General features: G+C 42.5%; 113 protein-coding genes, 3 pseudogenes and 1 other annotated feature (2 of these 117 only partly in view). Of the genes and pseudogenes, 11 read left to right on the plus strand and 105 right to left on the minus strand.

Features of this window, described 5'->3' with window-relative positions; all coding sequences use genetic code 11:
* From R8695_RS12855 to R8695_RS12875, 5 genes are all read right to left on the minus strand, one after another.
* Positions 1-445, minus strand: the 5' end (the start) of a protein-coding gene (locus tag R8695_RS12855) for a leucine-rich repeat protein (RefSeq protein WP_317676142.1). 5030 nt of this gene lie to the left of the window's left edge; 445 of the gene's 5475 nt are visible here — the first part of the coding sequence; it begins with the start codon at positions 443-445; the stop codon falls past the left edge of the window.
* A gap of 89 nt (positions 446-534) precedes the next feature.
* Positions 535-1227: a hypothetical protein gene (locus R8695_RS12860; RefSeq protein WP_118509310.1), complete on the minus strand. Its 693-nt coding sequence runs from the start codon at positions 1225-1227 to the stop codon at positions 535-537.
* A 76-nt stretch (positions 1228-1303) separates the two neighbouring features.
* The gene (locus R8695_RS12865) at positions 1304-1999 is read right to left on the minus strand and encodes a hypothetical protein (protein ID WP_154780834.1); all 696 of its coding nucleotides are present in this window, start codon (positions 1997-1999) and stop codon (positions 1304-1306) included.
* Between the two features lie 104 nt (positions 2000-2103).
* The gene (locus R8695_RS12870) at positions 2104-2262 is read right to left on the minus strand and encodes a hypothetical protein (RefSeq protein WP_154780833.1); all 159 of its coding nucleotides are present in this window, start codon (positions 2260-2262) and stop codon (positions 2104-2106) included.
* A 307-nt stretch (positions 2263-2569) separates the two neighbouring features.
* Positions 2570-6334, minus strand: coding sequence for a phosphoribosylformylglycinamidine synthase (locus R8695_RS12875; protein ID WP_118509307.1), 3765 nt, complete (start codon positions 6332-6334; stop codon positions 2570-2572).
* 258 nt (positions 6335-6592) lie between these two features.
* On the opposite strand from R8695_RS12875, the gene R8695_RS12880 reads away from it, so the two are divergent.
* Complete coding sequence (locus tag R8695_RS12880; protein ID WP_008707308.1) at positions 6593-7471, plus strand: LysR family transcriptional regulator; 879 nt, start codon at positions 6593-6595, stop codon at positions 7469-7471.
* Positions 7472-7547: 76 nt separating this feature from the next.
* Here the strand turns inward: R8695_RS12880 and R8695_RS12885 are convergent, their stop codons facing one another.
* From R8695_RS12885 to R8695_RS12895, 3 genes are all read right to left on the minus strand, one after another.
* Entirely contained in the window at positions 7548-8375 is an 828-nt protein-coding gene (locus tag R8695_RS12885; protein WP_118509305.1) for an Mrp/NBP35 family ATP-binding protein, read from the minus strand.
* 52 nt (positions 8376-8427) lie between these two features.
* Positions 8428-8775 (minus strand): metal-sensing transcriptional repressor, encoded by a 348-nt coding sequence (locus R8695_RS12890; protein WP_118509304.1) that lies wholly within the window; start codon positions 8773-8775, stop codon positions 8428-8430.
* 65 nt (positions 8776-8840) lie between these two features.
* Complete coding sequence (locus R8695_RS12895; RefSeq protein ID WP_118509303.1) at positions 8841-9068, minus strand: hypothetical protein; 228 nt, start codon at positions 9066-9068, stop codon at positions 8841-8843.
* A 197-nt stretch (positions 9069-9265) separates the two neighbouring features.
* Between R8695_RS12895 and R8695_RS12900 the strand changes: the two genes are divergently transcribed.
* The gene (locus R8695_RS12900) at positions 9266-9838 is read left to right on the plus strand and encodes a xanthine phosphoribosyltransferase (protein ID WP_154780832.1); all 573 of its coding nucleotides are present in this window, start codon (positions 9266-9268) and stop codon (positions 9836-9838) included.
* A gap of 84 nt (positions 9839-9922) precedes the next feature.
* Here the strand turns inward: R8695_RS12900 and R8695_RS12905 are convergent, their stop codons facing one another.
* The 42 genes from R8695_RS12905 to R8695_RS13110 all read right to left on the minus strand — a co-directional run bounded on the left by R8695_RS12905 (position 9923) and on the right by R8695_RS13110 (position 37382).
* On the minus strand, positions 9923-11410 hold the full coding sequence (locus R8695_RS12905; RefSeq protein ID WP_243139578.1) for a substrate-binding domain-containing protein: 1488 nt from the start codon (positions 11408-11410) through the stop codon (positions 9923-9925).
* Between the two features lie 34 nt (positions 11411-11444).
* Positions 11445-12056 carry a WCX domain-containing protein gene (locus tag R8695_RS12910; protein WP_118509301.1) on the minus strand — a complete coding sequence of 204 codons (612 nt, stop codon included), beginning with the start codon at positions 12054-12056 and terminating at the stop codon, positions 11445-11447.
* A 4-nt stretch (positions 12057-12060) separates the two neighbouring features.
* Positions 12061-12783, minus strand: coding sequence for a type 1 glutamine amidotransferase (locus R8695_RS12915; RefSeq protein WP_118509300.1), 723 nt, complete (start codon positions 12781-12783; stop codon positions 12061-12063).
* Positions 12780-14117 carry a MurT ligase domain-containing protein gene (locus tag R8695_RS12920; protein WP_118509299.1) on the minus strand — a complete coding sequence of 446 codons (1338 nt, stop codon included), beginning with the start codon at positions 14115-14117 and terminating at the stop codon, positions 12780-12782. Before R8695_RS12920 ends, R8695_RS12915 begins: the two co-directional genes overlap by 4 nt.
* Entirely contained in the window at positions 14107-15030 is a 924-nt protein-coding gene (locus R8695_RS12925) for a phosphatidylinositol-specific phospholipase C/glycerophosphodiester phosphodiesterase family protein (protein ID WP_154780831.1), read from the minus strand. Before R8695_RS12925 ends, R8695_RS12920 begins: the two co-directional genes overlap by 11 nt.
* Before the next feature lie 185 nt (positions 15031-15215).
* Positions 15216-15752, minus strand: a complete 537-nt coding sequence (locus R8695_RS12930) for a bL17 family ribosomal protein (RefSeq protein WP_118509297.1) — start codon at positions 15750-15752, stop codon at positions 15216-15218.
* 104 nt (positions 15753-15856) lie between these two features.
* On the minus strand, positions 15857-16816 hold the full coding sequence (locus tag R8695_RS12935; protein WP_118509296.1) for a DNA-directed RNA polymerase subunit alpha: 960 nt from the start codon (positions 16814-16816) through the stop codon (positions 15857-15859).
* A 115-nt stretch (positions 16817-16931) separates the two neighbouring features.
* Positions 16932-17525, minus strand: a complete 594-nt coding sequence (gene rpsD, locus R8695_RS12940) for a 30S ribosomal protein S4 (protein WP_008707284.1) — start codon at positions 17523-17525, stop codon at positions 16932-16934.
* Between the two features lie 19 nt (positions 17526-17544).
* On the minus strand, positions 17545-17940 hold the full coding sequence (gene rpsK / locus R8695_RS12945; RefSeq protein WP_008707283.1) for a 30S ribosomal protein S11: 396 nt from the start codon (positions 17938-17940) through the stop codon (positions 17545-17547).
* A gap of 55 nt (positions 17941-17995) precedes the next feature.
* Positions 17996-18364: a 30S ribosomal protein S13 gene (gene rpsM / locus R8695_RS12950; RefSeq protein ID WP_008707282.1), complete on the minus strand. Its 369-nt coding sequence runs from the start codon at positions 18362-18364 to the stop codon at positions 17996-17998.
* A 322-nt stretch (positions 18365-18686) separates the two neighbouring features.
* Positions 18687-18800 carry a 50S ribosomal protein L36 gene (rpmJ, locus tag R8695_RS12955; RefSeq protein WP_003497809.1) on the minus strand — a complete coding sequence of 38 codons (114 nt, stop codon included), beginning with the start codon at positions 18798-18800 and terminating at the stop codon, positions 18687-18689.
* Positions 18801-19095: 295 nt separating this feature from the next.
* Positions 19096-19314 carry a translation initiation factor IF-1 gene (gene infA / locus R8695_RS12960; protein WP_005428560.1) on the minus strand — a complete coding sequence of 73 codons (219 nt, stop codon included), beginning with the start codon at positions 19312-19314 and terminating at the stop codon, positions 19096-19098.
* Between the two features lie 25 nt (positions 19315-19339).
* Positions 19340-20095 carry a type I methionyl aminopeptidase gene (gene map / locus R8695_RS12965; RefSeq protein ID WP_118509295.1) on the minus strand — a complete coding sequence of 252 codons (756 nt, stop codon included), beginning with the start codon at positions 20093-20095 and terminating at the stop codon, positions 19340-19342.
* Positions 20096-20127: 32 nt separating this feature from the next.
* A complete protein-coding gene (locus R8695_RS12970; RefSeq protein ID WP_118509294.1) occupies positions 20128-20772 on the minus strand; it encodes an adenylate kinase in 645 nt (214 codons plus the stop codon).
* Positions 20773-20838: 66 nt separating this feature from the next.
* Positions 20839-22155, minus strand: a complete 1317-nt coding sequence (gene secY / locus R8695_RS12975; RefSeq protein WP_118509293.1) for a preprotein translocase subunit SecY — start codon at positions 22153-22155, stop codon at positions 20839-20841.
* Positions 22155-22595, minus strand: a complete 441-nt coding sequence (gene rplO, locus R8695_RS12980; RefSeq protein ID WP_008707274.1) for a 50S ribosomal protein L15 — start codon at positions 22593-22595, stop codon at positions 22155-22157. The genes secY and rplO overlap by 1 nt, the downstream gene beginning before the upstream one ends.
* Positions 22596-22737: 142 nt before the next feature.
* The gene (gene rpmD, locus R8695_RS12985; RefSeq protein ID WP_008707273.1) at positions 22738-22920 is read right to left on the minus strand and encodes a 50S ribosomal protein L30; all 183 of its coding nucleotides are present in this window, start codon (positions 22918-22920) and stop codon (positions 22738-22740) included.
* A 15-nt stretch (positions 22921-22935) separates the two neighbouring features.
* A complete protein-coding gene (rpsE, locus tag R8695_RS12990) occupies positions 22936-23445 on the minus strand; it encodes a 30S ribosomal protein S5 (protein ID WP_118509292.1) in 510 nt (169 codons plus the stop codon).
* Positions 23446-23463: 18 nt separating this feature from the next.
* A complete protein-coding gene (gene rplR / locus R8695_RS12995) occupies positions 23464-23832 on the minus strand; it encodes a 50S ribosomal protein L18 (protein ID WP_019162491.1) in 369 nt (122 codons plus the stop codon).
* Positions 23833-23849: 17 nt separating this feature from the next.
* Positions 23850-24389: a 50S ribosomal protein L6 gene (gene rplF, locus R8695_RS13000; protein WP_025579624.1), complete on the minus strand. Its 540-nt coding sequence runs from the start codon at positions 24387-24389 to the stop codon at positions 23850-23852.
* A gap of 88 nt (positions 24390-24477) precedes the next feature.
* Positions 24478-24879 carry a 30S ribosomal protein S8 gene (rpsH, locus tag R8695_RS13005; RefSeq protein WP_118509291.1) on the minus strand — a complete coding sequence of 134 codons (402 nt, stop codon included), beginning with the start codon at positions 24877-24879 and terminating at the stop codon, positions 24478-24480.
* 145 nt (positions 24880-25024) lie between these two features.
* Complete coding sequence (locus R8695_RS13010) at positions 25025-25210, minus strand: type Z 30S ribosomal protein S14 (RefSeq protein ID WP_008707268.1); 186 nt, start codon at positions 25208-25210, stop codon at positions 25025-25027.
* A gap of 15 nt (positions 25211-25225) precedes the next feature.
* Positions 25226-25765, minus strand: coding sequence for a 50S ribosomal protein L5 (rplE, locus tag R8695_RS13015; RefSeq protein ID WP_117675253.1), 540 nt, complete (start codon positions 25763-25765; stop codon positions 25226-25228).
* 21 nt (positions 25766-25786) lie between these two features.
* The gene (rplX, locus tag R8695_RS13020) at positions 25787-26098 is read right to left on the minus strand and encodes a 50S ribosomal protein L24 (protein WP_118331053.1); all 312 of its coding nucleotides are present in this window, start codon (positions 26096-26098) and stop codon (positions 25787-25789) included.
* Positions 26099-26109: 11 nt separating this feature from the next.
* Entirely contained in the window at positions 26110-26478 is a 369-nt protein-coding gene (rplN, locus tag R8695_RS13025; RefSeq protein ID WP_008707265.1) for a 50S ribosomal protein L14, read from the minus strand.
* A 13-nt stretch (positions 26479-26491) separates the two neighbouring features.
* A complete protein-coding gene (gene rpsQ, locus R8695_RS13030) occupies positions 26492-26746 on the minus strand; it encodes a 30S ribosomal protein S17 (RefSeq protein ID WP_008707264.1) in 255 nt (84 codons plus the stop codon).
* Between the two features lie 15 nt (positions 26747-26761).
* Entirely contained in the window at positions 26762-26971 is a 210-nt protein-coding gene (gene rpmC, locus R8695_RS13035) for a 50S ribosomal protein L29 (protein WP_020994114.1), read from the minus strand.
* Entirely contained in the window at positions 26961-27398 is a 438-nt protein-coding gene (gene rplP, locus R8695_RS13040) for a 50S ribosomal protein L16 (protein ID WP_008707261.1), read from the minus strand. The genes rpmC and rplP overlap by 11 nt, the downstream gene beginning before the upstream one ends.
* Positions 27398-28054: a 30S ribosomal protein S3 gene (gene rpsC, locus R8695_RS13045; protein ID WP_117675254.1), complete on the minus strand. Its 657-nt coding sequence runs from the start codon at positions 28052-28054 to the stop codon at positions 27398-27400. The genes rplP and rpsC overlap by 1 nt, the downstream gene beginning before the upstream one ends.
* 11 nt (positions 28055-28065) lie before the next feature.
* Positions 28066-28455, minus strand: coding sequence for a 50S ribosomal protein L22 (rplV, locus tag R8695_RS13050; protein WP_118509290.1), 390 nt, complete (start codon positions 28453-28455; stop codon positions 28066-28068).
* An 88-nt stretch (positions 28456-28543) separates the two neighbouring features.
* Positions 28544-28825: a 30S ribosomal protein S19 gene (rpsS, locus tag R8695_RS13055; RefSeq protein ID WP_008707255.1), complete on the minus strand. Its 282-nt coding sequence runs from the start codon at positions 28823-28825 to the stop codon at positions 28544-28546.
* 15 nt (positions 28826-28840) lie between these two features.
* Positions 28841-29686: a 50S ribosomal protein L2 gene (gene rplB / locus R8695_RS13060; protein ID WP_118509289.1), complete on the minus strand. Its 846-nt coding sequence runs from the start codon at positions 29684-29686 to the stop codon at positions 28841-28843.
* A gap of 81 nt (positions 29687-29767) precedes the next feature.
* Positions 29768-30067 carry a 50S ribosomal protein L23 gene (gene rplW / locus R8695_RS13065; protein ID WP_118509288.1) on the minus strand — a complete coding sequence of 100 codons (300 nt, stop codon included), beginning with the start codon at positions 30065-30067 and terminating at the stop codon, positions 29768-29770.
* Positions 30067-30687 (minus strand): 50S ribosomal protein L4, encoded by a 621-nt coding sequence (rplD, locus tag R8695_RS13070; RefSeq protein WP_118509287.1) that lies wholly within the window; start codon positions 30685-30687, stop codon positions 30067-30069. Before rplD ends, rplW begins: the two co-directional genes overlap by 1 nt.
* A 21-nt stretch (positions 30688-30708) precedes the next feature.
* Positions 30709-31341 carry a 50S ribosomal protein L3 gene (rplC, locus tag R8695_RS13075; RefSeq protein WP_118509286.1) on the minus strand — a complete coding sequence of 211 codons (633 nt, stop codon included), beginning with the start codon at positions 31339-31341 and terminating at the stop codon, positions 30709-30711.
* Between the two features lie 96 nt (positions 31342-31437).
* Positions 31438-31755: a 30S ribosomal protein S10 gene (gene rpsJ, locus R8695_RS13080; protein ID WP_008707245.1), complete on the minus strand. Its 318-nt coding sequence runs from the start codon at positions 31753-31755 to the stop codon at positions 31438-31440.
* Positions 31756-32335: 580 nt separating this feature from the next.
* Positions 32336-33427, minus strand: coding sequence for a hypothetical protein (locus tag R8695_RS13085; protein WP_154780828.1), 1092 nt, complete (start codon positions 33425-33427; stop codon positions 32336-32338).
* Between the two features lie 170 nt (positions 33428-33597).
* Entirely contained in the window at positions 33598-33852 is a 255-nt protein-coding gene (locus R8695_RS13090) for an HPr family phosphocarrier protein (protein WP_118509284.1), read from the minus strand.
* Positions 33849-34808, minus strand: a complete 960-nt coding sequence (gene whiA / locus R8695_RS13095; protein ID WP_118509283.1) for a DNA-binding protein WhiA — start codon at positions 34806-34808, stop codon at positions 33849-33851. Before whiA ends, R8695_RS13090 begins: the two co-directional genes overlap by 4 nt.
* A 9-nt stretch (positions 34809-34817) precedes the next feature.
* A complete protein-coding gene (gene rapZ, locus R8695_RS13100) occupies positions 34818-35705 on the minus strand; it encodes an RNase adapter RapZ (RefSeq protein ID WP_118509282.1) in 888 nt (295 codons plus the stop codon).
* Positions 35706-35707: 2 nt separating this feature from the next.
* The gene (gene murB, locus R8695_RS13105) at positions 35708-36628 is read right to left on the minus strand and encodes a UDP-N-acetylmuramate dehydrogenase (protein WP_330585261.1); all 921 of its coding nucleotides are present in this window, start codon (positions 36626-36628) and stop codon (positions 35708-35710) included.
* 40 nt (positions 36629-36668) lie between these two features.
* Entirely contained in the window at positions 36669-37382 is a 714-nt protein-coding gene (locus R8695_RS13110; RefSeq protein WP_154780826.1) for a tRNA threonylcarbamoyladenosine dehydratase, read from the minus strand.
* 136 nt (positions 37383-37518) lie between these two features.
* Between R8695_RS13110 and R8695_RS13115 the strand changes: the two genes are divergently transcribed.
* The 5 genes from R8695_RS13115 (at position 37519) to R8695_RS13135 (ending at position 40554) form a co-directional block, all read left to right on the plus strand.
* Positions 37519-37938 carry a stage V sporulation protein AB gene (locus tag R8695_RS13115; RefSeq protein WP_154780825.1) on the plus strand — a complete coding sequence of 140 codons (420 nt, stop codon included), beginning with the start codon at positions 37519-37521 and terminating at the stop codon, positions 37936-37938.
* A gap of 78 nt (positions 37939-38016) precedes the next feature.
* Positions 38017-38466, plus strand: a complete 450-nt coding sequence (locus R8695_RS13120; RefSeq protein WP_330585260.1) for a SpoVA/SpoVAEb family sporulation membrane protein — start codon at positions 38017-38019, stop codon at positions 38464-38466.
* Complete coding sequence (locus R8695_RS13125; RefSeq protein ID WP_154780823.1) at positions 38463-39533, plus strand: stage V sporulation protein AD; 1071 nt, start codon at positions 38463-38465, stop codon at positions 39531-39533. Before R8695_RS13120 ends, R8695_RS13125 begins: the two co-directional genes overlap by 4 nt.
* A 27-nt stretch (positions 39534-39560) precedes the next feature.
* Positions 39561-39917: a SpoVA/SpoVAEb family sporulation membrane protein gene (locus tag R8695_RS13130; protein WP_118509276.1), complete on the plus strand. Its 357-nt coding sequence runs from the start codon at positions 39561-39563 to the stop codon at positions 39915-39917.
* A gap of 22 nt (positions 39918-39939) precedes the next feature.
* Complete coding sequence (locus R8695_RS13135; protein ID WP_154780822.1) at positions 39940-40554, plus strand: stage V sporulation protein AA; 615 nt, start codon at positions 39940-39942, stop codon at positions 40552-40554.
* Between the two features lie 57 nt (positions 40555-40611).
* On the opposite strand, the gene sigF is transcribed toward R8695_RS13135, so the two are convergent.
* The 18 genes and pseudogenes from sigF to R8695_RS13225 all read right to left on the minus strand — a co-directional run bounded on the left by sigF (position 40612) and on the right by R8695_RS13225 (position 60026).
* Positions 40612-41325 (minus strand): RNA polymerase sporulation sigma factor SigF, encoded by a 714-nt coding sequence (gene sigF, locus R8695_RS13140; protein WP_118509274.1) that lies wholly within the window; start codon positions 41323-41325, stop codon positions 40612-40614.
* 2 nt (positions 41326-41327) lie between these two features.
* The gene (spoIIAB, locus tag R8695_RS13145; protein WP_118509273.1) at positions 41328-41753 is read right to left on the minus strand and encodes an anti-sigma F factor; all 426 of its coding nucleotides are present in this window, start codon (positions 41751-41753) and stop codon (positions 41328-41330) included.
* A gap of 18 nt (positions 41754-41771) precedes the next feature.
* Positions 41772-42086 carry an STAS domain-containing protein gene (locus R8695_RS13150; RefSeq protein ID WP_118509272.1) on the minus strand — a complete coding sequence of 105 codons (315 nt, stop codon included), beginning with the start codon at positions 42084-42086 and terminating at the stop codon, positions 41772-41774.
* Between the two features lie 197 nt (positions 42087-42283).
* Positions 42284-43660 (minus strand): tetratricopeptide repeat protein, encoded by a 1377-nt coding sequence (locus R8695_RS13155; RefSeq protein ID WP_154780821.1) that lies wholly within the window; start codon positions 43658-43660, stop codon positions 42284-42286.
* Positions 43661-43670: 10 nt separating this feature from the next.
* Entirely contained in the window at positions 43671-43823 is a 153-nt protein-coding gene (locus tag R8695_RS13160; RefSeq protein ID WP_167515492.1) for a hypothetical protein, read from the minus strand.
* Positions 43820-45118, minus strand: coding sequence for a bifunctional folylpolyglutamate synthase/dihydrofolate synthase (locus R8695_RS13165; RefSeq protein WP_118509270.1), 1299 nt, complete (start codon positions 45116-45118; stop codon positions 43820-43822). The genes R8695_RS13160 and R8695_RS13165 overlap by 4 nt, the downstream gene beginning before the upstream one ends.
* Positions 45119-45310: 192 nt before the next feature.
* Positions 45311-47341: an LTA synthase family protein gene (locus R8695_RS13170; protein ID WP_118509269.1), complete on the minus strand. Its 2031-nt coding sequence runs from the start codon at positions 47339-47341 to the stop codon at positions 45311-45313.
* A 12-nt stretch (positions 47342-47353) separates the two neighbouring features.
* Positions 47354-50008, minus strand: a complete 2655-nt coding sequence (locus R8695_RS13175) for a valine--tRNA ligase (protein WP_154780820.1) — start codon at positions 50006-50008, stop codon at positions 47354-47356.
* Positions 50009-50200: 192 nt separating this feature from the next.
* Positions 50201-50434, minus strand: a binding site (T-box leader).
* A 249-nt stretch (positions 50435-50683) separates the two neighbouring features.
* Positions 50684-51304: pseudogene (locus R8695_RS13180) on the minus strand (glucose PTS transporter subunit EIIB); the annotation flags it as partial.
* A 15-nt stretch (positions 51305-51319) separates the two neighbouring features.
* Positions 51320-51403 (minus strand): annotated as a pseudogene (locus R8695_RS17740) (CAT RNA binding domain-containing protein); the annotation flags it as partial.
* 123 nt (positions 51404-51526) lie between these two features.
* Entirely contained in the window at positions 51527-55309 is a 3783-nt protein-coding gene (locus tag R8695_RS13190; protein WP_154780818.1) for an FtsX-like permease family protein, read from the minus strand.
* Positions 55310-55312: 3 nt separating this feature from the next.
* Positions 55313-56029: an ABC transporter ATP-binding protein gene (locus tag R8695_RS13195; RefSeq protein WP_330585257.1), complete on the minus strand. Its 717-nt coding sequence runs from the start codon at positions 56027-56029 to the stop codon at positions 55313-55315.
* 240 nt (positions 56030-56269) lie between these two features.
* Positions 56270-57238, minus strand: a complete 969-nt coding sequence (locus R8695_RS13200) for a Gfo/Idh/MocA family protein (protein ID WP_154780817.1) — start codon at positions 57236-57238, stop codon at positions 56270-56272.
* A 122-nt stretch (positions 57239-57360) separates the two neighbouring features.
* The gene (locus R8695_RS13205; protein WP_019162537.1) at positions 57361-57558 is read right to left on the minus strand and encodes a small, acid-soluble spore protein, alpha/beta type; all 198 of its coding nucleotides are present in this window, start codon (positions 57556-57558) and stop codon (positions 57361-57363) included.
* Positions 57559-57716: 158 nt separating this feature from the next.
* On the minus strand, positions 57717-57902 hold the full coding sequence (locus R8695_RS13210; protein ID WP_008706626.1) for a PspC domain-containing protein: 186 nt from the start codon (positions 57900-57902) through the stop codon (positions 57717-57719).
* A 140-nt stretch (positions 57903-58042) separates the two neighbouring features.
* On the minus strand, positions 58043-59005 hold the full coding sequence (locus R8695_RS13215) for a DUF4097 family beta strand repeat-containing protein (RefSeq protein WP_243139577.1): 963 nt from the start codon (positions 59003-59005) through the stop codon (positions 58043-58045).
* Entirely contained in the window at positions 59002-59709 is a 708-nt protein-coding gene (locus R8695_RS13220) for a DUF1700 domain-containing protein (RefSeq protein WP_243139576.1), read from the minus strand. Before R8695_RS13220 ends, R8695_RS13215 begins: the two co-directional genes overlap by 4 nt.
* The gene (locus R8695_RS13225) at positions 59706-60026 is read right to left on the minus strand and encodes a PadR family transcriptional regulator (RefSeq protein ID WP_118509259.1); all 321 of its coding nucleotides are present in this window, start codon (positions 60024-60026) and stop codon (positions 59706-59708) included. The genes R8695_RS13220 and R8695_RS13225 overlap by 4 nt, the downstream gene beginning before the upstream one ends.
* Positions 60027-60384: 358 nt before the next feature.
* Here R8695_RS13225 and R8695_RS13230 point away from each other — a divergent pair, with 358 nt between their 5' ends.
* Positions 60385-61788 carry an RsmF rRNA methyltransferase first C-terminal domain-containing protein gene (locus R8695_RS13230; RefSeq protein ID WP_154780816.1) on the plus strand — a complete coding sequence of 468 codons (1404 nt, stop codon included), beginning with the start codon at positions 60385-60387 and terminating at the stop codon, positions 61786-61788.
* Positions 61789-61828: 40 nt separating this feature from the next.
* On the opposite strand, the gene addA is transcribed toward R8695_RS13230, so the two are convergent.
* Positions 61829-65587 carry a helicase-exonuclease AddAB subunit AddA gene (addA, locus tag R8695_RS13235; protein ID WP_154780815.1) on the minus strand — a complete coding sequence of 1253 codons (3759 nt, stop codon included), beginning with the start codon at positions 65585-65587 and terminating at the stop codon, positions 61829-61831.
* 1 nt (position 65588) lies between these two features.
* Complete coding sequence (gene addB, locus R8695_RS13240) at positions 65589-68990, minus strand: helicase-exonuclease AddAB subunit AddB (RefSeq protein WP_154780814.1); 3402 nt, start codon at positions 68988-68990, stop codon at positions 65589-65591.
* Between the two features lie 208 nt (positions 68991-69198).
* On the opposite strand from addB, the gene R8695_RS13245 reads away from it, so the two are divergent.
* A complete protein-coding gene (locus tag R8695_RS13245) occupies positions 69199-69636 on the plus strand; it encodes an FMN-binding protein (RefSeq protein WP_154780813.1) in 438 nt (145 codons plus the stop codon).
* A 79-nt stretch (positions 69637-69715) separates the two neighbouring features.
* Here R8695_RS13245 and R8695_RS13250 read toward each other — a convergent pair whose 3' ends face one another.
* The 9 genes from R8695_RS13250 to R8695_RS13290 form a co-directional block, all read right to left on the minus strand.
* Entirely contained in the window at positions 69716-71635 is a 1920-nt protein-coding gene (locus R8695_RS13250; protein WP_154780812.1) for an NAD(+) synthase, read from the minus strand.
* A gap of 67 nt (positions 71636-71702) precedes the next feature.
* Complete coding sequence (gene hslO / locus R8695_RS13255) at positions 71703-72581, minus strand: Hsp33 family molecular chaperone HslO (protein WP_154780811.1); 879 nt, start codon at positions 72579-72581, stop codon at positions 71703-71705.
* Positions 72582-72778: 197 nt separating this feature from the next.
* Positions 72779-73588: a class I SAM-dependent DNA methyltransferase gene (locus R8695_RS13260; RefSeq protein WP_118509348.1), complete on the minus strand. Its 810-nt coding sequence runs from the start codon at positions 73586-73588 to the stop codon at positions 72779-72781.
* A 262-nt stretch (positions 73589-73850) separates the two neighbouring features.
* Positions 73851-74975 (minus strand): hypothetical protein, encoded by a 1125-nt coding sequence (locus tag R8695_RS13265; RefSeq protein ID WP_154780810.1) that lies wholly within the window; start codon positions 74973-74975, stop codon positions 73851-73853.
* A 356-nt stretch (positions 74976-75331) separates the two neighbouring features.
* Positions 75332-77389: a HelD family protein gene (locus tag R8695_RS13270; RefSeq protein ID WP_118509251.1), complete on the minus strand. Its 2058-nt coding sequence runs from the start codon at positions 77387-77389 to the stop codon at positions 75332-75334.
* A 316-nt stretch (positions 77390-77705) separates the two neighbouring features.
* Entirely contained in the window at positions 77706-79544 is a 1839-nt protein-coding gene (locus R8695_RS13275) for an ABC transporter ATP-binding protein (protein ID WP_118509250.1), read from the minus strand.
* Positions 79541-81703, minus strand: a complete 2163-nt coding sequence (locus R8695_RS13280) for an ABC transporter ATP-binding protein (RefSeq protein ID WP_154780809.1) — start codon at positions 81701-81703, stop codon at positions 79541-79543. Before R8695_RS13280 ends, R8695_RS13275 begins: the two co-directional genes overlap by 4 nt.
* A 139-nt stretch (positions 81704-81842) precedes the next feature.
* On the minus strand, positions 81843-82310 hold the full coding sequence (locus R8695_RS13285) for a MarR family winged helix-turn-helix transcriptional regulator (RefSeq protein WP_154780808.1): 468 nt from the start codon (positions 82308-82310) through the stop codon (positions 81843-81845).
* Between the two features lie 233 nt (positions 82311-82543).
* Positions 82544-83428 (minus strand): LysR family transcriptional regulator, encoded by an 885-nt coding sequence (locus R8695_RS13290; RefSeq protein WP_154780807.1) that lies wholly within the window; start codon positions 83426-83428, stop codon positions 82544-82546.
* A gap of 167 nt (positions 83429-83595) precedes the next feature.
* Here R8695_RS13290 and R8695_RS13295 point away from each other — a divergent pair, with 167 nt between their 5' ends.
* A complete protein-coding gene (locus tag R8695_RS13295) occupies positions 83596-84930 on the plus strand; it encodes a sodium-dependent transporter (protein WP_154780806.1) in 1335 nt (444 codons plus the stop codon).
* Positions 84931-85004: 74 nt separating this feature from the next.
* On the opposite strand, the gene R8695_RS13300 is transcribed toward R8695_RS13295, so the two are convergent.
* The 4 genes from R8695_RS13300 to clpB form a co-directional block, all read right to left on the minus strand.
* Complete coding sequence (locus R8695_RS13300) at positions 85005-86006, minus strand: cytidylate kinase-like family protein (RefSeq protein WP_154780805.1); 1002 nt, start codon at positions 86004-86006, stop codon at positions 85005-85007.
* A gap of 15 nt (positions 86007-86021) precedes the next feature.
* Positions 86022-87461 carry a sodium:proton antiporter gene (locus tag R8695_RS13305; RefSeq protein WP_118509245.1) on the minus strand — a complete coding sequence of 480 codons (1440 nt, stop codon included), beginning with the start codon at positions 87459-87461 and terminating at the stop codon, positions 86022-86024.
* Positions 87462-87887: 426 nt separating this feature from the next.
* On the minus strand, positions 87888-88061 hold the full coding sequence (locus R8695_RS13310) for a DUF4250 domain-containing protein (RefSeq protein ID WP_008706656.1): 174 nt from the start codon (positions 88059-88061) through the stop codon (positions 87888-87890).
* A complete protein-coding gene (gene clpB / locus R8695_RS13315; protein WP_154780804.1) occupies positions 88062-90653 on the minus strand; it encodes an ATP-dependent chaperone ClpB in 2592 nt (863 codons plus the stop codon).
* A gap of 245 nt (positions 90654-90898) precedes the next feature.
* Between clpB and R8695_RS17745 the strand changes: the two are divergent.
* A pseudogene (locus R8695_RS17745) lies at positions 90899-91468 on the plus strand (helix-turn-helix domain-containing protein).
* 203 nt (positions 91469-91671) lie between these two features.
* On the opposite strand, the gene R8695_RS13325 reads toward R8695_RS17745, so the two are convergent.
* The 22 genes from R8695_RS13325 to R8695_RS13430 form a co-directional block, all read right to left on the minus strand.
* Positions 91672-93411 carry an ABC transporter ATP-binding protein gene (locus tag R8695_RS13325; protein ID WP_154780803.1) on the minus strand — a complete coding sequence of 580 codons (1740 nt, stop codon included), beginning with the start codon at positions 93409-93411 and terminating at the stop codon, positions 91672-91674.
* 1 nt (position 93412) lies between these two features.
* Positions 93413-95167, minus strand: a complete 1755-nt coding sequence (locus tag R8695_RS13330) for an ABC transporter ATP-binding protein (protein ID WP_167829781.1) — start codon at positions 95165-95167, stop codon at positions 93413-93415.
* Between the two features lie 192 nt (positions 95168-95359).
* Positions 95360-95989, minus strand: a complete 630-nt coding sequence (locus tag R8695_RS13335) for a TetR/AcrR family transcriptional regulator (RefSeq protein ID WP_154780802.1) — start codon at positions 95987-95989, stop codon at positions 95360-95362.
* Positions 95990-96344: 355 nt separating this feature from the next.
* Positions 96345-97115 carry a hypothetical protein gene (locus R8695_RS13340; RefSeq protein ID WP_154780801.1) on the minus strand — a complete coding sequence of 257 codons (771 nt, stop codon included), beginning with the start codon at positions 97113-97115 and terminating at the stop codon, positions 96345-96347.
* 141 nt (positions 97116-97256) lie between these two features.
* Complete coding sequence (locus R8695_RS13345; protein WP_243283132.1) at positions 97257-97694, minus strand: hypothetical protein; 438 nt, start codon at positions 97692-97694, stop codon at positions 97257-97259.
* Positions 97695-97709: 15 nt separating this feature from the next.
* A complete protein-coding gene (locus tag R8695_RS13350) occupies positions 97710-97895 on the minus strand; it encodes a hypothetical protein (protein ID WP_154780800.1) in 186 nt (61 codons plus the stop codon).
* 22 nt (positions 97896-97917) lie between these two features.
* On the minus strand, positions 97918-98853 hold the full coding sequence (locus tag R8695_RS13355; RefSeq protein WP_167515491.1) for an acyl-CoA thioester hydrolase/BAAT C-terminal domain-containing protein: 936 nt from the start codon (positions 98851-98853) through the stop codon (positions 97918-97920).
* 26 nt (positions 98854-98879) lie between these two features.
* Entirely contained in the window at positions 98880-99680 is an 801-nt protein-coding gene (locus tag R8695_RS13360) for a class I SAM-dependent methyltransferase (protein ID WP_118509237.1), read from the minus strand.
* A complete protein-coding gene (locus R8695_RS13365; protein ID WP_154780798.1) occupies positions 99680-100459 on the minus strand; it encodes an alpha/beta fold hydrolase in 780 nt (259 codons plus the stop codon). The genes R8695_RS13360 and R8695_RS13365 overlap by 1 nt, the downstream gene beginning before the upstream one ends.
* Positions 100446-101348: a ketopantoate reductase family protein gene (locus R8695_RS13370; protein WP_154780797.1), complete on the minus strand. Its 903-nt coding sequence runs from the start codon at positions 101346-101348 to the stop codon at positions 100446-100448. Before R8695_RS13370 ends, R8695_RS13365 begins: the two co-directional genes overlap by 14 nt.
* 321 nt (positions 101349-101669) lie before the next feature.
* Positions 101670-102017, minus strand: coding sequence for a TnpV protein (locus R8695_RS13375; RefSeq protein WP_167829782.1), 348 nt, complete (start codon positions 102015-102017; stop codon positions 101670-101672).
* 602 nt (positions 102018-102619) lie between these two features.
* Positions 102620-104395, minus strand: a complete 1776-nt coding sequence (thrS, locus tag R8695_RS13380) for a threonine--tRNA ligase (protein ID WP_118509234.1) — start codon at positions 104393-104395, stop codon at positions 102620-102622.
* A gap of 480 nt (positions 104396-104875) precedes the next feature.
* Entirely contained in the window at positions 104876-106549 is a 1674-nt protein-coding gene (locus R8695_RS13385; protein ID WP_195979764.1) for an IS66 family transposase, read from the minus strand.
* Positions 106550-106573: 24 nt separating this feature from the next.
* The gene (locus tag R8695_RS13390) at positions 106574-106738 is read right to left on the minus strand and encodes a hypothetical protein (protein WP_167515506.1); all 165 of its coding nucleotides are present in this window, start codon (positions 106736-106738) and stop codon (positions 106574-106576) included.
* A 336-nt stretch (positions 106739-107074) separates the two neighbouring features.
* A complete protein-coding gene (locus R8695_RS13395) occupies positions 107075-108007 on the minus strand; it encodes an AEC family transporter (RefSeq protein ID WP_154781060.1) in 933 nt (310 codons plus the stop codon).
* Between the two features lie 451 nt (positions 108008-108458).
* Entirely contained in the window at positions 108459-109070 is a 612-nt protein-coding gene (locus R8695_RS13400) for an ABC transporter ATP-binding protein (RefSeq protein ID WP_154781059.1), read from the minus strand.
* Complete coding sequence (locus R8695_RS13405; RefSeq protein ID WP_154781064.1) at positions 109060-109956, minus strand: ABC transporter ATP-binding protein; 897 nt, start codon at positions 109954-109956, stop codon at positions 109060-109062. The genes R8695_RS13400 and R8695_RS13405 overlap by 11 nt, the downstream gene beginning before the upstream one ends.
* Positions 109957-110001: 45 nt before the next feature.
* Complete coding sequence (locus R8695_RS13410; protein ID WP_334296267.1) at positions 110002-110796, minus strand: ABC transporter permease; 795 nt, start codon at positions 110794-110796, stop codon at positions 110002-110004.
* A 119-nt stretch (positions 110797-110915) separates the two neighbouring features.
* Entirely contained in the window at positions 110916-111911 is a 996-nt protein-coding gene (locus R8695_RS13415) for an ABC transporter permease (protein WP_279238223.1), read from the minus strand.
* A gap of 106 nt (positions 111912-112017) precedes the next feature.
* Positions 112018-113613 carry an ABC transporter substrate-binding protein gene (locus tag R8695_RS13420; RefSeq protein WP_154781058.1) on the minus strand — a complete coding sequence of 532 codons (1596 nt, stop codon included), beginning with the start codon at positions 113611-113613 and terminating at the stop codon, positions 112018-112020.
* A gap of 337 nt (positions 113614-113950) precedes the next feature.
* On the minus strand, positions 113951-114709 hold the full coding sequence (locus tag R8695_RS13425) for an ABC transporter ATP-binding protein (protein WP_167829790.1): 759 nt from the start codon (positions 114707-114709) through the stop codon (positions 113951-113953).
* 57 nt (positions 114710-114766) lie between these two features.
* A protein-coding gene (locus R8695_RS13430) for an ABC transporter ATP-binding protein (protein ID WP_243139607.1) crosses the window boundary here: on the minus strand, positions 114767-115343 show its 3' portion. It continues 239 nt past the right edge of the window; the window shows 577 of its 816 coding nt (coding positions 240-816); its start codon lies beyond the right edge, outside the window; the stop codon is at positions 114767-114769.

A 115343-nucleotide genomic window follows, 5' to 3' on the forward strand; every position in this document is an offset into this window, starting at 1 on the left:
TTGTATTTACCACATAATTATTAATCTTTTCCGGAAGTTTTACTGTGGATTCAGAACCAATGTATTTGATAACAGTGGCTTCCTGACCGGAAACTATATATTTGTAGTCTCCGTATGTAAGTTCAATATCTGCACTATATGCAGAAACCTGATTTTCATCTGAATTTTCATCTGATGAATCATTTTCATTTTGGTCATCTTTTAAAATATTTTCCGCAGGCTCTTCTTCTGGAGAAATAAATTCCGGATCAGTCTGGGACATTTCCTCTGTAGTTTCCACATTCTTCTTTGCTTCCCCATCAGAAAAATCATCTGTCACTTTCTCTTCTTCTGACATCTCAGTGCCGGAATCACTAAAAATATCCGCCATTTCTCCAGCATAAACTGGAAGCGACTGACAGCTCACTGCTATAGCCAATATAACAGCCAATAACTTTTTCTTCATACTCTTCTCCTTTGCCTCTTCATATTTTATGTAAACAAAAACTATTCTTCGAATATCCATTCAGATTACAATTTTTGTTTTCGTAGAGATCATCCTCTGAAATATACATTTTGACTTGGATAATCCATCTGAGAATATCCAAGTTCCACCCATGTCTGAATACCGGTTTTATCCTGCACAAATAAAGCTGACAGTGATGAACCTGTACAATCTCCCTTAAAAGTAACAACTGAGTTATTTTTTACTGTGGTTTTCACTCCATCATACAAATACTGAATTTTTTTCAGTTTCCAGCCTTTATTGGCTTTCAGACTGATTTGGGCTTTCCACTGTTTTTTCTGTTTATTCCAGTTATAAATTCTGCTCTTGTTAAATTTTGAGGTAAGGTTTTTATTTCCAACCTTAAAAGATTTACAGGGATTCTTCCAGTTATATGCTACAATGGTAGTAGACAGTTTCTTTCCTGCATATTTAAAGGAAATTGTTGATGTTCCTGCTTTTTTGACATTAACTGTTAATCCATATGAACCCTTGTTCAGCACTTCTACAACATCCGGATTGGAATTTTTCAGACCGGTTGGTTCCTTTCCCTCAATAGAATTCTTTATATATATGGTTTTTCCAAATGCAGACTGGGGTGCAGAATAAATAGCCATATAAACCTTTTTATCAATACTGGGAACCGGTGATTTTGCATTTACAGAAACCAACTGTAATCCCAGTACACTGATGATCGTTAAAAGTAATAATACTGTTTTTCTTATAAAAGCATTCTTTTTCATATCTCTTGTCCTCTCTTTCCAAATGGATAAATGTCTGGCAATAGTACCATCAATCATTTCACATAACACTACTGCCCTAATAATTATCTACTCTAATAGAAACATAGGCATTATTTTTAGTATTCTTTAGCTTGATAAAAAGTGCCAGGAAATCCTTTGGAAGCTTTTGTCCTTTTTTTACAGAATACATTTTTATGCTTCCATTGTTAGCCCTAACAAATCTGCTGTATTCTATCTTTTCCACTTTATATCCTGCTTTCAGACTGTAGGTCAGCTTTCCATTCAGTCTGCTTACAACCCCATATAAATTTGGTTCCGGCTTTTTTGCATAGTAGGAAGTCAGGTTCTTTTTCCCGATTTTCAGCGTTTTAAATGGATTGGCATATTTTACAAATGTATAGGTGCAGGTTTTTTTATATGTTTTTCCATTTACTTTTACAGTAACATTAACTTTAGCTGTTCCTTCCTTGATTCCAGTTACCTGATAAAATGCATTTCTTTTCGCGCCTCCATTACTGCCGGATACACGGGAAAACACCGTCATCACCTTGGGATTACTGCTTACCGCAGATATTTCTATGTTTTCACGATTGTAATATACTGGCGTAGAATAGTTTGTCACATTGTCTACGCTACATCCCAATGTAACTTTCATTTTTGCTGGCATCTTCGCCAATGGATTCTTCTGTGCTGCCCAGACATTTACGGACATGGCAAGCATTGCTACTACTGCCGCAAAAATCATTAATAGTACATTTTTCTTTTTCTTCATAAATTTTTTCCTCCTTTATTTGCAGGTTTTTGTTATGTGAATTGACAGTTACTTTCCTGTTCTGTCAAGCCCCATCATATTTTTTCAGCATCCTGCTGAAACATTCAGGTGTCATATTCAGATAAGACGCTATATCTTTTTTGTTCACCTTTTTTTCCAGCCCCGGATAGGTTTCCAGGAAATATCTTCTCGTTCTTTTTCATCAGCAAAGTTCTTGCTTTCAATTTTTCCTCTTCATTTTTCCTTTTTCTTTCATCACTCATACTTATTCCTTTTTACACGCTCAAAATCACCAGACAAAACCATATTATTTAAAGTTATCGTTTATCCTGTTCCTTTGCAAACAAGATTTTCTCTAATTATACTTTATTGTCTGACAAATATCAATCCGCTTGATTCAAATCAAGTAATCACAAATATTTTTCCCAAAACCACTCCTTCACACTCAAAAAAGGGCGCTGCCCAAGCAGCCGCCCTTTCGTTAAATCACATCTTTTTTAGAGATTATACTCCCTATACAATTGTTCATACAATCCCGGCGCTCCTAAAAAAGAAGCTCAAGGGTGGAGTTTATTTAAAATATTCCACTCCAGACTCAAAGATCTTAATATCCTGCTCCCCATAGATATTAATAGCAACACCATCCCCGCGACGTTCACTATGTGCCATCTTACCAAGGATACGTCCATCCGGGCTGGTAATACCTTCAATGTTCATATAAGAACCATTGACATTCCATTCTTCATCAACACTGAGCTGTCCATCCGGAGTTACATACTGAGTTGCAACCTGTCCGTTTGCAAACAGTTTCTGCAGCCATTCTTCATTAGCAACGAAACGTCCCTCACCATGTGAAGCCGGGTTACAGTAAACACCACCAAGCTGTGCCTTCTGCAGCCAAGGAGATTTATTACTAACAACCTTAGTATAAACCATCTTGGAGATATGACGTCCGATGGTATTAAATGTCAGTGTAGGAGAATCTGCCTTCTGTCCACAGATCTCACCGTAAGGTACAAGACCAAGCTTGATCAGAGCCTGGAATCCGTTACAGATACCAAGTGCCAGACCGTCTCTTTCATTAATCAGCTTCATAACAGCTTCTTTGATCTTCGCATTCTGGAATGCAGTTGCAAAGAATTTCGCGGAACCATCCGGTTCGTCACCTGCGGAGAATCCGCCCGGGAACATGATGATCTGTGCCTGATCGATTGCTTTCTCAAAAAGCTCTACAGAGTCATGGATATCTTCAGCAGTCAGGTTTTTGAATACTTTTACATCCACCTCTGCACCTGCACGCTCGAATGCACGTGTGCTGTCATACTCGCAGTTTGTTCCAGGGAATACAGGAATAAATACGCGAGGTTTCGCAACTTTGTTCTTGCATACATAAATGCTGTCTGCACGATAAAGTTTCTCATCTCTGTCAGCTGCCTCTTTGTCATTCTCAGAAGAAACTGTCTTAAATACTTTTTCCAGAGTACCTTTCCATGCGTTTTCAGCTTCGCCTACAGTGATCACTGTATTTCCATAGGAGAAGTTACCGTCAGCAGTTACTTCACCGATCACTGTATAAGTGATGGAAAGCTCACCAACTTTACCATCCGGAACTTCCAGGATAATATCACCAAATCCAGGTGCAAAGAAATCTCTCGGATCAAGGTTATGTTCGATCTTCACGCCCATGCCATTACCAAATGCCATCTTTGCAACTGCAGCTGCAATACCATGGCGGTCAAGTGCATAAGCAGAAACAACCTTGCCGTCCTGCATATCTTTATGAAGTTTTTCATACTGATCCATGATTCCTGCATAATCCGGCAGATCATACTGATCCTTCGGCGCGCGAAGCCATACCAGTTTGTTTCCTGCTTTCTTTAATTCCGGTGTGATCACATCCTGGATCTTCGCAACGTCAACAGCGAAAGATACCAGTGTCGGAGGTACGTCAATATCATTGAATGTACCGGACATACTGTCCTTACCACCGATAGATGGAAGTCCAAATCCCATCTGTGCTGCATAAGCACCGAGAAGTGCTGCGAAAGGCTGGCTCCATCTCTTAGGATCTTCTGTCATACGACGGAAGTATTCCTGGAATGTGAAACGAATTTTCTTATAGTCACCGCCTGTAGCCACAATTCTTGCAACGGATTCTGTTACTGCATAAGCAGCTCCGTGATATGGGCTCCAGGAAGATAAGTACGGGTCAAAACCATAGCTCATCATGGTTACGGTATCTGTCTTGCCATTCTGTACCGGAACTTTTGCAACCATGGACTGAGTTTCTGTAAGCTGATATTTACCGCCATATGGCATAAATACGCTGCCTGCTCCGATAGAACCGTCGAACATTTCCACAAGTCCTTTCTGGGAGCATACATTTAAGTCTGCAAGAGTTTCCATCCATTTTGCTTTTACATCTGCAACGTCCGGGCGTTCTTCAAAGAGATTACCTTCTTTATTCGGGATTTCTACTTCTACAGTTGTTTCCTGATGTGCACCGTTGGTATCCAGGAATGCACGGGAAATATTTACGATCTCCTTACCTCGCCATACAAGTACCAGACGAGGATCCTCTGTTACAACAGCAACAGGAATTGCCTCCAGGTTCTCTTCATTTGCATAGCCAAGGAAAGTATCTACATCTTTCGGATCAACTACGACAGCCATACGTTCCTGAGATTCGGAAATTGCGATCTCAGTTCCGTCAAGACCTGCATATTTCTTCGGAACCTTGTCAAGGTCTACTCTAAGACCTGCTGCCAACTCACCGATAGCAACGGAAACACCGCCTGCACCAAAGTCATTACATTTCTTGATGATATGGCTGACTTCTTCACGGCGGAACATACGCTGGATCTTACGCTCAGTAGGAGCATTACCTTTCTGAACCTCAGCGCCGCACACTTCGATAGAAGCTTCTGTATGAACCTTGGAAGAACCGGTAGCACCACCGATACCGTCACGTCCTGTACGTCCTCCAAGTAAGATAATGATATCTCCCGGATCAGAATTCTCACGGATAACCGCACGTCTGGGAGCAGCACCCATAACAGCACCGATCTCCATACGTTTTGCCACATAATTTGGATGATAAACTTCTTTTACATAACCTGTTGCAAGACCAATCTGGTTTCCATAGGAACTGTAACCATGAGCTGCGCTTCTTACCAGTTTCTTCTGCGGAAGTTTACCCTTGAGAGTTTCTTTTACAGAAACAGTAGGATCTGCCGCACCAGTTACACGCATTGCCTGATATACATAGGTACGTCCTGAAAGCGGGTCGCGGATCGCACCGCCAAGGCAGGTAGCTGCACCACCGAATGGCTCGATCTCAGTAGGATGGTTATGTGTCTCATTCTTGAAGTTGATCAGCCATTCCTCTTCTTTACCGTCAACATCTACAGGAACTACAATACTGCAGGCATTGATCTCATCAGATTCTTCCTGATCAGCAAGCTTTCCTTCTGCTTTCAGTTTCTTCATAGCCATCAGAGCCAGGTCCATCAGGCAGACAAATTTGTCCTTGCGACCCTTGTAAAGCTCTTCTCTGTCAGCAAGATATTTGTTGTAGGTATCTACGATCGGTGCCTTGTAATCACCTTCGTCAAATTTTACATCTGTCAGCTCTGTGGAGAAGGTTGTATGACGGCAGTGATCAGACCAGTAGGTATCCAGTACACGAATCTCTGTCATAGACGGGTCACGTTTCTCTTCTTCCTTGAAATAATGCTGGATATGCTGGAAATCCTTGAATGTCATTGCAAGATTTAAGGAAGCATAAAGTTCCTTTAATTCTGCTTCCGGCATCTCCTTGAATCCATCGAAAATCTTAACATCTTCCGGTTCCGGGAATACAGTTACCAGTGTTTCCGGTTTCTGCAGACCTGTCTCACGGGAATCTACAGGATTGATGCAGTGATGCTTGATGGCATCAAATTCTTCATCTGTGATAGTTCCTTCAATCACATAAGTAGTTGCGGAACGAATGATAGGCTGTGCGTTCTCATCTAGGAACTGTACACACTGAACAGCGGAATCAGCTCTCTGGTCGAACTGTCCCGGTAAAAATTCTACTGAGAAAATGCGGGAGCCTGCTGCTGCCTCAAAATTTTCCAGATATAAATCGTCTACAGGTGGCTCTGCAAAAACAGTTTTGCATGCTTTATCAAAAACTTCATCAGAAATATTCTCTACATCATAGCGGATCAGCACACGGACTGCTGTTACGGATTTGATTCCCAGATAGCTGCTGATCTCATGTTTTAATTCCTTTGCCTGTACAGCGAAGGCCGGTTTCTTTTCTACATAGACACGTCTTACGTTACTCATAGAAACTCCTTTCTTATGTATGCATTGTTTTAAAAATGCTTGACTATTGCTTCTTTTATAGTATCATAGGAAATATCATTAGTAAAATTAATATATCTTATATTTTTTATTAATACAGTTAATTAATCACCGTTCACACTCCACTGTCGACGAGATATTGGGGAATGAGTATGCCAAAATCCCGAGACATACAATCTAAAGTTCCATTGTTGCCGACAATTTGTATCATCACATTATTTTATGAAAGGATTTATTTCTATGGATATTAATCTGGAATTATACAAAGTATTCTACTATGTTGCCACCACCCTCAGCTTCTCTGAAGCTTCCCGGCAGCTTTTTATCTCCCAGTCAGCAGTCAGCCAGTCTATCAAGACTCTGGAAAAAAAGCTGAATCATCCTCTTTTTATCCGAAGTACCAAGAAAGTATTATTAACTCCTGAAGGAGAACTTCTGCTCCAGCATGTAAAACCTGCGCTCCAGCTTCTGGATGAGGGAGAATCTCTCCTGTCCGGAGACAATCTGCTGAAAGGTCAGCTGCGTATCGCTGCCAGCGATACGATCTGCCGGTATTTTCTCATTGATTATCTGCAGAAATTCCATCAGACCTATCCTGATGTCCGCATTAAAGTCACAAACAGTACCTCCATCGGCTGTGCAGAGCTTCTGGAAAAGGGTCAGGCAGATCTTATTGTATGCAACTGTCCCAATTCCAGGCTTGGCAGTCATTTTCAGACACGTGTGCTAAAAGAATTCCACGATGTATTCGTTGCCAATACGGATTACTTTCCTGTACACACTGTTCAGACCGAACTGCAGGAGCTTCTGAACTATCCGATCCTGATGCTTTCCCCCAAAAGTACCACCAGCGAATATTTGCGGGAAGCATTTACAGCCCATAATCTCAAGCTTCTTCCTGAAGTAGAGTTAAACAGTAATGACCTGCTTCTGGACCTGGCACGGATCGGACTGGGAATTGCCTGTGTTCCTGATTATATGTTAAAAGAAAATGATCAGCTGACACCGCTCATGTTAAAAGAGCCTCTTCCCGGACGTCAGCTTATACTTGCCCAGCATGACAGTCTTACTGTCTCTCAGGCTGCTGAACGCTTTATTGAAATGTTTACTTCCATATAATAAAAGAAGTCCTCACTCAGTACTGAAACAACAATTTTTATAATCGCGTTTCTTACTGAATGAGAACTTCTTTTTCTTATTTCGGCATTACAGCCAGTGCATCAGTAATATACTGATTATCGATTGCTGCAAAGAATCCGCCGTCTGCCTTGGTTGCATAATCCATATCAATCGGCATTTTTCCAAGTACAGGAACCTTCAGCTCTGCTGCGATTTCATCAATATGGCTCTCACCAAAGACTTTGATCTCTTTTCCGCAGTCCGGACATTTCACATAGCTGTAGTTCTCTACGATTCCAAGTACCGGTATCTTCATCATCTCAGCCATATTAAAGGCTTTCTTAACGATCATCTTAACCAGATCCTGAGGTGATGTTACGATCACGATTCCTTCGATCGGCAGAGACTGGAATGCTGTAAGCGGAACATCACCTGTTCCAGGAGGCATATCCACAAACAGATAGTCTACGTCGCCCCAGATAACATCTGTCCAGAACTGTTTTACCATATTTGCCAGTACCGGACCTCTCCAGATAACAGGAGTATCTTCTGTAGGAAGCAGAAGGTTAATAGACATTACCTTGATCCCATTGGCTGTCACCATCGGGAAGATTCCGTCGTCATTGGCCTGTGCTGCACCCTTCAGCCCGTACATTTTCGGGATGGAAGGACCGGTGATATCTGCATCCATGATACCAACTTTATATCCCTGGGCAGCCATCATATTGGCGAGAGAACCTGTCACAAAGGATTTACCTACTCCACCCTTACCGCTGACTACTCCGATCACATGTTTTACATTTGAGTGAGCATTCATCTCTGCAAGAAGGCTCTGTGGTTTCTTACTGGAACAGCCTTCACAGCTTGACTTGTCACATGAAGTGTTGCTACATTCTTTTGCCATAATACTTTCTCCTTTATATTTACGCACAGGATCTGTGCGCTGATTACTGATCTTATTTCATAAATCTGTCGATTGCGATCTCCAGCTCTTTGATCGCATCTTTATCACCATGCTCCACTGCATCTACAATACAGTGTTCGATATGATCCTGCAGTATGATCTTACCTGTATTATTGATGGCAGATTTCACTGCTGACAGCTGTATCAGAACTTCGCTGCAGTCCCTGCCGTCCTCGATCATACGCTTGATGGATTCCATATGTCCAATGGCTCTTGACATCCTGTTCAGTACAGCCTTCGTATGCGCATGACTGTGATGATGTACATGTTCCTCATGAGAATGCTCAACTACAGTACCATCCTCCAGCACATGTACATGTGTTTTTTGTTCTTCGTCCATAACATTCTCCTCTCTGTTTCAGAACATGTTTATCTTATGCCGTAAGTAATATTATACCACATTTATCAAATTTCTGTAAAGGAACAACGCTGTTTTATTTGGGAAGTTGTAATGTCAAATATGATCGTGCCGTCTTCGAGGACTGTTTTTTCATAAGAAACTTCTTTTCCCTTGAATTTATTTCTGATATATTCCTCGGGATCATCCAGTTCCAATTCCTCCACAAATACATCCCGCATCTGGTTCCGTGGACATTTATTAAAAATTTCCCATATCAGCTCATATTCTTTCATGATCAATACCTCTCTTATTTTTTCTCTTCCTGATTCGTCTTATTTCATCCTGCGTGGAATTTTTTCCATCTATTTCAGGATATTATAATTATTTTCTTCTTTTTTGTCAAAAATAATTGTACTTAAAGAAATTATAGCGTATCATAGATGTAATTACCAATAGCAAAATAATTACATATACAAAAGGAGAGAAATCTATGAAGCTTTTAAAAGACCGAATTCTTAAGGATGGAGTTGTAAAACCGGGAAATATTTTAAAAGTAGACAGTTTCTTAAATCATCAGATGGATATTACTCTCATCAATGAAATCGGTAAAGAATTCAAACGCCGTTTTTCTGACTGTCCCATTACTAAAATCCTTACTATCGAAGCTTCCGGTATCGGTATTGCCTGTATTGCTGCCCAGTACTTCGATGTACCTGTCATTTTCGCCAAAAAGGCTCAGAGCGTAAATCTGGACGGCGAAATGTATACTACAAAGGTAGAATCTTTTACACACAAGAAAGTATATGATGTGATCCTTTCCAAGAAATTCCTCGGACCGGAGGACCACGTTCTTCTCATCGATGATTTCCTTGCAAACGGATGTGCTCTTCTGGGACTGATCGATATCGTAAAGAAGTCCGGAGCAACCCTGGAAGGTGCCGGTATCGTTATTGAAAAAGGCTTCCAGCACGGCGGTCAGCAGATCCGTGATATGGGTATCCGTCTGGAATCTCTTGCCATCGTAGATTCCATGTCTGATGATTCCCTTACATTCAGAGACTGATCCTTTCTTTTCCTGATCAGTATAAATAAGACTTTATAAAACAAGGCAGAAGCGCTGCATTTTAAGTACGCTTCTGCCTTATTTTTATGACTGCTTTAATGTAACTCTGGCTGCCGGTGTGGAAGTCGGCTGTTCAGATACGGAGGTTTCCGATGTCTGAGTCGGCTGTGGAGTTACACATGCCTGCGCGTTCCCGGTTAATTCTTCAGCTGCAGATGATGTCTGAACATCTTCCGGAGCTTCTGTTACCTGTGGTACAGATGTTGTCTCCGGTACAGGTGTCGGGGTTGGGGTAGGATCCGGTTTAATCTCATCTTCTGTGTAAGTTCCATTGTCTACCAGGATCTGATAATTATCTTTATCTATGATCTGTGCTGTACAGGTAAAAGTACCTACGATCTTCACTCCATTATCATACTGGGAATAATCCTTTACATCCACCTTTTCTCCTGTAAGATAATCAATCGCCATCTGTGCACCGCCCTGTGCCAGTTCCTTTCTGTCCGTAAATGTGGTAAAGGAAAGTTCTTCTTCTGCCACATCCTTCACTGCCTGTGCCTCACTTCCACAACCGGTGATCATTGGCCATTCTTCACTTCCAGGTACCAGTTCCTGTTCTCTTAACACATCCTGCACCGCATAGGTGAATCCATCATAGGCAGTGCAGATAATATCCGGTGTTTTCTCCTGGGTATAGAATTCACTGATAATGGATTCCATCCTTTCTCTGGCTGAATTTTCACTCCATCTCATAATTCCGGTATCGTCAAACGCAGTAAGGCCTGACTTACATACCAGAGTTCCGTCGTCCAAATATTCCTGAAGCACTTCCATAATTCCATTGTTCAAAAAAAGCGCCCCGTTATCATCCGGAGATCCCATCAGAAATTCAATGGTATAAGATTTCTTATCATCTCTGGCTTTATCCAGATCCATTTTCTTTACAATTTCTTTGGCAATTTCCTGACCGATTGCTCTCGTATCATAAGATGCATAATAATTTACAGCTGCAGTGTCACAGATCAGTTTATCATAGGAAATAACCGGAATACTGTTTTCTTTGGCAGTTTCCAGCACATCTTTCAGCGCATACGGATCCACCGGATCAATGATCATAGCAGAAACCTGCTCATCAATAAATTCCTGGATCTGTGAAATCTGAACAGAAGAATTCCCTTCTGCATTTTTTACCTGTGCTTCATATCCGCCTTCTGCAATGGTCTGGGTCATTTTTTCCTCATCACTGGCAGCATTGTCATCGTTTTCAGGAAGAAGAACACCTATGATTCCTTCCGGCTCTTTTGTTTCTGTTTCACTGTCAGATTCCTCTTCCACTGTATCTTTCTGAGTTAAATCACTGCTCTCTGCTGAATCTGAATCCGTGTCGTTCTCTGCAGAGCCGGTAATTTCACCTTCCACTTTCTCGCCTTCCTCTGTAAGTTCTCCCACGCCCTCTTCCTCTACCTGGGCACTTTCATTTGCAGCTTCTTTTGCTTCATTATTTCCACATCCCGACAGGAGCATGGAAGTAACCACTGCTCCCAGCAAAATTCCTGCTGTTCTTTTTTTCATAGCATGATCCTTTCTACGTGTCATTGTGTTGCTTTTATTTCTCAATTCCCTTATAATCTCTGGCAATGCTCTTCAGATAGTCTCTGTAAGCAGCAGCCACCTTCTTTGGCTTTAAGATATGCACGCTTCTGCCCATGGATACCAGCCAGCCGAAAAAGGCCTTATCCGGCTCTGTCTGCAGGTTCACTACGAAACTGTCGTCTCCCTTTAATTTACAGGGAAAACCATCCCCCAGTACTCTGCGCACCTCATTCCTCACAGAATTTCTGCAAAGGAGTTTTATTTCTTTGGAATTCTCATCCTGCTTCGGTATGTTTACTGAAATCTGCATTTTCTCGTTCTTCGCTTCAGCCTGTGGTTCTGTGGTCTGCAGCTCTGTCTTCTGTTCTATCTGTACCTGAGAAGCCCCGGACTCATTTTCCTCCTGATAATAGCCGCCTTCTTTGCCACGTCTGTACTGGATCTTCATTCCGAATTCACGCAGAGTTTCCATATCATCATAAATGCTTTTCCTCTCTGCCTTGATTCCCTGTTCTTCCAGTCTGTTCAGGATTTCCTGCATGGTAACAGGGTTCTCCTTGCTGCTTTCATTGAGCATTCTTTCCAGATATAATACTTTTGCTTTCTGATTATATGATCTCGCCATAAAATTATCCCCTTACAAATCTGTGGTAAACATACTCATTTGCTTCTTTTTCCTGACTGTCGTCCAGTGGTTTTAACTCCACTTTCTCTCCGTATTTCCTCTCCAGGGCACGGCTGATCAGCCAGTCCGCAAGCTGTGGATTCTTCGGAAGAAGAGGTCCGTGAAGATATGTGCCGATCACATTTTTATATACGACTCCCTCATATCCTGATTTCCCGTCATTTCCGGCACCGTAGACTACTTTTCCCAGCGGCTTGTTATTATTGATACAGGTACGTCCTCCATGATTCTCAAAGCCTACCACAGGCATCTCGAACAGATCACTCTTCAGTACAATGTTCTGGATCAGACGTCCCTCTCCCTGTTCTGTATACATATCTACAAGTTCCAGTCCCTTTATGGTTCCCTGGTCTGTTTTATAATAATTTCCCAGAAGCTGATAACCGCCACAGATTGCGATCACCACGCCGTTATCCTCCACATATTCCTTAAAATCCTTCTGGATTTCTTTCAGCTTCTCGCATACCAGCATCTGTTCTCTGTCAGATCCTCCTCCCAGAAGTACAATATCCAATCCGGAAAAATCGATCTTATCATCCAGTTCAAATGGGATCGTTTCCGCTTCGATTCCACGCCACTGGCATCTTTTCATAAGGCACTGGATGTTTCCCCTGTCTCCGTAGAGGTTCAGAAGATCCGGGTATAAATGTCCGATAGTAATTTTCATGATTTCTCACCCTCCAGTTTCTTCAGGATATTTCTCGTGCTGAACAATGCCGTATAATTTACCAGCACATAGAGATTTCCTACGCCATCTTCCACGCGAGCACGGACCGCCTTCTCCACATCACCTTCCAGCATAGATGGAATATCTACGTATTTCAGGCGAAGACGCATATCCTGACACCGGATACCGCTGACTGTGATAGATTTAATGCTCTCCTGTCCCAGCAGGTCAAAGTCAACATCCCAAAGCCAGGAAATATCCGTACCGTCCTGGGCATTATCATTGATGGCAATAATAATATCTTTCGGAGATGGATCCTGCATCACCGCTGAAATATTCTGGTTAAAACCAGCCGGATTTTTCGCCAGGTTCAGTGTCACTCCGGTTCCTTTTATACGAAACTGTTCCATTCGTCCATTCTCAGGATTAAATTTACGAAGCATCTCCTGGAAATGTTCTCCTGTAAATCCCGCTGTACGGACTCCCGCATAGGCAGCCAGTATATTATACACATTATAAAATCCTTTATAATTGGCAACAATATGCCTTCCATCTACGGTGAAGCTCAGCTGATCTCCAACCTTTACATCCTCTGCGTCAAAATCCAGCTTCGGTCTGGCAAACCCACATTTCGGACAGTAATAATCTCCCAGCTGGCTGTAATGATAGAAACGATACTCCAGCTTTTCCCCGCAGCATTTACAGAAACGGCCTTCCCTGATCTCATTGGCTGCTGATTCCATAACAGGTCTGCTGATCCCATATGTTACGTAAGTATTTCCCGTATCCATGGCAAGATAAGCTGATAATGCATCATCTCCGTTTACAATGATCTGCATTCCCGGAACCTTACGCATCATTTCCTCCAGAATATTCATGGTGATATCAATTTCCCCATATCGGTCCAGCTGATCCCTGAAAAGATTGGTCAGAAGCATATAATCCGGCTTAATTCGTGGAAAAATATGTCTGGTAGATGCTTCATCCGCCTCAATACAGGCATAGTCTGCATCAATCTTTCCATTCCATTTCGCAGCAAGAACAAAGGCAGCCACAACGCCGTTGAGCATATTGGATCCTGTATGATTACAGATCACCTTCTGTCCTTCTGCCTCCAGGGCAGCACAGAGCATATTGTTGGTGGTCGTTTTTCCATTGGTTCCACAGGTCGCAAAAATGCCTTTTTTTACCTGAGAAGACAGCTGTTCCAGAATGTCCGGACAGATCTTTATGGCAACTTTACCAGCCCAGGTTACACCCTGTCTTCCCATTTTCTTACATATATATCCAACTAATTTTGCTGCACTGACAGCAATCATTACTCTAATTTTCATAGTTTATTTTAATTCCTTTTTTATCAAAATCCAGATCTGTATCCAGAAGATAATCCGAGCAGATACCGGCTGCACCTTTTTTCCTATATTCTCTGGCAGCATCCAGATCATTTACTGTGTAAATATATAATTTTATATTATTTTCGTCAAATATTTTCTGAACATCCTCAGACCAGTACTTATAGTAGATTGTCGCTGCTCCAATTCCCTTCTCCTGGCAGAATTCTGCGATCTCGCCAAGTTCCTCTTCTGAATATTCTTTCCACAGGGAATAGATATATGCAGGGAACTGATACAACAGAGCTGTTCCTGCAAACATTGCCTGGTTATAGATTTCCGGTATAATCTGATCAATGGCATCTTCCGCTCCTGCCTCCCGTGCCATGTCCAGATAATCCACATAATCATCCAGCGTTGTCTGGTAATTTCGCAGAGAATACTGTTTGGAATCCAGCATTACAAATGCATCCGGATACTCTTTCAGTAAAAGCATCAGGTCTTCAAATGTCAGAGGTGTATATTTCCCATATATGGGGCTTGCCAGAAATTCTTCTGAGGAAAGAACTTTCGCTTCCTCTCCGTCCCATTGTCCCAGCGACTGTTTCCAGCTATGACGACATACCCACACTCCATCAGAAGTTCGCGTCAGATCTACCTCAAACAATCTGCAGCCCATCTGATAAGCAGCCAGAAAACTCTCCTTGGAATTGAGATAAGTTTTATCACCGATCCCGCCCAGTGCATGAGCTATGGTTTCATAATGGTCCCAGGAAAATTCAGGAGTTACAACAGAAGTCTGTGAAGTTCTCTGGCCCCACAAAAATACGGATACCGAAATAATTTCCACAAACAGGAGCAGACTGTGAAACAATATTCTGAACCTGTGTTCCTGCTTTTTCTTATCGTGTTCCAATTTAATGATCTCCTGGTTCTGATTTATCGCTACTGTTCATTCTGTTCTCAGTAACCTGTAAATTCTATACTCTACGATTTTACGCTATCTGCGTATAATAATCAAGGACAAAAAAACAGAAAAAAAACTGCGTATATACAGTTTTCACCATATATACACAGTTTCCATTGTTAAAATTGGGAATATTATACTAATTCGATCAGTACTTCCATTGCAGCATCGCCCTTACGCGGTCCGATCTTAACGATTCTTGTGTAACCACCGTTACGGTCAGTGTATTTTGGAGCGATCTCATCGAACATCTTAGCAACCATATCTACGTCTTTTGTGTTTTTCTTTCTACCAGCGCCCTTTGCAGGTACTTCTTTAACTGGGTAGAAAACTTTCATCATCTGACGACGAGCGTGAAGTCTGGAAGGAGCATCTTTTTTGATCTCTTTCTGTACTTCATCGTATACAGTTTTCTTCTTTCCGTCAACAACTTCTTTTACTCTCTTGCCTTCAGCGTCTTTACGAGCAACTTTAGCAGTTACAGTAACAGTTTCGAAGTTATCTTTTTCACGAACAGCCATAGCTACAAGGCCTTCAGCGATTTTACGGATTTCTTTTGCTTTAGCTTCTGTAGTAACGATCTTTCCGTTGTATAACAGATTTGTTACCTGGTTTCTCAGTAATGCTTTTCTCTGATCAGAAGTTCTGCTTAATTTTCTATACTTTGCCATTTAATTTTCCTCCATCTGTGGGACAGCCGGGCACGCTTGTTCGGTCTTACTGTCCGACTGCTTAGGCATTCCCACCGTATAATATCTCTTCGTTAAGAATGTTCTTACTCTTCTGTAGGCTGAAGCTGTAATCCCAGCTCTTTCAGTTTCGCAAGAACTTCTTCTAATGACTTACGTCCAAGGTTACGAACCTTCATCATATCATCAGAAGTCTTGTTACATAATTCTTCAACCGTATTAATGCCGGCTCTCTTCAAGCAGTTATAGGAACGAACAGATAACTCAAGTTCATCAATGCTCATTTCCAGAACTTTTTCTTTCTCATTGTCTTCTTTCTCGATCATAACCTCAGCGGTCTTTGCATTCTCGGAAAGGTCAATGAAAAGGCTTAAGTGCTCACTTAATACTTTTGCTGCAAGGCTTACTGCCTCATCCGGATCAAGTGTACCATTTGTGTACACATCCAGTGTCAGCTTATCATAATCAGTTACCTGACCAACACGTGTATTCTCTACGATCATGTTGACTCTGTCTACTGGTGTGTAGATTGCATCAACTGCAAGTACACCGATAGGCATATCATCAGATTTACCTTTGTCAGCGCTGATATATCCGCGGCCTTTTGTAATAGTAAGTTCCATAGCAAGTCTGCAGTCCTTGCCACCGTTTAAGGTAGCAATTACCTGATCCGGATTCATGATCTCAATATCCTGATCAGCCTGGATGTCTGCAGCAGTTACAACACCTTTGCCTTCACACTCAATGTATGCAGTCTTTGGCTCGTTGTCTGTGCTGTGGTTCTTAATAGCAAGGCTCTTCAGATTCATGATAATATCGCTTACGTCTTCTTTTACGCCCGGAATGGAGCTGAATTCGTGAAGCACACCATCAATTTTAACCTGGCTTACAGCTGCACCCGGCAGGGAAGACAGCATAATTCTTCTTAAAGAATTTCCAAGTGTAGTTCCATATCCTCTTTCCAGAGGTTCAACTACGAATCTGCCAAATTTTTTATCTTCAGATAATTCGGTAATCTCGATTTTAGGTTTATTAAAATCAAACACTATAGGGTTCCCTCCTTCTGGGTTAATAAAAGTTTGAGGGTATTCATTCAAATACTACAATTCAGTGGAAGATATAAATCAACCACTGAATTATATGTGTAAATAATCCTAATGATTATTTGGAGTACAACTCGACGATAAGCATCTCGTTTACTGGAACATCGATTGCTTCTCTGTTAGGAAGCTCTTTTACAGTTCCTTTTAAGTTCTCCTGATCTACGTCGATCCATTCCGGAACAAGACGTCCACCAGTTACTTCAAGGATACCTTTGTATCTTTCAGAACCTTTAGATTTCTCTCTGATCTCGATCTGATCACCAGCTTTTACAAGGTAGGAAGGAATGTTTACACATTTTCCGTTTACAAGTACATGCTTGTGGTCAACGATCTGACGAGCTTCTTTTCTTGTTCTGGCAAATCCCATACGGAATACTACGTTATCAAGTCTGCTCTCAAGAAGGATCATAAGGTTTGCACCAGTCTGTCCCGGCATTCTGTCAGCTTTGTCATAGTAGTTATGGAAAGGTTTTTCCAGAACTCCGTAGATGAATTTTGCTTTCTGTTTTTCTCTTAACTGTAAACCATACTCAGACATTTTACGGTTTGCACGTTTTAACTGTCTTGTGGACTTTTTATCAATTCCTAAATAAATCGGATCCAGGCCAAGGGATCTGCATCTTTTCAGAACAGGCACTCTATTTACTGCCATTTCTCAAATACCTCCTAAATTAGACTCTTCTGCGTTTTGGTGGACGGCAACCATTGTGTGGTACCGGAGTTACGTCACGGATGCTTGTTACTTCCAGTCCGCAAGCCTGAAGGGCACGGATTGCAGCTTCACGTCCTGATCCTGGTCCTTTTACCATAACGTCTACAGTTTTTAACCCATGAATAAGTGCAGCTTTTGTTGCAGTCTCAGCTGCCATCTGTGCTGCATAAGGAGTAGATTTTCTTGAACCTCTAAATCCAAGACCACCAGCACTTGCCCATGAAAGAGCGTTTCCTTCATTGTCAGTCAGAGTAACAATTGTATTGTTGAAAGAAGACTGAATATGTGCCTGTCCGTGTTCAACGTTTTTCTTGACACGACGTTTTGCAGTCGCTTTTTTAGTCACTTTAGCCATTTTAAAACTAACCTACACTTTCCTATTTATCAATCAAATTTATCTATGTTACAGATTATTTCTTCTTATTAGCTACTGTTCTCTTAGGACCTTTACGTGTTCTAGCGTTGGTCTTAGTCTTCTGACCACGAACCGGAAGTCCTTTACGATGACGGATACCTCTGTAGCATCCGATTTCCTGCAGTCTCTTAATGTTGAGGGCGATTTCTCTACGAAGGTCACCTTCTACTGTCATTGTTTCATCAATAACTGCGCTAAGTCTCTTAACTTCGTCATCAGTCAGATCTCTGACACGTGTGTCAGGATTAACTTCTGCCTTTGCAAGGATTTTGTCTGCGCTTGGTCTACCAATACCATAAATGTAGGTAAGACCGATTTCAATACGTTTTTCTCTTGGTAAGTCTACACCAGCTATACGAGCCATGTACTGTTTCCTCCATTTTCTACTTTGAAAGTCCCTGGTGCCTGTACATCACTTATATTCATGAGTCTTCTCATTATATATAAGGTGAAATGGGATGTATCTGTCACTTCACTTTCTTATTTCTCAGTTCCTAATTGGGGTGCCTCGGTAAAACACCCAGCTGCAATTGGCGAAAAGCAGCCTTTCCGAATGTTGCGACCAACGGGCCAACGTTGCCTCTCGGTATTAGGCAATACATGCTAAAACTATTTTAACAGTCTGAACAACCCTTCCGGGTGTCTCACACTGCAGCCGCACGTTACACAAACTTTAAACTGTCAAATCAACCCTGACGCTGTTTGTGTTTTGGATTCTCACAGATTACTCTGATAGATCCTTTTCTTTTAATGATCTTGCATTTTTCGCAGATCGGCTTTACAGATGATCTTACTTTCACTGGAAATCCTCCTTCCGTAAATTCATTAAAATCTGCAGTTTTTTGAGCGCACAAATACATACTATTCACGCGTTCGGCTTATATACTATCACAGCAAAAAATAAAATGCAAGCGTTTTTTTGAATAAAATCGCAATTTTTCATTTTCTCCCCCATTTTTTTGCATGTATTAGAGTATAAAACTTTCCACTGCCAAAATAAAGCCATTTTACACGTCCCCCAATGACAAAAAAAGAGAACCGGCTTTCTCCGGTTCCCTTTCTCACCATTGCATTCTCATGCAATAAATCTTATTCTTATTTATCTCTCCAGATAATCCTGCCCTTAGACAGATCATACGGAGACAGTTCAATTGTAACCTTATCTCCAGGAAGGATACGGATGAAATTCATACGTAACTTTCCACTGATATGTGCAAGCACCACATGTTTGTTCTCCAGTTCCACTTTAAACATCGCATTAGGCAGCTTCTCCAGAACAGTGCCTTCCACTTCAATTACATCTGCTTTTGACATTTTAAACCTCCTGTATGTCGTCCAATTATTTCGTAAGAGTCAGAATTTCCGGATCTCCGTCTGTGATAAGGATCGTATTCTCATAATGAGCGGAAAGAGAACCATCCATAGTTACTACTGTCCACTCATCATCCAGCCATGCCACATCTGCACGTCCTAAATTGATCATAGGCTCTACAGCAAGTGTCATACCCGGTACCAAACGAACGCCCCTTCTCTTCTGCGGAAAATTAGGGATCTGCGGATCCTCGTGAAGGTGGGTGCCGATTCCATGTCCAACCAGATCACGAACAATTCCATAATGATATTTTGCAGCATGAGCACCCACTGCCTTGGAAATATCGTTCAGATGATTCCCTGCACGTGCAGCCTTCAGACCTTCGAAAAAGCATTCTCTGGTCACATCCATCAGTTGGCGTGCCTCCGGTGAAACCTCTCCTACTGCATAAGTTCTCGCTGCATCAGAATGATAGCCTTTATAGATCAGGCCTGCATCAATCTTTACGAGATCTCCGTCCTGAATAATTTTTTCATCAGACGGGATTCCATGGACTACCTCATCATTCAGGCTGATGCAGAATGATGCCGGAAAACCTCCATAGTTCAGGAAATTCGGGATGCAGCCCATATCACGTATCATCTGTTCCCCGATACGGTCAATCTCCTTAGTGCTCATTCCCGGTTTAATATACGGGATCAGTCCATCGTGCACTTTTTCAAGCAGATGTCCTGCCTCTCTCATAAGTTCAATTTCATGTTCTGTCTTGATAGTAACCGACATTTTACCTCCAGATGGTGTTTAAAAACACCTGATCACTCTCCCAGGATGGCAACGATATCTGCAAATACTTCTTCCAGATCCTTGGTACCATCAACTGATTTTAAAATTCCCTCTTTAGTATAATAATCGATCAGTGGCTGTGTCTGCTCATGATATACATTCAGACGTTTCTGTACTGTTTCAGGCTGGTCATCATCACGAAGAACCAGTTTCTCTCCACAGGTATCACAAACACCTTCAACCTTCGGTGCTGCATGTACTACATGATAAGTAGCACCACACTTGAGGCAGGCACGTCTTCCGGACATACGATTTACAATGTTGGAATCCGGAACATCCACATCGATTGCATAGTCAACTTTACTTCCCAGTTTATTCAGAGCCTCTGTTAAACACTCTGCCTGAGGAATTGTTCTTGGAAAACCATCCAGTACATAACCGTTTGCTGCATCCGGCTGTTTTATTCTGTCCACAACCAGATCACAAGTCAGTTCATCAGGTACAAGAAGTCCCTGATCCATATATGTTTTTGCTTTTTTTCCAAGTTCTGTCCCATTTTTGATATTTGCGCGGAAAATGTCTCCGGTAGAAATATGCGGAATCTGATATTTCGCAGCGATTTTCTTCGCCTGAGTTCCTTTTCCTGCTCCTGGTGCACCCAGCATAATGATTTTCATAAGATATACCCTCCGTTTTCATTTACAAATCAAGGCTGTGATGCAAAGCACCACAACCTCTCATTTTTAGTTGTTCAGGAAGCCTTTGTAATTACGTACGAGAAGCTGGGATTCAATCTGTTTCACAGTTTCAAGGATAACTCCCACGATAATGATGATAGATGTACCACCAAATGAAACATTTGCTCCAAATACACCGTTAAAGATGAACGGGATCACGCACACAATGATAAGACCTACTGCACCTATAAATATAATATAATTTAAGATATTAGTCAAATAGTCTGACGTAGGTTTTCCAGGACGGATACCTGGTATAAAACCACCCTGCTTTTTGATATTATCTGCTACTTCCAGCGGATTGAATGTGATGGAAGTATAAAAATATGCAAAGAAAACGCAAAGTACGATGTAAAGAATCAGTCCCCAGCTGTACTGGATCTGTTTCGGATTACACCAGTTATTAGAAGAAAGACCACGAAGGATCTCGTTTCCGATTCCTGTTCCATTGCCTTTACCTGCAAGCTGTGCAATCACAGTCGGGAAAGACATAATGGATGATGCAAAAATAACCGGAATAACACCGGCAGTATTTACTTTCAGAGGAATATTGGTGGACTGACCGCCCATCATTTTTCTTCCGACCATTTTCTTTGAATACTGAACCGGAATTCTTCTCTCTGCACCATTCAGGATAAGTACCAGAACTACCACCAGCAGAATGATCGCCGCAATAATAATACCGGCAAGGGTACCTTTTGCAATTGTTTTTCCTTTGATGAAGTTCTCATACAGCAATGCCAGATCGCTTGGCACTCTGGAAATAATGTTTACAGCAAGTACAATGGAAATACCATTTCCGATGCCTTTTTCTGTAATACGCTCACCAAGCCACATCAGCATAGCAGAACCAGCTGTTAAGCAGGCAACTACTATTACACCCTTGAAGAAGTTCAGATTCGGGATCATACCCTGACGTCCGAAGCCGATTGCCATTGCGATTGACTCGAACAGAGCAAGACCTACAGTCACATAACGTGTGATTGCAGTCATCTTCTTTCTTCCTTCTTCACCATCTCGCTGCATTTCCTCCAGTGCCGGAATGGCAATGGTAAGAAGCTGAATGATAATGGATGAAGTAATGTACGGTGTGATGTTCAATGCGAAAATTGACATTTTTTCAAATGAACCACCAGTAAACGCATCAAAAAAGTTAAACGCATCTCCGGTGTTGCTGCTGAACCACTGCTTAAAGAAGTCACTGTCAACACCCGGAACCGGGATCTGGCAGCCGATACGGATGATAAAAATCATCCATATCAGATACAACAGCTTACGTCTCATTTCTTTCACTCTAAAAACATTTTTAAGAGTTTCAAACATTAGATCACCTCTACTGTACCACCAGCAGCTTCAATTTTTGATTTTGCAGTCTCGCTGACAGCGTTTACTTTGACATTAAGTTTCTTTGTCAGCTCACCATTTCCAAGAATTTTAACGCCATCAGCAATCTTGGAGATTGCACCACTTGCAAGTAAGCTTTCTGCTGTAACTTCTGCACCATCTTCAAAACGGTTCAGTACGTCAACGTTGATTGCAATGATCTCTTTTGTATTTCTGTTTTTGAATCCTCTCTTAGGCAGACGTCTGTATAAAGGCATCTGACCACCTTCGAATCCCGGTTTCTTGTGACCGGAACGAGCTAACTGTCCTTTGTGTCCTTTACCGGCTGTTTTACCGTTTCCAGAACCATGTCCACGGCCTCTTCTGAAGTTATCGCTGTGCTTAGAACCTTCTGCTGGTCTTAAGTTTGATAATTCCATGTTGGCACCTCCTTATTATTATTTCAAATCTATCTGTTCAGATCGTATTGTTTCTGATCATGTTTCTGTATGTTCCCGCCACTCTCAGGAACGGCAGGTTCATATCAGATCCATATCAGAGTTCTCTCTGGTTAAATCGCAATTAAGCTTCTTCAACCTTTACCAGGTGCTGTACCTGCTGAATCATTCCTCTTGTTGCTGCGTTATCCGGCATTTCAACTGTTTTGTGCATTTTTGTAAGACCCATAGCTGCAACAGTTTTTTTGTGCTTCGGAACTGCACCAATAGGAGATTTTACTAATGTAACTTTTAATGTGTTTGCCATTTTTGTATTTCCTCCTTAAGCCAGAATCTCATCAACAGATTTTCCGCGAAGTCTAGCAACTTCTTCCGGAGTTTTTAACTGTCTTAAGCCTTCGATTGTTGCAAGAACAACGTTCTGTTTGTTTCTGGATCCCATACATTTTGTACGGATGTTTTTGATACCAGCTAACTCGATTACCGCACGGGCAGGACCGCCGGCGATAACTCCAGTACCTTCCGGAGCTCTCTTCAGAAGCATTTCAGCGCTTCCGTATTTTCCAATGAAGTCATGTGTAATGGAGTTGTTCTCGTCTCTTGCTACTGTTACTAATTTCTTCATAGCATCCTCTTTTCCTTTGCGGATAGCTTCAGGAATTTCGGCTGCTTTACCTAAACCTGCACCAACGTGTCCGTTGCCGTCACCTACAACAACTAAAGCTGTGAAACGGAAGTTACGACCACCTTTAACAACCTTGGTAACACGCTTGATTGATACTACTTTATCTTCTAATTCTAACTGACTAGCATCAATAAGATTACGTTTCATGTGTTTCGCTCCTCCTTATTAGAATTTCAGCCCAGCTTCTCTTGCTGCGTCTGCCAGTGCTTTTACTTTACCGTGGTAGATATAGCCTCCTCTGTCGAAAACAACGCTTTCGATGCCAGCTTCAACAGCTTTCTTACCAATAACGGTTCCTAAATGTGCAGCTGCTGCTACATCATCAGTGTTCTCTAACTCAGCTCTTACTTCTTTCTGAAGAGTAGAAGCAGATACTAAAGTCTTTCCTACAGTGTCATCAATGATCTGAGCATACATATGCTTGTTGGAACGAAATACTGCTAAACGAGGTGTTGTTGCAGTTCCGTTTAAATGATGACGTAATCTTCTATGCTTATTCTCACGAATTTTCGCTCTAGATGCCTTATTTACCATTTTCTCACCCTCCTGAATTATTTCTTACCAGTCTTACCAACTTTACGTCTGATAACTTCATCAACATATTTGATACCTTTACCTTTGTATGGCTCAGGTCTTCTCTTGTCTCTGATCTCAGCTGCAAACTGGCCGACTTTTTCTTTGCTGATACCGGATACGATAATCTTGTTACCATCTACTTTGGTTTCGATTCCGTCCGGATCTTCCATTTCTACCGGATGAGAATATCCAAGGCTAAGCACAAGCTTTTTGCCCTGTTTTGCTGCTTTATAACCTACACCGTTAACTTCAAGCTCTTTTGTATAGCCTTCGCTTACACCAACAACCATGTTGTGGATCAAGCTTCTTGTTAAACCGTGAAGAGATTTCATTTTCTTTAAGTCGTTTGGTCTGGATACTACTACATGACCATCTTCAACTTTGATTTCCATTTCTGTAGGAAGTGCTCTTTCGAGTGTTCCTTTTGGTCCTTTTACAGTTACTACGTTGCCTTCAGCGACAGTTACTTCTACGCCTGCAGGAATAGCAACCGGAAGTCTACCAATTCGTGACATATGTTTGTCCTCCTTACTTAGATTATCGGAGAGGATATTGCATCCTCTCTGTTTTCAGTTAATTCTCTATAAAAAATCTTGGTTCAAATTACCAAACGAATGCTAATACTTCGCCGCCAACCTGAAGTTTACGGGCTTCTTTATCAGTAATAACACCTTTGTTTGTAGAAAGAATTGCGATTCCAAGTCCACCAAGAACTTTTGGAAGCTCATCCTTGCCTGCGTAGATACGAAGACCAGGTTTGGAGATTCTCTTTAAACCAGTGATGATTTTTTCGTTTTTGTCTTCACCGTATTTCAGTGTGATATGAAGAGTTTTAACAACTCCGTCTTCAACTAAATCATATTTTGCAATATATCCTTCATCAACAAGGATGTTAGCAATTGCAATTTTCATTTTGGATGCCGGAACATCTACTGTGTCATGTTTTGCAGTGTTTGCGTTACGGATTCTTGTAAGCATATCTGCGATTGGATCGCTCATTGTCATGTTAGTTTCCTCCTATAATTCAGACTTTACATGTGCATTTATATTAATTGTTTACATTGTTACCTGTTTGATCATAAAACTCGTTTGGACACATGATCGGGCTGATAAAATCAGCCGATCGTTTATTTCTATTTAAATCCGGTTCCTACCAGGAAGCCTTCTTAACACCCGGGATCTGTCCCTTGTAAGCTAATTCACGGAAGCAGATTCTGCAGATTCCGTATTTTCTTAAAACAGAATGTGGACGTCCACAAATGTTGCAACGTGTATATTCTCTTGTGGAGAATTTCTGTTTACGCTGCTGTTTGATTTTCATTGCTGTTTTAGCCATGAATCGTTCCTCCTATTACTTTGCAAACGGCATATTGAATAATGTCAGTAATTCACGTGCTTCTTCATCAGTCTTAGCTGTAGTAACGAAGATGATGTCCATACCTCTTACTTTATCAACTTTATCATATTCAACTTCCGGGAAGATCAGCTGCTCTTTGATACCCAGAGCGTAGTTTCCACGGCCATCGAATGCGTTCGGGTTGATACCACGGAAGTCACGTACACGAGGAAGTGCAAGGTTGATCAGACGATCAGCGAACTCGTACATTTTTTCTCCTCTTAATGTAACTTTACAACCGATCGGCATACCCTCTCTGATTTTGAAGTTAGCAACAGATTTTTTCGCTTTTGTAGCGATTGCTTTCTGTCCTGTGATAAGTTCCATATCTGCGATTGCAGCATCAAGAAGCTTAGCGTTTTCTTTGGCTTCACCAACACCCATATTGATTACGATCTTATCGAGTTTTGGCACTTCCATAACATTTTTGTATCCAAATTTTTTGGTCATGGCATCCATGATCTCATTTTTGTACATTTCTTTTAATCTACTCACTTGTCATGCCTCCTCTCTTAATTAATCGATAACCTTACCGGTCTTTTTAGCAACGCGGACTTTTTTGTCTCCATCCATCTGGAAGCCTACTCTTGTAGCCTGTCCATCAACAACCAGCATTACATTGGAGATGTGCAATGGAGCTTCTTTTGTGATGATTCCGCCCTGCTGATTTGCTGCAGATGGTTTGCTGTGTTTTGTAACCTTGTTGATGTTCTCAACAATAACGGTATTGTCTTTTGCGTTTACTGCAAGGACTTTACCCTCTTTGCCATTATCTTTACCAGCGATAACTTTTACAGTATCACCTTTTTTAATTTTCATAGCTGACATTAGGCACCCTCCTATAATACTTCCGGAGCTAAGGAAACGATCTTCATGAATTTCTTCTCACGAAGTTCTCTGGCAACTGGTCCAAAGATACGTGTTCCTCTCGGAGTTAAGTCGTCTTTAATGATTACGGCAGCATTTTCATCGAAGCGGATATAAGATCCGTCTTTACGACGAGCGCCTTTTTTAGTTCTAACTACAACAGCTTTTACAACGTCACCTTTTTTAACAACGCCGCCTGGTGTTGCATCTTTGACAGTAGCAACGATTGTATCGCCAATGCTTGCATATCTTCTTGTAGAGCCGCCCATAACACGAATACAAAGGATTTCTTTTGCACCAGTGTTGTCGGCAACTTTCAGTCTAGTTTCCTGCTGGATCATACTGGTCTCCTCCTTATTTAACTTTCTCTACGATTTCAACCAGTCTCCATCTTTTATCTTTGGATAACGGTCTGGTTTCCATAACTTTTACGGTATCACCGATATTGCACTCATTATTTTCGTCATGAGCTTTTAATTTATATGTTCTCTTCACGATTTTTTTGTAAAGAGGATGTTTTACATGGTCTTCAATAGCAACTACAATGGTTTTGTCCATCTTATTGCTGACAACCTTACCCACGCGGGTTTTTCTCAGATTTCTTTCCACGATAGTTTCCTCCTATTATTTGGAAGCGTTAGCCTGCTCAGTAATTACTGTCTGGATTCTTGCAATGTTCTTGCGAACCTCTTTGATGCGGCTTGTATTTTCTAATTGATTAGTTGCATTCTGAAATCTCAGATTGAAAAGTTCTTTTTTAGCAGCTACTAATTCTTCATTTAATTCTGCAGCTGATTTTGCCTTTAAATCTTCCACGAATTTATTAATTTTCACTGTTATCACCGCCTTCTAAGTCTGCACGAGAAACAATTTTGCATTTACATGGTAACTTGTGCATTGCAAGACGTAATGCTTCACGAGCGATTTCTTCTGAAACGCCTGCGATTTCGAACATTACACGTCCTGGCTTAACAACTGCTACCCAGTATTCAAGGGCACCTTTTCCGGAACCCATTCGTGTTTCTGCTGGTTTCGCTGTTACTGGTTTATCTGGGAAAATCTTAATCCAAACCTGACCACCACGTTTGATGTAACGGGTCATAGCAACACGGGCTGCCTCGATCTGATTGGAACGGATCCAACACGGTTCGGTTGCAACAAGTCCGAATTCACCATAATTGATCTTATTGCCTCTGAGGGCTTTTCCTCTCATGGAGCCACGGAATTGTTTACGACGTTTTACTCTTTTTGGCATTAACATTATTTATCGCTCCCTTCCTTAGTTCCTTTTGTTGGAAGTACTTCGCCATTGTAGACCCAAGCTTTTACGCCAACTTTGCCGTATGTTGTGTCTGCTTCTGCGAATCCATAGTCAATATCTGCACGAAGTGTCTGAAGCGGAATAGTTCCTTCGCTGTAGAACTCTGTACGAGCCATATCAGCACCGCCAAGACGTCCGGATACGGATGTTTTGATACCTTTTGCTCCGGCCTTCATTGTTCTCTGCATTGTAGATTTCATTGCACGTCTGAAAGAGATACGGTTCTCAAGCTGTAATGCGATATTCTCTGCTACTAACTGAGCATCTCTGTCTGGTCTCTTTACTTCTTTGATATCTACGATAAGTTTCTTGTCTGTGAATTTCTTTAATTCAGCTTTTACTTTTTCGATCTCAGCGCCACCTTTACCGATTACGATACCAGGTTTAGCTGTGTAGATGATGATCTTAACTCTGTCAGATGCTCTTTCGATTTCAATTTTGGAAACACCTGCGCTGTATAATTTCTTTTTAAGGAATGTTCTGATGTTGTAGTCTTCTACCAGGTAATCAGCGAAGTCTGCATCAGCATACCATCTTGAATCCCAATCCTTGATAACACCGACTCTAAGGCCATGTGGGTTAACTTTCTGTCCCATGCTTTTCCTCCTTATTTCTCATCCAGCACGATGGTAATATGGCTTGTTCTCTTTTCGATTCTGTAAGCTCTACCCTGTGCTCTCGGCTGAATTCTCTTCATTGTAGGTCCTTTATCTGCATAGCAGGCTGCAACGTAGAGGTTGTCTGCATTCATTCCGTTGTTGTTTTCAGCATTTGCAATTGCTGACTCAAGAAGTTTCTTGATCACGCTGGAAGCGTATCTTGGGTTGTATGTTAAGATACCAAGTGCTGTCTGCACATCTTTACCGCGAATTACATCTAACACGTAGCAGGCTTTCTGAACAGAAATTCTTGCGTAAGATAATTTTGCAGACGGTCTTGTCTCTCTATTACTCTCATTTCTGGCTCTTTTTATCTGGCTTCTATGTCCCTTTGCCATTTTAAAGTGCCTCCTTTCCTTTTTCTCTCAATATCAGGTTAACCTGTCCGCTGTCTCATGGACAGCAGACAGAATATAAAGTCAAATACTAGCGAACTCCGGATTTCTTTTCGTCTTTTCCGTGTCCTCTGTAAGTTCTGGTTGCAACGAACTCACCGAGTTTGTGGCCAACCATATCTTCTGTTACGTATACCGGCACGTGTTTTCTTCCGTCATGGACAGCAATTGTGTGTCCTACGAAGGACGGGAAGATTGTAGAACGGCGTGACCAGGTTTTGATAACGGATTTATCATTTGCAGCGTTTAATGCATCTACTTTTTTAAGTAAGCTGGCATCTGCAAAAGGTCCTTTTTTCAGTGAACGAGACATGCTTAATCCTCCTTATTATTTCGATAAAGCTTTTCCATCGCGTCTTCTTACGATGAGCTTGTTGGACGGTTTGTTTTTCTTTCTTGTCTTCAGACCAAGAGCAGGTTTTCCCCATGGAGTGCATGGACCTGGGCGACCGATACCAGTCTTTCCTTCACCACCACCGTGTGGATGGTCATTCGGGTTCATTACGGAACCACGAACAGTAGGTCTGATACCCATGTTACGTTTACGTCCGGCTTTACCGATGTTAATCAGGTTGTGATCTCCGTTTCCGACAACACCAACAGATGCGCGGCATACAATCGGAACCATTCTCATTTCACCAGATGGCAGACGCAGTGTTGCGTATTTGCCTTCTTTAGCCATTAACTGAGCGCCGTTTCCAGCAGAACGAACCATCTGTCCGCCCTTTCCAGGATGAAGCTCAATGTTGTGTACCATAGTACCAACCGGGATAAGCTCTAATGGTAAGCAGTTACCAACACGAACTTCTGCTTCTGCTCCGTTCATGACTTTCTGGCCTACTTTTAAGCCTTCCGGTGCAAGGATATATGCTTTCTCGCCATCTGCATAGCAGATAAGAGCGATGTTTGCTGTTCTGTTTGGATCATACTCGATGGAAAGTACTGTTGCAGCAACTCCATCTTTTCTTCTCTTGAAGTCGATGATTCTGTATTTTCTTCTGCTTCCGCCTCCGCGGTGTCTAACTGTGATCTTACCCTGGTTGTTACGTCCAGCGTTTTTCTTTAAAGACACGGTAAGAGATTTCTCTGGTGTAGATTTTGTGATCTCTGAGAAATCGGAACCAGTCATATGTCTTCTAGACGGTGTATATGGGTTATAACTTTTGATTCCCATTTTTGTTCTCCTTTCGAATTTGTTCTCGTGCTTTCGTGCACATATTCGCAATAACCTGCGTTATCACTCGCTATCTGTTAATTAAAGTCCTTCGAAGATTTCGATATCTTTGCTGTCTTCTGTCAGAGCTACGATAGCTTTTTTGGTTTTAGCAGTTGTTCCAACTGTCATACCACGGCGTTTTTTCTTTCCATCCATGTTCATGGTGTTAACGCTCTTTACTTTTGTTCCTTCGAACATTTTCTCTACAGCTTCTTTGATCTGAGATTTATTTGCTTCTGGATGAACTAAGAAAGTGTATTTCTTTTCAGCCATAGCGTTCATAGATTTTTCTGTAATCACTGGTTTCTTGATTACGTCATAGTACTGAATGTTAGCCATTATGCATATACCTCCTCGATGGATGCTACAGCATCTTTGGTTACAACTACGGTGCCATGGTTCATAACATCGTATACGTTAATAGTACTTGGTGTTGCTGTCTGTACATCTGCGATGTTTCTAGCGGAAATGATTACATTCTTGTCATCTGTAGCTGTGATCACAAGCGCTTTCTCAGCTTTCAGGTTTGTAAGAACTTTCTGCATTTCTTTTGTCTTAACATCTGCAAGTGTAAGAGCATCAACTACTACTAATTTATTGTCCTGAACTTTGGAAGTCAGAGCAGATTTTAAAGCAGCTCTTCTTTCTTTCTTGTTCATTTTTACTTCATAATCTCTTGGTACCGGAGCGAATACAACACCGCCGCCAGTCCACTGTGGTGCACGGATGGAACCCTGTCTAGCATGACCTGTTCCTTTCTGTCTCCACGGTTTTCTTCCGCCGCCGCTTACTTCAGAACGAGTTTTAGCTTTCTGAGTACCCTGGCGATTATTTGCAAGCTGACGAACAACAGCAAGGTGAACAAGATGCTCATTGACTTCTACGCCGAATACTGCATCATTCAGTTCCATTGTTCCAACTTCGTTGCCTTCCATATTATAAACAGTTACGTTTGCCATTTGTGTGCTCCTCCTTTCTTATTATAAGGACTTTACTGTCTCTTTGATAGTAACCAAAGATTTCTTAGGTCCTGGAACAGCACCCTTAACTAACAGTAAGTTGTTTTCTTTATCTACGCGTACGATCTCAAGGTTCTGTACAGTAACCTGAACATTTCCCATATGACCTGGCATGTGTTTTCCTTTGAATACCTTGCTCGGATCAGAACAAGCACCATTGGAACCTGCATGACGGTGATATTTGGAACCGTGAGCCATAGGTCCTCTGGACTGACCATGTCTCTTGATCGCACCCTGGAAACCTTTACCTTTGGAAACAGCTGTTGCATCAATGTGATCGCCGTCTGCAAAGATATCAGCTTTAATTTCCTGTCCTACTGTATATTCAGCAGCGTTATCAAATCTGAACTCTTTAACGAATCTCTTTACTGCAACGCCAGCTTTGTCAAAGTGTCCTTTTTCCGGTTTGTTAACAAGGCTTTCTCTGATGTCGCCGAATCCGACCTGAACTGCTTCGTATCCGTCGTTTTCTTCTGTCTTAACCTGAGTTACGACACAAGGACCAGCCTGTAAAACTGTTACCGGAATTAACTGGCCGTCTTCATTGAAGATCTGAGTCATTCCGACTTTAGTAGCTAAAATAGCTTTCTTCATTCTTTCTTCCTCCTTATAGCGGATTACCGATTACCGGCAATCATATAGTAAATAGCTTAATGCTTAGAGCATTATCAAATTGGGGTTGATGACTAATTATTTAGTCTTCATCTTGATATCGATGTTAACACCTGCTGGCATTTCCAGTCTTGACAGAGCATCTACTGTCTTCTGTGTTGGTGTCAGGATATCGATCAGTCTCTTATGAGTTCTCTGTTCGAACTGTTCTCTGGAATCTTTGTATTTATGAACGGCTCTTAAGATTGTAACAACTTCCTTCTTAGTTGGAAGCGGAACTGGGCCACTTACCATTGCTCCGTTCTTTTTAACAGTTTCGATGATTTTTGCTGCAGATGCATCTACTAACTGATGATCATAAGCCTTTAATGTGATTCTCATTACCTGATTTGCCATAAAAAAAGTCTCCTCCTATTCGTACTTTTCAAGCAGTACGACAAGCGGCGACTGTACACATCTCCGTGTGTGTCTTTCAATCTCTTACCACACACGCCATCCCTGGATGGTCTTCTGAACTTGTACAGTGACTTGTCGTCAGTTTTCAAACTTGACATTCGCTCCACGGAAAACCTGCCATCTCTGTGGCAGCAACCTCGCGCTTCATTGCTATCAATGTCACAACAATTGAGAGTATACACGACCTCTCAGGAAAATGCAAGTGTTTTTTTCACTTTTTTTGATATTTTTTTGTACTTGCTTCTGTACAATTTTTTGTTATCCTGTCTGGTACAATCTTCCCATTTTTCTATTGCCTGCTGCCGGCAGGTCACGTTTGAATGAGTTTCTTCTATATTAATATGTTTTTATCTGCATTTTTCTATCTTCCGTTCAGGAGCTGTTCGCTGCGATCCTGGACGGAGGACTTTATTATATCATGGAACTATTGTGAAATAATTTCATATGACATAATAAAACAGGATCAGCACTTCCCTGGTTCTATCCCAGCGGAAACTGATCCTGTCTCATTTCGTCTTTATTATTCTGCAGGGAGCTTCTTCTCCTCTGCTATAATATCTGAATAATCAAATAATGTAACCTTCGTCACATCATCCTTAATGATCTCCGGTGCATCTCCCTGATTCTTGGCTGCATCAGCGATCTGTGCTGCTGACCATACCGGAACAGCCATACGTTTGATCAGGATCTCCTCATCTTCTTCCGGGGAAGTTTCTTTTCTCTTATCCTCCTCCATCATCGCTCTGAGTGTTTCCTTTACTTTCGGAACGATCATTGCAGTATCACTGCTTACTTTCTGTCCCTGAACAGGCACTGGTTTCTCTTCCGGTTCATCTGCAGTCGCTGCTGCGATCTCCTTCTTCAGAAGTTCATGAGCCTCGCTGGTGGCAGTCTGTACAGTAACCGGTCTTTCATTTACTTCCGGTTCCAGTTCATCCTCATAAATCTCATCCACGAAACCGCCTGTTTTTATTTTCTTTCTTTTGGCTTTCTTTTCTTTCTTACGCTGTTTGTCTTCCTGTTTGATCTGGCGCTCTTCTTCTTTATAACGGCGCTCTCTTGCTTTCTCTTCCTTTTTCAGCTCTTTCTTACTCTTAACATAACCCGGTTCCGGATCCTCATCCTCATAATCATCCTGAGGTTCTTTCTTCCAGAGCTCGGCAATGATATAAAGAATGATAAGAAACAGTACTGCAAGTCCAAGAATGATCAATCCCTCTATACTTTCGGTAGCGATCAACAGATATCCTACATATCCTACAGTTATCACAGCTTTCGGAATGTAATCCTTCACTTCCACACTGATAGTCTCACCGCTTGCATCTGTCTTGTCGATTACTTTGAAAATATGGTTTTCCTGATCCATTTCTGTGATCATATATTTATATGCTGCTGATTCGCCCTGATACAGGATATAATCTCCTACAGCAGCGCTTTCTGTTTTCACCGGAATTGCATAGGTAACGGATCCCATCGGCAGATTCGTATCCTTACTTGAATCATCCATGATCTCTGTAGTGATTCCCAGGAACGGCGGAACTGCCAGACCGACAACGCATACAATAGTACATATGACAATAAAGTGTACGATAAACTTTAAAACTTTCGACATCTGTAATGCTCCTCATTTCTTTTATTCTGTTGGTTCATTTCTTTATTACCTGCTTTGGTTTACAGCACTCTCATTATACCCTGTTTTTTTTCTATGGTCAACTTATAAAAAGCACCTGAAAAGCGGTCTTCCTTTCCAGATGCTTTTTGTATTTATGACTGATCCTATGATTACTGATTACTGAGATACTGCTCAATGCTGTTCATGGCAGCTTCTTCATCTTCACCATTAGCAGAAAGTGTAATTTCTTCTCCGGCATCCAGTCCCAGAGTCATCATTCCCATAATACTTTTGGCATTTACACGTTTCTTGCCAATCTCAACATATATTTCACTGTTAAACTGGCTTGCTACCTGAACCAGCTGTGCCACAGGGCGTGCCTCCAGTCCGGTAGATAAGTTAATGGTGATCGGTTTTTTAATCATAATAATTCTCCTCCTTGTTTCTCCCGCAGTTCGTCAGCCAATGCACTCAACTTCCTTAATCTGTGATTGACTCCCGATTTGCCCACCTGCGGACTCAACATCATTCCTAATTCTTTTAGTGTTGCTTCAGGATACTGCATCCTTAATTCTGCGATCTGTGCAAGCCCATCACTCAGCTGTTCGAAGCCCATTACCTGCTGAATCAGCTTTATATCCTCCATCTGCTTGACAGCCGCATTTACTGTTTTATTGATATTGGCAGTTTCACAATTTACCTTCCGGTTTACTGAATTTCTCATCTCCTTCAGTATCCGGATATTCTCCAGATCCATCAATGCCACATTTGCCTCCATGACTGCGAGCATATCCACAATCTGCGCGCCCTCCTTCACATAGACCACATATGATTTCTTGCGCTGAACAATTTTGGCATCTACTGAAAAACTGCGGATAATCGTCTGCAGCTGCTGTGCTTTTCTTTCATCCGGATATACAATCTCGAAATGATATCCCTTCTCCGGGTCACTGATGGAACCCGATGCCAGAAAAGCGCCTCTGATATAAGCTCTTTTGCAGCAGCTCTGCTGTACTACCAGCATATCCTGCAAAATAAGCGTATCACAGAATTTACTGTCCGCGATCAGTTTCGTCGCCTGAAGTATCTCCCGTATCTCTTCGGGATCCGATATCTCCAGTACATATACCTTTACTCTCTTCAGATGACTGTTCTCACGTACAGATATTTCTTTCTCTATATTAAATGTTTTTTGTAATAATGTAAAGCACTTTCTTGCAACTGTCTCATTTTCCGTCTGGAGTTTCAGTTTTTCTCCCTGGGGAAAATGTTCCAGTCTGCCGCAGAAACCGATCAGCGCAGCCAGTTCTGCTATTCTGCAGTGCCTTGCTGTTCCTATCTGTCTGGAAAGTTCTTCTTTCACCATCCCTGAAAAAGACATTTCCCGGTCTCATCCTTCCTGTTTTTTCAGCATTCTGTCTTTATCCACATCTCTGTGTTCCAACCTGAATCCATATTTCTCATTGCCGGAGAGCCTGCTGTATAATTCTCTTGCCAGAGTGACAGACCGATGCTTGCCACCTGTACATCCTATGGCTATCACAAGATTGGTCTTTCCCTCTTTTACATAATTGGGGATCAGAAAAGTGATCATATCCTCCAGTTTATCTGCAAACTCCCTGGCTATATCACAATCCATAACATAATTAAATACTCTTTCATCCAGTCCTGTAAGAGGCCTGAGTTCATCCACATAATAAGGATTGGGAAGGAAGCGTACATCGAAAACCAGATCTGCATCTGCCGGAATTCCATATTTGAATCCAAAAGACAGCACAGAAATCATCATATTGCAGAAATCCTGATTCTCCACGAAGATCCTCTCAATCTCCTGTTTCAGTTCTCTGGTCAGCAGATGGCTGGTATCAATAATATAGTCCGCACGTTCTCTCAGAAAACGCATCTTTTCTCTTTCTATCCTGATTCCGTCATCCACTCTTCCTCCCATTGCAAGAGGATGGCTTCTTCTGGTTTCTTTATATCTTTTTACCAGAACACTGTCCTCTGCATCCAAAAAAAGAATCTCGAAATCATATCCCGCTTCTTTCATCCTGTCCAGCACAACTTCCAGTTCATCCAGTGAACGTCCGCTTCTGGCATCAATGCCAAGTGCAACATTCTGCACATCTTCTCCATGTATCTCCGGCATCAGTGAAGCAAACTTCTCCAGCAGCGGAATTGGAAGATTATCCACGCAAAAATAATTGGCATCCTCCAGCATCTTCAAAGCCGCCGTTTTTCCTGCTCCTGATACTCCTGTAACTATTACAAAACGCATTTTTATCTCCTGTCAAAATCCCCCAGAAATTTCACTTCTGGTTCTAATGTTACCCCAAACTGTTCCTGCACTTTCGCCTGCACATCAGCCATCAGCCTGCACACATCTGCTGCCGTGGCATTTCCTTTATTGATCACAAATCCGCAATGCTTCTCTGAAACCTGTGCACCTCCTACCTGGTATCCGCGAAGCCCTGCATCCATGATCAGCTTCCCTGCAAAATACCCTTCTGGTCTTTTAAACGTGCTGCCGGCACTTGGATATTCCAGCGGCTGTTTGCTGATCCTTCTGTCAGCCAGCTCCTTCATAGTATCACGGATCTCTTCCTGGCTCCCTTTTTTCAGGGAAATGACAGCTTCCAGTACAAGGTATCCTGCTGTTTTTACCAGGCTGGTTCTGTAGCCCATGGCAAGTTTCTCAACAGGAACTGTAAAAATATTCCCTTCTCTGTCCATTACAACCGCTTCTTTTAATACATCTTTCAGTTCTCCTCCATAGGCACCTGCATTCATGACAACTGCGCCACCCAGAGTTCCCGGGATTCCTCCTGCAAACTCAAAACCTGTCAGGGATTCGTTTCTGGCAGTAGCTGCAATCTGTGAAAGCAGTACTCCTGCTCCTGCACGGATCTCAGTGCCCTCCACAGTAAGTCCGCCATAATTACGGTAAAGCTGAATGATCACACCTCTGTATCCTTCATCACTTACCAGCAGGTTGCTTCCGTTTCCAAGGATAAAATACTGAAGTGATTCCTCTTTACAGATTTCCAGTATTCCCTTCACTTCTTCTGAACTGGAAGGTAGCAGAAAATAATCTGCCTGTCCTCCGATCCGAAAGGTAGTGTGCCGGTTCATAGGCTCATTGATACGTACCTTTTCATTTCCCAGTAGATTACTAAAACGCTCTATTATTTTCTGATCCACAGATTTCATTCCTCAAACTTTCTCAATTATTTTTAATTTTTTATTTTCTTTTCCGCCTGGTTCTGTCTGTTTCCAGAAGATCTCTCACCACAGCTGCTGCCAACATCATCCCGGCAGTCCCTGTCACAAAGGAAATACTGCCCTGTGCGGTATTCCTTTCATACTTCTGTTCAGGTTTCTCCCTGGAATACAGTACTTTCACCCTGCGTATCCCCCTTTTACGCAACTGTGCCCGAAACATCCTGGTAAAAACACATCCGGTGATCCTGGAAATGTCAGCTGTCTCCAGTTTAAACGGATCTGTCCTATTCCCAATCCACATACATGAGATCACCGGAGTATTGCATTCCCTTGCCCGCTGGATCAGAAGAAGTTTCGAATCAACTGTATCCATGGCATCCACAATATAATCATAACTGCCCAGTTCAAATATGCAGGCAGTTTCTTCATTATAAAATGTATCATAAGTGTGTACCAGAATTCCCTCGTCTATATCCCTGATCCTGGCCTTGGCAATCTCCACGTTACTTCTCCCAATGGTTGAACGCAGTGCATAAAGCTGCCTGTTAATATGATCCGCAGATATGGTTCCATTATCCACAAGTGTAAGACTTGCCACCCCACATCTTGCAAGAGCTTCTGCTGCATATGAGCCGGCACCTCCAAGCCCGAAAACGACAATCTTTGCTCTGCCCAGTCTGTCTGTCCCTGCATCACCAAGCAGCATTTCCATTCTGGCAAATGCATCCGGCATACAATACCCTCCCCAAATTCATTATCTGACTGTCATTATACTATTTATCTGTTCAAAAGTACAGTACACGTATATAAATCTTATTTTTATACATACTGTTGTTATATGGTTAGTATTTTCGCAAAGGAGGTATTTTATGTTTCAGCAGATCTTTCTGGGATTTCTCGGTCTATGTTCCGGAGTGATCATTGCAGGGGGACTTACCGGACTCCTGATCGGACTGTCCATTGTTCCCCGCTATGCAGGCATCACCCACACAGCCAGACATATGCTTCTGTATGAAGATATCACCCTTGCCGGAACTGTCCTGGGAAATCTCTTATATCTCTTTAAATGGAAAATTTCCCTTGGTATGCCGTTTCTGATTCTTTACGGTACCTTTTCCGGAATTTTTCTGGGCGGCTGGATCATGGCTCTCGCTGAAATGGCAGATGTATTTCCCATTTTCGCCAGACGGATCCGCTTTCAGCGCGGACTTTCTTTTATCATCTTATGCGTAGCCGCAGGCAAAACACTTGGCTCCCTGATCTACTACTACCACGCATGGCTGTCCTAGAGTGTGTTTGAATTATACCAGAAAACTGCCAAAAGACAAAACAGGAACTGTTTCCCTGTTCCGGAAAGGATGATCTATATGAACAAAAAACAATATGAACAATATGTCAAAGAAATCACTCCTGTACACAATCTCGGTCTGAACATGTGCAGGGCATTCCTCACCGGAGGCCTGATCTGCACCCTGGGCCAGTTTATCCTGAATACTGCCCAAAATTACGGATTGGATCAGGAAACCGCCGGTTCCTGGTGTTCCCTGATCCTGATCCTTCTCAGCGTTCTTCTTACAGGACTGAACCTTTACTCCAAGATTGGGAAATTCGGCGGCGCAGGAGGCCTGGTACCCATTACCGGATTTGCCAACTCCGTAGCTGCATCAGCCATCGAATACAAAGCTGAAGGCCAGGTATTCGGCATCGGCTGTAAGATCTTCACCATTGCAGGCCCTGTGATCCTGTACGGGATCTTAAGTTCCTGGGGGCTTGGGGTTATTTATTATATTCTGAAAATACTGGAGGTGATCGGATGACCAGACAATATACCACAGGAAATGCCAGCATTTCTTTTGAAACCCCGGTTTTTATCCAGAGCTGTGCTTCCATCGTAAGCCAGAAAGAGGGGGAGGGGCCTCTTGGCTCCTGTTTTGACAGCGTCAGTTCTGATCCGCTCTTCGGGACTGACACCTGGGAAGCTGCCGAAAGTACCATGCAAAAAAAAGCTGCTGCCCTTGCCATAGAAAAGGCAGGTCTGGATTTCTCTCAGATCCGTCTGTTGTTTGCCGGAGATCTTCTGGCCCAGACTGTGGCCTCCTCCTTCGGTACTGCTGATCTGGGAATTCCCTTTTATGGGCTGTTCGGAGCCTGCTCGACCATGGGAGAGTCCCTGTCTCTGGCAGCCCTGTGCACCGCAGCCGGTTACGGACAGCATATCCTCTGTGCAACCTCCAGTCATTTCGCAAGTGCGGAAAAAGAATTTCGGTTTCCTCTGGGATATGGAAATCAAAGGCCCTTATCTGCTACCTGGACTGTCACAGGTGCCGGAGCCTGCATACTTGGGTGCAACCCTCCCGCCCGTCCTGTTCCCGGCGAATTAAGTACTCTGCGAAACCAGGATACCTGCGCAGTCATTACCGGCATCACCACAGGAAGACTGACAGATTTCGGCCTGAAAGATTCTTTTAATATGGGCGGATGCATGGCTCCCGCTGCCTGCAGCACCATTTCCGAACATTTAAAGGATTTCCACAGAACAGTCTCTGACTACGATGCCATATTCACCGGCGACCTGGGAATGGTTGGCCAGAAAATCCTTCTGGATCTTCTGAACGAGCAGAACATCGATATCTCTTCTGTTCATCAGGACTGCGGAATGCTGATCTATGATCCCCAGACCCAGGATACCCACTCCGGAGGAAGCGGCTGCGGCTGTGCAGCTTCAGTTCTGGCAGGCTATATTCTTCCAGAACTGATCGCAGGTAAATGGAACCGCATTCTCTTTGTTCCTACAGGCGCACTGCTTTCCAAGGTCAGTTTCAACGAAGGGGACACAATCCCCGGAATTGCCCACGCAGTTGTGATCGAACGACGGGAACTATAATTTTTTACAGAAAGGAGACTAATAATCATGGATTACTTTCGTGCATTCTGGACAGGAGGACTGATCTGTGCCCTTGTCCAGATCTTACTGGATAAAACCAGGCTGATGCCTGGAAGAGTTATGGTCCTTCTGGTATGCAGCGGTGCCTTGTTCAGTGCCCTGGGTATTTATCAGCCTTTCACCGAATTCGCAGGTGCCGGAGCCTCTGTCCCCCTTCTCGGCTTCGGCAATGTCCTCTGGAAAGGCACAAAAGAAGCAGTTGATTCCAGCGGACTTCTGGGGCTTTTTATGGGAGGTTTCAAATCCTGTGCTGTAGGCGTTTCTGCTGCCCTTATCTTTTCATACCTTGCCAGCCTGATCTTTAAACCCAAAATGAAAGGGTAAACTTTATGAAAGGACAGATTCTATGAGCGACACTCTTTATCTGCTTCTGGATCAGAATATCCAGATCGAACACCCTCATGTTTATCTGCAGGATATCGCAAGACTTTCCTGCAGCAACAGCAAAATTCTGAACCGCCTCCGGGTAATGCCTGTTGTCAATCTGCCCCCGGACAAACCGGGGCGCTATGTATTCTCTGTCATGGATCTTATCACACAGATCCAGCAGAAAGAGCCTGATCTGGAGATCAGCTCCATCGGAGAACCCAATTTCATCATAACATTCAAAAATAAACCCGGCCCTGGTTTTTTGCTGGAATGGGTAAAAATTCTTTTCGTAGGACTTTCTACTTTTTTCGGAGCAGGTTTCTCTATTATGACTTTTAATAACGACGTTGACGTAGGAAGTCTTTTTTCCAATATTTATACTCAGGTCACCGGACAGCCTTCCGGACATTTCACCATCCTGGAAATCACTTATTCTATTGGTATCGGCGTTGGCGTATTGTTCTTCTTCAATCATTTCGGTCATATGAAGATCACTTCCGATCCCACTCCCATGCAGGTACAAATGCGGCTTTATGAAGACGATGTCAACACAACGATCATAGAAGATATTGACCGCATGAAAAACTCCTGATCTTCGGGTCTGAAAAAGCTGCCAGCAAAGCAGCTTTTTCAGTTTACACCGGTTCTTTTATATCTGTTCCCTGAGCTTCTTCAAAATTTTTTTCTCCATTCTGGAAACCTGTACCTGGGAAATCCCCAGTTCTTCTGCGATCTCCGTCTGGGTATGATCCTGAAAATACCGCATACGGATCAGCTGGCGTTCTCTTTCCTCCAGTTTTCCCAGCATCTCATTCAGAAATATTTTTTCCAGTGCCTGTTCCTGTCCGTTTTCCTTCTCCGGAATCCTGTCCAGGAGTGCAATATCATTGCCTTCCCCCTGATATATTATTTTATGCAGGGATTCCACTTCTGCACCTGATTCCAGGGACATGACCACTTCTTCCTCCTGCAGTCCTACAGCCTCTGCAATCTCCCCGAGCCCCGGTTCCCTTCCCAGTGTCTTTTCCAGTTCTTCCCTCGCGCGGTAAATTTTGAAGCAGTTCTCCTTCAGGCTTCTGCTTACTTTCAGGATTCCATCATCCCTTAAATATCGTTTGATCTCTCCCACGATCATGGGTACAGCATAAGTAGAAAATCGGACTTCGAAAGAAGTGTCAAAATGGTCCACTGCTTTCAGCAGACCAATACTTCCGATCTGGAAAAGATCTTCCATGTCCACGCCTCTTCCTAGAAATCTTTTCGCCACACTGTAGATCAGTCCTGCATTTTCTTTAAATATGGTATCTCTTGCCTCTTTATCTCCCTGGTGCGACCTCTCGATGAGAGCAAGAGTATGCTCCATTCCTACCTCCCGATGATTTTCTTCATATGCACAGTCGTTCCTTTTCCCGGCTGTGATTCCACTGTCACCTCATCCATGAATGCTTCCATAAATGTAAATCCCATCCCTGATCTGTCCTTATCCGGTCTGGTCGTAAAAAGTGGTTCCATGGCCTTTTTTATGTCTGCGATCCCGGTTCCATGATCTTTGATATCCACCAGAAATTCTTTTCCATCCAGACGGCATTTCATCTCGATCTTGCTTACCTTTCCCTCATAAGCATGAATAATACAGTTGGTCACAGCCTCCGAAACAGCTGTCTTTAAATCCGCCACCTCCTCCAGTGTAGGATTCAGCTGTGTACAGAAAGCTGCTGCTGTCACTCTCGCCAGCCCTTCATTTACAGGCCGGCTGTCAAAAATGATCTGCATTTCATTGGTATTATCCATCATATGCCCTCCCCTTCTTTATACTTCCCTGCAGATTTCCACAAATTTGTAAACTCCGGATAAATGCAGAAGTTTTTCAATATATGCACTGACCCCTGTAGCACGGATACAGTCTCCCCGCATTCCCATTGCCCGGTATCTTCCCATGATCAGTCCGATCCCGGAGCTGTCCATAAACATGGTTTCCGAAAAATCAAATATCATAGTTCGGATATATTTTTTCCGCATGATATTGTCGGATTCTTTTCGGATATCCTCTGATACCGGATGATCCACTTCCTCCGGAAGATGGACTGTCAGGCAGTTTCCCTGTACTTCAAATACGCTCTTCATATTCTTCTTATTCCCCCTGTTACATAATAAAGTTTCCCGCCTGCAGCGGGTCGCTTCAGTGACATAATTCCTTTCCGCCGCAGTGCGATCCTGCCCGGAGGTATTTTTGTATAATAGGAAATTCATTGAAATTTCCTATTATACAAAAAAGAGACCTGCATATTTCTACACACATCTCTTTTGTATTTTATAAAATTCTAATATCCGCTGTCATAAGAGCCATCGTCATAGGATTCATCATAAGAACTGTCATCATAACTGTTGTCTCCAGATTCATCATAAGACGAGGTATCCGCTGAGTAATCCTCACTATCAGAGGAAGTATCTCCTGATGAATCTTCACTGTCAGATGAAGTATCTTCTGATGAAGTATCTTCTGATGAAGTATCTCCCGATGAGGTATCACTGCCATCCCCTGAATCTCCTTCAATACCGGTGACACCTGTACTGCTGCAGATGGAATTGTAAATTCCCTTCAGGCTGTCCGAAAGTGTATCTGCATAAACATTCTGAACCTTCAGGGCAGCTTCGTCCACATTCTGCTGCTGCAGTGCTGTGTAAGCTTCCAGAAGAGCTTCATAGCTGCTGCTTTTCTTCTTCTCTTCTTCGATCTGTTTGGAAGCTGCAGCCACTGTGTCATCTGATTCCTGCGCCTGACTCTGCGCTTTCGTAAGTTCAGCTCCCTGGCTGGACACCGCATCGCTGTATTTTACGATCTGCTGGTTGGCCTCCCTGTAGATTCCCTGACGTATAGAAGGCACTGCCAGAAGATAAAATGCCAGAAGTCCCGCACCAAAACCGGCTACCAGTGTAAAAAACAATGAGATCCTGGACTGTTCTTTGTAAGCAGGAACCTGAACCGTCATATCCACGCTGCTGTTTTCCTGCTCTGCTTTCTTCCCTGCCCCGTTCCTGAAAAATCCTTTTTTCTGATGCTCCAGTTTCGTAGTCACACCTGTCTGATCATCAATCTCTTTCAGAAACCGGAGAGTTGTTGTATTGGTCTTATCGATCCTTGCGGCTTTTCTCAATGCCTTCCTGGCTCTGTTGTATTCTCCTTCTTTCATACGGATCAATGCCAGAAGATGATATCCCTTGATCAGTTTGGGATTCTGGGTCAGAATCTTTTTCAGCCGTATGGCAGCCATATCCTCATGTCCTTCCCTGCACAGGTTCAGGGCATCATTATATTTTCGGATCGTCTCATTAATTGCCTCAAGCTTATTGGAATTAGCCTGCAGTTTATTGATATATTCTGTTGCAAGATTTCTGGTAGGCTGAAGATTTTTGCTGATCACCCATTCACTGAGCGCAGACACCACCTCACCAGTCTCAAAATATACCAGTCCCAGCAGATTTCTGGCCTGTATATTATGTTTATTATAAATCAGGCTCTGCTTCAGACAGCTGATCGCACCTGACAGATCGCGGACACTTGCCTTCTCCAGTCCCATATTGTAATAATGTCTAGAAAGGTAATCCACCTTTTTCTGGATAAGTACATTACATCCGCAGCGAGGACAATAATCCAGATCCTTATCTGCCAGAAATGCACCACAATTCATACAATTCATGTATTTCTCCTTATTTCACCCGGCGCTGGCTTTTGGCCTCACGGAGAACTTCCTGAAGAACATCCAGAATATCTGTCAGTTCCCTTTCATATATGGCGCCCTCCGCATCTGTCACATCCAGGCACGGTTCAAACTTCTTAAGTTCCTCTTCGTAATCTATCATTTCTTATTTCTCCTGATCACATCTTTAATCTCACCTACAAGATACAGAGATCCTACACAGAAAAGCATCCCATCTTCCCCTTTGGCTTCCAGTGCTCTTCCAAATGCTGTTTCAATATCTTCCACAGCTTCTACCGATGAAACTCCTGCTTCTGCGAAAAGCTTCGCAAATCTTTCTGCCGGAACTTCACGGTATCCTCCTACAGAAGTCACAACCACATGGCGGAATGTGATCCTGCTGCAGATCGTATGTATCATATCTGTATAATCTTTGTCATCTACTGCTGAGAAAAGCAAAGTCAGCGGACATTCTTTCTGGAAATGCTCTGCTGTCTCTACGAACTTCTCAACTCCGTCCTCATTATGCGCACCGTCCACGATCACACCTGGAAGCACTGTTTCCATTCTTCCCTGCCAGCGTGTTCTGACAATTCCTTCATGGATCTTATCCACAGATACAGGAATCATATTCTGCAAAACTTCCATAGTCTTTAAGGCAAGTGCACTGTTCATCACCTGATATTTCGCAATAAACGGAATGGAGAAAACCGTATCCCCATAATACTCATTCTGGAATGAAAAATCAATGCCTGCGGAAGTATTTCTGATAATTCCCGTATCAGATCTCTTCACTTCATAGGCCGGACTTCCCAGTTCTTCTGCTTTCGCACGGATCACCGCTGCTGCATCCGGATCATTCCCGTCATAGATCACCGGGACGCCAGGTACAATGATACCAGCCTTTTCCCCTGCAATTTTTGCCACAGTATCACCCAGATACTGCATATGATCCAGACTAATGGAAGTGATCACACAGGCAACCGGATTCTCCACTGCTGTGGTCGCATCCATCCTGCCACCAAGTCCTGTTTCCAGAGTCACATAATCTACTCCCGCCTCTGCGAAGATCACCATTCCCATCAGGAACAGCATTTCGAAATAAGTCGGATGATAACTTCCTTCTGCAACCAGTTCATCAGAAAGCGCCTTTACTTTCTCAAAAGCTTTCAGGAATGTATCATTGTCAATATTTACCTCATTGATCTGAAATCTCTCATTGATCTCAACCAGATGAGGAGAAGTAAACAGTCCGCAGGAATATCCGGCTTCACGCAGGATTGATGTCAGAAATGCACATGTACTGCCCTTTCCATTGGTACCCGCTACATGGATCACCTTGAATCTGTCCTGAGGATTGCCCAGTCTTCTTAAACATTCCTTCGTATGATCCAGACTGTTTTTCTTGGTAAATTTCGGAGTTTCATCAATATAAGCAACTGCTTCTTCGTAATTCATAAAAAATTCCACCACTTATCTATAATGTATTTGAGATATCCAGGATTCCAAAGTCTAAAAGTCGTTCGTGCCTGCATGACAAGATCTCTGACCCCGAAACCATGATTCTCTTTCGTTACTTTAACATTATATAATAGTGGTGGAAGATGTCCAGTACCAATCGTAATATTTTATCCGACAAAATCTGGTTGATTAATCCCCAGCTGTATCTGTGCTCTCACTCAATTTCCATTTATTTTCTGCATAAAGTGCATAACAGGAGCGGTCGTAACTCTTACTCAGCGGTTTCCTTGTGGAACTATTACTTCGCTGGATCACCGACAGCCTGTCAAAATCCGTCAGTTCTGTTCCTGTTATCATCAATGTCGTAGGATTCAGATAAATGGTATCATACCATTCTCCATTTAATTTGATTTCACTGGAAGGCGTAAACTCCGTTCCCTTGATATAATACGTGTGATCCGTTTCCGATATACACTGTATGGAATCCAGCGTTACATCATAGATACCCATTCTCATCCTTGTACGTTGATACGGGCTTTCCCCTCCATAGGAATAGCGTTCTCCATACAGCAGGTCATACTGAAGGGTTTCCAGATCCACCTGATAATTCTTGGTATTTCTTCTGGCCTGATGATAACGGAAAATGGTTCCCTCATGGATTCCCACACGATCCATTACCTCTGCTGCCATCTGATATGCAGCAAGATTTTCGTTCTTTTTCTTCAGTCCAAAATTATCCCACATGACATATTCTGTCTGGAACAGATATTTATTATCCAGATCCTCAACAGTCAGTCCCATAGTCGGAAGATGGTCACCATACATAACCAGAACCACATCCTCAGGATAATCCGCAAGCCTGTCTGTCAGCTCTTTGACGAAATTATCCATCTCATGGATTTCATTTACGTAATATTCCCACTTGTTATTCTCTGCCTCTGTTGATGCGCCGGAAACAGTGATCTCCGGATCCTCAAGGATCTGTTCATCCGGATATGCACCATGTCCCTGTACGGAAATCGTGTATACATAGTCAGGACCTTCTGTGGAATCCAGACATTTGATGATCTCATCTGTCAGAACTTCATCTTTTACCCAGCCGTTGGGATTCTTATCATCCTCTCTGGCCATATATTCTTCGGATGTAAAGGTATCAAATCCAAGATTCGGGAATATATATCTTCTGCCATAAAAGTTCGATTCATTGTTATGTACTGCATGAGTGGTATATCCCAGACTTTCCAGCACATAAGGAGCACTCTCGCAGGTAGTCTCTTTCAGAATACTCTTATACGGATATTCTCCTGGTCCGAAATAATGCATGCTCATTCCGGTGATAGATTCGAACTCTGTGTTGGCAGTTCCTGCGCCAACAGACGGAACCTTATAGTATCCTGAGGAATAATCCTTCATCAGCTGACGGAAACTAGGAATAGGATCTTCTGAAATATTCAGGTAATTTACCAGCGTAGGATCAAAGAATGATTCCAGCTGAAGAAACAAAATATTCGGACGTTTTTCTTCCTGAGTTTCGGGGAGATTTTTCTCCGTCTTTTCTATTCTCGCAATCTCCTCCTCGGAATAATCCCGGGGACAACTGATACCTGTATTGAAAATAGTAGTTGCCAGACAATACGGATATCCGTAATCTTCATAGGCAAAGGCAATATTTCCGAAATAATTGGAAAGTACTCTCTTTTCCAGTGCAAGCTGTGTACTTCCAGCGAAAAGCAGTCCTGCCAGAATGATCAGCGGAATATTGTATCTGTATTTCAGTTTCCCTGTATATTTCGGTCCTTTGATCAGCAGGATCAAAAGCAGCAGGATCACGATTCCAAACAGGATGCAGACTGTCACAACACCTGCAAAAGGCAGGTATTTGTTGGCAACCTTCAGCGCATCGGTGATCAGATGCAGATCCGGTCCGGTAAAAGGCGTAACACGGTTCAGCAGGAGAACGCCATTGATAATGGCCAGTATCAGCCAGAACAACGTAACCAGGACCCTCCAGAACGTTCTTCTCCTGAACAGATAAACAATCAGTGACGAAGTGAAAATAAAAGCTGCATTATATGCGAAAACCAGCGGTTTTTGGGTCATATAATTCCAGGCTTCTATAAATGAGTGACGGCAGATTGCCTCCATAACAAAATATCCTGCAGCACTGGCAAGTACATGGAGTAAAAGGGATATCTTGTTACAAATCTTGTACAATTTCATATATGCACTCCCTTATTTCTTAAGCTGCTCTAACTGTCCTTTAACCTTATCCATCATTTCTTTGTATTTTGCAAGTTTATCTTTCTCCGCATCAACTTTTGCAGCAGGTGCCTTGTTTACGAAGTTCGGATTATTCAGCATACCTTCGCATCTTGCGATCTCTTTTGTGAGACGTTCTGTTTCTTTTGTCAGACGTTCGATCTCTTTCTCTTTGTCGATCAGGTCTTCTAACGGCATGTATACAACCGCATTGGAAACAACTACGGAAACTGCATCCTCGCTGATTCCTTCCTTGTCTGTCTGTACCAGAATTTCTTTTGCAAATGCAAGATTTACAAAGGATTTCTTGCTGTTCTCATACATTGCTGCTGTATCAGCATCTTTTACAACGATATGCAGGCTTGTCTTACGGTTGTTCGGAACGTTCATCTCTGTTCTGGTATTACGGATACCTCTTACAACCTCTTTGAAGCCCTCGATTGCTTTCTCGGCATCCGGGAAGTTTCTCTCATCTCTGTATACCGGCCAGTCGGAGATCATAATGGACTCTTCTTCCGGAAGAAGTGTGCAGTAGATTTCCTCTGTGATAAATGGCATATACGGATGAAGAAGTTTCAGGCCTTCTGTCAGTGCTGTTCTTAATGTCCAGAGTGCATCGTTGGCAGCTTTCGGATCTTCCTCTGCTTTCCACAGACGGACTTTAGCCATCTCGATGTACCAGTCACAGAGTTCATCCCACAGGAAATCATAAACTTTCTGTACTGCGATACCCAGCTCATATTTTTCCATGTTCTCTGTTGCTTCACGGATGACTGTATTTAAGTGAGACAGGATCCATTTATCTTCTGCACAGAGATCATTTAAGTTCTCCGGTTCTGTCACTGTCTTGCCGTCCAGGTTCATCATAATGAAACGGGAAGCATTCCAGATCTTGTTTGCAAAGTTACGGCTGCTTTCTACTTTTTCCCAGTAGAAACGCATGTCGTTTCCAGGTGCATTACCTGTCATCAGTGTCAGACGAAGAGCATCTGCGCCGTACTTGTCGATAACTTCCAGCGGGTCAATACCATTTCCAAGAGACTTACTCATTTTACGTCCCTGGGAATCACGTACCAGACCATGGATCAGTACATGGTGGAACGGAACCTTGTCTGTCTGCTCCAGAGCAGAGAATACCATACGGATAACCCAGAAGAAAATAATATCATATCCCGTAACAAGTACATCTGTTGGATAGAAGTATTCCAGTTCCGGTGTTTTGTCCGGCCAGCCAAGTGTGGAGAATGGCCATAAGGCAGAACTGAACCAGGTATCCAGTGTATCCTCATCCTGATGAAGATGTGTGCATCCACATTTCGGGCATTTCTCAGGCATTTCTCTTGCTACCACTACTTCACCGCAGTCATCACAGTAATAAGCCGGGATTCTGTGTCCCCACCATAACTGTCTGGAAATACACCAGTCACGGATGTTCTCAAGCCAGTGAAGATATGTTTTGTCAAAACGAGACGGAACGAATTTCAGATCTCCGTCATCCAGTGCTTTGATCGCAGCTTTTGCCATCTCATCCATCTTTACAAACCACTGTGGTTTGATCATTGGCTCTACCGTTGTGCCGCAGCGATCATGGGTTCCAACGCTGTGATTGTGCGGAACTACTTTTACCAGAAGTCCAAGTGCATCCAGATCTGCTACCATTGCCTTACGCGCTTCATAACGATCCATACCGGCGTATTTTCCGCCAAGTTCGTTGATGGTTGCATCATCATTCATGATGTTGATCTCTTCCAGATTGTGACGACGTCCAACCTCGAAATCGTTAGGGTCATGAGCAGGCGTGATCTTTACACATCCTGTTCCGAATTCTTTGTCTACATATTCATCAGCGATCACAGGAATCTCTCTGTCTGTCAGAGGAAGTTTCAGCATCTTGCCGATGAGATCTTTGTAACGCTCATCTTCCGGGTTTACGGCAACAGCAGTATCACCCAGCAGAGTCTCCGGACGTGTAGTTGCGATCTCTACGAAACGTCCCTCTTCCCCTACGATCGGGTAATTGATGTGCCAGAAATATCCGTCCTGGTCTTCATGCTCAACTTCTGCATCAGAGATGGAAGTCTGGCATACCGGACACCAGTTGATAATTCTGGAACCTTTGTAGATGTAGCCTTTTTCATATAATTTGATGAATACTTCCTGTACTGCCTTGGAACATCCCTCATCCATTGTGAAACGTTCTCTCTCCCAGTCTGCGGAAGCCCCCAGTTTCTTTAACTGATTGATGATCTTTCCGCCGTATTCTTCTTTCCATGCCCATGCATGTTTTAAGAATTCCTCACGGCCGATATCGTGTTTGTCGATCCCTTCTTTTTTCAGTTTATCGATAACCTTAACCTCTGTAGCGATGGCTGCATGGTCAGTTCCCGGCTGCCATAATGCTTCATATCCCTGCATTCTCTTGAAACGGATCAGGATATCCTGCATGGTTTCATCCAGCGCATGTCCCATGTGAAGCTGACCGGTTACGTTTGGCGGCGGCATAACAATTGTAAACGGTTTCTTGTCCGGGTTTACTTTTGCATGGAAATAGCCGTTGTCCATCCATTTCTGGTAAAGACGCTCTTCGATTCCCTTAGGATCGTAGGTTTTTGCAAGTTCTTTGCTCATAATGTCCTCCTGGTATTATATGTTCTATCTGTAATTTGAAGTATCTACGGATCACTCCGCGGTAAAGTAATACCATTACAGCCAAACGAATAAAATTATCCGCCTTGCTCTATGCTTTTTTGATCTGATAACCATCTCATATATCCTGAACATTTTATCCGATTAAAAAAGCCCCTTACACGCATTATACGTGCAAAGGGCGACATAAATCGCGGTACCACCTTAGTTTGTCTCTCATTCCCTTAACGCGGGATACGTGAAAGCCTACCATGCGCGTATATGAATCTCACTATTATCATACCACTCACTTCAGCCTCCCGGCTCCAAAGCTACCTTCAGCGCTTCCGTTCCCGGGAAACCTTTCAGCTTATAAGCTTCCCTCTCTGTGGGGCATCCCCGCCTACTCCTCTTTTTCACAGCCTTTTTCTGGATTCTACTATAATGAAAAAAGCATTTTTTGTCAAGGATGTTTCACGGGATTTCACAAATTTATGCCTGCAATTGTTTATCAAATGGATAAAATCAGCCTCTTTGCCGACTGCTAATAACTTAGTAACTGTTCCGCAGTTTATTCGGTTAAATATATAAAAACAGCGAGCAAACATTTGGTTTACCCGCTGTAAAAGAAATACTAAATTATGGTCTTTTTGTAAAAAGGGATTTTTATCTGCTATATTATTTACAGAGCTTTTTAAACTCATCAGCTACGAACTGAACTTTCGTGCCGATTACAACCTGAACAGAATTTTTACCAGGTCTGATCACACCGGCAACACCAGCTGATTTGATTTTCTTTTCATCAACAGCTGTGTAATCTTTGATTTCCAGACGAAGTCTTGTAATGCAGTTATCGATAGATGCAACGTTTCCTTTTCCGCCAACACCTTCTAAGATAATTTTTGCAACTTCTGTAAAGTTATCGTTTGCAAGCTTTACAGTTGTTTCATCTGTATCATCATCTTCTCTTCCAGGAGTCTTCAGATCAAATTTAAGGATTGCAAATCTGAATACTACATAGAATACGATGAATGCTGCGATTCCCAGAGGAATGATCAGCCATGTTTTCTGTGCTGCAGGCAGAGATGCGGAGAACAGAAGGTCTGTTGCACCTGCTGAGAATGAGAAGCCTGCACGGAATCCCAATAATACTGTGACAACTGTAAAGATACCATATAATAATGCATAAATAACATAAAGTCCAGGAGCCAGGAACATGAAACCAAATTCGAACGGCTCTGTAACACCGCAGATAAATGCACAAAGTGCTGCGGAAGCTACCAGACCAATATCAACTTTTATTTCTCCCTGTTTCTTTTTAAAACCGATTCCCCGTCCCATCACAATTACTTCTGCACCGGATTTCTCATATGCCGAGATAATATTGTTATTGATCACTTTTTAATTTTGTCAAAAATCGCTATTGTATTTTCATTCTTCTTTGTGTTTTATCTGATATTTTTCACATTTTGTCCTGTATTTTTTCTTTTTCTTCTTTTCTGCAATAAAGTGACAAATCGTTTATTCCACACTTTTCAGGGATTCTACCATGTCAATCTTCTTTAATTTCTGATGCATAAACAGATTTACGATCATGGAGAATCCAATTGTCAGCAGTCCGCAGTACGGGAAACTGACAGGATTAATATTTCTTCCGAACATGACCGCATCCACTTCCACAGTACGGATAATATATCTGTGCAAAAAGATTCCGAATACAGCCCCTGCCAGCACGCCGATGAGGGTAAGGATAACGTTCTCCCTGTATACATAGGCAGAAACTTCATTATCATAGAATCCCAGTACCTTCAGGGTTGCCAGTTCTCTCTGGCGCTCCGTAATATTGACATTGTTCAGATTATACAGGACCACGAAAGCAAGCATTCCCGCAGAAATGATCAGCACTATGATTACCGTATCCAATGCTCCCAGCATTCTGTGAAGCTGAGCCTCCAGACTGCTGGTATAGCTGATGCTTAATGCAGCCGGGTGCTTCAGGATCTCATTTCCCACCTCAGATTCTGATTCTTTATATTCCTCTTTTACTGTGAACACAGTAGCAGAATAGTCAGGCTTCTCCCCGAAGGTCTGTTCATAGACATTTCCTGTCATATAAATATAATGTCCCATGTAATTCTCTGTCACTGCTGCGATCTTTGTCTCATAATTTTTCCCATCCTTTGTGATGGTCATGGTATCCCCAACTTTCAGCCCTGTCAGGGTTGCCGTCTTCTCACTGATCACTGTACCTGCATCAGTCAGCTTATATTTCTCTTTTGTCTTTCTGTCCTGAAGTGTTACATCCTTATTAAAGGTCTCAAGATTCTCAGGCACATACACATATACGCTGATATTGGATTTATTTCTGGGAACACTCATCTTGGTAAATTGGACATGAGTATATCTCTCAATCTGGCTGTTATTTTCCAGAAATTCATCCAGCTCCTGTCTCTCCTTATCCGTTGCATCCTCATCATCAATAATCGTTCCTGTATAATGCTGAAGCTCCTGATACTGCCGTCTGGCAATATCCATAATGGAATCCCTGAGTCCAAAACCTACCAGCATCAGCGCCATACTTCCCGAAATACCGAAAATCGTCATAAAGAAACGTTTTTTATATCGGAAAAGGTTTCTCAGAGTAGCTTTCCATGTAAAATTCAAGTGCTTCCAGAAAAGCGGGATCCGTTCCAGCAGGATTCTCTTACCCTCCTTAGGAGCAGGAGGACGCATCAGTGATGCCGGAGTTTCCGCCAGTGCCCTGTAACAGGAGAAAATGGTGGCTCCGACAGTACACACAGTTGCCGCACCTGCTGCTATCATTGCAAATTTAAATTCATAACGGATCTGGATATTGTTCATCATACCCTTATACATAATGCCATACCCGTTAATAATAACCCAGGGCAGGATTTTCTCTCCGATCAGAATTCCCAAGATACTGCCTCCCACTGTGGCAAGAAAGGCATACAGCAGATATTTGGATGCAATTGCATACTTGCCGTATCCCAGAGCCTTCATTGTACCGATCTGAGTTCTCTGTTCCTCCACCATGCGTGTCATGGTAGTCAGACTTACCAATGCAGCCACAAGGAAAAAGATAACAGGGAAAACCTGTCCGATACTTCTCATTCTGTCTGCATTATCCCCATAATCTGAATATTCTGGCAGATCATTACGGTCCGTTACCATCCATTCCGGCATACTGATATCATCGATCTCATCCTGAGCATCCTGAATCTTCTTCTCACCGTCTGCGATTTCTTTCTCTGCATCCTTCTTACCGTCTTCGTATTCTTTTTTACCTTCTTCCAGATCCTTTTCAGCTTTCTTGATGTCCTTTCTGGAATCCTTCAGCTTCTGCTCGTTCTCTGAGATTTCCTTCTCGCCATCCTTCAGCTTCTGTTCATTCTCGGCAATCTCTTTCTCACCGGAAGCAAGCTTTCCTTCATTCTCCTGGATCTGTGCTTCTCCTGAAGCAAGTTCTGCCTCCTTCTCCTCTAACTGAGCCTGACTGGAATTTAATTTTGTTCTTGCAGCATCGATCTGTTCCTGTGCTGACTCAAGCTGAGCTTCTTTTTCCTGAATCTCTTTTCTGGCAGGCTCCAGCTTCTTCTCCTGAGCCTTCACCTCTTTCCATCCTGCATCAATCTTTGCCTGGGCATCGGGAAGTGCAGCTTCCTGCTGGTTCAATTCTGCTTCCTTTGCATCAAGCTGGGCCAGTCCGCTCTCCACCTGGCTTAAACCACTCTCCAGTTCACTTCTTGCTGCTGCGATCTGGTTTCTGGATGCTTCCAGCTGGGCTGCCTGACTGTCCACCTGCTCCTGATAAGCGGAAACCTGTGCTGCCAGAGCCGCTAGGTCTTCCTCGGAATATGTGCCTGAAGCTTGTGCCTGCTCATACTGTGCCTGCAATGCTGCAAGCTGACTTCTGGCACCCTCAAGCTGAGCCTCTCCTTCTGCAAGTCCGGCCTCCTGCTGCTCAATCTGCGCAAGTCCCTGATCGCAGCTTTCCTTTTTGGCATTTAAGTCCTGTCTGGTTGCTGCAATCTGCTCTCTGCCTGACTGGATCTGCGCCTTGCCATTGTCAAGCTCCTGCTGACTCTGGGTAAGCTGCGTCTTTGCATCTGCAATCTTCTTCTCACCGGCACTTAACTGGTTCTTGCCATCCTCAAGCTGAGCCTTTCCATCATCAAGCTTTGCCTGGTTTTCGGAAACCTCCGCCCATCCGGCATTCAGCTGTTCCTTTGCAGATGCGATCTGTGCTCTGCCACTGGCAATCTGCTCTTTCGCACTGGCAAGCTGGGATCTGCCGTCCTCTAACTCCTTCTTTGCATCTGCAAGCCGGGCTTTTCCGTCCTCCAGTTCCTTTTTTGCGTCTGCAAGCTTTTTCTTGCCATCCTTATATTCCTTCTTGCCATCTTTTAACTTCTTTTCGCCATCCTCCAATTCTTTTCTGGCATCCGCAAGCTTCTCATCAGCCTCCTTCTTGCCATCTTCAAGTTCCTGTCTGGCATCTGCAAGCTTGTCATTAGCTTCCTCTACAATCTCATCATATCTAACCTGGCACCGTTCTGCCTCAATCCCCTCCACTTGCTCCTGCACTCGCTCTATCAGGGAATCATAAGCATCTGTATAGCTGATCAGATCCTGTGCCCCATGAGCCTGCACATAGATCTGTGTATAAACCTCCTGGTCAAAATTCTCAGGGAGCACATAGGCAAATCCATTAACCTCACCGGAACCCAGAGTGGAATTTCCGCGATTATAGGATATGTAAAGCGGACTCTCTCCTAAACCTACAACTGTGTAATCTGTCTTTTTCAACAGTTCGCTGTCTCCGCCCTCTTTCAGGGTAATCTGATCTCCTACCTGATATCCATTGCTCTCAGCAAAAATACAGTCAAGAAAAATCTCTCCGCTTTTTTCCGGAGCTTTTCCCTCTGTCACAGAGATACGGTTCATGGTTTGATTCACAGCTTCCACATGGAGTACCTTCTGCTTCTCGCCTTCCCCACACATTACATCTGTCCCATAAGCACCCTCTGCATTCTCTACTCCGTCCACCTGCTTAACGGCAGCTACATCATCCTCCGTCAGTCCCAGAGTTCCCACTACTTTGATATCCATAAGATTGGTTTCATCATAATAGGCATCACCTGAGAAGCGCATATCCGGTGACGAGGCCTGTATCCCGGAGAAAAACGCAACTCCCAGAGCAACGATCATAAATATGGAAATAAACCTGGCCTTACTTTTGCGTATCTCCATCCAGAAATCTTTATGCATTGCTTTCATACTCATCACCTACCATTCTATCTCCTCAATCGGTGTAGGATGGTCATTCATCGTCATCCTGGAAACCTTTCCGTTCTTGATCTTGATCACACGGTCTGCCATAGGTGTCAGCGCCGAGTTATGGGTAATGACAATCACTGTCATTCCACGCTCTCTGCACATATCCTGCAAAAGTTTCAGGATTGCCTTACCTGTCTGGTAGTCCAGTGCTCCTGTGGGCTCATCACACAACAACAGCTTGGGATTCTTCGCCAGTGCCCTGGCAATGGAAACTCTCTGCTGCTCACCACCGGAAAGCTGTGCCGGGAAATTGGTTAGTCTGTCCTTCAGTCCCACTTCCTCCAGAATCTCCCTGGCATCCAGCGGATTTTTACAGATCTGCAATGCCAGTTCTACGTTCTCCAGCGCTGTAAGATTAGGCACCAGATTATAGAACTGGAATACAAATCCAATATCATTTCTCCGATAACCGGTAAGCTGCCTGCTGTTATATCTGGCAATATTCCTTCCATCCACTAGAACTTCTCCGCTGGTAGCCTGATCCATACCCCCAAGAATGTTCAGCACTGTCGTCTTGCCCGCACCGCTGGGACCAACAATCACTACGAACTCTCCCTTGGCAATTTCAAAGCTGATCTCATCTACTGCAACAATCTTTACTTCTTTGGTTCCATATATCTTGGAAACCTTATCCAGTTTTACATATGCATCTGTCATCTCGCTCATCCGCATTTCCCCTGTAATTTTATTTTTGCCATACCGGTAATTTTATTTTGTTACAATTATTAACGATTCTTTTGAACCCGATTTATTTCCGTATTTATTTACAGGCAGGTCAAATTCTGACCTGCCTGGTAGTCTTAATGCTTATATTCATTGTAACACATCATACTTATAATTCAAAATAAAATATTCATAAACAAATGCAAAATCGTTACCGTCCGCTCCGTTCACGGTAACACAAAATCACTCAATCCACGGAATCTCATAATTCCAGGATTTACGAATATCGTCCAGGATTTTCATGATCCTTATTGTCTCTGCATGAGGCATTTCCGGACACTCCAGTTTGCCCTCTTGGATTGCTTTCATGCAGGATTCTACCTCATATTCATATCCTGAGATCTGTTCCGGCACAACATAAGAAGCCACTTCTTTATGGTCAGTATCAAACACTGTAATCTTTTCCGGATTATTGATATTCTGCACCTGCATATATCCTCTGGTTCCGAAAATACTTCCCATTCTGTCTGAGATTTCTCTTGCTCCACACTGAAGGGTTGCCATGCGGTCTCCCTCAAACACCATGGCAATGCTGTCCAGAATATCCACTCCATTCCGAAAGATTGCAGTAGCCTTTACATCCTTTACCTTATCGCCAAGCACCATAGAGGCAAAATTGATCGGATATACGCCTACATCCAGAAGAGCACCTCCTGCAAGCTCCGGTTTACGGATACGTTCCACATGACTTACTGTATAGCTGAGATTCGCGGTAACTGCCGTAACTTCTCCGATCACACCACTTTCAATAATATCGTTGATCATCTTTCTGGACGGCATATATCTTGTCCAGATTGCTTCTGTGATCAGAAGCTTTTTCTCTTTTGCAAGATCAAATAATTTTTGTGCCTGCTCTGCATTTACAGTAAATGCCTTTTCACAAAGCACATGCTTTCCCGCTTCCAGACACATCTTTGCATGCAGATAATGGTGTGAATGAGGAGTTGCGATATAAACCAGTTCAACCTCATCATCTGCCAGCATTTCCTCATAGGATCCATATGCTTTTTTTACTTCATATTTCTGTGCAAATACCCGGGCACGTTCCAGATCACGGGCAGCAACCGCATACGCCTCCACATCTTTCATTCCTGCCACTGTTTTCGCCATAGTAGAAGCAATGCCTCCTGCTCCCAGAATACCTAACTTCATTTTATTGTCCTCCCATATTTATAGCAGATAAAATTATCCACTTCGCTACTTGCTCTAATTTTACAGCATCATCGCCCGAAGAACAAGTTTATTCCGTTATATGTTTATCCCATATCATTCATTTATTTTTTCAATTTCTCTTTTTTTCGTTTCGTCATCAACCCTCCAATCCTTCCGGTCTCTTTCGCAGACAGACTTTTCCATCCATCACTCAATACTCTGTCCAGCAGTCCCATTTCCTCTGCAATTTCATACTTCATTCTGGTATCCGGTAACAATTCTCCATCAAGATAAGCTTTTATTTCCTTCTCTTTATTCAAAACAGCCCACACTCCTTTTCTTTGGAGTATGGGCTGTTTTCTTAATTTTTATACTGTATTTCACTGTATTTCATGCAAACAGATATTCACAATCCGCTTCGCTGCCTGCTTGATTCGGTTAAACTTCTGTCTATTACAGATTGGATCCTGAGATTCTGTTATCTTTTCGGAATAATAATTGCAGCAATGATATATGCCCAGATTCCCGCACCGCCAAAGCAGGTAAGGATCACCCATGCCAGACGCACCAGCGTAGGGTCAATATCAAAATATTCTGCGATTCCTCCACATACACCGCAAAGCATACTGTTTTCTGATGATTTGTATAAACGTTTGTCACCCATGTCCATTTCCTCCTTAAACCCAGATTAGTCAAGCAGATAAAATCATCCGCTTCGCTACTTACTCTACACCGAATAACTTCCTGATTCGGTTAAATACCACTTTTATTTCTGCACGTCAGAGTATATGCTCTTCAGGATATCTACAAATCTCTGTGCTCTTTCCCGGAGAAATCTACTGATATATTTCCCATACCGCACTCCAGATCCAGTTTCCTGTCTGCGCCTTTATTGGAAATGGTTTTCTCCCGTCCAAGTCCGCTGTAAGAATCAGAACCTACATCCAGATTTCCCACTCCACATTCCAGATCATAATTATAATCCTCCTGCGTACCGGTCAGTGTCAGATCCAGTTCACCCAGACCACATTCTCCATCTGTCTTCCTGGCACTCAGATCTGCAAATGTCATACTTCCGGTTCCGATTTCCAGATCTGCCTCCCTTGCAGTCACCGGATTCTTACTTTCAAATTCCCCGGCTCCCATCTCCACACTCAGCTTCTCTGTCTCAATATCTCTGTTCAGATAAACAGTACCTGCACCCATCTCAATCTCCAGCTCCTGAAGCTTAACATCTTCCGGATAGGAAATATGCACCTTTCTGGTTTTAGACAGCTTTTTCGTGCTTCTGACCTTAAGAGTATCCGAACTCTCCTTCACTGTCACATTCTTCCCACTGTCATCATAAACTCTGACACAGAAACTGTCGCCCTCTTCCAGAATCAGCTCATCGTACTTCAGCTCTATATCCAGCTTTGTGGGCTGATACTTCAACTGATATACAGTGCCATCTTCCTCATTCTCATCAACAGCGCGGGCATAATCCTCACTGTCGTCACAGTCGTCGCTGTCGTCATAATCATCGCTGTCATAGTCATCGCTGTCATCATAATCACCACTGTCGTCATAATCATCATCGTCATCATAATCATCGCTGTCATCATAATCATACTCCCCATCTGCCACCAGAAGCACCCTTTTCAGGCTTTTCACCCCTGTCAGTTCCGACATACTGGCTCCCATAACACCACCGGCAGCTGTCAGCCCGATTCCCACAGCACCAAAAATTCCCGCTGCGATCAACATTCCTTTTGTAAACTTCTTCATTTAACCGCCTCCTTTCTCTTTCTGTAAAGCAACCTGTTAAAAAAGTCAGTAATCTTCCGAAACCACTTCGGCACAATACGTACTGCGACACTGATCAGCCCCAATACCATAAGGATTGCCAGAGCAATCATCAGACATCCAATTCCTATTGTCATAATCCCGGTTCCGGTCATTACAGTCAAAAGCCCTGCTCCAGCCACAACAGCTGCGATTCCGCCAACCAGTAAAGCCACAGCACCTATGCCCAATCCAACGATCAGCCAGAACGGAAGCAGTAAGATTCCAACTGCAAATGTCAGAATCCCACCAACAGCCCCCTTAACAAAAGGAGAAATAAAAACCAGCAGGATCACCGCAAGGATCAGCACCGCCTGATTCCCCTTTCCGAAAAAACGCTTCCCTGTTCCCGACTCTTCTCCATATTTCTCAGGCATCTGTCCTCTCTCTTTAGTCCGGGCATCCTCATAGCCATGCTCCGTATATTCTCCATACTCATAGCCTCCTGCCGAACCTTTCAGATCCGCCTTGATGATCGCTGCAACCTTCTTGGGACTTCCAAGTTCCCTGAGCACCGAAGCTTCATTCTCAGCTCCTGCATCATCGAAATAACTATTATAAAAATCAAGGGCATCCTGCCTCTCTGTCTCGGAAATATCAGCAAGCAGCTTCTCCAGCTCCTGCATAAACCGCGCCCTGTCCATCATCCTATTCCTCCCTCAAACATCCCACTGATCTTGGATGCATAAATTTTCCACTCAGCCTTGTAAAGCTCCAGCTGCGCAGCACCTCTGTCCGTCAGCTTATAATAACGCCGGTTACGTCCTGCATAAGCCATATCATAAACCTCCAGGCAATCATCCTTCTGCAGCCTCCTGAGAACCGGATACAAAGTAGACTCCGAAACATCAAGAACTCCCCGCACATCCTGCGTGATCTTATATCCGTACGTCCCCTCTTTCTCCTTGGAAACAACCGCCAGAACAATCGCATCCAAAAGCGCAGCACCTGTATTAAAAACCATATGCTCACTCCCTTGTTTCAATTGTATTCTGTACATATGCCATCATCCCGGAAAAACAACCATTCCCTCACTTGTGCATATTATACAGTTCAATAATATTGTTTTGTTTACTATATTATATATTGTATAATATCATTTTGTCAATACTATTTAGCAAAAATTAATTATCCCTTATAATTATTTTGCTACATATTCTATACAGTAGCTACTTCATAAAAAAAAAACTTTGGAAAAGATATATGTCTGGATGCATTTGCAGGCGTCTTCGATCTTCTTAGATGCCGAAACCGCACCCGGACAAATATCTTTTTCCAAGCGCCCCTCATCAAAAACTTACAGAAAAGGAAAACGATCAATTATGAATGAAAATACAGTGCAACTCCCCCCGGCATTCCTCACCCGCATGGAAGAAATGCTTGGCAGCGAATACTCCGACTTCCTCGCCAGTTTCGATTCTCCCCGTACCTACGGTCTTCGCGTAAACACTTCCAAGATCAACTGCAGGGATTTCGAAAAACTGACTCCTTTTTCCATCAGGTCAATTCCATGGATCAAAAACGGCTATTTCTACGAGGAAGATGTCCGTCCATCCAGATGTCCTTATTATCAGGCCGGTCTCTACTATCTCCAGGAGCCAAGCGCCATGACCCCTGCATCCCGCATTCCGATTGAACCAGGCGACAGAGTCCTTGACCTCTGCGCAGCCCCAGGCGGAAAAGCGACTGCCGCAGGCGCAGCCCTCCAGGGGCAGGGACTTCTGGTGGCTAATGACATCAGCACTTCCCGCGCCAGAGCTCTCCTGCGAAACTTGGAACTATTCGGCATTCCAAATGTCTTCGTGGCAAACGAAGCACCTGCCAAACTTACCAAAGCATTCCCTGAATTTTTCGATAAGATCATTCTGGATGCCCCATGCTCAGGCGAAGGAATGTTCCGCAAAGAAGAAGCCCTCGCCAAAGACTGGACTCCTGAGAAATCTCAGGAACTTGCAGAAATCCAAAAAGAGCTTTCACTCCAGGCAGCTGATATGCTCCGTCCCGGTGGACTGATGCTTTACTCCACCTGCACATTCGCCCCAATTGAAGATGAGCAGACGGTTTCCTATCTTCTGGAAAACCGTCCAGACATGGAACTGGTAGAAATGGAAGATTACGAGGGATTCTCCCATGGCGTCCCGGAATGGGGAAATGGAAATCCGGAACTTGCCAAATGCATCCGAATCTTCCCCCACAAAATGAACGGAGAAGGTCACTTCCTCGCTCTCTTTCATAAAAAAGGGCAGGCTATTCATGAGAACTCCTGTCCTCACACAAAGCCGGACAAAAACGCCTTCCCATTAATTGAAGAATTTCTGAACGAAATCGGTCTGAAAACTTTAGGAGGCCAGCCATTTAACTGGGAACGTGTAGAAATCCGAGGTGACAAAGCATACTATCTGCCTCCGGTTGCCCACGACTTCCGTGGCATTACATTCCTGAGAAACGGTCTATATCTCGGCGACCTGAAGAAAAACCGCTTCGAGCCGTCTCAGCCACTTGCACTGGCAATCCACAAAGACGAAGCAGAGGCAGTTATCTCCCTCTCTGCCTCCGACGAGAGAATTACCAGATACCTGAAAGGCGAAACCTTAAACATCGAACCGGAAGAAGCCGCCCACAAAAAAGGCTGGCACCTCCTCTGCGCAGATGGTTATCCGATCGGTTTCGGCAAGCTGGTCAATCAGATCCTGAAAAACAAATATCCGGCAGGGTGGCGCGTATAACACGCGCTTTTCCCTCCCGGATATTTGCTTTTTATTCCTCTTACAGCAAAATTGCTTTCTGCAGCGTAAACGAATAAATAATCTTCTCTTTCACCTTCATTCCCGTCATACGCTCCAGCGCCTGCGCATAATCTTCAAGCTGTACATGATACAGATCAACCAATTTCTGCTCCTGACCTTTTCTCACTCTGTCCGTCTTATAATCTACCAGTACGATTTCGCCATCTTCTGTAAAATACGCATCTATGATTCCCTGCACCAGTATCGTCTCATCCTTCCAGGAATCATCCAGCAGAGATGCACTTCTCCGGATCACAAACGGCTGCTCTCTGTAAAGCTGTTTTTTCACAACAGCTTTCTTCATTCTCTGCCCCAGCTCAGAATCCACAAATTTTTTTATATCCCTGATACGGATACACTCTGCCTCCTGTTCTGTCATCTTCTGACTTTCAAGAAGTCTCTTTAACTGGACCTCAAGCTGTTCCTCACTTTCCACTTCTGCATAATCCAGGCACTCCATCAATCTATGATAAGCTGTACCTCTGGCAGCACCTTTATATTCTTCCTGTTTCTCTGCCATAAATGCAGGAACCGGCGCCTCCTGCTCTTCCACCTGTTCCTCTGCAGACACACTGATATTCTCTTCCAGTTCACTTTCATCATGCCAGCTTCTCTTTTTCAGATCAGAAACACTGACTTTAACCGGAATATCCTCCAGATATTTATAAGGATACACAAAAGAGAATCTCTTCTCAATTTCTTCTCTGACTTCTTTATCGTATACCTGATCTGCATCCCAGTTTTTCAGATATTCCTCCTGCATCTGATTTCCCGCCTGAAGGATCACTGCCTTCTCTGTCATCTGACGTACCGTCACTTTCTTTATCACAAAATCAGAAACATCATCATAAATGCCTTTCTGTTTCTTCATCAGAATTCCATATTCTCCCAGGAGCTCACTCATCGCCCTGTGTCTCACAAGTGCAGGCAGTACAAACGCCCAGTAATTCTTCGCCTTTATTCTGGTTCCCAGCGGAAGCAGTTCCTCTTCTTCATCCAGAAAACGGGACAAAGATACCATCTGTTTCTCCAGTTTTCCCACAGTCCCTGTAAGGATCAGCTTCTCCTTTGCCCTGGTCATGGCAACATAAAGCACTCGCAGTTCCTCACCAAGACTCTCCTTCAGAAGCTGTCTCCGGATAATCTGTTTATTCAGTGAAGAGGCAATCACTCGTTTCTCCGGGATCACTGCGTCCGCTCCTATTCCAAGTTCCGGATGAAGCAGAAGTCCTGCATTCATGTCCTGAAAATTAAACTGCTTTCCCATACCTGCCACAAACACAACCGGGAATTCCAGGCCTTTACTCTTATGGATCGTCATGATCTCCACAGCAGTATTTCCTGCACCTGTCAGATTCACTTCTCCATAATCCACTTCATAGGCCTGTAACTGTTCAATATAACGGACAAAGTTAAATAAACCTCTGTAACTGGTTTTCTCATAGTCCATAGCTTTCTCCACAAGCATGGTCAGGTTTGCAAAACGCTGCTCACCTCCCGGAAGTGCTCTGGCATAATTTCCATATCCGGTTTCTTTCAGCACATAAAGGATCAGTTCATGCACCGGCGTATATGCCGCCATGTTTCTTACTTTCTCCAGAAGCTGCAGGAAATTTGAAAGTTTTAATTTTAAAAAATCTTTCTCAGTTAAAAAGTCTGTTTTACTACTTTCACCCACATACGCAGTCAAGCTCTCATAAAGCAGTCCTTTCGGATAATGTATCCTCAGTTCTGCCAGTTCCTGCGACGTGCATCCCACGATTGGCGAGCGAAGCACTCCCATAAGCGGAATATCCTGCAATGGATTATCGCACACCTTCAGATAATTCAGAACCGTAACAATCTCAAGCGCAGAGAAATATCCTGTCCTGGACGTACAGTACACAGGAATCCCCTGAGATGCCAGCACTTCCCGGAAAGTTTCTGCCCAGCCATAAGCAGTCCGCAGCAGGATTACAATATCCCCGTACTCTACAGACCGATACTCTCTCGTTTCTTTGTCTACGATCTGCTCTTTTCCCACAATCTCCTGAATCCTCTGAGCAATCGCCAGCGCCTCCAGTTCCTGGGCATTCTGATTCTCCAGCTCCATCTGACTACCCTGCGCACCTGCATCCGCAGACTCCTGCACATCAGCCATTTCTTCTCCGTCTTTCTCGATCAGAAGTACTTCTGTTTTTACAAACTCTTCTGACTCTCCCTCTGGAAAAGAAGCTCCCGGATAAAGTGCCGCGTCTTTATCATAAGCAACACCACCCAGGTCTTCTCCCATGATCTGACGGAAAATAAAATTCACACTCTCCAGAACCTGTGCCCTGCTTCGGAAATTTTTATGCAGATCGATCCTCTGTTCTTTCGCTTCTTCTGTAGAATAACTCTTATACTTCTCCATAAAAAGTTCCGGACGCGCCAGACGGAACCGATAAATACTCTGCTTCACATCTCCTACCATAAAGATATTCTTCTTCTGGTTGATCCAGCCTGAGACTGCAGTCGTCAGAAGTTCCTGCACAAAGTTACTGTCCTGATATTCATCTACTAGAACCTCATCATACTTTGCCGAAAGTTCCCTCGCAGCCTGAGACATATGGATTTCCTCCCCTTCCTTTGTCATAAGGATCTGCAGGGCAAAGTGCTCCATATCTGTAAAATCAAGAATATTCTTCTCTCTCTTCGCCATCCCGAACTGTTCCATAAATTGTATAGTTAATTCAATCAGCATTTCTATCGGTTCTCTGACATATCTGATCATTTCCAGTATTTCTTCTTCTGAACTCTGGAAATATCTCTGTCCCAGTTCCTTCAGGATTCCTTTTTCTTCATCTCTTAACTCCTTAACTCTCTGTTTCTTCTGTTCTTCTACATCCAGTGCCTTCTTGGTACTAAGACGTGCAAATGCCGGCTTCACCAGCACTTTTACTGTCCCGTTATAGTCCCTTTTCTCTGCCAGTTCCTGCAAATCTCTCACAAGGATAAGGTCACTGTTTAATGCATCCTCATACAGATACGGGCCGTCCGCCTCTGCACACACATTCCGTGCCTCCCGTATCAGAAGTTCTGCTTCCTGCAGTTCATCTCCCACTGCATCCCAGAGCATCTTCATCCACTCTGTCTCTCTCAGTTCCTCCAGTGACTCAATCCTGTAATCCCCCAGACATTTCTGCAGCCATTCCTCCGGAAATGGGTTACTCATTGCCATTTCATATAATTTCTGTATCAGATCTCCCAGGTTTTCATCTGATTTTCCTGTTGCAAAACATTCTACAAATTTCTGAAACTTTTCGTCTTTCTGTGCATAATGCTCCTCAAGCAGTGCTTTCACCACATCTCCTCTAAGAAGTTTCAGTTCTCCTTCATCTGCTGTCCGATATCCAGGGTCCAGTCCGATCAGATGGAAGTAATTTCGGATAATATACGCACAGAATCCATCAATCGTCGTGATCTGTGCTGTATGAAGTAACGTCGTCTGACGCTGCAGATGCTCATTATCCGGATCCTCACCAAGTGCCTTTTCAATTACAGCAGAGATCCTCTCTTTCATCTCACCTGCTGCAGCCCTTGTGAATGTCATGATCAGGAGCCTGTCAATATCTGCCGGATGAGTATTATCTGTGATCTTGCTCAAAATACGTTCTACCAGTACTGCTGTTTTTCCGGATCCCGCTGCTGCGCTGACCAGGATATTTCTGTCCCGCAGCCGGATAACCTCCTGCTGCTCTTTTGTCCACTGTACACCCATCTTATTCTGCCTCCCTGTCAAATGCTTTCCATAATTCCTCATCAGAAAAGTTCTTCAGTCTGCGGAATTCATATCCGGACAGTTTGCGGTCAAACCCGCACACCGTCATATACGGACAATACGTGCAGGCGTTCTTTTTGCCAAGTTCATAAGGTGAAACCCGGGCCTCCCCTTCCAGAATGGAACTTCTTATTTTCTCAATCTTTGTCCTCACATACCGTCCAAGCACTGTAAACTGTGCTCTGTCTGCCACAGAGGAATTCTTCCTGAAACTTCCATCTTTGTTAAATGCAACCGGAATAGAGCCAAGACTATTGTCCATTCTGCGTACAAGTTCAGCATCCGCCTGTACCAGCCCGTTCATCTTCAGTTCTTTCATCAGACCTGCACTGACTGCTTCCACATCCGCATCTATCTTCTCCTGGATCATCGGGTCCTTGATATTATAGTAAAACACTCCCGCTGGAACGATCTCTTTATCCGGGTATTTCTTCTGTTCCACCTTCAATGCACCATCCAGATAGATCATCAGCTGAAGCTGCAGGCCATGATACAGATAAACCAGATCAAAGGATGTATTGCCAGTCTTATAATCAATGACTTTTACATAAATCTTATTCTGGTCTTCCATGATATCCACACGGTCAATCCTTCCTCCTCCGAACGTCACTTCAAAACCTTCCGGCTGGAATTCTCCCTGTTCCAGCTGCTTCTGAAGTGCCCACACAGTCCTTCGCAGGATCCTTCTGGTCCGTTCGATCATATATTCATTTCTGGCACTGCTTTTGAGCACTGTATTTCCATAGTCAGCCACAATGTTATTCAGACACTCATCTGCAATCTCATTTCGCTCCTGTTCTGTCAGCTCTGTCCATTTCAGTCCTCTTTTTCGTACTTCTTCTGCAAAACTTTCCAGTGCTTCGTGCATGACATTTCCCATATCCATCGCTTTGAACTCATATTCCACACGTTCTGTAAGCTTCATTCCATACTGCAGGAAATGGGCAAATGCACATGCTGCAAAACGTTCCAGTCTCGTAGCACTGTAAGGCGATATTTCTCCATATAATGCCTTTGCCACGCTCTGGCTGATAATATCCTTAGGTTTTCCCGCGAATGCAGACTGTACCAGTTTTTGTACTTTGTCATGATATTTCGGATCTCGCAGGTACCAGCTGTAAAGTTCTCCAAACATTGCATCTGTCTGATCCAGAATTTCATGATCTTTCCCTGTCTCTCCGGCAAGCTTCTCAAGAAAAAGACTGATACCTGCTTCAGGATTCTCCGGATAACAATATTCTCCATTCCCGCTTCCTGTTTCATTTTTCATTCCGGCACCACTTACGGAACTTCTCGCGGCGCCACTCTCTCCAGCCCGTTCAATCTCAAGTTTCGGATATAACCCGCGTATACTTCCGATCAGATATGCAGGACTGATCCCTTCACCTTTTGCATTGGTATCACTAAACGAAAGAATCAGCTGTTCCCTCGGTTTCGTCATATTCAGATATAGATAAAACCTCTGCATATTCATCAGTTCTTTCGGTCCTGGTGCCAATTCTACTCCCTGTTCTTTAAAAAAATCTCTGTCCAGTTCAGATAAAATGCCGCCTGTCTGTGTACTCTTTGGAATATTTCCTTCATTCACGCCTACGAAGAACAGTACTTTAATGTCCTTTAACCGGGATCGTTCCATATCTCCCACCATAACCTGATCAATACTTGGCGGGATCAGTGCAACCTTCGCCTGAGAAAGCCCTGTTTCCAGAAGCTGGCGGAATTCCTGTCTGCTTACCGTCTCATTTCCAAGGATCTCAACCATCTTGTCCAGTAAATCCATAACAATACCATAGATCTGGTTATATTCCTTTTCCATAGCTTTATCACCGGTATCTTTAAAGTTCTGCTCCTGTTTTTTCAGTTTCTGCCAGACATTGCTTTTCAGGATAAATTCATAAAGAATACGGCAGTACTCTTCCACTGTTTTCTTACCTGCACAGAATCCATCTGCCAGTCCTTTTACCTCTTCTGCAAAAACTTCTCTGATCTCATTCAATTCCTGAATCTGATCCGCTTCCATTCCCCGGTACACACGAACCCATTTCTCAGACCATTTCCTGTATCCACGGATTCCCAGTGCCAGCACATAATTCTCCAGCTTATCCGCCTGTTCTCTGGTAACTTCTGACATCCCGCATCTCAGATAACGGAACACACTTTCATAAGGAAAGCCCTGTACTGCCATTTCCATAGCTGCACGCAGATACTCTACAAACGGGTTCATAAGTACAGAATGTTTCTCGTCAATAAAATATGGAATATCTGCTTCTTCAAATACCTGTGAAGCAAGTCTTGCATATTCCTCCAGATTTCCTGTGATCACCGCAATTTCACCATAGCGATATCCGCAGGTACGCACAAGCTGTGCCATTCTTCTGGCAGCTTCCCGCATTTCCTCCAACGGTGAAGCTGCTGCAAAAATCTGGATCTCCTGCTGCTCTTTCTCATAAGTTCCCTTTCTGTACCGGAAAATATTCTTCTCCAGAAACTGCATGGCAGGTGCCTGTGAGAAACGCGATTTTCCGGATGACTTCAGATAAACAGGATCATCCAGATTCTTCGTAAGTCCTGCAAGAGTACGTATCATCTGCTTACTCATAAAGAAAAGCTGATGCGGTTTTCCAGGTGTAAATGCATCTTCACGTTCGTCCATGGTTACAGTTACACATACACGGTCAGCAATGACCAGAAGTTCCCGGATTACATTCACCTGGATCGGTGTAAATCCTGTAAATCCATCAAAGAGAAGTTCCGCGCCTTTCAGCTTCTTTGAAAACGGAAGCTGCTTAATCAGGACATCCATTACCTCTTCGCCGGTCATATAATGTCCCTTCAGAAATTCCTTAAAAGACTGATAAAGGACTCCCACATCCTTCAACTTCATTTCAAGCAGAGCCTGATCCTTTGCTTTCTCCTTCATTTCTTCCAGGTCATCTTCTTTGATATCATACTGCATAAATTCAGATACCAATGATTTCACTTCATCCAGATATCCCGGTTTGTTCATCTGACTCCCAAGATAGTCCAGTTCTTTTCGGTGCTGCTGCACCATTTTCTGCAGCACCATGCTCTTTCCCGTATCTTCCAGAACTTTTCGGTTGTCACCGCCAGTTTCTTCAAACACGCGGTATGCAAGACGCTCAAAACTCAGAATATCAATATTCAGGATTCCTTTTCCCGGATGCATCTCTACCAGTGCTTTCTGTGTCTGCATGGTAAACTGCTCCGGCACGATCACATAATAATTCTTCTCCGGGTGTTTCAGAGAATCCTCTATAATTCTTTTGTATGCGTAATACGATTTCCCGGCGCCGGAGTTGCCGATTATAAACTGTAATGACATGTTTTTCAGATGATATCCTTTCTATATAATACAGATAGCTGCTTGTCAAACGGATATTCGCAATCCGTTTTGCTGCTTGCTTAATTTTGTTAAACAGAGAGTCGCCTGAGCCTTCTAAATTCTCATAGCTAAAAGTATAACATAATTAATCATAAATTGGACCTGACAATAATAAAATATACAAAACAAACCAGGAGGCGCGCGTACCATGAGTTCCAAAACCAAGATCATTGTTTTACATATGAGGGAAGTAGTCTATACGGCTGTTTTCCTTCTTCTTGCCATTATTCTGGCTGTTGTGCTCTTTTTCATGTTCGGATCAGGTCAGAAAAAGAATAATGCCGCAGATGCCCAAAGCCACTATAAGCCGGGAATCTATACTTCTTCCATTGAATTAAACGATAATACATTTGATCTGGAAGTGACAGTTGACGCTGATAAGATCAACTCCATCCGTCTGGTAAACTTAAGTGAAAGCACCTCTGCCATGTTTCCTCTCATGGAACCGGCCCTGGAGTCACTTGCCAGCCAGATCTACTCTTCCCAGTCTCTGGATGATATTCAGTATTCCGAAGACCAGAAATACACTTCCATGATCTTGCTCAATGCAATTGAATCGGCGCTGAAAAAAGCGGAGAACTCATAATCAGTTCTCCGCTTTCTGTATTTATATACTGATTTTTAACTATTCAAACAGACTAAGCACAAATTTGTTTAAATTCCAACTACTTCACTGACATCTGGTCAAGCTGTTCCAGCCATACTTTCGCACTGGCATCACTCGGCATTCTCAGGTCACCTCTCGGTGAAACCGCAACACTTCCCACTTTCGGGCCATCCGGCAGACAGGAACGTTTAAACTGCTGTGCAAAGAATCTCCAGTAGAAAGTTCTCAGCCATTTAAAGATCGTTTCTTTATCATAAATGCCCTCAAATGTCTCACATGCCAGTCTGTAAATCTTCTCCGGCTCAAATCCTGCACGGAGCATATAATACAGATAAAAATCATGAAGTTCATATGGACCAACCAGGTCTTCTGTCTTCTGCGCGATCTTACCGTCCTTAGGCGGCAGAAGCTCCGGGCTTACCGGAGTATCCAGAATATCAAGAAGAACTTCTGTTAGTTTCTCATCACCACAGGTATCTGCATAATAACGAACCAGATGACGTACCAGAGTCTTTGGCACTGATGCATTCACGCCATACATGGACATATGGTCACCATTATAAGTCGCCCATCCAAGAGCCAGCTCAGACAGATCACCTGTACCGACCAGAATAGAGCCATCCTGATTTGCACTATCCATAAGGATCTGTGTTCTCTCCCTTGCCTGACTGTTCTCATAAGTCACATCATGTACTTCCGGGTCATGATTAATATCTCTGAAATGTATCTTCACTGCTTCCTTAATATTAATTTCGCTTAAAGTTGCCCCCAGGCACTCACTTAATTTGCAAGCATTCTGGTAAGTTCTGTCTGTGGTTCCGAAACACGGCATGGTAATACAGTGGATATCTTTTCTGTCTGCATCGGACAGATCAAATGCTCTCGCAATCACAAGAAGAGCCAGTGTGGAATCCAGTCCACCGGAAAGTCCTACCGTTGCTTTATGGCAGTGGATATGATCCATACGTTTCTTAAGTCCCATTGCCTGGATATTCAGGATCTCATCACATCGCATATCTCTTTCTTCTTTTCTGGACGGTACGAAAGGATACTGCGCATATTTTCTGGTAAGCTTTGTTTCCTCTACATTCAGATGGAAATGAACTTTGAGATAATCACTGTCATCTGCCAGCTGATAAGTGGTCAGTCTTCTTCTCTCGTCATTCAGTCTCTGTACATCAATCTCGCTGCACACAATACTGTTCTTAAAACGCTTGCCCTCTGCAAGGATCGTACCATTCTCAGCGATCATATTCTGTCCGCCAAATACCAGATCCTGCGTAGACTCACCTTCACCGGCGTTTGCGTAAACATATCCACAGACAAGTCGCGCAGACTGTCCGGAAACAAGGTTTCTGCGGTAACTGTCCTTACCAACCATTTCATTGCTTGCAGAGAGGTTCACGATCAGGTTCGCTCCTGCCTGTGCATGAAGAACGCTTGGCGGTAAGGTTACCCAGAGATCCTCACAGATTTCAGCAGCTGCCACAAGTTCCGGTACCTCTTCACATACAAAAAGGAGATCTGTTCCAAACGGAACTCTTTTTCCCTCGATATCCATATATTCCAGGCATCCAAATCCTGATGAAAAATGGCGCTGTTCATAGAATTCTCCATAGTTTGGAAGATGTGTCTTCGGCACAAATCCGATGATCTCACCTCTGTTCAGGACTGCTGCCACATTATACAGTTTGCCATGATTTCTAAGTGGAGTACCAACAAAGATCAGGGCATCCACATCTGCCGTTTCTTTTGCAATCTTCAGCAAAGTTTCCCATGCACTGTCCAGAAGCCTTCTCTGCAGGAACAGATCCTGGCAGGTGTAACCAGTGATACAAAGTTCCGGAAAAACCATAACTTTGACATGTTCTTTTTCCATTTCGCGGATAAGTCTGATGATTTCATTTCCATTTGCATTACAGTCTGCAACTGTGATATATGGTGTTGCGGCTGCTGTTTTGATATAACCGTGTCTCATTTTCTACCCCTTTTTTCATCCGGTACATTTTATACAATATTCAAAATCTCCGGATCAGATTTCATTTTTATTTACACTTACGCAGGATTTCTTTCAGCTCTTCTACAGTAAACTCATAATTGTGATTACAGAAATGACAATTCATCTCAATCGGCTTACCTTCCTGGATCATCTCATTGAGTTCTTTTCTTCCAATACTGATCAGGGCTTTCTCTACTCTGTCTCTGCTGCAGTTGCAATAGAACTCCGTAGGGATCTTCTCATTGATCTCCATATCAAAACCATCCAGAACTTTCTCCAGCAGACTCTCAGGGGTATGTCCCTCTTCCAGAAGACTGGTAACAGAAGTGATCTTCTGTACATTCTCTTCCAGTTTTGCGATCGTGCTCTCCTCTGCGAAAGGCATCAGCTGTACGATAAATCCGCCAGCCTGACGAACTGTGTTGTCCTTATTCATAAGCACACCAAGACCAACTGCTGACGGAACCTGTTCACTTGTTGCAAAATAATAAGTAAGGTCTTCTGCAATCTCACTGGTCTGCAGTGCAACCTGTCCTACATATGGCTCTTTTAAGCCCATGTCCTTAATTACATTCATAAAACCAACACCAACAGCACCTGCTACATCCAGCTTGCCTTTACTGTTTGCCGGAATACACACATTAGGATTACCTACATATCCTTTTACACGACCTTTGGAATCTGCTGTTACTGTGATTCCCTCAAGTGGACCACCCGCTTTAATCTGAAGTGTAAGGATATCTTTATCCCCTTTCATCATGGTACCCATCATAGCACCTGCTGTAAGCAGACGGCCAAGTGCTGCTGTTGCAACCGGACTTGTATTGTGATCTTTTCTTGCTTCCTCCACTGTTTCAGTTGTAACTGCAGCAAATGCACGGATCTGGTCATTTGCTGCAATCGCTCTTATAATATAATCGTTCATTCATCTCACTCCTGTTGTATCTCTAATATTATTATTTCTATTTTAATAGTTCTCATTTACTGCTTATTGCAATTGAAATTAAAACCTTGCCTGATTTAATTAAGTCAAAGAACCTATTTAATTTCAAAAAAATTCTATCCCCTGGTAAATCCAGGACTCTGATTCTGTCCGCTTTATCTGGCAGATATACGATTTTCTTATTCTTCTGTATGTCCAGCTCTCTCCGGAATTCTGCCATGATACTCATTCTCTGCACTTTTTCCATGCTCTCTCGCAATAAAGGTCAGACGCTCGCAGTTCTCATCTCCCGGATTACGTGTATATGCATCATACACTGCAACCAGCTCCATCCCTGCTTTTTCGATCATCCTCTTGATCGTCTCGATGGAATAAGCACGCTGCACATGCTCTTCTTCGCATTTCTCATACAGCCCATCTTCTCTCGGAAGAAAAAGCGCCAGTTCATACACATTCAGGTTCTTCTCCTGATCATAGCTGTTCTCCCAGATGAAGCTTCCGTCTTCTCTGTCTTCTGCAATAGTCGTATCTCCGATCACATCACGGTATTTATGAATTGTGTTCATATCAAAAACAAAAAGTCCACCCGGATCAAGATAATTATTTACCAGTGCAAAAACATACTCCAGATCTTCTTCATCTGTCAGATAATTCATACTGTCACAGACACTGATCACTGCACGGACTGTACCATAAAGTTCAAAGTCCTGCATATCCTGTAAAAGGTACAGAATATTATGTCCGGATTCTACTCTCTTCTCCATCGCCTCTGCAAGCATTTCCTCAGAATTATCAATTCCGATCATATCATATCCTGCCTCTGCAAGCATCTCGGTTACAGTTCCCGTACCGCACCCAAGTTCCAGCACCAGGCCGTCTTTAATTTCGTCCTGTGCCAATGTCTCCACAATATATTCTGTCCATTCACGATAATTCACATTATCCTGAAACATATCATAAACACTGGCAAATTTTCCATATGATTCCATTCTCTGTTCCTCATGATTTCCATAATAACTGCTGTTTTCAGACCAGTTATATTCTTCATTTTTCTTTACTGTTATCTTGCAAATCAACGTATATTGTACCATAAACCTTATCAGCGTGTAAACTGCAAAAGACGGCTGCCATTCTAGCAGCCGTCTTCATTGTCACCGTTCACTACATGTCCGATGACTCACTATTTCATTTTATATCTGATTTTCATCAAATGAGCAAGGACCAAAGCGGATGCTTTTATCTGCTTGACTCTTACTGATTCTTAGGCATGTATCTTACATATGCCGGTTCACCATGATAGTAATAGTCTACTCCATTCTCATCGTAAACATCCTCGCCATTAGCGAAATCATAAGTATTACCATCATCATCACACCATGTTCCGTCACCGTTTGGATAAATTACAAGCGGCTGTCCGTCAGAGTTTCTGTAAATAGTTCTTGTCTGGTCTGTATCATAGTCAGGATCATCAGTTCCTACCGGAGTTCCATCTGCATAGTATCCATTGGAAGATCCGTCATCATAATCATAAGATCCGTCACTGCTGCTGTCATAGCTGTAGTCAGAAGAAGTATCACTGTCGGAGCTGGCACTGTAAGAACTATCAGAAGAAGAACTATCTGTTGAAGTTCCATCTGTAGTTGTACCATCAGTTGAAGTTCCATCTGCTGATGTGCCTGAATTATCTGCAGCAGTGGTTCCTGCCGTGCTGGATGTAGTACCCGGTGTAGCAGCCTTCAATGCAGAATCTCCGGAAATCTGGAAGGAATCCACAGATGTTTTAATCTTTGAAAGAGAATCCTCTGTGAGCGCAGATCCTGCGACACTGTAGAATTCAGATGTATTATCTGTAATATATTTGTTTACTACATATGCATATTCACTCTTGTCATTAAGATAGTGTACTGTGTAGCTGTAAACATTCGCTCCACCCACTTCTTCTGCTTTATAGTCCTGAATCTCGAAGTCAGTTCCTTCTACAAGATTATCTGCCTTCACCAGAGCTGTAGCTGTATCCTGAGAACTAGGGATAATAGCAACGGACATTGCCTCATCACCTGAACCATGAAGGATCAGAAGTTTGCCCTGTTTCGGAGATTCGAAACTTACCATATCATCAGAATCTGATTTATTTGACCAGGTTGCATCCGGAAGCTTAATCGATACTGTTTTATTCTTGGATGTATAAGTTGTATTCTGTGCATCTGCCGGTGCCTGAGTTGGTGTAGCCTTCGGTGCCTTTGTTGGTTCCGGTGTAGGAGTTACCTGAACTACACTGGTATCATCCTTCTTACCGCCCCCGAAATTGCAGGCAGTCATGGCACTGGATAACGCAACTGTTACAGCCAGTAACATAAGTACTTTTTTATTTTTCATAATATCCTCCTTAGAATAGATATATCAGTTTCTTTTGTATCATCATCACATGCTGTCCCTAACAGAAAAAAAACATATACTCTGCCTTTATAACTCTAAACAGCAACTATATTTTACAATTTTATTACATGCGTGTCAACAGGATTTCTTTCCCTTAATATGAAATTCCTGTGAAATTATTATAAACCTGATATTTAAAACTATACAGTTTTACTGATTATTTTTTCAAAAAACAACCACAAAACTGGTACCTCATTACCTTGTACTACTATAGCAGATATTTTTTTGATTTTGTAAATCAGGAATTACCATCATTTATTTCCCTGTTTGAGCATTGTAATATTTCTGTAATATTTTTATTTTTGTATTTCATACATGTGCAGTTCATGAAGCGCTCTGGTTGCCGCAATATATCTGGCCTGCCGTGTCAGCGGACTCTGGTCTTCCTGCGGAAATGTTGCAAATACCTGGTCAAATTCCAGACCTTTTGCCAGATAGAATGTAGTAACTGTCAGACCTTTCTTAAAGTTTGTGCTGTTTCTGTCCAAATAAGACAGGCATTCTTTTACATCAAAGCCTTTCTCTCCAAGAAGTTCTTTCAGAATAAGCCACATTTTCTCTGCTTCTTTCTCTGTACGAAGAACAACTGCAGCAGTCTCATATTCCTCTTCCCCAAGTTTCAGCACCTCTGCAATCTCCTGTGCCGCTTTCTCTACATCCGCAAATATTTTCTCTTCCACCGGTGCTCCATGGCGTTCAAAGAGTTCCATATCTTTAATCCCTGCAAGTTTGTTTGCATAAGATGCAATCTCTATGGTATTGCGGTAACTCTTGTTCATAATGATCTTATGAATATCCCGTCCGAAAATCTTCGGCAGAAACGTCAGCACATCCTGCTGTTTATCATCCATCGTCTGTGCCCGGTCACCCAGGATTGTCATTCGACAGGAAAAAATCCTCTGAATGATCTCATACTGAAGTCTGGAATAATCCTGCATCTCATCCACTACCAGATGCTTGATATTGCTTCTTCCCTGCTGGCTCTGGAGACGATATTTCAGATAAAGGACAGGATAAACATCCTCATATTTCAGCTTTCTTTTCTCATAAGAAACACGTGGAAGTCCTTTGTATCCGTTCTCTTTCAGGAACTGGCTGTAGATCACGTAGAAATCTCTGGTCACATACAGCTTCATGAATTTCTCACGGATCAGATCTTTCTCATCATCTGCCAGATCACGGTCTCGCAGAGTCTCTACCTCATCAATGAAATAATCCGCAACCGCATCCATTCTGGATAGCAGCGGGAAATCCTGAAATTTGAAATAGAACAGTTCAATAATCTCAGATTCTGTCTTCACAAATCCCTTATATTCCACATCTTTGAAATTCATCAGGCGGTCTTCCAGTTCCGCAATATAGCGTTCCATAAGATTAATAAATTCCATGGACTGCTTCTCCTCTGCAAGAGAAGCTTTTTGCGGAAAACGAATTCTGCGTTCAATCTCATCATAACGGTCCTCGCAGTCAGAAACAGTATCTCGAAGCTGCTTATAGGCAAAAAGATCGAAACTCATTTCCTTGATATTTTCTTCTCCCAGCTCCGGCAGAATATGGGAAATATAATCGGAAAATACGCCGTTTGGTGACAGGATCAGAATATTTGAAGATTTCAAATTCTGTCTGTCATGGTAAAGAAGATAAGCGATTCTGTGAAGTGCTACGGAAGTCTTTCCGCTTCCTGCTGCACCCTGAATCACCATGATCCTGTCTTTGGTATTTCGGATGATCGCATTCTGCTCTTTCTGGATGGTGCGGATGATGTTCTTAAGCTGAACTTCTCCATTGCTGCCAAGCTCTGCTTTCAGGATTTCGTCATCAATCTTTACATCACTCTCAAATTCATAGACCATTTTTCCATTGCGGATCTTGTACTGCCATTTGGAAGCAACTTCGCCGTGAATCTCACCCACCGGTGCTTCATAGGAAGCCGGTCCTTTATCATAATCATAGAACAAACCACTTACCGGAGCACGCCAGTCATATACCAGCGGAATGTGTCCGGCTTTCTCTGCAAAGTTTCCAATTCCAATATAAAAAATCTCAGGCTCCTCTTCGCCCTCATAAATGAAGTCTACTCTTCCAAAGAACGGAGAGTTTACCATTCTGCGAAATCTCTGCTTCAGGATCAGCTGTTCTTCATTTGCAGAAATCTGACGGAATAATGCCTGCTGGTTATCATAATTCTCATAACCATACTGATCCATCTCTGTATAGTTTTCCCAGTAATACTCATGCATTCCCTCGACTTCTTTCTGGCCTTCTACCAGAGAAAGACTGATTTCTGCGATGCGTTCTTTTAATTTTTCCAATACATAATTGAGATATTCTCTGCCGTTTTTCTTATCTGTCATATCGTTCGTATCCTTTGATATTCTGTAACCGTTCAATACTTCTTTGAATAATCATCGACTGAACAGGTACTGATATTCTTCAATTATTATTATCGTTTCACTTATTTTTTATGATGAAAATTATCATTTTTACATAAGATAGTTTCTTATTATAACATATCAGAACCTGACAGAAAAGATAGAAAACGTGAAAAATCCCCCGAACAGTTTTTTGAGCAATCAATACTGTCGGAGGATTTCATTATATTATAGTCCCTACCCACTGCTTATTGTTTTTCGCAGTTTAAGCAAGGGCTTTACTTGATTTGGTTAAATATTATGCACTCGCCTTATTCTCAAACTGGCTGTTATACAGATCAGCATAAAAGCCTTTCTTCGCAAGCAGTTCCTTATGATTTCCCTGCTCGATAATGTCACCGTCTTTCATAACCAGGATCAGATCTGCATCCTTGATGGTAGAAAGTCTGTGTGCAATTACAAAGCTTGTTCTGCCCTTCATCAGATTGTCCATGGCTTTCTGGATACGCACTTCGGTTCTGGTATCTACAGAGGAGGTTGCCTCATCCAGGATCAGGATCTTATTATTGGCAAGGATTGCCCTGGCAATAGTGAGAAGCTGTTTCTGTCCCTGGGAAATATTACTGGTTTCTTCATCCAGAACCATGTCATAGCCGCCCGGCTGCTGCATGATAAAGTTGTGCACATGGGCTGCTTTTGCTGCTGCGATCACCTCTTCATCTGTAGCATCCAGACGTCCGTAACGGATATTTTCCATAATGGTTCCTGAGAACAGCCAGGTATCCTGAAGCACCATTCCAAACATCTCTCTCAGACTGCTTCTGTTAAAGTCTTTGATGTCGTAACCATCTACCTTAATACTTCCGCCATTGAGATCATAGAATCTCATAAGCAGTTTCACCATAGTTGTCTTTCCTGCACCTGTGGGACCTACAATGGCAATCTTCTGGCCATCCTTCACATCTGCTGAGAAGTCATTGATAATGATCTTATCCGGATTGTAACCGAATTTTACATGTTCAAACTGTACATCTCCTGTAAGAGTATTAATATCTACAGGATTCTTTTCATTCTGGCTCTCTTCCGGCTCCTCCAGGAATTCAAATACTCGTTCGGAAGCTGCTGCTGAGGACTGTAACAGGTTTGTAACCTGTGCGATCTGCTGGATTGGCTGTGTAAAGTTACGGATGTACTGGAAGAAGGACTGGATATCACCGACTTCAATACTTTTTTTGATTACAAACACGCCGCCTAAGAGAGCTACCATTACATATCCAAGGTTACCTACAAACTGCATGATCGGCATCATCATTCCTGAGAAGAACTGAGATTTCCATGCAGATTCATAAAGCTTCTGATTGTCTTTCTCAAATTCTTCTACTACATCATTCTCTTTGTTGAAAACCCGGACCACATTATGACCACCGAAGTTTTCTTCGATCTGACCGTTTACTTTACCCAGATAGCTCTGCTGATCCTGGAAGTATTTCTGGGAATGCTTCATGACAGTCTGGATGATGAACATGGAAACCGGCAGGATCAGAAGTGCTGCCAAAGTCATCCACACGTTAATGGAAAGCATCATAATAAATACACCGATCAGAGTTGTCACTGATGTGATCAGCTGCGTCAGACTCTGGTTCAGACTCATCTGCAGAGTGTCCACATCATTGGTGATACGGGAGAGGATCTCTCCGTTTGTTCTGCTCTCATAATAATTCAGAGGCAGTCTGTTGATTTTCTTTGAAATATCTTTTCTCAGATTATAGGTAACATCATTGGAGATCCCGGACATTACAAATCCCTGTACAAAGGAAAAGCATGCACTTAACACATATAATCCAAGTGTCCATAACAGGATCATCCCGATCTTTCCGAAGTCAATTTCACCGGTTCCGTTTACCTTGGCAACCAGGCCGTTAAACAGCTCTGTGGTCGCCTTACCTAAAATCTTAGGCCCTACAATACTAAACACAGTTCCCGCTACTGCAAAGATAAACATCAGTATAAAGCGGAATTTATATCGTCCCATATAACGGAAAAGCTTAGCCATGGAGCCCTTGAAGTCTTTTGCCTTTTCGCCGGACATCATACGTCCATGTCCTCCCATAGGACCTCTTCTTCTCTGTTCGCTCATGCCAGTTCCTCCTCTGATAACTGAGATCTTGCAATCTGCTGATATACCTCACAATTTGCCATCAGTTCCTTATGAGTTCCAATACCTGCCATATGTCCGTCGTCCAGTACAATGATCTGATCTGCACCAAGGATGGTACTGATCCTCTGGGCAACGATTACGGTAGTTGCGTCCTTGGTGTACTCCTTCAATGCCTTTCTCAACTGACTGTCAGTCTTAAAGTCAAGGGCAGAGAAGCTGTCATCAAAGATAAAGATTTCCGGATCCTTTGCAATGGCTCTGGCAATGGACAGACGCTGTTTCTGTCCGCCCGAAACATTGGTACCTCCCTGTGATACAGGGGATTCATATTTCTTCGGTTTGGTATCAATAAATTCTGTAGCCTGTGCAACCTCTGCGGCTTCCTTTACCTGTGCATCAGTGATCTCCGGCTTACCATAGCGGATGTTTGAATCAATGGTACCTGAGAAAAGTACACCCTTCTGCGGCACATATCCCAGCTTATCACGAAGCTCTTTCTGAGTCATGTCACGGACATCTACACCATCCACTTTAACAGAACCCTTTGTCACATCATAGTATCTTGGGATCAGATTGATCAGGGTACTCTTACCGCTTCCAGTACTTCCGATCACTGCGATTGTCTGACCTTTCTTTGCTTTAAAGGAAATGTCTGTCAGTACATTCTCACCTGCTTCCGGGTAAGCGAAGGATACATGGTCAAATTCAATCTCACCTTTCACATTTTCTGACGGATGTACCGGAGTTTCCGGATCCTGAATAGAAACCTCTGTTTTCAGAACCTCATCAATACGAAGTGCTGCAACATTTGCTCTCGGGAGCATAATGGACATTGCAGTGATCATCAGGAAGGACATGATGATCTGCATTGCATACTGGATAAATGCCATAACATTACCAACCTGCATGGTTCCGTTGTCTACTGCATGGGAACCACTGTAAATAATAAGTACAGATACACCATTCATGATCAGCATCATAATGGGCATCATAAAAGTCATACATCTGTTGACAAACAGGTTGGTTTTTGTCAGATCCAGATTTGCTTTCTCAAAACGCTCTTCCTCATGCTTCTCACGGCTGAATGCGCGGATAACAGGAATACCTGTCAGGATCTCACGGGATACCAGATTCAGTCTGTCGATCAGAGTCTGTAAGATAGTGAATTTTGGCATTGCCACCTGGAACAGCACAAAGATCACAATCAGTATCAGACCAACTGCCACACCAAGGATCCATGTCATGGAAGAATCTGTGTTTAATACCTTGATCACTCCACCAATACCAAGGATCGGCGCGTACAGAACAATACGGAACATCATTGCCATAACCTGCTGTACCTGCTGCACATCATTAGTACTTCGTGTGATCAGGGATGCTGTGGAGAATTTATGATATTCTCTGCTGGAGAAGCTCATAACCTTGCGGTAAATGCTGTTTCTCAGGTCATGACCAAGTCTGCCTGCCACTCTGGCCGAAATAAATGTGACGCTGATTGCTGCCAGCATGATCACCAGTGCCATGGCAAGCATTCTGATACCTGACATCAGGATGTAATGCATCTGAATGGCATCCACATCTTTCCCCAGTGCTTCATATTCTGAAGCAACAAAGGAAACACCAGCCTGTGTCACAATAGACTCCGGCATATCTTTCAGCTTCTCATCCACCTGACTCATAATCTGCTGTACTGCTTCTTCCGGCATCTGTGCCAGTGCTGTCAACGGGTCTGTTCCCTCCGGAAGGCCCATCTGTGCAACCATTGCCTGCCCCTGCTCACTGTCTTCGGAAAAGGCAGCTACCATCATCATCGCCTTTGAGAAATCCTCATTTAAATTCTCTCTGGTTTCTTTGGAAATATCATCGTTTAATACCCAGGTATCTTCTTCCTGTGTATAATTCTGTGAAACTTCCTTTTTCTGATCCTCATCCATAAAAATCTGAAGATTCTGCAAGGTTGAATCCCGAAGCTTATCCGGCACACTGTCTTCAATACCTTTCTGCTGGATACCTACATTAATGATCTTGGAGGTATAATCCGGCAGGGAAAGATCACAGTACGCCTGCAGAAACAGAAGTGCTATGATCAGGACAATGTATCCCGCTGATTTCTTCAGATATTTCATCAGTTTAATCATTGCTTGATTCCCTCTTTTCCTATTTTTAATGTATGTCTGTTTAAACTCACATGTCAGTTCTTTTGCAGACAATATTATTTTTTATCTGAACATGCTGATACAGTTTTCTCAATCTGCTCCATCATGTATTTTTCAGTTTCTACCTGTTGACAGGTATCTCCGAAATATTATCCAGAATCTGCCCAAAAAACCTTCGTAAAAGACATAGCTCTGCTTCGCTGAAATTGCTGAACATCACTTTTTCCACAGCTTTGCTTTCCTGCTGGAGCTCCTCCACGATTTTTCTTCCGTTTTCTGTCAGATATACACGCATAATGCGTTGATCTTTATCATCACGTCTCCTGCAGACAATATCTGCTTTCTCAAGACGCTGGATACTTACATTAACAGTGGGCGGTGTTACACACATCCACTCTGCAATCTCCTTCTGGCTGCAGCCGTTATGTCTGTATACGATCATAATGATCGGCATCTGTCCCTGCTGGATACCGATTTCCCGTATACGCTGCATACATCTCATACCATATTGGCGGTTGATCTCCATAAAGAGCGCAGGCATGCTTTTCTCTTCTCGTTTCTCTTTCTTCTCCTCTTCCGGGCACCACATAACTTCACTCCTTTCCGGCCTCTGTCCTCTTTCAGGTCTGATATTATTTTTTAATTAGCCTGACTAATCATATATAATATACTTTTAGACAAAAAATGCAAGTGTTTTTTGTGCAGTTTATAATTATTTTAGATTTAGCTTTGATATTTCCAATTTGTAAATATTCAATTTTGTTTTGCCCGGCTAATATTTTTCATCTCAGGTCGAATAAAATTTCCAATATTCTTCAAGCTCTATCTCTGCATGACTTCTTTATAAAATTCTATAAACACATTAATTGCCGGAGACCGCCATTTATTTTTGTGGAGCAGCAACTGTGTCCATACAGTTACCGGGCAGCCGGCAACATCCAGTCTTTTAATCTGTCCGTCTCTCACATATTTCTCCGAAATAAAATCCGGAAGAAAGGAAAGCAGGCTGCTGTTTTTTACCAGTTCACATATCTGAAGCGGATTTCCGATTTCAAGAACCGGACGGATTTCCAGTGATTGGGACGCAAGGGTTTCATTCAGTATTTTTCTGTAGCTCATGGCTTGTTCTGTTAACACAAACTCATTCTGAGAAATTTCACTTAATTTCCACGAACAGCCTGCAACAGGATTATCAGCCGCTGCAATAAAATGTACCTGTTCTTCCTGTTCCGCACAAATAATAAAATCCGAATCATAAATATGCCTGTCCAGAGTAAAAACCAGATCTGTTTCGTTCTTCCGCAATTTATCAAACATCTGCTCTGTACCGTTTTCTGTTATCTCCACTTTTATTTCCGGATACTGATGATGAAAACGCAGAAAATCATTTTTAAAATATCTGCTGCAGACAGAACTGGACATAGACAACCGGATCTCGCCTTCAATGCTTTCAGCCGAATTCAGCGAATCAAGCATTTTCGCCTCTGCCTTCAGAATATTTCGAGCCTGCTGCAAAACTAAAACTCCCTTTTCCGTAAGATTGATTTTATGATAATAACGGTCAAACAGCCTGACATCAAGTTCCTTTTCCAGTTGTTTAATCTGTGAAGAAACTGTAGACTGCGTATATCCCAGTTCTTTTGCAGCAGCCGAAAATCCGGAATATTCACATACTGCAATAAAAGTTTTTAACACATTTGTATCCATAGTTCATTCCTTCCCATAACTTTCCAGTATTTTTCCATTGAAACATTGAATCGTTATTTTTTATAAACGATATTTTCAATAATATACAACAAAACAATCAATTTTACAAATATTGTTTTTTATCTTATAATATCCCTTATATGAACTTCTGAAGGGAGCGTTATCTTATGAAACGTGAACAGCTTGGAAGCCGGCTTGGCTTCATTATGCTTTCCGCCGGCTGCGCCATTGGCTGCGGAAATGTGTGGAAATTCCCGTGGATGTGCGGGCAAAATGGCGGCGGCAGCTTTATGCTGATCTATCTTCTGTGTCTGGTCATCCTGGGAATCCCGGCTCTTGTGTTGGAATTTTCCATCGGAAGAGCGGCTCAGACAAGTCCCCTTTTCATGTACCGTAAGCTGGAAAAGCCAGGACAGAAATGGGGGATTTTCGGCTGGTTCTGTCTGCTTGGCAACATTGCCCTGATGGCATTTTACACTGTTGTCTGCGGCTGGATCATTTATTATTTTGTACAGTTTCTCAGAGGTAAAAATGGTTCGCTGGGATTTTCAGCCATGATCTCCTCTCCCTCTGTGAATGTATTCTTCTTACTGGTCACTGTGGTCATTGCATTTTTCATCCTTTCCTTCAATCTTCAGGGAGGACTGGAGCGTGTGACAAAATATATGATGTCTGCGCTGCTGGTACTGATGCTTGCTCTCGCTGTGCACAGTCTTTTTCTGAAAGGCGCAGGTGAGGGAATGACCTTTTATCTGAAACCGAATTTCTCAAAGATTGATGGTTCGGTGATCGTAGGGGCAATGAACCAGGCATTCTTTACTTTATCTACAGGTATGGGTGGCATGGCTATCTTTGGCAGCTATATTGGCAAAGAGCATTCTCTGATGGGGGAAGCTATTCATGTGATCACACTGGACACACTGGTTGCTTTTCTGGCAGGAGTTATTATTTTCCCTGCATGCTTTACCTTTGATCTGGAAGTAAATGCAGGTCCGAGCCTTCTGTTTGATACAATGGCAGCAGTTTTTAACAACATGTCCGGAGGTCGCATCTGGGGTTCCTTATTCTTCCTGTTCATGGTATTTGCAGCTATGTCAACAGTTCTGGGAGTGTGCGAGAATATCCTGGCAATGATACGTGAGCTTACCGGCTGGTCCCGTCCAAAAGGCAGCGTGGTCTGTGGCACAGGCGTCTTTCTTCTGGCACTTACCACAGCCCTTGGTTTCAGCGTTTTCCACTTCCAGCCATTTGCCGAAGGAACTACCTGGCTTGATTTCTGGGATTTTATTGTTTCCAACAATATTTTACCCCTTGGCTCTCTCATCCTTGCACTCTTCTGCTGTAATAAGTTCGGCTGGGGATGGGATAACTTTATCAAAGAGAGCAATACCGGTAAGGGTTTAAAGGTACAGAGCTGGATGAAACCGCTCTTCCGATTTGTACTTCCGATTATAATTGCCTTTATCTATATTTATGGAATGTTCACATTCAACTGGAAATAAAAAGAAAAATAAGCTCCGTGGATCAAAACTTCTATCCACAGAGCTTATTTTTTATCCAACCATCATTTTTAATTTTAGTGAACCTTCTGATCCAGCATTCTCCGGATCAGCTCAATTGTATCCTTCAGTCCATAGTTGGCACTGTTGATGCACAAATCATAATTCTCCGGTTTTCCCCATTTCTCACCGGTATAAAATTCATAATATTTCTTATGCTGCTTATCCATCTGCTTCAGAAAACGTACTGCCTGTTTCAGATTCATATTACGGATATCCATAACGTGCTGCACACGAACCTGGAAGGGAGCACTGATAAACAGGCTGATATGAGGAATGTGATTATTCTTCAGAATCATATCTGCACAGCGCCCCATAATCACACAGTCTTCACTTTTTGCCAGTTCACAGATCAGATCACTCATGTTGAAGAAAACCGCATCCTGTTTCGGAAGTCCGTGATAACGGTTGAATTCCCTGAACCAGGTTTTCAGATCTGTATGTTTTTTCTTTCTGTATTTATCAAATTTCTCAAAATTACCTGTATCACTAACTACACTTTTATCTGCCTGCAGACGCTTCATAACCTGATCAAAGATTTCTGCATCATAATAGTTGATCTGAAGCTGATCCGCCAGTTCAAATCCGATATCATTACCGCCACTTCCCTGTGTACGGCTGATACAGATGATCAGATGATCATTTTCGGAAATCTCATTCTGGCGTCTTGCGATCAGATTATTCAGACTGATACGTTCTTTATCTACAATATCTGTCTGTCCAAATGTATCCGGAAGACTTTCAATCTCTTTCAGAATACTGTCATACTCTATCATAAGACGTCTTCTCTCGCTCTTATCCCTGATGGTACGGGCCATGTTACTGATCAGCGCCAGTTCACTTCTGAGCAGATGTCCGTCCGGCTTGGTATACATCAGTGCTGCCAGATGACGGAGAGTTGTTTCTTTTTGTCCTGTAAATGTACGTCCCAGAGAGGAACCGACACATTTGTAAACTTCTTCATCCAGGTTATAAATGCGTGTTGCAAGTTCTTTACATTTTTCCTGATTGTCCTGCATAATGATCCTCCCTCCTTATAAAAAGAATACAAACATATCGATAATAAACACTGGAACCAGAAATGCGATGGACCAGAGCATATATCCGAAGAATGATGGCATCTTGACACCGTTCTCATCAGAGATTGCCTTTACCATAAAGTTCGGGGCATTTCCGATATAAGTGTTGGCACCCATAAATACCGCACCACAGGAAATGGCAGACAGCACCTTCGTCGGTACAGTTCCCAGTGTGGTTGTGATTCCATTGGTAAATGCCAGCGTTCCTGCCGTTGTAAGGAATACCAGATACGTCGGTGTATTATCCAAGAAACTGGAAAGCGCACCGGTTGCCCAGAACATCTGAGCCGGTTCAGTAACTCCCAGATTCGGTCCTACAGCTTTCAGAAGCATCAATGCAGGCTGCATGGTGATAAAGATACCGATGAATAAAACCGCAACCTCCTGGATCGCACCCCAGGTAAAATGGTTTCTGATACGGATCTGCTTATCTGTTGTCTTAAAGGAAAGAAAGGCTGCAAGCAGAATGATCACAATTTCGATCAGTGCCGGGAATGTCAGGGTTACTTCTCCAAAAAGATGAATGCCTCTTACATTGCCTGCGGCATCCTGAAATGCGGACATTCCCGGAAGTACACCGCTTAAGATTACCGCGCCAACGATCATCACAAGGAAAATGATATTGTGCAGTCCATCCAGACGGAACTGAGTACCCGGTTTACGGATATCCGGTTTACGTCCATTTGCAATATCCTTTCTGTAGGAACGTTTATCAATCTGATAAAATACAAACAGCAAAATGACCATATTAAAGATCAGTACAGGGAACAGATGCAGACTCCAGAAGAATGGAACACCTCGCATAAATCCCATTAACAGCGGCGGATCTCCGATTGGTGTAAGACATCCACCCATATTGGAAACCATGAAGATAAAGAAGATCATAATATGTCCTTTTCTCTTTCTCCATGAATTCATTTTAATTACCGGACGTACCATCAGCATACTGGCACCGGTGGTACCGATACAGCTTGCCAGAAGAGTTCCCAGTGCAAGCAGACCTACATTAACACGGGGGGAACCTGCGAAATCACCCTCCATGGTAATATTACCTGATACGCAGAACAGGCCGAATAACAGAATGATAAATGTAAGATAATCATTCACAATACAGTCCAAAACTGTCTCTGTAGTCTTTCCGGCTCCATAAACGAAAGCAAATGGAACCACCATCAGAATGATCCATAAGGCAACAACCAGTGGCTGATGAGACTCCCACCACTCCGCTTTTACCAGAGGCATCACTGCAATACATAACAAAAGCCCTGCAAAGGGAATGCAAAGCCATACAGGTACTGTAGATGGTGCTTTACTGCCTTCTGCCGCAAATACACTCAATGGACAAGCCAGAAGAACTGCAAAAAAAGCACCCAGTACGGTCACCAACTTTTTCAAAACTGCCACCTCCATATTGTATTTTCGTACAGCGCGATTATCATTCAGGAGATTTTTTTCATATATGTGTTTCTTCCTATTTAATATGCGCTTGTTTTTTACAGATGCAATTATATCATACAGCATACAAAAATCAATTGTGTGGATAGTGAATATTTATACTTTATTTCCTGTTTTTTTATACATTTTTTACATATTCCCTGATTATTTTCGTTTATATTTTAACGATTTAATCTTTTTTACTGATATTTTTTTGTACTGCCTTATCTATTTTTTAAGATTGTACTGATTTTGAAACACATGCCCCAATAACTGCTCCGCAGTTTATCACTTTTTTGCAATTAAAGCAGGGATCTTTCTTATATGCAATACGAAAAATGCTCCCCAACAGCAATTCCCGCTGTCAGAGAGCATTTCGCATATTTCTTATATGAACTGATTGGTCGCCTCATCATACTCATAGTCGATAGAGTGCATCTTCGCTACCAGTTCGTCTTTCTTTAATCCTCTGCATGTACAGAGTGCTTCCAGGGAATCATAGTAATCCCTGAGCTGAGTATTCACATAACTCAGCAGAATCATTGGATCTTTGGGTATCATTTAGTTTCCGTCCTTTACCGTAACAATGAATTCCCCATTCTGAACATCCAGCACCAGAGTATCACCTGCGTGAACATCTCCGGACAGAATCTTTCTCGCTGCAAGAGTTTCTACATATTTCTGCAGATAACGTTTCAGCGGACGTGCACCATATACCGGATCATAGCCATTCTCAATGACCTGATTCTTGGCTGCATCTGTCAGTTCCAGGGAAAGCTCCTGGTCTGCAAGACGTTTATCAAGCTCGCTGACCATCAAGTCTACTATCTTACCAATATTAGATTTTGTCAAGGGCTTGAACATAATTATTTCATCAAGACGGTTCAGGAATTCCGGACGGAAGTGACCTCTCAGGTCATCCATAACCTGACTCTGAGCCTCAGGTTTAATCTCACCATTCTCATCAATGCCATCCAGCAGATAAGGAGAACCGATGTTGGAAGTCATGATCAGAATTGTATTCTTAAAGTCAACGGTACGTCCCTGAGAGTCTGTAATACGACCATCGTCCAGTACCTGTAACAGTACGTTAAATACATCCGGATGTGCTTTCTCGATCTCATCAAAAAGTACAACACTGTATGGTTTACGGCGGACTGCCTCAGTAAGCTGACCGCCCTCCTCATATCCTACATATCCCGGAGGCGCTCCGATCAGTCTGGATACAGAATACTTCTCCATGTACTCACTCATATCAATTCTGACCATATTCTGCTCATCATCGAAAAGATTCTCTGCCAGAGTTTTGGCAAGCTCTGTCTTACCTACACCTGTAGGACCAAGGAACAGGAAGGAACCGATTGGTTTAGTCGGATCCTTGATGCCGGCTTTAGAACGAAGGATTGCATCTGTAACCCTCTTCACACCTTCATCCTGGCCTACAACTCTCTTGTGAAGCTGATCTTCCAGAGTGAGAAGTTTAGCTCTCTCGCCTTCTGTCAGTCTTGTTACAGGAATACCGGTCCATCTGGAAATGATCCTTGCGATCTCATCATCTGTAACTGCCTCATGTACCAGGCTTCTGTCGCCCTCTTTAACGCTCTTCTCTTCGATTTCCAGCTGCTGCTGTAATTTCGGAAGTTCACCGTACTGTAACTGTGCGGCCTTCTCCAGATCATAGTTCTGTTTTGCTTTCTGGATCTGCTTATTTACATCCTCGATCTGCTCACGAAGCTTCTGTAATTTCTCTACAGAATGCTTCTCATTATCCCACTGTGCTTTCTGGGTATTAAAGGTATCACGAAGCTCTGCCAGCTCCTTCTGAAGTGTTTCCAGACGTTCCTTACTCAGGTTATCTGTCTCTTTCTTCAGTGCAGATTCCTCAATCTCCAGCTGCATGATCTTACGGCGCTGTTCATCCAGCTCTGAAGGCATGGAATCCAGCTCTGTCTTGATCAGGGCACAGGCCTCATCCACCAGGTCAATGGCCTTATCAGGAAGAAAACGGTCTGTGATATATCTATGTGAAAGTGTAGCTGCTGCAACCAGCGCGCTGTCTGTGATCTTAACACCATGGAAGACCTCATATCTCTCCTTCAGACCACGAAGGATGGAAATGGTATCCTCCACTGTAGGTTCATCCACCATAACAGGCTGGAAACGACGTTCCAGAGCGGCATCTTTCTCAATATACTGACGATACTCATCCAGAGTTGTGGCACCGATACAGTGAAGCTCACCTCTGGCAAGCATAGGCTTCAGCATATTGCTTGCATCCATGGCTCCGTCAGTCTTACCTGCACCAACGATCAGATGTAACTCATCAATGAAAAGAATAATGTTTCCTTCACTCTTCTTTACTTCTTCAAGGACTGCTTTCAGACGTTCCTCAAACTCACCTCTGTATTTGGCACCTGCTACCAGAGCACCCATGTCCAGTGCAAAAATCTTCTTATCCTTCAGACCTTCCGGCACATCCTCTGCCACGATTCGCTGTGCAAGACCCTCGATTGCTGCAGTCTTACCTACACCAGGCTCACCGATGAGCACCGGATTGTTCTTGGTCTTACGAGAAAGGATTCTGATGATATTACGGATTTCTTCATCACGTCCGATCACAGGATCCAGCTTCTGGTTACGTGCCTTTTCGACTAAATCCTCGCCATATTTATTCAAAGTATCATAAGTAGCTTCCGGATTGTCACTGACTACACGCTGATTGCCTCGTACTGTAGAAAGTGCCTGCAGGAAACGCTCCTTAGTAATGCCAAATTCCTGAAACAGTTTCTTCATGCTTGGACTTGGATATCTCAACAAAGCAAGGAATAAATGCTCTACAGAGACATATTCATCACCCATTGCCTTGGCTTCATCCTCTGCACTGACCAGAGCCTTGTTCAGATACTGTCCGAAATGAAGCTCACCGCCAGATACCTTAACCCTGGCATCCAGTGCCTGATTCAGAGAATTTCTGAAATAATCCTTATCTATCTCCATCTTCTCGATCAGTTTAAGAATCAGGCTGTCTTCCTGTTCCAGCAGAGCATATAAAAGATGCTCCTCTTCAATCTCCTGGTTGCCAAACTGATAAGCAACCTTCTCCAGATCCTGGACAGCCTGTACGGATTTCTGTGTAAATTTACTGATATTCATAGGCTAACCCTCCTCTTATATGAGAAATATCTCTCCCACAGGAGAAATATGTTGTTTTCTTTGTTCTGCATGTAATATAACATATGTTGTTAGCACTGTCAAGAGGTGAGTGCTAATTTTTTGTAAAGAATTTGTGCACCCTTTTTTTCTGCTAATTTGTGTTATAACATGGACAAATAGTTATTCGTTTCTTGATTTTACTATCTTCAATGGATGTTTATCAGGACTAATGCAGAGGAGACTTTATGAATTTTAATCCGAAACTAAAAAAAATCCGGACATTCCGGAAAATGACACAAAAAGAACTGTCAGAGAAGATCGGACTGACCGATCAACATAGAATTGTACAATATGAAAAAGGGATTCGTGTTCCCAAAAAAGATCTGGTCGATAAAATGGCTAAGCCTCTTGATGTTAATCCTTATACCCTCTATGATACCTCTAGACGTGGCGCTTCCGAAATGATGGAACTGCTTTTCTGATTGGATGAATTTAATCCATCAGCCCTGCATCTGTTTCTTCCTCGGAAATTTCCCGGTGAAAAATGCAATGAAGTAGCAGACACTTCCGTTTACTACCATGACAATGATAGCTGGCCGGCTCATGCACCTGTCTGTATGTGGTTTGACTATGGGGTTCTGAATAATTTTCTGAAAGAATGGGGGGTTCGAATGGATGAACTGAAATCCGGTGAGATTACCAGAGATGAATATTTTGAGTGGAAAATCAACTGGCCGTATACCTGTGATGATTGTGGAAAGTTTGAACCTAAGAAACAATGGCGCTCTGCAAAATCAGAACTCAGTGAAACTTAGCAAAACTTAAATTCGCTGCATTTTTCCTCTTTGGCAAAAGAAAAAGCACTGTAAAACCAATAATCCCACGGTTTTCAGTGCTTTTTTCATATTACTTTATTGAATATCCCTCATTCTGCCTATATAAGTGAAACTTAGCGAAACTTAAATTAAATCTCTTTCAGACAATTCAATTTGGATATTCACCAACTGTGGATTATTTCTCAGTGCACCAGTTTCCAACTTACCGCCTGCTGCCTTGCATCCACAAATCTCTTATAAATACCTTCCTGCTTCATTAGTTGCCCATGTGTTCCCTGCTGCACAATTTTTCCTTTGTCAACAACCACAATCTGATCTGCATGTCTGACCGTTTTTAATCTGTGGGCAATCATAATAATCGTTTTTTCCTTTGTAAGCGCATCTACCGCATCCATCAGATCCTTTTCATTCTCCGGATCAACATTGGCCGTTGCCTCATCTAATATAACGATTGGGGCATCCTTCATGATTGCTCTGGCTATCGAAATACGCTGTTTCTCACCACCGGAAAGTGTGGCTCCGCCTTCTCCGATCACTGTGTTGTATCCATCTGGAAGTTTGCTGATGAAATCGTGACAGCACGCTTTCTTTGCCGCTTCCACCACTTCCTCATGGCTTGCATCCTGACGTCCGAATTTAATATTATTCTCAATGGTGTCTGCGAACAAATACACCGACTGAAATACAAATGAAAAATTACGCATCAGACTGTTCATGCTGTAGTCTTTTACATTCACATCTCCAAGTGTCACTTCCCCGGAATCCACATCCCAAAATCTGGCAATCAGATTGCAAAGTGTTGATTTTCCTCCACCAGACGGTCCAACAATTGCTGTCGTCGTTTTCTGTGGGATAGAAAGTGATACATCATCAATAATCTTCCGTTTGTCATAGGAAAATGAAACGTTAGAAAGTCTGATATCGTAATTTTCCGGATGGATCTCTTTGCCGTCGATATCCATGGTGTCCAGCTCCAGTATTGCATTTGCTTTATCTACACATACACTTACCACATGTAAGAGGGATGAATAATTTCCTGCGCATTCCAGACTGGAATAAAGCATAAATGCTGAGATTGTCATACCAATCGCATAGACCGCGCTCATGGTTCCATTGATATAAAAATATGCGCTGCCTGCTACGATCACAGCACCTGTGATTTTTGTTATCACACTTTGCAGAAAATGATAGGGAACAAACAACATCTCCATCTTTGTATTGATCTTTTCGCATGCTTCATTTGCATCATTTAATCTTTTCGCCTGTTTTCCAAGCAGATTGTATGATTTTACTTCTGATATTCCCTGCAGATACTCCATGATCTGGTTTACAAGCTCTGTATCGCATACCACTTTTTGCTCTGAATCTTTTTTACCCGCATTCTGCATCACGGAATTGACCCCAAAGAAAATAAGCACTCCTGCTGCAGCGATCAGTCCGATTCTCCAGTCAAAAATAAACAGCATAAGAATGATCATTGATGTTTCCAGAATTCCCTGCATTGTCAGCATAACCACTCTCGCAGCCACATCGCCAAGTATTTCCATTGTATTGGTTGTAATGGAAGAAATTTCCCCGATACTATTGGAATTAAAATACCCCATCGGCAAATATCGCAAATGCTCTGCAATCTTGATTCTCATAAAAGCACTTGCATTATATCCTCCCTCTGTCTGAAGCACTGTAGAGTATCTCTTGCAGATTACGTCGACTACAATTGCAAGAACCATAATCGCAACGGAGCCTCCAATATATTTTCCTGTCGGTTTCCCACTCAGCAGACCAATCAGTATGTACATAATAGCCGGAATCTTCATTGCTGAGGCAAGAGCCTCTATGAGTCCGATCACTATCGACAGTTTAAATTTATTGCCATTTTCCCTGCCTGAAAAACGAAAGAATTTTGCCAGAATCCCAAACATATCATTCTCCCTCCTTCACAGTATCTTTTACAGAAATATGGGCATTCCACATTTCCCTATAAAGCGGGCATGACACCAGAAGTTCCTCATGTGTGCCATGTGCTGTTACATTTCCATCATTTACAACAAAGATCTGGTCACTGTCCTTAACAGTAGAAAGTCTGTGTGCTATTACGATCAGGGTCTTCCCTGCTACCAGTTTTGCGATAGAATTCTGCAAAATTGCCTCATTTTCCGGATCTGTGTAGGCAGTTGCCTCATCAAGGAGCACGATCGGAGCATCCTTTAACATTGCTCTTGCAATGGAGATACGCTGCCTCTCGCCACCTGACAAATGCCCTCCTGCACCTCCTACAACCGTATCAAATCCATTCTCCAACTGCATGATAAATTCATAGCATCCGCTTTTCTTTGTCACCTCAACAACCTGTTCATCTGTAGCATCCGGATTTCCCTGCCGGATATTTTCACGGACCGTTTCATTAAACAGATAATTGTCCTGTGCAACATATGCAATTTTCCGGTTAAAGTCTGCAAGTGCCATTTTCTTTACATCAACTCCACCGATTTTAATACTTCCGGAATCCACATCCCACAGGGATGCGATCAGCTTTGCAATGGTTGACTTTCCGCTTCCGGAAGGTCCTACGATTGCATTTACCGTTCCTGCTTTCAACTCCATAGTTACTCCGTGCAGGATTTCTTTATCGTGATAACCAAATCTGACTTTTTCAAGCGTAACGGAATTATCTTTGGGAGCTCTTTCACTTTTCTCCGGACGTTCAAGCTCCGGCTGTTCCAGAATTCCCGCCACTTCACCGACGATTACTCCAATTTTTCCAAGATCATCTGTGTAAGATCCCACTGTAATCAACGGTCCAACGATTCCAAGTGATAAAATAATACAGATGACAAAATCAGGAACCGCAAGTGTTCCATTCGCTACATAATGTGCCCCCAACGGCAATACCGTAAGAAGCGTATAAGGTGTGACCACCATCATCAGTCCATGAAAAATCGAGCACCGTTTCATCCAGGAAATAAAGGAATCCGCATATTCAAAAGCCGCCTTTGTAAATTTGGCATAAGAACTTTCTGTCTTTCCAAATGCCTTGATTACTTCAATTCCGTCAATATATTCCACTGCCGCATCATTCAGATCTTTTGTTGTCTGAACTGTTCTTTCAAAACTTGGCTTATAATCCAGCATCATTCCAAAATAAGAGAAAAGTCCAACGATAACTGGAACCAAAGACCAGAGTGCCAGTCTCCAGTCTGTCAGAAAGAAATAAATTAAAATCACAACCGGCGCCAGCAGATTTGACGTGAATTCCGGGACAATATGCGCCAGTGTTGTCTCGATACTGTCGATTCTTTCCACCATGATATTCTTAAATGTGCCGGAGGATGTATCCTTTACATAACCAAGAGGTACCCGTGCCAGTTTGTCACAGCAGGATTTTCTTATATTTGCGAGTACTGCAAACGTCGCTTTATGCGACAATGCTGTCGAGAGTGAATGAAGCAATTCTGCAATGATAAACGACAATGCGATCAGAACCGCTTTTGCAAGATATGTTTTAAACTCCTTTTCACCATTTAAAAACAGCTTTACTACATCTGCAATAATAAAATACGGCAAAATCTTAAAAATCACATTTCCTATTGCAAGTAACACACTCCATACATAGGCAATTCTTTTTTGTCCGGCCCATGTCAGGATCCAGCTGACTGCCGACTTCTTTTTTTCTTTCACATCTGTTCACTCCTTACGTTCGTTTTATTGTTTCGTTTTATTGTTTTACCTTCTGTTAGTTCTCGCTAACCAGCATATAATAAAATAGGTGGTTTACTGGCATCAACCACCTGATATTATTATCCTGTCTGAACTTTATTCAGAAATCCAGAACCTGTAACACACATAACCTATTCGGAATTCCTGCATCAGTTATACTGGAAATTCAATATTCCACAATCGTTCCCAGCCACCTGTATTAAATTCTTTCAGTTGATGTACATTTTTCTTTGCAGTCTCCCTGTCTATATCATGCTCAATGATCTGAAATACTGATGAAAAAAATCCCGTATAGATCATATGCATAAGGCTTTCCTCTACAACCGGTATTTTTACACCGGCTTCCTTCATTTTTTCCATATATTTCAGGCTGGACTTCATTTCCCGCTCCACCATATTGTGTATGAATAATTCAAATTTTCCACTGTCTCCGCATTTCAACAATAATCTGAAATTATCATAATGATCATAGATATAATCAACCATCTGCTCCATCCCATCACTGGATGTATCCGACATATTCCTTGTCTGATCACTGGCAGAAAGCTTTTCAAACTCCTCAACGATCTGGTCATAAATCTGATAAATATGTTCCATATAAGGATTCGTCAGTGCATCAAAAAGTGCCTCTTTCGTTGGATAATATTTGTAAAATGCGCCAGTAGTAAGCCCTGCATCTTTTACAATATTTCTTAAAGATGCTCCTGTCAAACCATCTTTCAGGAAATGTTTTCTGGCTGTATCTAATATGTTTTTCTGTGTATCTTCTGCTTTCGTCGACATTCTTTTCGTATCCTCTAAACTTCTTTTCTAAAATATAACAGTGCTATATAGCACTGTTATATTTTAACTCATTACAGGAATTTGTCAAGTCTTGGTGTTTCAATTTTTTATTTTCCTCGTGTATTCAGTTTCCACTCCGCAGATGCTTTCTGCAGTTTTACAAGTCTGTTCTATTCAGACAGATTTTCTTTGCAGAAAAGTTCTATACAGTTCTCAACCATTGTCTGATCATAGTCTGTTGAAATACCTGAGCCAAGCCAGTATGCATAGTCTCCTTCATCATATTTTCCAAGTGCCTCCAAATCACTGCCGTAGCGCAATTCAATATGATAGGTTGTATCATTTGTATCTGGTGCTATGCAGAAATAAGTAAATTCGCCTGAGTCTGCATCGTCACTTTTTTTATTGCATCAATCTGTACATCCGAAAAATATACATGCTCAGAATTATTATTCTTTAAATCAAATCCAGTTAATACTAATAATAGTTCCAGAATTTTCACACGAATATAACCATATCTGATTTCTTCAGGAACTTTATACAATTCCAAAAAGATATGTTCTATTGACTGATTTGCCCGTATAATAGTAAAACTATGTGTTTTTGAAATGTTACTAATCTTTTCCAGATTTACAGACAATAATTGCAGTATCCTTTTCATTTCGTCTGTAATCATGGAAAAATCAAGCGTAATGGTAATTCCATGATAACGCGATGTTGGAAACTCTGACACATGCCCAGTTTTTTTCAAAGAACAAAATGACAAGTCTCCTGCCGCTATATAACCATATTCATTTTGTTCAAACACGCATTCGCAACGGCCTTCCATGCAATAGTTTATTTCCATCACACTGGAAGCCGGCTTTTGCTCCTTGTTGCAATACTCCATATGCATATCATTATAAACCAGATCAATTCCTGGAAACACATGATACAATGTAATCATTCCTGTACCGCTCTCATTTTCCAAATGAAAACATTCACAGAATTCCGTATCCTGTACCTTTTTGCAAGCTGATGTACCATATAACTCAATACTGGCAAAAGAATCTGATGATTTTAATTCTATATTCTTATCAGGTTTGGACTTCAATATATTTTCAGCAAGCTCATAAGCATTTTTCATAACTATTTTCCTCTATACCACATCGCAAACGCCAATTCCGGTAATCGGTCAGTCTCAATAATTGTTTCGAGCATTCTGGCAAATCCCTCCGGATTTTGAATTTGATACTGCATATGGTTGAATCCCTCAAAAACCGGAAAGTTACCGTATATATAAGTCTGCATTTCTGTATTTAAAATGTTCTTCTATACTTCCAAATTCCCAGAATGTATGTTTCTGCAATTCTTCTGACAGTTCTGAAAATGGCTTATCTTCCAAACTGTCTGTCAGCTGTCTTCTCAGATTTCCATACGTCAAGTTCTTTCCTGCCTCTATAAAATAAGGTTTAATTTTATCATCGTCACACCACATGATTCTCTTTAGTGTCTTTCCTTTTGACCAATATAAACTTTTCATTGCTATATATAAGAACGGAACCATGATTCTGCGTGTTGCCTTTCCAATCTGTGCAAACTGCCCGCCATCAAAAAAAACATGCTTTACCGGTATTTTTATCTCTGTCAGGAATGCCATGGCGAGATCTGCTCCAATCGAAGATGCAACTATAAGTTCTATTTCTTTGATTCCATGGTTCCCCAAAAATCGTACAATCTGTTATATCTCATCTCTTTTGCTTTGATACCTCTGTCCGGAGCAATACACAGTCGATGTTGGCATAATGCAATAATATTTTTCTGCCATTTTCTCTGCAACCGACATACTGCTTTCCCCAGTTACTCCCATTGCATGGAAAAACAGAATGACTGAATTTGATTTATTTCCTGTTGTTTTAAATACCACACTTCCACCTTCTGTCTATTTTTTATCTATCTACTCTCTTCCATTTTGCAACAGCATTTCTTACCCGCCGGTCAATATCCAGACGTGTTCTGCGGCATTCCTTCGGATATTTTTGGGCTGCCTGAAATGCCAGTTTCATAAAGACTCCAGAACCAACCGGAAGCATTGTCTTTAACATGCTCTCAGGAAAAACGAAATGTGTTCCATGCTCATAAATAGCATACTCCAACCTGCATGTGTGTGGATGTTCTTTCATACGCTGCTTCATACGGCGGATATATTTTGCAGTATCCCACAACACATCATCTTCCGCACCAATTAACAATACTGTTCCATGGATTTTTTCAATCTTGATCATCTCGTCTTCTGTGATTGGGTGAGCCTTTTCCGAATCATCAAACAGTTTTCTCGAATTAATCATATCACCGTTTCGCTTTGTTTCTTTCTCAATCACATGCCAGTAATCCGGATGTTTGTAACAAAACGGCATGTATGGAAGTGGTTCTCCTTTATACGAAAAAAGAGATTCTCCCTCAATTGGCCATTCCTTACAACCATCTCTTTTACCCTGCATAAATCCCTGCCAGATAAAGTCACTCGGTGTCAGACCTATCGTCAATGTGATATCCTTAAAATAAGAAGCGGCAGTCAATGCAAGTGTTCCTGTAGTAGATGCCCCGACAATTCCTATCTTCTGATTACCGTGTACTTTTAACCAATTGATTGCTTTCTCTATACGTTCCAACGGATAATTATGATGTCCATAATCTTTTTTTCCAGGTGACATCGTCATCACATTCACACCGAGTTTATGTAACCATTTCACAGATGTGCGCGCCAGATAATCCTCTGAATCATCCCCGATCATGGCGATCATCGCACAGTCTGAATCCGATTTGCATTTCCAGTATGCGCCATAAAATCCATCTGTTTCCACATCAAAATGTCTTTTCTTCATCTGTATCATCTCCTGCTCGTATAATATCAGCCATGTTTCTCCATAACTATTATTTTGTTTGAGATATTCCGAACGATTGGAATCTTTCCTATCACATGATATACAGGCATAAGTTCTTTCATTCCTTCGACCAGGCTGACTTCCTGCTGAACAGAAAATTCCGGTACAATCCTTTGTAGTTCTTTTCCATTCTTAACTCCCCATGTGAATTTTGCATTGCTGCCCTCTATGGATTTTTCTTTCACATGGTTTACGACAAAAGGTGACATGGTTTCGACCATTACGGTTACTTCCTGAAATGATTTTTCAATAATAGAAAATATCTTTCTGATTTCCTTCTCACACAAATACATTGTAAGCCCTTCGATTATTACCAGAACATTCTCACAGTGATAATCTATATCATCTATATAGGAATCATCCATTGCAGACTTTGCAATCTGATATATCGGACCTGTTTCTGCAAGAAATTGCCGCCTTATCTTCATAGTCTCCGGCAAATCTATATTGTACCAATGCAGATATTTCCCTTTCATTCGATAACATCTGGTATCCAGTCCACATGCAATATTTATAACAATTGTATTTGCATTTTTCTCCAAATATTGCTCAACCATCCGGTCTAATACAATTGTTCTTGCAATCACACCATAGTTCATGGCTTTATCTTTATCCGCTTTAGAAAAGTCATAATCAAGATTTTTCACAAGTTCTACTGCAATTTCGTCGTTTATTTTAGCATTTTTCTTTCTTGTTTCTTTTGCTCTTGCATACAGAGTCTGTACCATCGTTTCCGGCACACCTGTCACATTCACTTTTTCTTTCATTATCTGTCGCCTTCCACTGCCTTTCTTACTTCTTCCACCCACTCTGCACTATGACAGCAAAACAGTTCTTCATGCTGCATGTTATGTCTCCGAATATCCGGATTTTTAAAATAAGTACAATATCTCTTTTCATATTTTCTTCCCATCTTTGTTGCGTAAAACACGTGTATCGTAGTTCCCGGCACATCAATTCCATGCTGGACTTTCGTAACCAGATCCGAATAGAACTGATTATAAATACTCTGTTTTGTAATCCACGGACTTCCTCCTTTACCGATTCCAAACATATTTAAAAATCCATTATATAATTCTTTTTTAAATTCGTCTGTTTTGTTCAGTTTTTTCTGCATAAAATTCGGAAGAACACCTGTATGTATCATTTTATACATGAAAGGCACTACCATGAATGACTGGATTTTTGCCACAAGACGACCAGCTTCATCCATATCACTGCTCCCAATGATGCCATGATCTATATGAATTCTTTTTCGCTGAATCAAAAGGGATACAAAACTTCCTCCAAGGGAGCACCCATACGCTGCTTTAATTCTTCCATCATACTTTTTCTTGATTTCCTGCTCAATCTTTTCGCATTCATCTTCCATTGAATAAAATTCTGTTTTCTCATTTGGATCAAATCCATCATAAGAAACTGTTACCGTGTAAAAATAAGAATGTAATCCATCCAGTATATGATCAAAGCTACTATACAGGCAACAGGTACCAGGAAATAAAAATATGACTGGTTTACTACTGTCTCCACTTTCATAAAATTTCATATCTGGCCTCCTTTAGTTTTTTCATATAAGCATAAAATTGCTTATGCAGCTCCCTCATTTCATCTGATGCCTTCCTGGCATGTTGATACATAAATTTATCTCCAAAGCTACTTTCGAATGTAACAGCAAGCATAATCGTCATAATTGGCAGTGGTAAAAAACGAAAAATATTCATTTTACAAGGTGACAGCCTACCTGCCTGTTTTCGCAAAAAGCTAAAATTTCTTTTCAATTTTTTGGCTGTTTTCTTCATAATCTTCCAGTCTTTTCCCGCTCTTTCCGGGCAATCGGCTTCGTAATATGCATCTGCAATCGGCACCACCATGGCAAGATGACATAATTGCCACATATGCATATCCACTACTTTCTGATATGGTATATGAGCATGCCTCAATATCTTTGAAAACTGCTTTGTCTTTTCGGATTTATTTCCTGATATTTCTGCAAATGTTGTCGGCTGAATCATTCTTGGAGTGAGTGCCGCATCAAGGATACCATCATTATTTATACTTCCGCCCGCTCCTGGAAAAGCAGGCAATATTCTCCCTTTTCCAACAATATCTTCCCATTTTTTATAACTGTCCAATGAATTTACCATTGTAACAATTATATTGCTTTTATTATTTTTTAATTCAGCAAGTGCTTCATATAGCTGATTTTCCCTGACAGTTAGCAAAATAAAATCGTAAGCATCATTATCTGACAATTCTCCAAGAATCGTGGCTTCTGCCCGCCTTATGTTCTGGTTTTTCTTATAAAGCAGTCCATTTTTCTTTAAAAACTCAAGTCTTTTACCTCTGGCATAAATACTCGTATCATAACCAGTTTCTGCAAATAAGACCGCATACAAGGATCCAATCACACCTGCACCATAAATCAATATTCTCATAGAAATCCGTCCTCTTTTTCATTTTCAAAAAAACTGCCAGCGCTCATGTTAGTAATATCTAACTCTCATTTTCTAAAAAACCGTGTGAAAACAAAACTGTAATTCCACACGGTTTCTTTTCTTATGCATTCAGTATATCACTTTTACCTGGTTAATCAACCAAATTTTGTCTTCATAATATTTAAAATTTCATGTTCATGCGCATTATATTCACTATAAACTGCTTACTGTTATATTACCCTATTTTTCTCATTATGCCTACTGCTATTTCATGTTCACATATAATAATGAGGCCGCAATCCACGACCTCATCACCTTCATTTAAACATAAATCAATTCCTTGAGAATAATCTCTTCCGCAATTGCTCTGTGCTGGTTGGCTGCTCTTACCCATGCAATCTGATCTATTTCTTTATCCGGCAATGGTTCTTTTTCTTCTAACTGCTTCAGAATTACCTCTTCCCGTTCTCTGGCTGCCTTGTCCACTTCCAGAAGATGCTTTCCAATCGTATCCTGCAGAAGCATCACCTGATAGGTTGAATTTCGATGATTCTTCAGATAATCTCTGCGAAGAAAACCATACTTGCCAAGTTGCTCCATCTGTTCTCCGGATTTATAGGTGAGATTCGGGATTAGATATCCATTTACATTTGTATACGTTATATAAATAGGACATTCGCAATCCGCTTTCGCTACTTGCTCATGAACGTAGTTGCTTCGCTGCCTGCGTTCATTTTATTAGCACTCTCCATTTCTCATCATTTTTTGACCACAAATTTACGACAAATCTGACACTGCTTTACAATACCAGACAAAATGACTGATGCCCCGGAAAGCCTGTAAAACCGGCACTTCCGGGATACACAAGACAGGACAAAAATCGATTTCCATTATCAAGAGGTGAGTGCTAATTTTTTGTGAAAAATTTGTGAAGCACCTCTTTATTTGAAACTAAGAGCATAAGTGACTTGAAATTAAAAAAATATAATTGCAGTCATCTCAAAGTACTGATGTAAGCGTCAAATAAAAAGGTGTACAGACATTCCAACAGTTTTCCCTTAAAATCATAATTATAATTATGATACTCAAAGAGAAAAGTATGGATTTTTCACTTCTTACCCCAGATAAACAAGTGAAATACCAATACTGGTTAAATGTAATCCATGAATGCCGGGCATCGGGATTAACGCTTACAAAGGAAGCCAAAAATAAACGCCTGTTCTATGATTTCAAACAATAACCATAGAACAGGCATTTTTATTTATCACATATTATTTTACAGAAATGTGTTCTCTGGATTTTTCAGCAATCTCTTTCTTGATTGCTTCTACAAACTCATCCAGTGGAAGCACATTTGTTTCTTTTTCTCCGTGGAGACGGAAAGAAACGCTGCGGTTATCTCTTTCGTTAAATCCAACAACCAGCAAATAAGGTACTTTCTGTACCTGGCCATCACGCATACGATAGCCAAGTTTTTCGGAACGGTCATCAAGCTCAACACGAACATCAGCAGCCTCTAATGCATCAACGATTTCTTTCGCATAAGCATTTAATCCATCATCGTCTGTTTTGACCGGGATAACACGAGCCTGGACAGGAGCAAGCCATGTCGGCAGATTTCCTTTTGTTTCTTCCAGGATATAAGCCATGAAACGATCCAGAGATCCCAGGATAGCACGGTGCAGTACAACCGGTGTCTTCTTTTCGCCATTGCTGTCAATGTAATACAGATTGAATTTAGCTGGCAGACAGAAATCTAACTGGCAGGTAGAAAGTGTGATTTCATTACCGATAGCCGGCTGAACATTTACGTCCAGTTTCGGGCCATAGAATGCAGCTTCACCGATTTCTTCTGTGTACTCAATTCCGATATCATTTAAAACATGACGCAGTGCATCTTCTGCTGTATTCCACATCTCATCATCATCATGATATTTTTCTTTGTTCTCAGGATCACGGAGAGAAAGAACACAACGATAATTACTAATACCAAAATCTTTATAAGTATCAAAAATCAATCTGACAACTTTTGTAAATTCATCCTTGATCTGCTCTGGTGTTACAAACAGATGGGCATCATTCTGGCAGAAGTGACGGCCACGTTCAATACCTTTTAAGGTACCGCTGCTCTCATAACGGAAGTCATGAGCGATTTCACCGATACGGATCGGCAGGTCTTTGTAGGAATGTCTTCTGTTTGCATAGATCATCATATGATGCGGACAATTCATTGGTCTGAGGACAAAGGACTCTCCTTCCATTTCCATAGGCGGGAACATGTTCTCTTTGTAGTGATCCCAGTGTCCGGAAGTCTTGTAGAGATTTACAGTACCAACACAAGGAGTCATAACATGGAGATATCCAAGTTTTCTTTCTTTATCCTTGATGTAGTTTTCCAGCTCCTGCCAGATCGTATAACCTTTTGGCAGGAACATTGGAAGGCCACGTCCAACAAGATCGTCTACCATAAACAAGTTCATATCTTTACCGATTTTTCTGTGATCTCTTTCTTTGGCTTCCTCTAATAACTGTAAGTGTGCATCCAGCTCTTCCTGAGTCGGGAAACATACACCGTAAATACGCTGAAGCATTTTATTCTTGCTGTCACCTTTCCAGTAAGCACCAGAATGACGGATCAGCTTGAAGTATTTACATAATTTTACATTATCTACATGAGGTCCACGACAGAGGTCTGTGAAATCACCCTGATCGTAAACTGTGATATTGCCATCATCAAGATCCTCAATTAAGTCCAGTTTGTAAGGATCATCTTTGAACATTTCCAGAGCTTCCTCTTTGGAAACTTCACGGCGAATGATCTTTTTGCCGGATTTAACAACCTTTTTCATTTCTTTTGTGATCTTTTCGATATCCTCATCACGGATAACATCATCGCCAAGATCGATATCATAGTAGAATCCCTCTGCTACAACAGGTCCTACCCAGAATTTGGCATTCGGATAAAGATGTTTAATTGCCTGTGCCATGACATGGGCGCAAGAATGATTAAGTGTGTTTAACTGCTCATTTTCTTTGAAATTTACCATTTGTCTTCTCCTTTTTTATTTTTGATTTGTATGAAATAATGTCAGAGTCAAAAGATATTTTCCCTGACTTGCAATAGAATGAAAAAAGCACCCATAGATTTATACATGATCTAAGGGTGCTTGCACACGGTTCCACCTTAATTTTTACTCTTACAGCCGATAACGGGGCAATACGGTAACGCTTCGGAGTCAATCCTTCTGCGCACAGCTTCGAAGTGGTCTTCATGTAATCCGTTCTCAAGAAACTTCCAGCATATGTTTCTCTCTCTGTCAGAACCTGACTACACTACTTTCTTCATCAACGCTTTTATGGGTACTCTTCATTTTGACTTAACCCATTATAATATAGTTGCGAATTTAATTCAACGGATTTTTGAAAATATTTGACAATCCATTTTCTATACGTTACTGTTCAAGGGTTAGCTGGACTTGAGAAAACCGATGGTGTAGACTGATAACAGTCAAAGCCATCGGTTTTCTTTATCCAAATATTCTGGACACTCTGTCATATATATTTGCCGGATCTTCAAGGCGCATCAAAACAAGCATGCTCATGCATTGGCAGAGATAATCGATGCTTTCGAAACTTCTGAATGTCACGGCCTGCGCCTGTTTCCGCTTATAATTCCTTAGAAGCCTTTCGGCTTCATTATTCGTGGCAGGTACCCGGATATCATGCAGGAACAACAGATGGTTGTGCATGTATTTCTCCATTCTCAGGAATAAATTGTACCCGTCTTTATAATAATCATTTGCCGGAATGTCTTCATATTCTTTCCGGGCAGTTTCCAGTATCTCACGGTATCGTTTTTCGAATCCGGAGACTATTTCCGGATCTGGCCCGTGTGGCTGCCGGCATCCATTTCGGAAGTGGACCATTTCCTGCACCAGTGCATGCATTTTTTTATTCCAGGTACGGTCTGGTTCATTCTCCATGCTGGCTTTCAGATACCGCAGTACATGGGCAAGGCATTCCTGATGATCTGCTCCATAATTATAAAAGGTAATATCATGGTCATGGACAAGGATCCCCTGATAGTCTTCTGTAACCGTACCCTTTACTCCTTCGTGTCCCTTTTTCTCGCGGGCAAAGTACAGGGCTTTTCCGTCCGGGGTTGCACAGACATATACCTGGCAGCTCTTTCCGTTTTCCCTGGCATTTGTACAATCCGTATGCATAACAGGGGAAAGCAGCATATCTGCATAGGCAGACCTGCGTTCAGGCTCAGTTTTTAAAGCAAACTCCCGGTTTAGTCTGCTTATCATGCCTTTGGAAATATTCAGTTTTCCACCCGTCAGGTCGGACAGAAAAGCTCTGCTCTTATCAATGGATGTACAGCAGTCATTGTTCAGAAGGAACAGAAAAGCCCGTATGCTGCCATCATAATTCACATCATCGATAACTCCATCTGGAAATGCTGCATGTGCACGTTCTCCCGTATGACTGTTATAATAAACATCTGCATGATATTCCATTACATTCAGGACCATACGGATACTTACCATCTGCTTTATGATGGTCCTGGCAGTCTTTTTAAAAGCACAGTCTTCGAGCACTTCTTCAGGTGGAGGAAGGAGGATAACTGGCTGCGTAGGCTCCTGCCTTTTCCGGCAGTGCCCTTTGTGGCCAGGCTGCCCGCCTGGTTTTCTGCCTGTTTTTTCCCTGTTGTTTGTGATCTTTTTACGTCGTACTGCTTTTGAAGAAGGAATAGAAGAGTTTTCATAATCGCGGTTGATCTGTGCCCGTAGTTTCAGATTCTTTCCCTGTTCTTCTTCCAGTCTGGATGCCGCTTCATAAAACTGATGTCTGAAAACGGCTGCTTTATCCAGTGCATCATCTCTTTGCTTTTCTGCATTCAGTGCACGGATCTCCATTTTTCGGAGTTCCTGCGCGGACCTTTTTTGTGCCTTTTCAAACTCTCGGAGCATATCCTCCAGTACCTGAAGCCAGTAATTGCGCACACGGATCGTTTCTTTGTGCGCATCTGCAAGTTCTTTTTTCAGCTTCTCAATCTTATGTTCATAAACGTTGTACTCTTTCTGATGAAGTTCTTCTAACTGGATATATCTTTCGCCAGATTCCAGTTCTTTGTTTCTGCGTTGTGCAGCTTTCAGCCGACACATGAGAGTGATATGATCATAAGTATCAGGCATACGTTTTCCTCCGGTACAGTCCTGCTAAACACTGCTGACGATATCTGTGATCTTTGAGATATGATCCTCGAGATATTCGATCAGCTCTTTCTGTTTCTGGATGAATTCCTCCTGGATCTCGATCTGCCTGAGATAGCCGTCAAGAAGTTCATCACGTTTTTTTAGTTCCTGTATAAAATCAATCTCCATAAAAACAACCTCTCTTTCTTGAAAAAAGTATAGCAGAAATGCAGAAAAAAGCGAATTCCCGGAAATGACCCATTGGGCAATCTGACTGTGGATAAATCTCCATTATAAGATTAAAAATGAGCAGATATAAGGCCTCTGTCTGAAAGAATGGATAAGATTCGGTGTATAACTTTTGTGAAAAAGAACAGCAGAAAAAACTATAAACACAGTTTTTTCTGCTGAAGATAATTATCCACAAAATAGAAAAAATAATTTCGTCACTTTTTACAATGACTTATACACACCTTTGAACAGTAACTTCTATACACCTCTTTTCTTATATGTTTTGCTTTTCTTTTACTGCAATGAAAAAACTGCCGCTGCCATATAAACCAAAATAGACACAATACAGTAAAGTGAATTGGTAGTAGATGCATATGCACTGCTCTCTTTTTTCTTCAAAAACGTCTGAAGACTGAACGTAGCCGGTGATGACATATACATGATAACTGCCAGATTCAGTAGTCTGGAACTTCCCACAAAGTACTTCACAGCCAGCAGAACTCCTGCCATCATAACTGCCTGCAGGCACACGCGCATGATAATCGTCTTAATACATGGTTTTATCAGTTCCGGAGTCAGTTCTATACTGTATCCTACAGTCAGAAGAATAATGGAAGAAACAGACACCGTCAAAATGTTTTCCACACTCAGATAAGTTCCGCCAAGTGGTCCCTCAATCAGTCTGCTGATAACTCCGGATAATCCGGCAATAATTCCGAGAACACTTGCCACAAATGCAGGGGTCTTCAATGCACTGAAAAGCAAATTTTTGATATTAAATTTCTCTCCGTTTTCGGTCTGACCCAGAAGTCCCATATAGATGCTGAATCCAAAAAGTAATCCCGCAATATCAAGCACTGCGATCTGGGACAGATTTTCACTGCCACATAAACTGGTATATAAAGGGTATGCCATCATTCCTCCCTCATACACACAGACCATAAACGGAAGATATTTTCTATATGTCTCTTCCATAAACGGCTTCAGCAAAAATCCAATTCCAAATGAGATCACCAGCATCACAAACATGATCAATACCAGGATTCCTGTTTCCTTGCTGTATTCCGCAGTTGCCAGAGCATGAAAAATCGCAACCGGCAGCATAATATTAGTCACCAGGGTCTTCATGTTGTCAATACCGCTCTGCGTCAACAATTTTCCTTTTCTGCACGCCATTCCCAGTATGACCATAACCAATACCGGTAAAATAATCTCCAGGATTTCCATGTTATTTCTTCTCCTTTTCCTCAGGCTATTTTATCTGCTGTATTCGCCTTTATTCTTTTTTATTATAGCAGTTTATGGAAATAAAGAAATGCCAGTCTTACACTTTTTTACCGTATTTTTTTGCTCGGCAGACTTGCGATAACAATATTTTCCAGATATAACTTTTGTTTTTCTTGTGCTCAATCCATCTATGTTTTATAATTCCATCTTTGACAGTTGCTGAGATAAAAAATCGCTGTATCCCTTGTGTTTACTGGGGTACAGCGATTTTCGTCGTTGTCATGAAATATAGTAATTTATTCTTTTCCTTCAAAATATCAGCGACATTATCATCAAGATCCGATATCCAACTGTCAAACTCCCGGTTAAATAATACCAGGTAAATCTGCTAAAATGATGCAAAAATACTAAAGAGACTTACTATTTTTCTGAGGGTAGCATATAAACTTTTCTATTGCTTTTTATCCAGTTTCACTACTCTGGTACACACTTTCTCCACCAGTTCCGCATCATGACTGACCACGATCATCCCAATTCCCCGTCTCTGGGTTTCTTCTATCAGAAAATGCCAGATCTGGCTTTGAGTAATGAGGTCCAGCATAGTACTGATCTCGTCCGCCAACAGAAACCGGGTTCTCTTTCCAAGTGCCCTTGCAATACAAAATCTCTGCAGTTCACCACCGGAAAGTTCTGTTGGGAAACGATTCAGCCAGTCCGGTTCTATTCCCAGTTTCTCCATAAGTGCCGGATCCACCTGGTCACCTTCTTCGAAGACTGCCCGCATCCGAAACCTCGGATTCACTGCCTGTTCCGGATGCTGCCAGATCATCTGTACCGGGCAGTACCCTTTATAGGACTGTAGTTGTTTTCCATCCAACAGGATTTCGCCGCTTTCCGGTTCTTCGTATCCTGCCAGCAGCTTACATAAAGTCGTTTTTCCAAATCCGCTTGGAGCTACGATTCCTACTCTTTCACTGCTGTCTGCACGCAAACTGAACTGATTTAAAATCTGTCTCCCCTTTTCTTCATAACGAAAAGAAAGATTCTTTGCTTCAAGTATCATAAATGCACCTCACATAGCCGTTTCCTGCCAGCCGCCATGGAATCTCTTTCTCCTGACATCTGTCCGTACATTTCTCACATCGTGGAGCAAACGGACATCCCTGTTTCCTGTCTCTGGCATACGGCTGTACCCCGTCAATGTAATGAAATCCATTCTTCGGCATAGCCCTCCACAACGCTTTTGTATAGGGATGCCGCAGGGTTTCTTCCTTCGCAAAATCCTCTGCCATTGCATCTTCAACCGTATATCCTGCATAAAACACCTGAATCCGGTCTGCTGTCTCAAGTGCCAGTTCCAGATCATGGGTAATGATGAGTACTGCTGCCCCCATATCTGCAAGCTGCCTGAAATGCTCCATCGCACGTCTGGCAAGCTTCGGGTCCAGTCCCGGTGTCGGCTCATCTGCGATGACCAGTTTCGGTGTTTCGATCAATGCCGTGGAAATCATGATCCGTCTCGTCATTCCGCCTGACAATTCAAATGGATACTGTTCCTGCACCTTTTTATCCAACGAATACTTCTCAAAAATACGGTCGAGCTTTCTCTTCTTTTCCGGATCTTTTTTCCCTTTGCAGATTTGCTGTCCTACTTTCATAAGTGGATCCAGATAAGATGTACTCTGCGGAACCAGAACGATTTCTTTTCCACGAAGTTTCCTGATTTTTTTCTCTGTCAGCGGTTCCCCACAATATTGAATCCCGCCCTTCATGGATGCATTATAGGGCAGGATTCCCAATATTCCATGCGCCAGAAGACTCTTCCCTGAGCCGGAGGAACCCACGATTGCAACCATCTCCCCTGCACGAACCGTAACATTTAAATCGCTGATCACCGGAAGTTCCGTCTGATGCATTCCTTTCTGATACTGGCAGAAAGAAATCTTCATATGATTGATTTCCAGAATTTTTTCTTTTTCCAATTCCCTGCCCTCCTATTCATGTGCACTGGCCGGATCAAGCAGCATACGGAGATTTTCACCCATTGTAAAAAAGCATACTACTGTAAGGATCAGCATGATTCCCGGGAATAATGCAAGCCACCATTTCCCTGTCACCAGATATTTCATTGCCTCAGAGAGAATAATTCCGATTGCAGGCTGCTCATTCGACAGGCCAAATCCCAGAAATGTAATACTGGATTCATGGAGAATTGCATGAGGAAAAAGCAATACCAGTCCTACAATAAACTGTGGCAACAGATGCGGCACCATATGTTTCATGGCAATATACAGGTTACTTTTTCCCAGTTTCTTTGCTGTTTTTATATAAATCTGCTCCTTTAACTGCAGCACTTCCCCTCTGATCAGTCTCGCCAGAGAAGTCCAGTGTGTCAAAGCCACTCCAAGGATCACACCCTTTAATCCTCTTCCACATGCCACGCAGATAAGGATCAGAAGCAGCATATGCGGGATTCCCATCACCAGATCAATAAACCAGGTCACAACAGCGTCTGCTGTTTTTCTCATTGTTGCCGAAACAACTCCCAGGATAAATGCCATAACTGCACTGAATGTAGCAGCACAGATTCCGATAATAATGCTGATAGAAAGCCCTCTGACTGTTCTGGCAAACATATCTCTTCCAAGCCAGTCTGTTCCGAACGGATAACTCAGACAGGGTGGCAGATTCTTTCTGGAAAAGTCTGTTGCCTGTGCCGCTTCCTTACAGAAAAATCCACCGATACAGACAGCTGTCAGAAAACCTATTGCTACAATCAGGAAAACTATGGTTGTCTTTCTTCTGTTCCATCTCTTTTTTCTACATTCTTCTTCATCTCTTCTGTTTTCAACGAAACTCTTTTCAGGATATACATCTGATCTTTTTTCCGGAAATGCAGCCGCTTCTTTCACCTCACCACACCTCCTCTTCGTATTCTTGGATCAATTACACCATAGAGAATATTCGCGATCAGATTCCCGCCAAACACAAATAAAGCACTGATGATCGTAATTGCCATCAAAAGTGGCATATCGCTTCCAAGTCCCGCACTGACTGCTGCCTGTCCAAGCCCCGGATAGGAAAAAACCTGTTCTACCAGTACTGACCCGCCAAAGATTTCGCTGATTGAAGCAAACTGCAATGTCATGGCAGGTCCCAGCACATTGCGGAGTCCATGATTTCTGAAAATCTCCCAGGTACTCTCCCCTCTTGCTCTGGCAAAGAGTACATAATCACTATCGCAGATATCGATCATTTTTTCTCTGGTGTGCATGGCAATATTGGAAATCCCGGTAACAGACAACGTCACTGCCGGAAGAATCGCATGACGCACACGATCCAGAAAAGTAACTCCGCTGGCTTCCACACCAATTGGAACACTTAATCCAATCGGCAGTATCTTCATCCACACCCCGAAGATCATCAGAAGAAGCATTGCAATCCAGAAAGCAGGTGTACTGGAAATAAGCAGGCAATATCCTTTAATCACTTTATCAATCGGTTTTCCACGTTTCATTCCTGACAGAGCACCCAGCAGGAATCCGATCAAGCCTGACAGAACCCACGCTGTGATCATCAGAAACAGTGAATTTCCGAGTTTGACAGCAATCACTGTGGTTACTTTCTGACGGTAAAGGAGAGATACTCCCATATCTCCCCTTACAAAGTCTTTAAACCATGCCAGATACCGCTGCACCGGCGGCTTTCCCACGCCCCAGTATTCCTCAAGTTTCGCAATCTGCTCCTGGCTCATACTTCCAAGAGCAGTCTGTCCCACATTAGCTTTCAATGGATCAATGGGAGAAGCCGTCATAAGTGCAAATGCTGCAATACTTACTGCAAACAGAAGCAGCAGCATTTTTATAAAATTTCTGAAAATAAATTTTCCTGTTGTACTGTTCAAAATATTTCTCCGATATTTATTTTTATATGATTTATTTTCATATGAACTATTTCATGTGAACTGTTCCCATATACGCTATTCCCCATATGAGTTATTCCTATATAATCTATTCCCATGTCCACTGATCTACATTATTTACAATTGACCAGCCATGTCCATGCGGATGGATTTTCTGATCTGCGATCTTAAGACCGTCTTTCACGAAATACAGATGATCAATATTGCAAAGCCAGATCCAGGGGATATCACCATCCTGTGTAATCCCTGTCTCACCATCCCACTGTGCCTTTTTCCATAGATCATAAGAGCTCTCCAAATCACTGGATTCCAGTGCTTCATCCATATATTTATCAACTGTTTCATTGGAATACGGAGAATATTCTGCCAGTCCTGTTTCGCTCATCGTATGATAGATGTTGTAAAGTTCCATCGGTGTATGTGCTCCCCATCCCCACACAAGCGGTTCTGATTCTGCTCTGGTATAAGCGGTATCCCAGTCAACACCCTCAGTCGTCACTTCGATTCCAAGTTCGGTAAGCTGATTCTTCGTATCTTCTGCCAGTGCCTGACGTACAGAATCAGATGCCGGATAAAGCATAGTCAGTTCTGCGCGGATGCCGTCTTTCTCACGGATACCGTCATCCCCGGTTTCCCATCCTGCTGCGTCCAGAAGTTCCCTGGCCTTGTCCTGATCATATTCAACTTCTGCCTCTTCGTTATACCATGGCATCTTGTCACATACACTGTATGCAGGTGTTCCGTAACCATTCAGTACATTCTGAATCATTTCCTCACGGTCAATTCCAATATTGATCGCACGTCTGACTTCCACATCACTGGTAAAATCATTTCCATAAGTTACGCCATCAATCTCTGCTGCCTCTGTTGCCGGAAGATTAAATCCACGGTTATCAACCGTCTGTACACTGAACAGATCGTATCCGTCCACAGTCATATCTGAATAAGAAGCTGCTGTATGTGCAACATCTACCGTTCCTGCCTGCGCTGCTGCCAGTGCCGCATCCTCTTCCATAAAAAGCACAGTCACTTTCTTCATCGTCGGTGCTTCTCCGTAATAATCCGGATTTGCTTCAAAAATGACCTGCTGTCCTTTATCCCACTGTTTCATGATATAACGACCGGAACCAATCGGATTCTGACCATAATTTTCATCATATGCGTGTTCCGGTACGATTCCTACGATTGCCATAGTATACGGCCAGACAGCAAACGGAGTATTCATATGAAACTCTACTGTAGTATCATCCACTGCCACTGCTTCTTTCAGCATGGAAAAATCATTCACGGAGCTGTTGTCACGACAGTTATTGTATGTAAATGCCACATCGTCTGCTGTCAGCGGCTCACCGTCTGTAAATTTCACATCATCACGGATTTTCACAGCCCATGTCAGTCCGTCTTCGCTTACTGAATAATCGGTTGCAAGATCCATTCCTATGGACAGATCCGTGTTTGTAACAGTCAGAGTACTCTGAATCAACGGCTCGTGTACATGCTCTCCTGCTCCCCATCCATATGCAGGGTCAAAACCTGCTTCCGGTTCTGATGTTGTCGGCATTGTCACGATTACTTCATCTTTTCCTGTACTCTGTTCCTGCGCAGCATACACTGCCGCAGTTCCTCCCGCAAATGAGACCGTCATACAGACCGCAGTCAGAATTGCCAGTAATTTTCTCTTCATTTTTTCGTTCCCCCTTTTGCTTTTTATCCATGCACTCTGCTGTGTTTGCTGATAAATATACCGTTATTTTTTGTATATTGTGCATAACTGATTAGTGACAGTATATCATTATTCCAATACTGGCATAACCGCCCATAGGGGATATTTACCTATTCATATATGGCATGATTCCACACATTTTTTCATACCGGAAAATCTCCCATAAAGGCAATATAGTCAGTCCATAAACTTGTGCCATACAGCAAAAAAGAGACACAGGCCTCCAGGAAATTTCCCGCATAAAAAAAGTACTTCCATCTGCAGAAGTACTTTTTCATGAATACAAATATGCAATTATTTATAATACCGAGTCAATCAACTTTCTTGTATAATCCATCTTTGGATGATTAATTATCTCATCCGGTGTTCCGCATTCCACAGTCTTTCCATGATAAAGAACAAGAACTCTGTCACAAAATACCTGAACCAGAGCCAGATCATGGCAAATGAGAATAAAGGAAAGGTTTTCTTTCTGTTTTAATTCAATCAGTAACTCCAAGATCTGTTTCTGAACTGTCACATCCAGTGCACTGGTTGCTTCATCACAGATTAAAATGGATGGATTTACTGCCAATGCCCTGGCTATCGCAGCACGCTGGCACTGTCCACCACTTACCTGATGTGGATAGCGATCTGCGTATTCTTTTTCTAATCCACATTTTTCCAGAAGTTCCGCCACTTTTCTACGGGTCTCTGCACGGCTTAGTCCCATATTCCGCAGGCTTTCTCCAATTCCATCCCCCAGAGTACAACGAGGATCAAACGATTCCATCGGCATCTGAAATACCATCTGCATATCTTGGTAGATTTCCCGAAGTTCTTTTCCTTTTACATGAGTAATATCTTTTCCTTTCAGAATCACTCTGCCCTCTGTGATACTCTCCAGATGTGTAATCATCTTTGCGATCGTACTCTTACCGGAACCGGACTCACCTACGATCCCCAGACACTCTCCCTGTTCCAGTTCAAAACTGGTATCATCTACTGCCGTTAATGCCTTTTTCCCGGATATAAATGTCTTCGTAAGATGTTCTGCTCTTAAAATTGTATCTGTCACCTGTATGTTCCTCCTAAACTCTGATCTTCATCCAAAGCCATTCCCAAATAAAAAAACTCATGTATGTTCTCGCTTCAAATGAAGCACAGAATTCATCAACTTCTGCGTATACGGGTCCTGCGAATAATCCAGAACATTCTCCGTTTCTTCATAATCCCTGACAATTCCGTTCTGAAGTACCAGTATCCGGTCTGCCATTGCTCTTACCACACCGATATTATGTGTCACCAGAATCATCGCTGTGTGATATTCCTTTCGCATCAGCAGAAGTTCCTCTACCACCTGTTTCTGTACTGTCACATCCAGTGCACTGGTAGGTTCATCTGCAAGGAGAAGATTCGGGTGCATGATCATAGCAGTGCAGATTCCCACACGCTGGTTCATTCCTCCCGAAAGTTCAAAAGGATAACTGTCCAGCACACGTTCATAATCATCCATACCGATTTTCTTCATAATCTCCCCGGCACGTATCAGGGTTTCTTTTTTCGATAGTTTTTCATGTGCAGATACAGCTTCATGTATCTGCACGCCAATTTTACGCACCGGGCAAAGCGCCGCCTTACAGTCCTGAAATACCATCCCGATTTCTGTTCCCAGATACCTGCGGAGTTTCTTCTCACTCATATCTGTGAGA

The organism is Blautia luti, from assembly GCF_033096465.1.
GTDB lineage: Bacteria > Bacillota > Clostridia > Lachnospirales > Lachnospiraceae > Blautia_A > Blautia_A luti.

Coding starts and splice junctions, on each gene's coding strand:
- R8695_RS13130 (WP_118509276.1), top strand. CDS start 39,561: ATGGATTACTTTCGTGCATTCTGGACAGGAGGACTGATCTGTGCCCTT.
- R8695_RS12970 (WP_118509294.1), bottom strand. CDS start 20,772: ATGAAAATCATTATGCTGGGTGCACCAGGAGCAGGAAAAGGAACTCAG.
- R8695_RS13120 (WP_330585260.1), top strand. CDS start 38,017: ATGAACAAAAAACAATATGAACAATATGTCAAAGAAATCACTCCTGTA.
- rpsS (WP_008707255.1), bottom strand. CDS start 28,825: ATGTCTCGTTCACTGAAAAAAGGACCTTTTGCAGATGCCAGCTTACTT.
- rpsD (WP_008707284.1), bottom strand. CDS start 17,525: ATGGCAGTAAATAGAGTGCCTGTTCTGAAAAGATGCAGATCCCTTGGC.
- rplN (WP_008707265.1), bottom strand. CDS start 26,478: ATGATCCAGCAGGAAACTAGACTGAAAGTTGCCGACAACACTGGTGCA.
- R8695_RS13385 (WP_195979764.1), bottom strand. CDS start 106,549: ATGCCTGATACTTATGATCATATCACTCTCATGTGTCGGCTGAAAGCT.
- rpsH (WP_118509291.1), bottom strand. CDS start 24,879: ATGACAATGAGCGATCCAATCGCAGATATGCTTACAAGAATCCGTAAC.
- R8695_RS12880 (WP_008707308.1), top strand. CDS start 6,593: ATGGATATTAATCTGGAATTATACAAAGTATTCTACTATGTTGCCACC.
- whiA (WP_118509283.1), bottom strand. CDS start 34,808: ATGTCTTTTTCAGGGATGGTGAAAGAAGAACTTTCCAGACAGATAGGA.
- R8695_RS12890 (WP_118509304.1), bottom strand. CDS start 8,775: ATGGACGAAGAACAAAAAACACATGTACATGTGCTGGAGGATGGTACT.
- R8695_RS12885 (WP_118509305.1), bottom strand. CDS start 8,375: ATGGCAAAAGAATGTAGCAACACTTCATGTGACAAGTCAAGCTGTGAA.
- rplB (WP_118509289.1), bottom strand. CDS start 29,686: ATGGGAATCAAAAGTTATAACCCATATACACCGTCTAGAAGACATATG.
- R8695_RS13295 (WP_154780806.1), top strand. CDS start 83,596: ATGAAACGTGAACAGCTTGGAAGCCGGCTTGGCTTCATTATGCTTTCC.
- R8695_RS13275 (WP_118509250.1), bottom strand. CDS start 79,544: ATGAGCGAACAGAGAAGAAGAGGTCCTATGGGAGGACATGGACGTATG.
- hslO (WP_154780811.1), bottom strand. CDS start 72,581: ATGAACGATTATATTATAAGAGCGATTGCAGCAAATGACCAGATCCGT.
- R8695_RS13010 (WP_008707268.1), bottom strand. CDS start 25,210: ATGGCTAAAACAGCAATGAAAATCAAACAGCAGCGTAAACAGAAATTC.
- R8695_RS13165 (WP_118509270.1), bottom strand. CDS start 45,118: ATGAATTACGAAGAAGCAGTTGCTTATATTGATGAAACTCCGAAATTT.
- R8695_RS12905 (WP_243139578.1), bottom strand. CDS start 11,410: ATGAAAAAAAGAACAGCAGGAATTTTGCTGGGAGCAGTGGTTACTTCC.
- R8695_RS13270 (WP_118509251.1), bottom strand. CDS start 77,389: ATGACAGATAAGAAAAACGGCAGAGAATATCTCAATTATGTATTGGAA.
- R8695_RS13300 (WP_154780805.1), bottom strand. CDS start 86,006: ATGCAGGACAATCAGGAAAAATGTAAAGAACTTGCAACACGCATTTAT.
- R8695_RS13265 (WP_154780810.1), bottom strand. CDS start 74,975: ATGAAAAATAAAAAAGTACTTATGTTACTGGCTGTAACAGTTGCGTTA.
- R8695_RS13405 (WP_154781064.1), bottom strand. CDS start 109,956: ATGAAGATTTCTTTCTGCCAGTATCAGAAAGGAATGCATCAGACGGAA.
- rplV (WP_118509290.1), bottom strand. CDS start 28,455: ATGGCAAAGGGACATAGAAGCCAGATAAAAAGAGCCAGAAATGAGAGT.
- R8695_RS12920 (WP_118509299.1), bottom strand. CDS start 14,117: ATGAAAATTAGAGTAATGATTGCTGTCAGTGCAGCAAAATTAGTTGGA.
- R8695_RS13355 (WP_167515491.1), bottom strand. CDS start 98,853: ATGAAGAAAAGACATTTTGATGTGGAAACAGATGGATTTTATGGCGCA.
- R8695_RS13090 (WP_118509284.1), bottom strand. CDS start 33,852: ATGATTAAAAAACCGATCACCATTAACTTATCTACCGGACTGGAGGCA.
- rplW (WP_118509288.1), bottom strand. CDS start 30,067: ATGGCTAACATTCAGTACTATGACGTAATCAAGAAACCAGTGATTACA.
- R8695_RS13230 (WP_154780816.1), top strand. CDS start 60,385: ATGAATGAAAATACAGTGCAACTCCCCCCGGCATTCCTCACCCGCATG.
- sigF (WP_118509274.1), bottom strand. CDS start 41,325: ATGGAGCATACTCTTGCTCTCATCGAGAGGTCGCACCAGGGAGATAAA.
- R8695_RS13310 (WP_008706656.1), bottom strand. CDS start 88,061: ATGATACCCAAAGATCCAATGATTCTGCTGAGTTATGTGAATACTCAG.
- R8695_RS13170 (WP_118509269.1), bottom strand. CDS start 47,341: ATGAAATTGTACAAGATTTGTAACAAGATATCCCTTTTACTCCATGTA.
- R8695_RS13365 (WP_154780798.1), bottom strand. CDS start 100,459: ATGAAATTTTATGAAAGTGGAGACAGTAGTAAACCAGTCATATTTTTA.
- rpsE (WP_118509292.1), bottom strand. CDS start 23,445: ATGAAACGTAATCTTATTGATGCTAGTCAGTTAGAATTAGAAGATAAA.
- addA (WP_154780815.1), bottom strand. CDS start 65,587: ATGGGTGTACAGTGGACAAAAGAGCAGCAGGAGGTTATCCGGCTGCGG.
- R8695_RS12895 (WP_118509303.1), bottom strand. CDS start 9,068: ATGAAAGAATATGAGCTGATATGGGAAATTTTTAATAAATGTCCACGG.
- R8695_RS13250 (WP_154780812.1), bottom strand. CDS start 71,635: ATGAGACACGGTTATATCAAAACAGCAGCCGCAACACCATATATCACA.
- R8695_RS13190 (WP_154780818.1), bottom strand. CDS start 55,309: ATGAGTATGAAAGCAATGCATAAAGATTTCTGGATGGAGATACGCAAA.
- R8695_RS13390 (WP_167515506.1), bottom strand. CDS start 106,738: ATGGAGATTGATTTTATACAGGAACTAAAAAAACGTGATGAACTTCTT.
- R8695_RS13210 (WP_008706626.1), bottom strand. CDS start 57,902: ATGGGTGACAAACGTTTATACAAATCATCAGAAAACAGTATGCTTTGC.
- rplC (WP_118509286.1), bottom strand. CDS start 31,341: ATGAAGAAAGCTATTTTAGCTACTAAAGTCGGAATGACTCAGATCTTC.
- R8695_RS13225 (WP_118509259.1), bottom strand. CDS start 60,026: ATGGTTTTTAATACAGGTGCTGCGCTTTTGGATGCGATTGTTCTGGCG.
- R8695_RS12930 (WP_118509297.1), bottom strand. CDS start 15,752: ATGGCAAAGTATAGAAAATTAAGCAGAACTTCTGATCAGAGAAAAGCA.
- R8695_RS12860 (WP_118509310.1), bottom strand. CDS start 1,227: ATGAAAAAGAATGCTTTTATAAGAAAAACAGTATTATTACTTTTAACG.
- R8695_RS13160 (WP_167515492.1), bottom strand. CDS start 43,823: ATGATAGATTACGAAGAGGAACTTAAGAAGTTTGAACCGTGCCTGGAT.
- secY (WP_118509293.1), bottom strand. CDS start 22,155: ATGTTTGAAACTCTTAAAAATGTTTTTAGAGTGAAAGAAATGAGACGT.
- rpsM (WP_008707282.1), bottom strand. CDS start 18,364: ATGGCTCGTATAGCTGGTGTAGACTTACCAAGAGAAAAACGTATTGAA.
- R8695_RS13280 (WP_154780809.1), bottom strand. CDS start 81,703: ATGATTAAACTGATGAAATATCTGAAGAAATCAGCGGGATACATTGTC.
- R8695_RS13125 (WP_154780823.1), top strand. CDS start 38,463: ATGACCAGACAATATACCACAGGAAATGCCAGCATTTCTTTTGAAACC.
- spoIIAB (WP_118509273.1), bottom strand. CDS start 41,753: ATGGATAATACCAATGAAATGCAGATCATTTTTGACAGCCGGCCTGTA.
- R8695_RS13420 (WP_154781058.1), bottom strand. CDS start 113,613: ATGAAGAGAAAATTACTGGCAATTCTGACTGCGGTCTGTATGACGGTC.
- R8695_RS13400 (WP_154781059.1), bottom strand. CDS start 109,070: ATGATACTTGAAGCAAAGAATCTTTCTTTTCGTTATGAAGAAAAGGGG.
- R8695_RS12900 (WP_154780832.1), top strand. CDS start 9,266: ATGAAGCTTTTAAAAGACCGAATTCTTAAGGATGGAGTTGTAAAACCG.
- rplF (WP_025579624.1), bottom strand. CDS start 24,389: ATGTCACGAATTGGTAGACTTCCGGTTGCTATTCCTGCAGGCGTAGAA.
- R8695_RS13370 (WP_154780797.1), bottom strand. CDS start 101,348: ATGAGAATATTGATTTATGGTGCAGGTGTGATTGGATCCTTGTATGCG.
- R8695_RS12910 (WP_118509301.1), bottom strand. CDS start 12,056: ATGGCGAGATCATATAATCAGAAAGCAAAAGTATTATATCTGGAAAGA.
- R8695_RS12915 (WP_118509300.1), bottom strand. CDS start 12,783: ATGAAAATTACTATCGGACATTTATACCCGGATCTTCTGAACCTCTAC.
- R8695_RS13175 (WP_154780820.1), bottom strand. CDS start 50,008: ATGAGCAAAGAACTTGCAAAAACCTACGATCCTAAGGGAATCGAAGAG.
- R8695_RS13260 (WP_118509348.1), bottom strand. CDS start 73,588: ATGGAATCATATGGAAAATTTGCCAGTGTTTATGATATGTTTCAGGAT.
- rpsJ (WP_008707245.1), bottom strand. CDS start 31,755: ATGGCAAATCAGGTAATGAGAATCACATTAAAGGCTTATGATCATCAG.
- R8695_RS13155 (WP_154780821.1), bottom strand. CDS start 43,660: ATGAATTGTATGAATTGTGGTGCATTTCTGGCAGATAAGGATCTGGAT.
- rplR (WP_019162491.1), bottom strand. CDS start 23,832: ATGGTAAATAAGGCATCTAGAGCGAAAATTCGTGAGAATAAGCATAGA.
- R8695_RS13290 (WP_154780807.1), bottom strand. CDS start 83,428: ATGGATACAAATGTGTTAAAAACTTTTATTGCAGTATGTGAATATTCC.
- R8695_RS13215 (WP_243139577.1), bottom strand. CDS start 59,005: ATGAAGAAGTTTACAAAAGGAATGTTGATCGCAGCGGGAATTTTTGGT.
- R8695_RS13340 (WP_154780801.1), bottom strand. CDS start 97,115: ATGAAAAATGCTTATGAGCTTGCTGAAAATATATTGAAGTCCAAACCT.
- R8695_RS13395 (WP_154781060.1), bottom strand. CDS start 108,007: ATGGAAATCCTGGAGATTATTTTACCGGTATTGGTTATGGTCATACTG.
- R8695_RS13335 (WP_154780802.1), bottom strand. CDS start 95,989: ATGTCGACGAAAGCAGAAGATACACAGAAAAACATATTAGATACAGCC.
- R8695_RS13285 (WP_154780808.1), bottom strand. CDS start 82,310: ATGTGGTGCCCGGAAGAGGAGAAGAAAGAGAAACGAGAAGAGAAAAGC.
- R8695_RS13110 (WP_154780826.1), bottom strand. CDS start 37,382: ATGCCGGATGCATTTGCCAGAATGGAAATGCTGCTTGGTGATGCAGGG.
- R8695_RS13360 (WP_118509237.1), bottom strand. CDS start 99,680: ATGAAAGAAAAAGTGAATGTGACAGGTGTGCCGGAAACGATGGTACAG.
- R8695_RS13195 (WP_330585257.1), bottom strand. CDS start 56,029: ATGAGCGAGATGACAGATGCATATGTAAAACTGGATAAGGTTTCCAAG.
- rplX (WP_118331053.1), bottom strand. CDS start 26,098: ATGTCAGCTATGAAAATTAAAAAAGGTGATACTGTAAAAGTTATCGCT.
- R8695_RS13135 (WP_154780822.1), top strand. CDS start 39,940: ATGAGCGACACTCTTTATCTGCTTCTGGATCAGAATATCCAGATCGAA.
- rplO (WP_008707274.1), bottom strand. CDS start 22,595: ATGGAATTATCAAACTTAAGACCAGCAGAAGGTTCTAAGCACAGCGAT.
- rpsC (WP_117675254.1), bottom strand. CDS start 28,054: ATGGGACAGAAAGTTAACCCACATGGCCTTAGAGTCGGTGTTATCAAG.
- R8695_RS13325 (WP_154780803.1), bottom strand. CDS start 93,411: ATGTTTGGGATTCTGGCAAAATTCTTTCGTTTTTCAGGCAGGGAAAAT.
- R8695_RS12870 (WP_154780833.1), bottom strand. CDS start 2,262: ATGAGTGATGAAAGAAAAAGGAAAAATGAAGAGGAAAAATTGAAAGCA.
- infA (WP_005428560.1), bottom strand. CDS start 19,314: ATGTCAAAAGCAGATGTAATTGAAGTGGAAGGCACTGTTCTGGAGAAG.
- rplP (WP_008707261.1), bottom strand. CDS start 27,398: ATGTTAATGCCAAAAAGAGTAAAACGTCGTAAACAATTCCGTGGCTCC.
- R8695_RS13115 (WP_154780825.1), top strand. CDS start 37,519: ATGTTTCAGCAGATCTTTCTGGGATTTCTCGGTCTATGTTCCGGAGTG.
- addB (WP_154780814.1), bottom strand. CDS start 68,990: ATGTCATTACAGTTTATAATCGGCAACTCCGGCGCCGGGAAATCGTAT.
- R8695_RS13245 (WP_154780813.1), top strand. CDS start 69,199: ATGAGTTCCAAAACCAAGATCATTGTTTTACATATGAGGGAAGTAGTC.
- clpB (WP_154780804.1), bottom strand. CDS start 90,653: ATGAATATCAGTAAATTTACACAGAAATCCGTACAGGCTGTCCAGGAT.
- R8695_RS12875 (WP_118509307.1), bottom strand. CDS start 6,334: ATGAGTAACGTAAGACGTGTCTATGTAGAAAAGAAACCGGCCTTCGCT.
- R8695_RS13200 (WP_154780817.1), bottom strand. CDS start 57,238: ATGAAGTTAGGTATTCTGGGAGCAGGAGGCATTGCTTCTACTATGGCG.
- rpsK (WP_008707283.1), bottom strand. CDS start 17,940: ATGGCTAAAGTGACTAAAAAAGCGACTGCAAAACGTCGTGTCAAGAAA.
- R8695_RS13085 (WP_154780828.1), bottom strand. CDS start 33,427: ATGTCGAAAGTTTTAAAGTTTATCGTACACTTTATTGTCATATGTACT.
- R8695_RS13220 (WP_243139576.1), bottom strand. CDS start 59,709: ATGATGGACAGGGCGCGGTTTATGCAGGAGCTGGAGAAGCTGCTTGCT.
- rplD (WP_118509287.1), bottom strand. CDS start 30,687: ATGGCAAACGTAACTGTTTATAATATGGAAGGCAACGAAGTTGGAACA.
- rpmD (WP_008707273.1), bottom strand. CDS start 22,920: ATGGCAAACACATTAAAAGTTACATTAGTAAAATCTCCTATTGGTGCA.
- R8695_RS13150 (WP_118509272.1), bottom strand. CDS start 42,086: ATGAAGAGCGTATTTGAAGTACAGGGAAACTGCCTGACAGTCCATCTT.
- rapZ (WP_118509282.1), bottom strand. CDS start 35,705: ATGCGTTTTGTAATAGTTACAGGAGTATCAGGAGCAGGAAAAACGGCG.
- thrS (WP_118509234.1), bottom strand. CDS start 104,395: ATGGTAAATTTCAAAGAAAATGAGCAGTTAAACACACTTAATCATTCT.
- R8695_RS12865 (WP_154780834.1), bottom strand. CDS start 1,999: ATGAAGAAAAAGAAAAATGTACTATTAATGATTTTTGCGGCAGTAGTA.
- map (WP_118509295.1), bottom strand. CDS start 20,095: ATGTCGGTTACTATCAAGACAGAACATGAAATTGAACTTATGAGAGAG.